The following is a 115,343-nucleotide window of genomic DNA, read 5'->3' as shown; positions in this document are numbered from 1 at the left end:
CTTGGATTTCCACTATCAAAACCGCGTTTAAACCATGTATAACGCTGTTCTGAAGTTCCATGAGTGAAGCTATCTGGGATGACACGTCCTTGGCTTTGTTGTTGCAAACGGTCATCACCAATAGCTTGCGCGGCATTCAACGCTTCTTCTAAATCCCCCGCCTCCAACACTTGCTGATTTTGCATGTTATGGCCCCAAACGCCAGCGAAGCAATCGGCCTGAAGCTCCATCTTCACGGAGAGTCGATTCTGCTCAGCTTTGCTTGCCCCTTGCTGCATTTGGCGTACCTTCTGCTCAATACCCAGCAGGTTCTGTACGTGGTGCCCAACTTCATGTGCCACCACGTAGCCTTGAGCAAAATCACCGTCTGCACCTAATTTATTCTTCATCTCTTGATAGAAAGAAAGATCAATATAGACGGTTTTGTCTGCAGGGCAGTAGAAAGGCCCCATAACGGACTGACCCGTTCCACATCCGGTACGCGTCGCGCCTCGATACAATACCAGCTTAGGATCCTGATACTGTTTACCCATTTTCTGAAATAACTGACTCCAGGTATCTTCGGTGGAAGCCAAAATAACCGAAGTAAATTTCGCCATCTGGTTATCCTGAGCTGAGTTGGCTGGCTGGCTGTGTTGCTGAGTTTGTCCCATTGGGGCTTCGCCATTAAGCAGCGGTGTTAGATCCACGCCGTAATATCCCGCCACCAATACCACCACCAGCAGAATTAGGCCGCCTTTGCCACGCGGTACACGGAAACCACCGCCACCGAAACCACCGGATGAACCCGTGGAATCGCCACGTCGATCTTCAACGTTGTCGCTTTCGCGACGCCCTTGCCAGCGCATAGTTAAACCTCAAAAATGACATGATGGGTTAATGGTAGGAAATTGCTGGCGTGAATACCATAAAAAGGAGAAATCAGATAATGAAATACTTCATGAGAGGAAAACATCCGATGCTTCAGCGCATCAGTGAAGTATAAAAACAACAACAGAGGCCAAGGCCTCTGCTGGTCACTTAAGCGTGATTTTAGGGGAAGTACACCGATGGGGTCGTAGCAGCTTTAGCTGCCGGAGCGCCCCGCGGTGTGCTAGCCCCGTGTATCTCGAGCTCTTAAACGATCAGCATTAGGCCAAGGCCTCTGCTGTTTATTCAAATAGTAGCTTTGAAGATTAGTCTAATTTTACACCAATACGATGCGCAACTTCTTCGTAAGCCTCGATCAAACCACCTAAGCTCTGGCGATAGCGATCTTTATCCATCTTGTTCAGAGTTTCTTTATCCCACAAACGGCTGCCGTCTGGAGAGAACTCATCACCAAGCACGACCTGACCTTTAAACAAGCCGAATTCAAGTTTGAAATCGACGAGGATTAAGCCCGCATCACCAAAAATTTTGCTCAGCACATCGTTAACTTTGTAGCTCAGCGCTTTCATTGTGGCCAGATTTTCGTCGCTCACCCAACCAAAGGTACGGCAGTATGATTCATTCACCATCGGGTCATGCATCGCATCATTTTTCAGGAATAAATCGAAAAGTGGTGGATTCAGTGGCGTCCCTTCTTCGATGCCTAAGCGCTTAACCAGAGAGCCCGCTGCGCGGTTGCGGATCACACATTCAACCGGAACCATATCCAGTTTTTTAACCAAAACCTCGGTGTCAGAAAGTAAGCGTTCCATCTGGGTTGGGATCCCCGCCTCTTCCAACTTGCTCATGATGAAATGGTTAAATTTGTTATTCACCATACCCTTACGATCAAACTGCTCAATGCGCTGGCCGTCCAGTGCTGATGTATCATTTCGGAACTCAAGAATCAGCAAATCCGGGTTTTCAGTGGTATACACGGTTTTTGCCTTGCCGCGATACAACTCAGCGAGCTTTTGCATTTTGCTTACTCCATAGGTTTAGGAACACGAGAACTGAAATCCGCAGCTTTAGGTTAAAGCGCATCAATTTAGGGGCATTATACGCCAGCCAAACGATTGCGCATTAAAAAAATGAAATAAAAAAGAGGCCGAAGCCCCTTTTTGTCTTTACTAACGGTTGTTAGCTACTTACTTACATTTGACTTAGAAAAAGCGGCTTGGAACACACTGACCAGCGCATCATTCTGCGACTGAGTCAATGGAGCGCCTTTGCTGTCTAAGAATTGTAAGCTGGTACGGTTATCTAAGTCACCCACCTGAATCTTGTAATCGCCTTCTTTGAGTTCTGGATCTTTCGCGCCCAAATCATCCCAGCTACTGCTGCTGATAGATTTGTACGTGACAGAAATAGTCCCCTGTGGACGGCTACGATCGGTCACTTTCATGCCAATCAGCTCAAGCGTGGATGGTAAGCGATCCCAGACGGCAGTATAAGGCGCACGTGCAATCAAAACAGGCAAGCCCGTATCATCCGCACCGCTCTGCACGTCAATATCCCCGACCTGACGGTTGGCACGCGCATTAGCCTGATCGGTCTGATATTTATCCAAGCCGCTGACGACGTTATTCAGTACAGAAACCGCATAACGCTGTGTTTGAGAATCCTCACTGATCGCAGTTTCACCCTGCTTCAAACCCAAAGATTTCACGACAACCGCAGTCTGATAGCCTTGTGGTTGCACAGAGATCTGATAACGGCCTTCATACTGGACGTCCTCATCACCACGCTGGAAACTAATCCAGTCTGTCGTCAACGTCTGACCTGCATCATTGCGGCTAGCAATCGGGTAGTTCAGCCCTTGAACCGCTTGTGTCACCTGAGTCCAAAGGCTACTCGCCCCTGGAGTACTCTCAACCAACACAATGGCAGCGCCGTTAACAAACTGACCGCGAGAGCCGTTCAACAAAGCCAAAGGCTGTGCTGGTGGTCGAATATCCAACGCTTTACCCACTTCACCTTTAGCCGTGGCCAAGCGAACATCGTAGGTTCCATTTTGCACCGGCAAAATCATACCCGCAGGTGTTTTCAATTCGGACAACGTCGTCGCATCAAGATAGGCCTCATCGCCGCTCACCTGACGCTTATAGCGCTGATCGGTCGAGCATGCAGACAGCATCATGACCAAAGAAATGCCGACGACAGTCGCTACCGCCGACTTTTGTACTGAGTAAGCCATTCAATCTCCCTAAGAGTTACAGCAAGCCGACGTGTTTTAGCGCTTGTTCTACGACAGGGCGAGCCTTATCGCTAATTGGCGTCATTGGTAAACGCATCGTGTCGGTTGCTATCAATCCCAATACCTTACAGGCCCATTTCACCGGTATCGGATTTGCTTCTACAAATAACTGTTGATGCAGCGCCATTAAACGCTGGTTCAGCTTACGAGCCTTAGCAAAATCGCCATCGGCTGCCAGCTTACAGAGTTCAGCCATTTCACGCGCAGCAACGTTTGCTGTGACAGAAATAACGCCCTGACCACCCAGTTGCATAAAGTCCAGAGCCGTTGCGTCATCGCCGCTTAGCAAAATAAAGCTATCGTCGTTGACCAGTTCTTGGATCTGACTAACACGACTTAAGTTCCCGGTCGCTTCTTTTACAGCAATAATATTTTTGATTTCTGCCAGACGCGCAATGGTTTCTGGCAACATATCGCATCCCGTACGCGAAGGTACGTTATATAAAATTTGTGGTAAATCAGTATGTTCCGCAATTGCTTTAAAATGCTGGAACAGACCTTCCTGCATTGGCTTATTGTAATACGGTGTTACCGTCAGGCAACCCACTACGCCCGTATTATTAAAACGCTCAGTCAACGCAATCGCTTCCGCGGTCGCATTTGCTCCAGCGCCTGCGATTACAGGGATTCTGCCATCAGCAAGATCCAGCGTCTGTAACACCACATCGACATGTTCGTCGTGGTTTAAGGTGGCAGATTCGCCGGTGGTTCCCACGGACACTATCGCAGATGTCCCGCTGGCCACATGATAATCAATCAATTTCTTCAAGCTAGCGCGATCGACCTGACCTTTGTCATCCATCGGCGTAACCAGCGCAACAATACTTCCCGTGAACATTGACAGTCCCTCCACAAACAGGTTCCTCATGGTACTTTTGAAAGCGATCGCAAAGCAAGTAAACATCTATGTGCTAACTGCTTGTCGAGCCGTTTTTTTTATGTTTACCTTGGGATACCATCACAAAGTCAGGAAGAATGCTCTTGCCACAGCCCAATCAACACTATTTAGTCATCACCGCCTTAGGTGCAGATCGCCCCGGTATCGTTAATAACATCACCCGCCATGTCAGTAGCTGCGGGTGTAATATTGAAGATAGCCGTTTGGCAATGTTGGGCGAAGAGTTCACTTTTATTATGCTGCTCTCGGGTAGCTGGAACGCTATCACGCTGATTGAATCCACTCTGCCGCTAAAAGGTGTCGAAATGGATTTGCTGATCGTAATGAAGCGTACAACATGGCATGAACGTCCAACCATGCCAGCCACCGTTTGGGTACAGGTTGAGGTAAAAGATTCTCCGCACATCATTGAGCGCTTCACCGACTTATTTGATTCGCACCATATGAACATCGCCGAGCTGGTGTCCAAGACACAATTAAGCCAAGATTCAGCAGCACCAAAGCTGTATATTCAAATCACAGCACATAGCCCTGCAAGCCAAGATGCAGAAAGTATTGAACAAGCTTTCGAGAAGCTCTGTACAGAACTCAGCGCACAGGGCAGTATTAACGTCGTGAACTATTCCCTGCATGAAGATAAAGACGGAGAGCAGTAATGAGCCCATTGAAAGCCGGTAGCATCGCTCCTAAATTTACCCTGTTAGATCAAGATGGTGAGCAAATCAGCTTGGCCGACTTCCAAGGTCAGAAAGTTTTAGTCTATTTTTATCCAAAAGCCATGACTCCAGGTTGTACAGTTCAAGCCTGTGGCCTGCGCGACAATATGGATGAATTGAAAAAAATGGGTGTAGAAGTGTTAGGTATTAGCACTGATAAACCTGAAAAACTTTCCCGCTTTGTAGAAAAAGAAGTTCTTAACTTCACATTGCTGTCTGATGAAGATCACAAAGTCGCTGAAGAGTTTGGTGTCTGGGGCGAAAAAACCTTTATGGGTAAAACCTATGACGGCATTCATCGCATCAGCTTCCTGATTGATGAAGAAGGCAAAGTTCAGCACGTATTTGACGATTTCAAAACCAGTAACCACCACGACATCGTACTGGACTATGTAAAAAATAACGGCTAACTCATCCGCCGTCATAAAACGTCAACGCCCTGCACATGCAGGGCGTTGTTTTTTCTTAGCTCAATGATTAATCCGCTTCCGAGATAAACTCATCTGGCCACGCATGAATGACGGCTTTCACTAGGGTCGCCAGCGGGATAGCAAAAAATACGCCCCAGAAGCCCCACAGGCCGCCAAAGATAATCACCGAAAGAATGATCACTAGCGGATGCAAGTTGACCGCTTCGGAGAACAGCAAAGGCACCAATAAATTCCCGTCTAGCCCCTGCACCACCAGATAGGCAATAAACAGCGTCCAGAAATCCGCACCCAGCCCCCACTGGAACAGCGCCACAATAACCACCGGAATGGTCACCAGCACTGCACCGATATAGGGGATTAAAACTGAAAATCCAACCAATACCGCCAGCAACAATGCATAATGCAAATCAACAACCAGAAACACCAGATAGGTCGCAATACCGACCACCACCATTTCGAGCACTTTGCCTCGAATATAGTTGGTGATTTGCTGGTTCATCTCAATCCATACCTGCCCTGCTAAACCACGGTCGCGAGGCAATACTCGACGTACAGCATTCAGCATCTGCTCTTTATCCTTTAACAGGAAAAACACCATCAAAGGCACGAGAATCAGATAGATCGCTAATGTAAGAAGTCCTACTAGCGACGCCAGTGATAATTTCACCACCGACTCCCCCATCACCGCCATTTTGGCGCGAATATTTTCGACGACCATATCGATAATCCCCGCATCCACCAGCGCCGGATAGCGACTAGGCAGTGTGGCGGCAAACTCATAGAAACGAGTGACCATTTTGGGCATGTCAGCCATCAAATTAAATCCCTGCTGCCATACCGCAGGAGCAATGACAAAGACCGACAGCAAGGTAATTCCGCCAAACACAATGAGTACAGCAATCACTGCCCATACTCGAGAGAAGCCGATTAATTGCAGTTTATGCGTTGGCCACTCGAGCAGATAGGCTAAAACAATCGCCACCAGCAACGGAGCAAGTATTCCGTTGAAAAAATAGATGATACAAAAACCGACTAGCAGGATCGTCAGCAATGCTACTGCCTGCGGATCGGTAAATCGTCTCCGATACCACTGCATTAACATATCAAGCATGCGGGTCACTCCTTAAGCTGCACAAACGTGTAGTTCTTATCCTTGAAAAGAGCTGGCAAAAATCGCCAATAACGTAAAATGATAATTTTTGCTGTCATGAGGACATGGAGTCCATCAGGCTATGGTGGCAGAATAAGCCAACAAGCAAGAAACTTCGCCATTCTCAACACAGGATCACGCTTGAAAATGGGCGCATACCCAAAAATTTCATGTTAGCGGGTATATTCATTTGTGGAATGAGTGTAATTGAGTGTGACAAAGTTAAGAAGAACTCTTATCGGGGTTTAGTGTCAAAAATGCCATGACTGACTCTTACAAATGCGTTGTATCCCATTGATTAACGCTTTCACCAGATGAAACTGAATGGAACTGTCACGTATGACTTCTCGGTTTAAAACATCGGTTATCGCAACGATAGTTGCTGGGCTATTGCTCACTGGCTCAATGCCAAGCAAAGCAGATCCTAGCGATGACCAACTGCCTGACATTGGTACAACTGCGGGAAACACGCTGAGTATTAACCAAGAGCTGGCGATGGGTGATTTTTATGTGCGTCAGTTGCGCGCTAGTACACCGCTGATCAACGATCCACTTTTGATGGAGTATATCAATGGGCTCGGCGCAAGGCTGGTCGCTCATGCTAACTCGGTACGCACACCGTTTCACTTCTATTTGGTTCGTAACGACGAAATCAACGCCTTCGCCTTCTTCGGAGGCAACGTTGTTTTACACTCCGCACTCTTCCGATATACCGATAATGAAAGCCAACTGGCCTCGGTTATGGCGCATGAAATCTCTCACGTCACCCAGCGCCATTTAGCACGTGCGATGGAAGAGCAGCAGCGTACTGCGCCGCTGACATGGGTCGGTGCACTCGGTTCAATCTTGCTGGCAATGGCAAGCCCACAGGCTGGTATGGCTGCGCTTAGCGGTACATTGGCAGGTAGCCAGCAAAATATGATCAGCTTTACGCAGCAAAACGAGCAAGAAGCAGACCGTATCGGCATTCAAGTGCTACAACGATCCGGTTTTGATCCGCAAGCGATGCCAAATTTTCTGCAAAAGCTATCCGATCAGCTACGCTATTCATCCAAGCCCCCAGAAATTTTGCTGACTCACCCCCTACCCGATAGTCGTTTATCTGATACACGCAACCGCGCTAATCAAATGCCTCCGCACCCAGTTCAGTCCTCACAAGATTATTTATTAGCGAAGGTACGCGCTCTTGGCATGTACAGCGGTGGACAAGATGGCAATACGTTCCTGACGGAAGATGTGCTCAAGGCGATGGAAAATGGCAACGTGCGCGAACAAACCGCCGCTCGCTATGGTCGTGCCATTTTATTTAGCCAAACAAACAAATATGATGATGCCCGAAAAATGCTACAACCTCTGCTTGACAGTCAGCCCGATAACATCTGGTTTATCGACTTGATGACAGATATCGATCTGGAGCAGAAAAAAGCACCAACTGCGATTGCCCGTTTAGAGAAAGCGTTAGCCAAAAACCGCACTGAGCCCGTCTTGCAAATCAATCTGGCAAACGCTTATGTCGAAGGAAACCAAGCCGCTAAAGCATCGCGGATACTCTATCGTTATACCTTTGAGCACCCTAATGATCCTAATGGTTGGGATCTACTCGCTCAAGCTAGCACAGCACAAGGCCTTCGTGATGAAGAGCTTTCTGCTCGCGCTGAAAGTTTGGCACTGTTAGGTCAGTTAGATCAGGCGATTGGCTTACTCAGCAATGCCAGCGCACTGATGCCCGTTGGCAGCCTAAAACAGGCTCGCTACGACGCGCGTATCGATCAGCTTAGACAACTACAACAACGCTTCAAGCAATACCAACGCGGAGGCCGTTAAGGAAAATCCATGACGCAACGAGTAACGATTTATCACAACCCACGCTGCTCCAAAAGCCGCGAAACCCTCACGCTGCTGCAAGAACAAGGCATCGAACCCCAGATTATTCAATATCTTGATACTCCGCCAGACGCGGCCACGCTGAAAACACTGTTGAAAGATCTCGGTTTCAGTTCCGCCCGTCAGCTCATGCGCCATAAAGAAGATATCTATAAAGAACTCAATCTGGCGGATGAATCCCTAACGGAAGATCAATTGATCGATGCCATGGTCAATCATCCTAAATTGATCGAACGTCCCATCGTCGTTAAGGGAAAAAAAGCGCGCATCGGCCGTCCTCCTGAGCAGATATTAGAGATCCTGTAATTCGAGGTTTGATATGGAACAGCCCGTCTTAAAAGGCAAACTTGTTGAGCTGCACCCAATACAGGTGGAGCACCGCCAGCCAATCATTGATGCTGCATCAGACGGGCAACTTTGGGAGATGACATTAACCGTGATCCCAAGCCCGCAAACCATAGATCAATATCTCAATCACGCTTTCGAAAACCGCGACAACGGCAGCCATATCCCCTTTGTGATTATCGATGCGGCAAGCCGCAAAGTCGTAGGTTGCACCCGTTTTTGGAAAATTGACCGCGCCAACCGAAAACTGGAAATTGGCCATACGTGGCTGAGCCAATCTTTTCAACGTTCAGGCATCAATACTGAAGCTAAATACCTCCTTCTAACCTACGCCTTTGAAGTGATGGAATGCGTACGTGTACAGTTCACCACCGATGAAAATAACACCCGCTCACGCGCCGCGATCTTACGCATCGGCGCCCAACAAGAAGGCATCATTCGCCATGAACGAATCATGCCCGATGGCCGAAAACGCAATTCTGTGCGATTCAGTATTATTGACGATGAGTGGAAAGTGATTAAGGCGGGGCTTGAGGAGAAAATGGCTAGGAAGCTTGGTGTGAGTTAGTGGGTGGGTGTTTTCGCCTGTCGTTTATGAGACTGCGGTGTAATGTTCCGCCCGCCTTTTTATACCAAGTTCCATTGTTACCTAGGTGAAGGCGTACGGGCAGAGACCACCTGCGCGTGGTCTCTGCACTCGCGCGCTTTTATCCGAGACGCCATTTCCGCTCCGGTTTGGTATCGCCCATCTAGGGCGCCCCAAACTCCGTCACGACTTCCCTGTCGTGCCGGCTCTATCTGCCAAGACTTAAACTAAAACCCAAAAAAGGTTTTGATTTTATCTTTTGGTTTTGACGTTGACCTTTTCCGGCACGTTGTCATTCAGCCGAAGGGAGAAATGTAGGCTAGGATTCGCCGACAGGGACGTCGGCAAAAGAACAACGCTTGCGTTGGCCCCGAATACTCGCGATTGCCGTTCGTTCCGTTAAGGCCGGAATGACGAGATTCGAGTACCTGCACGGAGTGCATGTCGGTTTCGGTGCATTAGGCGTACGAAACCTTTCACGATCGAGCATAAACAGTCTTGGGAAAAGAGTGATAGAAATATCAGTAATAGAAAGCAATTAACATAATTAAAATAGTCCAAGTTTTTTATATATCAGCTCAATCCTCCCTTCAAAGAAATCTATTTTTTCCTTTTATATCAATCAAGTAATAAACATTTTGAATGATGTATCTTTTTGTTTCTTTTTTACAACTCATGAGTGGTCGGTATATTTCAAAAAGTAACAAAACACTACCTAATGTGCATTTTATTAATGGACTAATCACATCATGAACATATTTAAAAAAACATTATTAGCCGCTACCGTTTCAGCAACTTTTTTTTCAATGCAAGCAAACGCAGAGCTTAAAGCCAATAGCGCTACGTCTGAACCCACGCTCGCCTCCGTAGGATACCGCCCAGTCCAAACGAATGAAGGGGGCAAAAAACTGACCGTCAAAGGGAATCTGACGACTGGAGCTCAGCTAGAAATTACCAATATTGCATATACCGACAGCGATGGCGATAAGCTCTCGTTGGATAAGATGGTGCAGTCTGAGGAAGGTATCAAATGGTATTTGGTTGACAACAACGACAGTGCAACTTCAGGTGATCCAGCCGGTGTTGGCAAAACCTTTGAAATTCCAGCGGATGCTGCAGGTAAAAAAGTGAAGGTTATCTACCGTATCCAAACAGATACAGGGGTACCAAGCAACGCATTCTTGCCAACAGCAGTGTTATTAACAAAGGCATCTTCAGGCGTTGATGGAGAAGGTTCTGCCGACGGTAGCATCACCAACAAACTCAAGTTGGTCAATATTGAAGTAAAATATCCTAGTGGTGTCAGCGGCCCGACTAATGAGCTGAACGGCAATGATATTCAAGGAACACCAATCGTTGGTTCCACGTTAGTCGCCACATTGACTTGCGCTAATGATGCAGCGGACGTCTGTGATGTCAAAAACTACAACTTCAAGTGGCAGATGGCTGAAAATAAATCATCAGAATACATAGACATCACACCAACAGGCGATATAGCCCACCAATATCAAATCCAAGGTACCCAACAGAACAAACTATTCCGCGTTCTGGTAACACCTAATAACAGTCTGAAATCAGACGCCTCGGCACAAAAAAACAAGCGCGCCAAACCACTCTGATATGCCTCAACGAGAGGAGTAATGCCCTGTCCACTTGTTGACGGCATTCATCCCCCCTTCCCTCTACGGGAAGGGTTTTTATCTCCTCTCTTCGCTTAATTTCATGGAGAGAATACAGTGAAATTCACGCAATCCCCTCTAGCTCGTTGCCTAACTTGGGCATTGGTGAGCTCCCAGCTCATCACTCCCACGGCCATTGCTACAGCGACTCTTCCGTCACTAAATCGCCACTTGGATAACAGCACTTCTGTCGAAACGGAGAAACCCGATTTAGCTTCAGCCAAGCAGCAACAAGACCTCTGGCTCGCTAATACGGCTGCAACCATCGGAGGCCAACTGCAAGAAGGCGACCTCAGCGAATATGCCAAAAATCAGATCGTTGCATATCCCGAATCCCTAGCCAACGATGCTATTAATAAAAGTATTACCTCGTTCTTTCCTCAAGCTCAGTTTCGCGGCGGTATACAACTAGAAGATGGTACCCAGTTTCGTTCGGCTGAAGCCGACATTCTGCTGCCCTTAATGCAAAACACCTCTTCACTGATCTTCGGCCAATTGGGACTGCGAGCTCACGACAACAATAGCTTTGATGGACGTACCTTCGTCAATCTTGGGGTCGGCTATCGCCGGGACGTTGGCCCGTGGTTATTTGGCATGAATACATTTCTAGATGGCGATGTTAAATATAATCACCTTCGGGGAAGCATTGGACTCGAAGCTTTTCGCAACACGCTAACGTTCTCCAGTAACTATTATTTCCCGCTGACGAACTGGAAAACATCCGAGGTGAGAGATTTACACGATGAGCGTCCAGCTACCGGATTCGATCTACGAGCCAAAGGAAGCCTACCTTCATTACCTTGGTTTGGAGCTGAGATCGCTTACGAACAGTACTTCGGTGACAAGGTTGATGTTCTGGGAAATGAAACCTTATCAAATGACCCTAACGCCATCAGCGGCGCTATCATCTTGCGTCCAGTGCCATTAATAGAAGTGCGAGCCGGCTATAAAGACGCCGGAGACGGAGGTTCACAGGCTGAAGGTGGTATCAACCTAAATTATATATTTGGCATGCCGTTAAGTGCACAACTTGACCCATCTCGGGTTTTATCCGCTAACAATAGCACCAACAAAACCTCTTTTGTTGACCGTAACTACAACATCGTTATGGAATACCGAGAGCAGAAAAGCAAAATCAGCGTACACGCTATTCCAATCAACGGCATAGCTGGTCAGACAGTCACGCTCCATGCTGGAGTCAGCAGTCGCTATCCGATAGAGAAACTAGAATGGCTCGGTGATGCTGAGCTCCTCGCCGGCCTGAAAGCACAAGGAAATCTTAACAGCCCTCTGCTGCTACCTGAACTTCCGTTAACAATCGCAGCAAATAAAGAGTATGCCTTGTATCTCAAGGTCACAGATAGCAAGGGCAATAGTGTCACTTCTGAGCGCATTCCAGTCACTGTGACAGTCAATCCAGAGAGCTTCCGGTCTCACATAAATGTAATACATGAGAACGTTCGTCACGAGAACGGCGTATTTATCTTACCTTCACCCGAGGTTAACGATACAGAAGGTGCCGTGATCGAATGGCACTACGTACGAGAACGCTCAAAAGATGAATGGATTACTTTGAAACCAGAAAATGTGAAATACAGTTCTGATTCCGCAGGATTACAGTTTACCCCGCTAGGCGGGGAGGAACGCGATGGTCACTGGATAGAACGAGTGAAGGTGAATGTTTATGAAACTCAAAGTCGAGCAAAACTTTCACCGGTAGACTTGCATATCAGTGCATCTGGGCCAAATGGGATTCACTCCATCAGCGGCACCATCAGAATGACACCAGAAGTTGACCTGATAAAGAAAATCAACATGTTGGAAGTGCTATTCACGCCTGGAACTGATGAGTTAAACGGTAGTACGGCAGCTCCTGTAGTCGGCAGTGAGCTACAAGCACGCGCAACCTGCGAAGATAATATCGACTGCACATCCATATTTACTTATCAATGGGAAATATCAGCAGACGGCCAACGATGGGACTCTATACTCGGTGCCAATAAGGCCAAATGGGTCATGCCTCCTATGTTAAATGGTCAGTCACTACAAAATAAAAAAGTTAGAGTAAAAGTTACCGCTGAAGCCGGTGGGAGTTACATACAATGAAAATGATGAATAAAAAATTACTGACAATAATCATTGGGGCATCGTTATTACCAACAATGGCAAATGCAGATATTGATGGAACACCGCTCCCCACGAAAATAAAAACATCAAGCAGAGTTGAGGCCACTACAGAGTTATATAGTGTAGGTCATCGCCCTGTAATAGACATTAAATCTTGGCATAAAACAGTTGACGGTAAACAATCTGACATCACATCAACATCTATACTCACCTCAAGAATGTTAATTGGTCCAAAAAATGGACAAGAAATATTTGATTACGATAATAACTTTGGTGCTAATGAACAATCATTATATGAGTGCGATATTTATTTGGTTGATGAAAACAATAATGAGCATCAGATTGAAAATAACTATCAAGGATGTATAAGAGATAGCTTCGATAAAATTGAATATCCAATAAGTGATTCAGCCTTAGGGTATTTTATTAAGTTTAATATTATTAAAAAAACAAATCCGACATCAACGACTGGCTATACTGCGGTACCTAGCTCATCTCTTACGTACACATACATCACACCAGTAAAAATCACTGGAGAATTTGAGGCGGAAAAATCTATATTTAGTTTGAATCCACAAAAAATAAATGCAGATAATATTGACACTAGTAACTTAATTTTCATACCAAAAGATAAATTTGGCAATACTATGAGCGGTATGGCAAAAGTTATTAAATTCAGCATCAAAGACCATAATGGGAATACACCTTCCACACCAGACATTACATTAAGTAACATCGAAGAGCATGCGCCTGGTGAGTATACTGCATCGCTAAAAGGAACACTAAACGGAGAATATACTATTGAACCAAGCATAGATGGAAAAATGACTGGGATAAATAAAAAAATCATACTATCCGATAGAGATAAAAGTTCATTCCGCGTGGCATTTGTAGAGGTCAATGGACATAAGATAAAAGTAGACAGGAATAATAATGACTCTCCTGATGATGATGTAGTCACAATCCCCTCTGTATTTGCAGGTGCAAAATTATCTATATATCTAGAGGGAGGAAATCCTAGCTATAAAATAAAGACTGAAGAGTCTAGTTCCATGTATGCCTCAGTGAGTATGACCGATCCGGATACTCATAGTGCCACTGTTACTGTAAATAAACATTTCGTCAATAGCAAAGATGGCGCTATTTCTCTACGAGTACAAGATAGTCATCAATATGAATTTACCTTTAACATCAAGTTTGATGAGTATTTTCTTTCATTAGATAAAATGGTTAGCCAAGAGAAAGGGGAGCAACTCTGTGAAAAAAATGGATATGTATTACCTTACTTAGGTACTTTCGGTGATCCATCAGGTGTATTTGGTAAAGGTTCTCTTTCTGCTTCAACACTATTATGGGGAGGATACGATAAATATGGTTTCAATAATGCTAGAGAGTTGCACTGGACTGCATCAGGATTTGTTTCTGACACAGCACTCACATACCGTCTTTCAAAACCACAAAATAGCAATATTCCATATGGAATAGCGAGAGAACGATCCAGTGCTCATCACATAATATGTAAGAAGTCATTCTAAATTCAAAAGGAAATATTTTTTAATAATTTAAAAGTCATGCATTATGGCATGGCTTTTAATTTATCCAGCTATTATTTTATAGATACAGGGATATTATAACTGTACAGAATACTACCATCACTATTAACTCTAATGTATTCAAAATCACAACCTGAGCGACGAATGAAATCACTTTTTAATAAAAATTGAGTATAGGCTAGCTTAGATATACCGATGATATCGTCGATACTACCATGATAATAAACTTTAAGGTATATCCCAATATCAATGTTTTTAATTGATTCAGAGAGACTGCACTTCTCTGCTATCATATAATTAACTGATACTTTTTCTTTATTATAAAATGAAGGAGAATATTCTATATGAGTAAAAATCTCTCGTCTTCCAAAGCTCATCACTTCTTTTTTCAAATCTTGAATTATTTTCTTTGCTACCGGTTTCCACGATGAGTCTCTATGGCTAACGTCAAATTCATAGTTAAAATCCTTCCCTGACAAACCAATATTTTCACCTATGTAAATGACTTTTGCTTTCAACCAACTTGGTTTCTCATTATCAACAATATATTTAGATATATCCCAACAATGACTCCTCCTATAATCCGATGGAGTTAATTGATAGATTTTTTTAAATAAACGACTAAAGCTTTGTGATGAGTCAAAACCGAAACGAATTGAAATATCAACTATAGACATATGTGTCAATTTTAATAAAGTGGCTGCATAACGTAATTTCTTCAACCTTATATACTCAGCAACGCTCTTTCCCGTTTGTTGTACAAACAGATTATACAAATGCCTACGACTGTAACCAGAACGTGCAACAATTTCATCAACGCTCAGATCCGACTCTATATTATTATCAATCCATGAATACAAATCTTTCACTGTTTATCCCTCAGTCAGAAAGTTCAATACAAAATTTTATCTTAGAGTTAAAGCGAGAATATAAAAATAAAAATTAGAACGATATGTATTTTAATTACTCAATAATGAATTTGTAATGAGAGTCTCTTTGGTGAAACTCCAAAATATTTTTTAAACGTAGTAGAAAAACTTGAACAAGATCTAAATCCACTCTCTATAGCAATATCTGATATAGATAGCTTTGTCGTTCTTAATAAGATCAATGAGGCATTCATTCTTGCATCAAGATAAACCTCACGAAATGATTTTCCTTCCATGGCTAACCTTCTTTTTAGCGTTGATACACTAACGTATAAAATACTAGCACATAGTTCCAATGTCCATTTGTTATTTATATCATTTATAATAATATTATACAGCTTATCACAATACTTTACCTTAATCGTCCGCTCTATAACAGAGACAAATCCTTGCAAACAAGTAAAAAAAGATAAAACATAGTACACACTATGTAAATACTCCTTATACCCCAACTCTGAGCGGGTACGCATGACTCCATTCAATTCGAAAAACACGTGGCTGATATATGGTTTATCTTTAATTTTATAATATGTTACTATTCGTCTGCTCACTTTCTTCGCTAACGTAACAGGGGAAAGATGCGACATTATAGGGAAAAGCTCAATTAATACCTCATCATTTAGTTCAATAATTTGAACATGATCTTCCTCTGACTTTTTTTCATGGAAAAATGATATATATTGCCCTTTCTCAATAAAAATGACTTCCCCTTGATTCAGCTCAACTACCTCCACGTTATTTATACCCAGTTCAACCCAAGCGTGCCCGCCGGTTAACCTCACCAAGACAGAATTAACCACATGAACTTTTTTAACAATAACAGATGCTTTTATTTTATTGTTACCATCGCTCGTTTTTTTTATCTTACAGTTCATATTTATCTCCTTATAAAGATGCTATCCAAAAAAACTTGACGATCATTTGAGGAAGGTAAATTATTAATCAATCAAATATATAACACTTAATTTTCTATGAAAAAAACAACTAATTTATCTTATGCGCTATCTATCTGCGCTATAGAGCATAAGCTGTCAGCTACAGAGCTTAAAATAATCTCTTTTATTGCTAATGGTGTCTCCCTTACTGAAGTTTCGCGAATAACGCAAAGAAGTATAAAAACGTTATCCACTCACAAACGAAGCGCTTATGTAAAAATTGGAGTCGAATCTGACGTTGGCTTCATTCACTATTTGTATGCTATTAATTTCATCCTTAATGAAGAATCCCCATCAACGTAATAACGGTATGCTCACATAAGATTTATCCCATTACGTAGCTTTTTAGGCAATCCATAGATATATCAATTCAATACTATGGTTCACATCAAAGTTAGGCGCACTTAAAAGAATAGAAAAGAGATATAGATAAATATCAAAAAAGGGTTGTATATGAATAGAGAAAACAATACGTTAGTAGAAAAAAAATACATTCATGATCAGAACATCATGTGTATACATGTCGTTAACAGTGTCTTTGTCACTATAGAACATGGAATTTTATCTTTATATTTAGACGACGCGAATATTTACTCAATTAATCAAAGCGAATATTTATTCATACCTAAGAATACAAGGATTAATATTGTCTCAACATCTCAATATCAAAATGTTAGGGTTATTGACATTCCTATTGCTATAATTTCAGAATTATATCCAACGCTAAATAAAACAAAACCAATAAAAAAAGGAGGTAATATATACAAACTAAGCAATAGCATAGAACATAGAATTATTTATCGTTCGCCATGCAACGAACTAATAAAAAAAATATTTAGTGAGTTTAATGAAAGCAAATCACCCGTGCATAATGATCATCAAATGAAAAAAACGATGATCTTCATACTGCTCAATAATCTCGTTAACATGTCAGGGTTTATCGATCTGTTAGCAAAATGTATAAAACCCACATTACATGAAAGAGTATATGATCTAGTGACACGGGAGTTAAATAAAAAATGGACTATAAAAAAAATAACTTCAGCTCTAGAAATAAACGAGTCCTCACTAAAAAGACAGCTTGTTATTGAAGGGACGTCTACAAAAAAAATTGTCAATGAGGCTAGATTCAATATGGCGATCAGATTAATTAGAGGAGGAAAGCATAAAATAAAAGATATTGTGTTGATGTGTGGCATAAAAGATAAAAACACCATACAGTTTTTATCGGATGCTTTCTTTAATAACTGATGTAAAAACGCGCTACTATATATAAAAGAGAATAACTCCACTATTAATGGAGTTATTAATCAATTCGATAAAGTGAGATCTATAGCACGATCAGCATAAATAAATCACCCATACCGACCCGTAATATAATCCTCAGTTCTTTTCTGCCTTGGCGAGGTAAATAAGGTGTCGGTATCTGCATATTCCACCACTTCTCCCTGATGGATAAATGCGGTGTAATCGGATACTCGTGCGGCCTGCTGCATGTTGTGCGTCACCAGTACCACGCTGTAATTTTGTTTTAACCCAACAATCAGTTCTTCAATCGTTAGGGTTGAGATGGGATCTAGCGCCGACGTTGGCTCATCCAAGAGCAATACTTCCGGTTCAATGGCGATAGCGCGGGCAATAACCAGTCGTTGCTGCTGACCGCTGGAAAGCTTAAAAGCGTTTTCACTCAAACGACCTTTCACCTCATGCCATAATGCGGCCTGTCGCAGCGCTCGTTCAACGGTCTCATCTAAGACGCGGCGATCGCGCACACCGTTTAGCCGTAGGCCATAAACCACGTTTTCATAGATGGATTTCGGAAACGGATTTGGCCGCTGAAACACCATGCCTACACGACGACGCAGCGCAGCCACATCAACATCATTGCCGCTCACGCGGCTACCGTTGACGCTTACCTCACCTTCCACGCGACACTGTTCCACTAAATCGTTCATACGATTAAAGCAGCGCAGCAACGTTGATTTTCCGCAGCCAGAAGGCCCAATCAATGCGGTTACCCTATTCTTAGGGACGCGTAAATTCACGTCAAACAGCACCTGTTTGGCACCATAAAACAGATTCAGGTCTTGAGCGGCCAACGCCGTTTGCTCTGCTGGCAATGCTTGGACATCCAATAGGGGCAATGTTTCCGGTGCGGTTAAACCCACGGGATTGACTCCTCACAATAAATACCTATCCCTGCGGAATTCGAAGAATAGATAGACAACAAACCGTTAAAGCGACAACGCACGATACTTCTCACGTAAATAATGACGAATCGACATCGCGGCTAAATTCAACCCGACCACCAGTGTCACTAACAAAAATGCAGTAGCAAACACCAGCGGACGAGCAGCCTCAACATTCGGACTTTGCAGTGCGCCGTCATAAACTTGGAATCCTAGATGCATAAATTTCCGATCCAGGTGCAAATAAGGGAACACGCTATCAATTGGCAATTCAGGCGCTGACTTCACCACCCCAACCAGCATCAGCGGGGCGGTTTCACCGGCAGCTCGCGCAATGGCGAGGATCAGCCCTGTTAGCATTGCAGGCACAGCCAAAGGTAAAACAACACGGCGCAGCGTTTCTGCTTTCGTGGCCCCCAATGCCAAAGATCCTTGTCGTAACGAGGCGGGAATTCGCGCCAACCCTTCTTCAGTAGAAACTATCACCACCGGCAGCGTTAACAGTGCCAGCGTGAGTGACGCCCACAACAGCCCCGGCGTGCCAAACGTTGGATTCGGCAGCGATTCACTAAAGAGCAGCTGATCTATCGAGCCCCCCAGTACATATACAAAGAAACCTAAACCAAAAATACCGTACACAATGGAGGGCACCCCCGCCAAATTCACGACCGCGATACGAATCAAGCGAGTAAACCAATTCTTACGCGCATATTCATGCAGATAAACGGCGGCGATCACGCCCAAAGGCATCACAATCACGGACATGAGTATCACCATCAGCATAGTGCCGAAAATTGCAGGGAAAACGCCGCCTTCGGTGTTGGATTCACGCGGACTATCCACCAGAAATTTTTTAACCTGCTTCACCCAGTGGCGAGCTTTGTCGCCCGTACTCATCGCATTCGGCTGCCAAGCATCGTGAATTTCATAAATCGGAATTTCTCTCTGCACGCCGTTCATATCACGTAATAGAACGCTATCGCTTTTTTGCTCTCTACCCAGCGCATCTATACGAGCAATCAACTGTTGGTGTTTACGCTCCAACTCCTGACGCTCGGCTTTTACCTGTGCTTGTAAACGCGCATCCCATTTCCCCTTCATTTCGGCCTGTCGCTGTGTCAAACGCAGGCTCTCAAACTGGGCGCTGATGGCAGAAAGCTGATGTTGGCGCAAATGAGTTATTTTCTGGCTGAGCTCTTTAGTTCTGGCAATTCGCCTCTCAAGATCGCGTACTATTTCGCGGCCGACCAAAGGTTGACCATTCTCCAGTAGCCCAACCAAATAACCATAAGCATTGCCGTTATGCTCGCGCTCCAGAACCAGTAGATCTTTAGGCTTACGTGTATGACTGATATCCGCAGCCATCACCACTAAAAAATCCTGATTTTCCCACTCACGGTTGCCGGTTTTAATGAGAAAGCGTGAAAGCTGGGCGGGTGCGTTCGGCGCTAATTTCAGGCCGGCATCCAACAGCTGCTGACGCGGAACCTGAGTGATGCCGTAGCGCTCCCCGATAATATGCTGCCCGCTTTTCAGCTCAAACTCATAGACGGAATGCGGCCAGAAATAACGCATACCCTGCCCCGCTAGCAAAGCGATCAACCCAATCAGCGCTAAGAGGCTGATAGTCGCGGCGCCAGCGCTGAGCCAAATCCACGGGCGTCCACTGCGTATCCAAGGCGTTTTTGCCACGTTTTGAACTGGACTCTGAGTACTCATAGTCCTTCCCGATCAGCGCTGTAGCGCAAACGTAGTTTCAAACGCACGGCCTCTGCCAACGTGTTAACAACAAAGGTAAACAGGAACAAGACCAGCGCCGTTAGGAACAGCACGCGGTAATGCGCGCTTCCCACTACGGCCTCTGGCATTTCAATCGCAATATTTGCCGCCAATGCTCGCAGACCTTGGAACGGCGTATTATCCAATAGCGGTGTGTTACCCGTCGCCATCAGCACAATCATGGTTTCCCCTACTGCCCGCCCCAGACCAATCATCAAAGCGGAAAATATCCCAGCACTGGCGCTAGGTAACAACACTCTCATCAAGGTTTGCCACTGGGTCGCACCCAACGCCAAAGAGCCCTGAGCCAAGCTGGATGGCACGCTAAACAGCGCGTCTTCTGCCAGAGAGAAAATAACCGGAACTAATGCAAATCCAAGTGCAATCGCGACTACCAACGTATTACGCTGATCGTAACCGTCGCCCAAACGTTCATGCAGCGGCATACCCCATAATAAAATCTCTGCATGAGGTGCCAACATGAACCATAGCACCAGCAGTACCGTCAGCAACGGTAACAACACGCAGACGTCAAACCGATAACCTGTCCGCTGAGCCAGCGCAGGGAAAAGGCGCGTCCAGAGCGCGGCTCCACCAACAATCACCAAAGGGATTAGCACCGGAAGCGCCAACAAAGCTAAAAGATGGTTCTCAATGATGGGAGCCAGCCAAATGGCAGCGACTAAACCAATCACCACCGTAGGAAACGCACCTATCATCTCTATCGCGGGTTTTACTATGCTTCTCTGACGCGCAGACATAAAATAGGCGGTATAAATCGCTCCAGCTACCGCCAACGGCGTTGCAAATAAAAGCGCATAAAAAGCGGCCTTCAGTGTGCCAAAGACGACAGGCCATAGGCTGTACTTGGCCTGATAATTATCGCTACCTGACGTGGTTTGCCACACAGAGTCCGGCTGTGGATAGTTCTCAAACCAAGTCGGTTTAAGCAGCGTTCGCCAACTGATTTCAGGATAATCGTTACTCAGTGGATACCAATACGCGCCCTTCATCGTCTCTACCAGCAGCCCTTTTCCCTGCGGATCGAACCATGCGGTTTTGACTCCTGATTCGATCGACGTCTGCAATACCGCGTTTTCGCGTAGAGAAGAATAGAGCTCCAGTTTTCCACTCGGTGCCAACGCCGCAAATACTCGCCGGTACGGTTCATTAATCAACATGCTATCGGCCAAGGCTGGCTGATAATGTCTAATTTCAGTCAGTTCGCGTTGGCCGTTACGCTGAACATCAAACCATTGGCTAATTTGGCCTTCAGCATTTTGTAGCAACAGGGAGCTGGCTCCCGGCAGCAATGCCATGCGGACGATATTTTTCTGTGCAGTTTTTTGTGGATCGAAAATAATATTCTGGCCTTTGCCTACCGCCGCCTGGCTTAGCGGGAAAACGGTAAGCTGATTCGGACTGAGCACAAACAGGCGACTCCCCTCTGGAGACAGTAACACCTGACTCACAGGGGCATTCACTTCAATCTGACGCACCTGCCATCCCGTCTGGGCTAGCTGACCTAACAATACTCGGCCATCTTGCGTCAACGCCGCTACCATTGGCTGATTTTGTTGTGTCCCTAGGCTAACCTGACGCAGTGGCTGATGCTTATTATCAAACGGTTCCGGTGTTGAACCACGAAGATAGACCCAGTCTGGGGCGAAGTGGCCGGTATCTCCGGTTTTACCCACTGGGTGGAACTGCGGGCTCACTAAGAGCACCTTGCCATCCACGGTGGCTAATACAATAGTGTAAGTATCGCCGTTCATACTGGCGACAGCACTGGGGGCAGACGTTGTAAGCTGCTGTTCCTGCAACGATTGCAACGGCTTATCGGCTGATTGAAGCGCAAGAAACATCCCTTTTCCATTCTCATCAATGCGCCATACCATTTGATGGGTCGCATCAACGCCGACGGCTACCGCGTTGCCATTTTGTGGCCAAGCCAACGCTTGAGGTTGACCAATACTGGCGGGTTTGAACAACGGCCAAACAGCAACCAACAAATAGACAAAAATCAACATCAGCATAGCTAGCACTACCATCCCGCCCGTGCTAACGACGTAGCGAGTCAGGCGATCTCGCCAGGCTCGACGCTTGTCACGTATTAATAACGCAGGTGTAGTGTGATCCATGCAAATTCCATTAACAGGGAGAATAAAAGCGACACAGCATAATATGGCATCATTGTTAACGCTACATTACTGTTTGGTCATTGGACTTTAGCGTCAACTTCTCGCCATAATAAAGGCAGACACTGGGTACTCCCACTTTTATCGTCGCTGTCTAGTATTGGAGTCGCAATGGGTCAGGAAAAGCTCTATATCGATAAAGAACTAAGTTGGTTGTCATTTAACGAACGCGTTCTACAGGAAGCCGCAGACAAGAGCAATCCGCTCATTGAGCGCATGCGTTTTCTGGGAATTTACTCCAGCAATCTGGATGAATTCTACAAGGTTCGGTTTGCCGATCTGAAGCGCCGTATTCTTATCAGCGAAGAGCAAGGTTCGACCGGCGCCTCACGCCACTTACTCAAAAAAATTCAGGCCAAAGTGCTCAAAACCGATCAGGAGTTCGATTCGTTATACAACGAACTGCTGCTAGAAATGGCGCGTAATCAGATTTTCTTGATTAACGAGCGCCAACTCTCAGAGAACCAGCAGGTATGGCTGCGCCAATATTTCAAGAATCACCTACGCCAGCACATCACTCCGATTCTGATAAACAATGAAACCGATTTGGTCTCGTTCCTCAAAGATGACTACACCTATCTAGCCGTCGAAATTATTCGTGGTCATCACACCAGCTATGCGCTGCTGGAGATCCCTTCCGACAAGGTTGAGCGCTTCATTATACTGCCGCCGGAAACCCCGCGTCGCCGAAAACCTATGATTCTTGTCGATAATATCCTGCGCTACTGCCTAGATGATATTTTCAAAGGCTTCTTCGATTATGACGCGCTGAATGCCTATTCCATGAAAATGACTCGTGACGCGGAATATGACTTGGTGACGGAAATGGAGTCCAGCTTGATGGAGTTAATGTCGTCAAGCCTAAAGCAACGTCTCACCGCAGAGCCAGTACGCTTTGTTTATCAACGGGATATGCCGGATGAACTGGTTGAACTGCTGCGTCAGAAATTAGGGATATCCTCCTACGACTCGGTGATCGCCGGTGGTCGATACCACAATTTCAAAGACTTTATTAAATTTCCGAATGTCGGCAACGCCCATTTGGTGAATAAGCCGTTGCCACGTTTGCGCCATATCTGGTTCGATAAATTCCGCAACGGATTCGACGCCATCCGCGATCACGATGTGCTGCTTTACTATCCGTATCACACCTTCGAGCACGTACTTGAACTGCTACGTCAGGCCTCGTTTGACCCCAGCGTGCTAGCCATAAAAATCAATATCTATCGCGTCGCCAAAGATTCCCGCATTATCGAATCGATGATCCATGCAGCACACAACGGGAAAAAAGTGACCGTCGTGGTGGAGCTGCAGGCACGCTTCGATGAAGAAGCCAACATCCACTGGGCGAAGCGTTTAACCGAAGCCGGCGTGCATGTCATTTTCTCCGCGCCAGGGTTGAAAATCCACGCCAAGCTGTTCCTGATCTCTCGTAAAGAAGGCGATCACATCGTTCGTTACGCTCATATCGGTACCGGTAACTTCAACGAAAAAACCGCGCGTCTGTACACCGACTATTCCCTACTCACCGCCGATGCGCGTATTACCAACGAAGTGCGTCGGGTGTTCAATTTTATTGAAAATCCGTATCGTCCGGTCAGTTTCGAGCATTTGATGGTATCGCCACAAAACTCGCGTCGTATGCTTTACCAGCTTATCGATCAGGAAATTACTAGTGCACAGGCAGGGCTCAGCGCTGGGATCACGCTGAAAATCAACAATCTGGTTGATAGAGGCTTGGTCGATCGCTTATATACCGCCTCTTCGGCTGGGGTAAAAATTCGCCTTTTGGTACGTGGCATGTGCTCGCTGGTGCCAAATATTCCGGGCGTTAGCGAAAACATTCAGGTTATCAGCATCGTCGATCGATTCTTGGAACACGCGCGCGTCTACGTGTTTGAAAATCATGGCGATCCGCTGGTATATCTCTCATCTGCCGACTGGATGACGCGCAATATCGACTATCGTATTGAAGTTGCCGTATCTCTGCTCGATCCAACGCTGCGCCAGCGCGTATTGGATCTGTTGGAACTGCAGTTCAGCGATACCGTCAAAGCACGTTTTCTTGATAAAGATCTCAGTAACCGCTATGTTCCGCGCGGAAATCGCCGCAAGGTGCGCTCTCAGTTGGCTATTTATGATTACCTCAAAGCTCTTGAACAACCCGATAACCAATAACAATTACAGACTTATAGGCCGCTTATGCCGCTAACTCATTCTAATAATAAACCGCAGGAAATTGCTGCTATCGATTTAGGCTCTAACAGTTTCCATATGGTTATTGCCCGTATCGTTAACGGCGCGCTTCAGGTTCTGGGACGCCTGAAGCAACGGGTACATCTCGCCGATGGCCTAGACAGCAACAACATGCTGAGTGAAGAAGCCATGGAACGCGGCATCGCTTGTTTGGCATTGTTTGCTGAGCGTTTACAAGGGTTTCCTGCAGAAAACGTCTGTATCGTTGGCACCCATTCGTTGCGTCAAGCCGCCAATGCGGAAGAGTTTCTCAAACGGGCAGCAAAAGTGATTCCCTACCCGATTGAGATTATTTCCGGTCACGAAGAAGCTCGCCTGATTTTCATGGGCGTAGCGCACACCCAGCCAGAAAAAGGGCGCAAGCTGGTGATTGATATCGGCGGCGGCTCCACGGAAATGGTGATCGGCGAAGATTTCGATCCGCTGCTGGTCGAAAGCCGCCGGATGGGCTGCGTCAGCTTCGCTCGACAGTTCTTCCCGAACGGCACTATTAGCAAAGATAACTTCCAGCGTGCGCGCCTAGCTGCGGCGCAAAAGCTGGAAAATATGGCATGGCAGTATCGCATTCAAGGCTGGCAAGCTGCTCTCGGCGCGTCGGGTTCGATCAAGGCGGCCCATGAAGTGCTGATTGCTTTGGGCGAAAAAGATGGGCTGATCACGCCAGAACGTCTGGAATTGCTGCGCAGTGAAGTCCTCAAGTACAAACGTTTTAGTGAGCTGACACTACCGGGGCTATCAGAAGATCGCCAAGCCGTCTTTGTACCGGGGCTCTCCATTCTCTGCGGTGTCTTTGATGCGCTAGCGATTAAACAGCTACGTCTTTCGGACGGCGCATTGCGCGAAGGGGTTCTGTATGAGATGGAAGGCCGTTTCCGCCATCAGGACATCCGCAGCCGCACCGCACGCAGTTTGGCGGAACATTACAATATAGACCGCGAGCAGGCTCAACGTGTGCTCAGTACGGTACAACAACTTTATGCGCAATGGATGGCGCAGAACAGCAAACTGGTGCATCCACAGTTGGAAGCACTGCTTAACTGGGCGGCGATGCTGCATGAAGTTGGCTTAAGCATTAACCACAGCGGCATGCATCGCCATTCGGCCTATATCCTGCAAAACACCAACCTACCGGGGTTTAATCAGGAACAGCAGTTACTTCTGGCAACGTTAGTACGTTTCCACCGCAAAGGCGTGAAGCTCGATGAACTGCCACGTTTAACGCTGTTTAAAAAGAAACAGTACATTCCGCTGATTCAAATTTTGCGACTAGCAACGCTGCTAAACAATCAGCGCCAGTCCACCACCACGCCGGAATCACTAGAGCTAGAAACGGATGGTTTCCACTGGATCCTGCGTTTCCCTAAAGGTTATTTGCAACAAAATAACCTTGTACAGCTGGACGTGGAAAAAGAGCAGTCATACTGGAAAGATGTTGAAGGCTGGCATCTATTGGTAGAAGAGCAACTGTGAAGTAAAAATATTATATGAGCCATCCCCGATGATAAATCAGGGAAATGTCAAACTTAGCCATACTTATTTAGCTGGTGGATAATAGCACCAGCTTTATTTCAGATTATGGACAATTTAATTAGGTGTCTTTACTTCAACCCCAACTCCGCTCTCACTCGTGCGATATCAGCCGCCGACAGCGGCATATAGCCATCCTGTAACACCAGCTTTTGCCCTTGCTCTGAAAGCACGCTATCCATAAACGCCGCAGTTAATGGCGACAGAGGCCGTCCCGGTGCTTTATTCACATAAATATAGAGATGGCGCACCAGCGGGTAACGACCTTGCACAATATTTTCAGCCGTCGGTTCTACCGCAGGGCTGCCAAATTTGCTTACCGCTAGCGTTCGCACACCGCTGGCGCGAAAACCGATACTGGCATAGCCAATGCTGTTGAGTGAGCCCGCAACGGCCTGCACCACTGACGCCGAGCCCGGCAGTTCGTTCACCCTTGGGCTGAAATCACCGTCGCACAGCACCTGCTGTTTGAAATAGCCATAGGTGCCAGATGCAGAATTACGGCCATAGAGCGAAATGGCACGCGATTTCCACTCCCCTCCCAATCCCAACTTTTTCCAGTGGGTAATTAGGGAAGCTTCACCACAGCGCAACGTGGTGGAGTAGAGACTATCGAGCTGATTAAAACTAATTTCACGCAGCGGATTATCCTGATGCACTAACACAACCAGCGCATCCAACGCCACCGGCACCGCCAGCGGTGGATAACCATAGCGTTGTTCGAAGGCTGAAACTTCTGCCGCCTTCATTGGCCGACTCATCGGACCTAACTGTGCTGCCCCTGCAGCTAACGCCGTTGGCGCACTGGAAGACCCCGCCGCCTGTAGCTGAACGTTCACGTTGGGATTATCTTGCGAAAAATTCGCCGACCACAGCGACATCAGGTTCACCATGGTATCGGAACCCGCGCTAGAAAGATTACCTGACAGCATGGATTGGTTTGCAGTAGCCAGCGACGGGTAAATAATAACGCTACAAACGACACCAACAAGCGCCGCTCTCCAATACTTTAATTGACGTCCCTGCATCAAATTTCCTTACTCGGAAGCCCTTTCTGGCCCTTGTTTTTTGCCGTTGGTTTTTCACTGTCCAACGGTACAATTAAATGGGGTGGAAGAGTAAAGACGAAACGCGTTCCCAAGCCAATTTCACTCATGATATTCAGCGTGGCTTCGTGATGATTCAACGCATGCTTCACAATGGCCAAACCAAGGCCGCTGCCGCCGGTTTGCCGCGAACGCGCTTTATCTACCCGGTAGAAACGCTCGGTTAAATGCCCTAAATGCTCTGGCGCAATGCCCGGTCCGTTATCGCTCACCTCAAACTGTGCGCCCTGCGCTGTTTGCTGCCAGCAAACCTCGATTTTCGTGCCGTCAGGCGTATGGTTTACTGCGTTATACACCAGATTCGATACCGCACTACGCAACTGATCGTCATTGCCAAACACCTTCAGTTTGTCATTAATGCGGAAAGTGATTTCATGGCGACCATTGCTCAATGAGAGAGCCTCTCGCTCCAACATATGGAGCATTACCGGTATATCGACAATTTCATTGAGTGCAATCGGCGGTGCGGCTTCTATTTTTGACAACGTCAACAGCTGTTTTACGAGACTATCCATGCGTCTGGTTTGTTCCTGCATGGTAACCAGCGCTTTTTGTCGCACCGGCGCCGCCATATCTTCATCGTTCATCATTTCCAGATAGCCCTGCAACACCGTTAGCGGGGTACGTAGTTCGTGGCTAACGTTGGCAAAGAAGTTACGGCGAGTGCCTTCTAATTGTCGTGTTTGCGTGACATCACGCGCCACCATCAGAAGCTGGCCTTCGGCATAAGGCATCACACGAAATTCGACAAAACGGCCATTATTCAGATGCAGGGTAAGCGGACGAGTAAAATCTTGGGATTGCAGATACTGAGTAAATTCGGGGTAACGCAGAAGGTTGAGAATATGCTGACCATTGTCTTCCGGCCAACGGAAGCCCAACAAATATTGGGCCAGTCCATTACACCAAAAAATATTCCCTTCTTCGGTTGTCATGATGATCGCATCGGGGAGAGATTCTGCCCCGCTACGAAAACGTTTAATCAGTAATGCTAGTTCACGCCGTCTGCGACGGTTACGTTGCTGCATCTGGTAGAGGCCGTAGAACAAGGGTTCCCAACTGCCTCGCCCTGCGGGGGGGGTCATGCTACGGTCAACCCATAGCCAATGGGAAAGACGCAGTTGGTTATAGCAATGCCATCCCAAGAGCGCTAAAACAGCAGTCAATAGAAACCACGGCAAATAGCCGATCAGTAGCCCGAGGATCAATGCTGGAATACAGCAAAACACCAGCTCCAGCAGCAATCTTTTCCAGGATAGGCGTTCAAGCACGGTGTTGGCTCTTTATTCTTAACGGAATAGACATAAGGGCTTCCCCAGAATCGTCAAAGCCGCACTCATGCGGCCTTACTCTTAAACGTGCACATCGCGAGCATAGGATTCAAAAACGTGCCGAGAAACGATAACCCGTACCGCGTACGGTCTGCACCATTTTATCATGCCCGCTCAGCTCAAGCGCTTTGCGCAAGCGGCGAATATGTACATCAACGGTGCGATCTTCTACATAAACGTTAGTGCCCCACACATGATTTAGCAACTGCTCACGGCTATAGACACGCTCTGGATGCGTCATGAAAAAATGCAGAAGCTTAAATTCGGTAGGTCCCATATCCAGCGGGGCTTCGTTAGCCATAACGCGGTGAGAGGTCGGATCAAGACTCAACCCCTGCACTTCAATGACCTCTTCCACCGCCATCGGGGAAATTCGCCGCATTACGGCCTTAATTCTTGCCACCAGCTCTTTCGGAGAAAAAGGTTTGGTAATGTAGTCATCCGCCCCCACTTCTAAACCACGCACCCGATCTTCTTCCTCTCCGCGTGCAGTTAGCATCATCACGGGGATTTCACGCGTTAGCGCCTCGCGCTTCATATGCTTGATGAACTGGATCCCTGAACCGCCGGGTAACATCCAATCCAATAAGACTAAATCAGGATAAGGCTCAGACAAAGAGTTCACCGCACTGTCATAATCCTCTGCTTCTACCGGTTGGTAGCCGTTTTGCTCAAGAACAAAACACACCATTTCACGAATTGGCGCTTCATCTTCTACTACCAATATGCGTCTGGCCATTGTTAATCCTGCTTAAGTTTGGTTGCGGGCGCCATTATGCGTCAGATTTATGACAGATTTATGAAAAATAACAGTATACCCAATATCACTGTCATAAATGTTTTTGTAAACAGTAAACCGAACTTATGCCGACGGCTTCACGTCCTCCCGAGTTTGCGTATAATCCCTCTATTCTCCGTAGCCCCTAGGCTACGTTCAGCAAGGACGGCAGGAGTACCATGCGTCTTATTCATACTTCAGACTGGCACCTCGGTCAGCATTTCTATACCAAAAGCCGCAGCGCAGAACATCAAGCTTTCTTAAGTTGGTTGATTAAACAGGCTAGCGAGCATCAGGTTGACGCCATTATTGTGGCAGGTGATGTGTTTGATACCGGATCGCCGCCCAGCTATGCGCGCGAGCTGTACAACCGCTTTGTGGTAGAGCTACAGACAACCGGCTGTCAGTTAGTGGTATTAGGTGGAAATCATGACTCGGTAGCCACGCTGAACGAATCGCGGGATTTACTGGCTTGCCTAAATACGCAGGTTATCGCCAGCAGCGCGGGGGATTTACAGCATCAGGTTCTGCCCTTAAAGCAACGCGACGGTTCTGTCGGCGCCATCCTGTGCGCCGTGCCCTATCTACGTCCACGAGACATTCAAACCAGTATGGCGGGTCAATCGTCGGCTGAAAAACAGAATGCGCTACAGCAAGCCATCGCCGAACATTACCAGTCGCTATACGATCTCGCAGCCACTCAACGTGATGCATTAGGCGGAAACCTCCCGATCGTCGCCACCGGACATCTCACAACGATCGGCGCAAGCACCTCTGACTCTGTGCGTGATATTTACATTGGCTCGCTGGATGCGTTTCCAGCTTCGGCATTTCCGCCCGCAGACTATATCGCGCTTGGGCACATACACCGGCCACAGCGTGTGACCAGCAGCGAACACATTCGCTACAGCGGCTCTCCGATTCCGCTGAGCTTTGACGAACTGGGCAGCGAAAAAAGCATCTGTCTGGTCGATTTCACCGGTTCGACGTTAGAAAAAGTCACTCTACTGCCGGTGCCGCAGTTTCAACCCATGCAGCTTATCAAAGGCAGTATTGAGCAAATCGAACAGCAACTCGCCGCGTTTAAAGATTGCGATAACGAAAAACCTATCTGGCTGGATATCGAAATCAGCAGCAGCGCCTATTTAAACGATCTACAACGCCGCATCCAACAACAGACAGAATCTCTGCCAGTTGAGGTTATTTTGCTACGCCGCAGTAAAGAGCAACGCCTCAGCGCTCTCACCCGCCAAGATAAAGAAACGCTCAGCGAACTGAGCGTCAGCGATGTGTTTGAGCGCCGCTTGGCGCAAGAAGAAACCGAGGATGAAAACGTGCTCGCCCAGCAGGCGCGAATTCGAACCCATTTCCATCGAGTGCTGGATGCGCTGGTACTAGAGCAAAATCAAGACGATACCGCAGAGGGGCATAACGCATGAAAATCCTCAGCCTACGCCTAAAAAATATCAACTCGCTCAAAGGTGAGTGGAAGATCGACTTCACGCGCGAGGATTTTGCCAACAATGGTCTTTTTGCCATTACCGGCCCAACGGGGGCGGGGAAAACCACGCTGCTTGATGCGCTATGTTTAGCGCTTTATCACCAAACGCCGCGTTTGAAAGTTTCGCCTACGCAAAATGAGCTTATGACCCGGGGTACCGCAGAGTCCTTGGCCGAGGTTGAATTCGAAGTCAAAGGCACCGGATACCGTGCATTCTGGAGCCAGCGCCGCGCCAACAACAAACCAGAAGGCAATCTACAAGCGCCGAAGGTAGAGCTGGCATACATCGCCGACGGCGAAATTATCACCGATAAAATTCAAACCAAGCTGCACAAGATTGCCGAAATCACCGGCTTGGATTTTGGCCGTTTTACCAAATCGATGATGCTGTCGCAGGGGCAGTTTGCCGCGTTCCTCAATGCCGATCCCGCCGAGCGCGCAGAGCTACTGGAAGAGCTGACCGGAACCGAAATTTATGGGCAGCTTTCCGAACAAATTTTCCAGCGTTTCAAACAGGCCAAAATCGATCTCGATGCGCTACACGAACGTGCTGCGGGTGTAGAACTGCTGAGCGAAGAGGCGCTTGCCCAGCTCGCCGAACGCTTGGCACTGCTACAAAACGAAGAGCAACGCCAAGAGACGGCACGTAAAACGCTGACGTCTGAACTTCAATGGTTGCAAAAACACCAAGAGCTGACGCAAAACCGCGAGCTATGCAATCAACGTACGACGCAGGCGCAGCAGCAATGGTTGGATGCACAGCCTGAGATTTTGCGCTTAGAGCGCAGCGAACCCGCAGAGAAGCTGCGTCCGCTGTTACAAAGCCTACGACAGACCCGCAGCGACTTATCACTTCTGCTCAAAAGCCAGCAACAGCGCCAAGAACAGCAACAGCGACTAGCCTCGCAGTTGGAACCGCTCCAAACCGCCTCGGCCCATGCGTTAACAGCGAAGCAGCAACAGCAGCAGATCCGTACAACAACGGAAACGCTGATTAACCAGCACGTTGTCCCGCTTGATGCTCGTTTGGCACAAACCCGCGACGCACTCACACAACAGCGGCAAAAGCTGACGCAAATCGACGCAGAAAAACAGCAGCATAATACCGCGCTCGGTCAGTTGCGTGAGCAACTGCAAAAACAGCAACGAGAGCTCAGTCAGCTACAACAAATTCTGACGCAAACCGCTCCGCATGCAGAATGGAATAACCATCTTGGCCGTTGGAAAAGCCAGTTCGAGCAATCTGCCGAATTACAGCAGACGCTGAGCGATCTGCAAAAGCGTATCGCCAACGCCGAAAAAGTGATTACCGCTGACGCTGAAAAGCTCACGCTTCAGCAGCAGGCCGGAGCATCGCTCAACCAACGTTTAATTGAGCAGCAAAAACGTTGCGCCGAAGCCGAAGAACACTATCAACAAGCCCAGCAGAACCACAACCTACAGCAGTTAGAGGCGATGCGTGAAAAACTGCATAGTGGACAACCCTCACGCCAGATACTCCTGCAAACCAGCCCGCTGTTTGAAAAAGCGGCTCAGCGGCAGCAACAGCTCCAACAGCAAACCGCTCAGCGAAGCCAAGAGCTGCAAACGCTCGAACAGCAGTTAGCGGCCAAGCGATTAGCTTATAAGGAAAAACGTCAGCATCTCATCGACTTGGAAAAACAGATCGATCTACAGCGACGCGTGATCGGCCTTGAGCAAGAGCGAGCACGCCTGGTAGCTGGCGATCCCTGCCCCCTCTGCGGATCGTTGGAGCATCCGGCAGTTGAAAACTATCAAGCACCGATTCTTTCTGACAGCGAGCAACGACGCGATGCCCTACGCCTAGAGGTAGAAACCCTTAGCCGCGAGGGGAGTGAACTTGGAGAACGACAAAAACTGTTGCTTCAAACTCAAAGTCAGCAACAGCAAGAAACTCAAACCGTCGACCAAGAAATTACCCAGTACCAACACCGCTGGGAACAGGCCACCGCTTCGCTTGAGCTCAAAATAGCGATTGAAGATCGCTCCGCGTTAGAAAACTATCTGGCGGATATCGTTCAACAAGAAGACAGCATTCAGAAAAGCATTCGCCAACAAGAAACGCTGAATAAAACGTGGCAGCAGGCTAAAGATGAGCTGAATAAAATTCAGCAAGAGACGAGCCACACTATCCAGCAAATCACCTTACTGGAACAAAGCATTCAAACCCAACGTCGGCAGTTGGCAGAGTGGCGCGAGGAATACCACAAACAAACCTCGCACCAGCAACAGCGCCAAGAGCGTTTAGCGACAGAGTTGCTGGAGCTGCATTTAGTTGCGCCACTCGCGGGTGAAGAAAACGAATGGCTAGCTGCCCGTGAACAAGAGTTCTCCCTTTGGCAACAGCGTCAGCTTCACAGCCAAAAGCTGACGTTGGAAAACACACGTCTCAGCGCAGATGAACAAAACCTGAGCCAAACATTAGCAACGCTGGAAAAACAGTGGCTAACCCAGCAACAGCTTTGTGCGGAACAGGAAAAGCTGCTCGCCCAGATGCAGGCCGAGCGCCAAACGTTGCTTGACGGTCGCAGCGTAGATGACGTACGCCGCTCATTGGTTCAGACCGAGCAGTTAGCCGAACATCAATTACAGCAGGCACAGCACGCCGAGAGCACGGTTCGCCAGCAGTTAGATAAACTGAGCGGCGAGCTAAGCAGCGCCCAGCAACAGCTATCACAGTTGGAACAACGGTTAAGCCAACAGCAAACTGATTTCGAACAGGCTCTCGCTGCCAGCCAATTCCGCGATGAAGAGAATCTGCTCGCTGCGCTGTTAGATGAGAATGAACACCAACGCCTAACGACGCTACGCGAACACAGCAAAAATCAGCTTTCACAGGCGCAGGCGTTCTTACAACAGGCTGATGCCGCGCTAGCTGACTGGGTCACTCAGCGCCCTGCGACGTTAGCGGATGACAGCACGCTAGAGCATCTAAACCAGCAGTTAACGGCGCTTGCTGAGCAACTGCGTGAAAATAGCGTTCAACAAGGACAAATTCAGCAGCAAATTCGCAGTGACGCCGAACGAAAGCAAGGGCAGCAAAGCCTGTTTGCTCGTATTGAGCAAAGCCGTCAGGAATACGAAGACTGGAGCTATCTCAACCAGCTCATTGGTTCTAGCAGTGGAGATAAATTCCGCAAATTCGCACAGGGGCTGACGCTAGATCACTTGGTCTATTTAGCCAATCAACAACTGTCTCGTTTACATGGACGCTATTTGCTGCAGCGTAAAACCAGCGACGCATTAGAACTGGAAGTGGTTGATACTTGGCAAGCTGATGCGGTACGCGATACCCGAACCCTTTCCGGCGGTGAAAGCTTCTTGGTGAGCTTAGCGCTGGCGCTGGCGCTGTCAGATCTGGTTAGCCATAAAACCAGCATCGATTCTCTATTCCTCGATGAAGGCTTTGGTACATTGGATGCAGAAACCCTCGACACCGCGCTTGACGCACTCGACACGCTCAATGCCTCCGGCAAAATGATCGGCGTTATTAGCCATGTCGAAGCCATGAAAGAACGAATACCGGTGCAGATAAAAGTGAAAAAGGTGAATGGATTGGGGATAAGCCGGTTAGAAGCGCAGTATGCCGTGGGAGAGTAAAGGTTTCACCGACGGCTGAAGAGAGTCTATGAGTGGATGGAGTAAGTTTCGACCGCCTGTCGTTTATGGAAAGGCCGTGTAATGTTTCGTTCGCCAGTCAGCAACTGCGCTTTCATGAGATTGCTGACATGGGCGAACGATGAGGGGCGCCAGCGCACTGTTCATCAGATTTCAGTGCATTAGGCGCACGAAATTCTCCCCCTACCACTGCACGCCAATCCCATACTGATAAACCCAATACATCGCGCCAAGCGTTACCGCCAAATTCAAAATCACCGTAATGATGAAGTAAGTTTTATACGGTTGTTTCTGTGTCTTATGGCGAAAAATCTGCTGGCCGAGAATCGCACCTACCCAACCGCCAATCAGTCCGAAAAAGAGTAGCGTCATTTCTGGAACACGTTGCCATGACTTCACGGCGGCGAGTTTATCTATGCCATAAATAATCAGCGTTAACGCATTGAGCAACAAGCACCACATCACCAACGGATGCATCGAGAACAGACTGCCAACCGCAGCCAAAACAAGAAGAAGGTAACAAAAACGATTGATATTCATGCGATAAGCCGATTGGAATGAAATAAAAAAAGCCTGCGTATAGTGAGCTACCTCATCCCATCATGCAACTCTAGTCCTTCTGTCACACGCTCATCCTTGCAATGCGAGTCAGCTCACACTTCAATATTAGTGGTGCAAATGTCCAGTAAATGCAGGTTTTGTCCAATAACCTATGCCCTTTCTTAGCCGCCATACTCCTTTCATCGCTTCGCTCTCCCGAAACGAGAGCAATCCTCCCCAATACCTAACGCAGAGGTGTTTATGTCAAAAAAATTTATCGCATTGTGTGCATGTCCAATGGGATTAGCTCATACCTTCATGGCGGCGCAAGCGCTGGAAGATGCCGCCAAAGCCGCAGGCTATGACCAGATAAAAATCGAGACTCAGGGTGCTGATGGCATCGAGAACCGTTTAACCGCACAAGATATCGCAGAAGCAGACATCATCATTCACTCGGTCGCCATCACTCCGGAAGATAATGAACGCTTTGAGAACCGTGATGTGTATGAAATCACACTACAAGATGCGATTAAAAACGCAGACGGGATTATCAAAGAAATCGAAGAAATGATTCAGGCTGGCTAATCAATATTCGCTTCTGACTTTCAATCACATCATTAGGGATAACTATCAATGGCGATTAAAAAAAGGAGTGCAGTGAATCCCTCAGCAAATGGCGGTGCTTCACTGACAGCGAATCCGGCATCAACTCCAACGGCAAAAACAAGTATCTGGGGCGATTTACCTCAGCACGTGATGTCTGGTATTTCACGTATGGTACCAACGCTGATTATGGGGGGCGTCATCCTAGCCTTCTCCCAGCTCATTGCCTACGCGTGGCTCGATGTCCCCCCTGATATGGGGATTCTGGACGCCATCAATACCGGCAAGTATGTTGGATTTAATTTATCCTTGATGAAGTTCGCTTATCTGTCGCAGTCCTTTGGCGGCATTCTATTTAGTTTTGCTATCCCGATGTTTTCGGCGTTTGTCGCCAATTCTATCGGCGGAAAGCTGGCCTTTCCCGCGGGCTTCATCGGTGGGCTAATCGCAACTCAGCCAACGCCTGAACTCACCTGGGATCTCAGCAAACTACAATGGGTTACCCATTCACCGGTTCCTTCCACCTTTATCGGTGCGCTGATTATTGCTATCGCCGCAGGGTACTTAGTGAAATGGATGAATGCAAAAATCCAATTGCCACAATATCTGCTGGCATTTAAAACCACATTTTTACTGCCTATTCTCTCTGCCATTTTTGTCATGCTGACAATGTATTACATCATTACGCCGTTTGGCGGCTGGGTAAACGCATGCATTCGCGTGTTGTTACAAGCCGCTGGTGATAAAGGCGTTCTGATGTATGCGGCGGGGATTTCAGCAACGACCGCAATCGACCTCGGTGGCCCAATTAATAAAGCCGCGGGGTTTATCGCCTTTAGTTTCACGACAGATCACGTGCTACCGGTTACCGCACGCGCTATCGCTATCGTCATCCCACCGATTGGCTTAGGGCTGGCAACATTAATTGACCGCCGTTTAACGGGCCGTCGTTTATTTAGCAGCCAGCTCTATCCACAGGGAAAAACCGCGATATTTCTCGCATTCATGGGGATCAGCGAAGGGGCAATTCCCTTCTTGCTCGAAAGTCCATTAGCCTCAATTCCGGCATACATGACAGGTGCAATCGTTGGTTCTACTGCCGCCGTAGCATTAGGTGCAGTGCAGTGGTTTCCTGAGTCGGCCATTTGGGCATGGCCTTTAGTCAGTAATTTAGGCGCTTATATGTTCGGCATTGCCTTAGGTGCAGTATTGACCGCGCTGATTACCATCTTCATCCGCAATATTCTGTATAAAAAAGGCAAGTTGCATATCGAGGCTATGTCCTGATTCAGAACTCAGCGCGTCACCGCTACTACTCGCGTCCCCTGACGAACGGTAGCGGATGACACTCCAAATTTATCCTTCCGAGCTAAGCGAGCATGTCATGCACCAACCTTCTCTCACCGCTATCTCACGCTATCATTCATGGTTGAAACAGCAAAATTTGGATGCGGTGATCGTTAATTCAAAACAGAATAAGTTTGCTCATACGGGATTACTTAGCGCATCTGGTTATGTCTTTATCACTCGCACCAGTCAGCACATTCTGGTTGATTCTCGCTATATACAGGAGTTATCGGCTAAATCAGACGATTATCAGCTCCATTTAATTGATGGCCAAAACAGCGCCGCAGACCACATCAACCAAATTATTGCATCTGAAAACCTCGAGCAAGTCGGCTTTGAAGGCCAACATTTGAGCTACAGCGACAGCATAAAACTGATGGAAAGTATGAGTGTCGAGCTGAAACCCGTCGATGTAGATGTCCTGCGCCAAATCAAAAACGCGTCGGAAATTAGCACGTTAAAATCAGCTTGTCTGATTGCAGACCGAGCCTGTGCTTATATCCGTCACTACATTCAGCCGGGCATGACAGAACATCAGATCGCAACAGAGCTCGAGTGGTTTATGAAGAATGAGGGCGCTGAAAAAACCGCCTTCGACACTATCGTCGCGAGCGGTATTCGCGGTGCAATGCCACATGCGAAGGCATCAACAAAAAGAGTCCAAGCCGGTGAATTTATCACTCTTGATTTTGGTGCCCAACACCAAGGCTACTGTTCCGATATGACTCGAACGTTTCTCGTCAGCGGTTCTCAACCACAGGCCATTGAAGAACATCCTCTGTATGGAATCTACCAAATCGTTCTACAAGCCCAACTCGCCGCTATTGCCGCCATTCGTCCAGGGGTGCGTTGCTGTGACGTCGATAGGGCCGCCCGCGATGTCATTAGCTCTGCGGGGTATGGTGACCGTTTCTCTCATAACACAGGTCATGCGATTGGCATTGATGTCCATGAAAACTCGCGATTTTCCCCGAACGATACCACTCAATTACAGCCCGGAATGCTACTCACCGTTGAGCCAGGCATTTATCTACCCGAGCGTGGTGGTGTTCGTATCGAAGATGTCGTGCTAGTCACTGAAAACGGCTGTGAGGTTTTATATCAGATGCCCAAGCAGTTGCAGCTTACAGGGGGAGAAGCCCAATGAATATCGAATTACTACAGGCATTATCTAACGCCGATGCGATCGCATCGTCCGAGCAGGAAGTGCGAGACATCCTGATTACACATGCCAAACAGTGCAATAAACCGATTTCTTTTGATGGGCTGGGTTCCACGTTGATTAGGCTAAACCAATCCACTGGGCCAAAGATCATGATATGTGCTCATATGGATGAAGTCGGTTTTATGGTGCGCAACATCACGCGCGAAGGCGCAATTGAAGTCATCCCGATCGGCAACGTCCGTCAACTCGCACGTTTTATGCAGCCAGTACGTATCACCACCCAACAGGGCAATAAAGTTCATGGCCTATTGGATGCGGAACTCCATGGCGGTGAATCACGAAACCTATGCGTTGATATTGGTGCAACATCCGCCGAGGAAGTGAACAACAGCGGTGTAAGAATCGGCGACCGTGTTACCTATGATAGTGATTTTAAAATATTGACGCCAAATTCCAGAATCATGGGTAAGGCTTTCGATGACCGGCTTGGATGCTACCTGCTGATCGAATTGTTGCACGCATTGTGCGACGTAGCGTTAAACGCGGAAATCTGGCTCGTGGCTTCGTCAAGCGAAGAGGTTGGAATGCGTGGAGGGAAAACAGCGGCCAATATCATCAAACCCGATTTAGCGTTGATTCTCGATACCGCCTGCTGGGCGAAAAACTTTGATTATGGCGCTGCCAACCATCGCCAGATTGGTCAAGGGCCAATGTTGGTGATGTACGATAAAACGATGATTCCCTCCCCTCACCTTCTGGGTTTTATCCAAGATATCGCGTTGCAACATCATATCCCACTACAAACCGATATGTTCAGCAACGGTGGCACCGACGGAGGCAATGTCCATCTGTGTGGTCGTGGTATCCCAACGGCGGTTTTAGGCGCGCCTACGCGTCATGGACACTGCGCAGCTTCTATCGCTGATTTGCGCGATCTTGAGCAAACCCAACAACTGTTAATCGCTTTGATAAAGCAGCTAAATTCAGATTCAGTGCAGCACCTGACGGATTTTTCGCATTAACTCGGCTTCAGAAAAGGATTTACCATCATGTTAAAGATAGCGTTTCTCTGTCCTCTGCCTAACGGTCTGCACGCCCGCCCTGCCTATGAACTTAAAGAACAGTGCAGTCAGTTTGATAGTGAGATTATCTTTATTAACCAACGGTTAGCGCACCGTGCCGATGCTAAAAGCTCATTGGCACTCATCGGCACGGGGACATTATTCAACGACGCCTGTCAGCTTGAAATTCATGGTCATGATGAAGAAAAAGCTTATCGCGCACTCGGCCTTTATATTGAACAACGTTTTGCCGAGAGTGATAGCGAACCCGAACCCGCCGTCGCCGCCACCTCGCGCGCGCTGCCACGCTCTCTTTCTCGCTTTCAGCCCTCGCTGATTCAAGGCTATGGCTTATCAGACGGCCTTGGGCATGGTGCACTTTTTATCTATCGTCACACTAGCCTTGATGTGTACAAGTCACAACCTGCCACCGTGCAAGATTTACTCTTACTTGAACACAGCATCATCACCTTAGCCGAACGGCTAAACCAACAGTTGGCGAACCTGAAGGGGCAAAGTAAAACCATTATCAATGCGCATCTCTCGTTAATTCAGGACAAAGAGTTTAGCCAAAATATTGTGCGCCATCTGAAGCAACGTAAATGCAGTTTAGCCATTGCCGCCATTGAAAATATGGAAGAGGTATGCGGAAAATTAGCCAATTCAGCCAGCGAATATCTACGGGAGCGCGTACAGGATATTCGTGATATCACAGCACAGTTGCTGCAGGTCGCGTACCCAACCCTTAACTTGGGTACGCCATTAACACTATATAAGCCAACGATTATTGCCGCCGATGATATTACACCCAGCCAATTTTTAAGCTTGGATCGGCAATATCTACAGGGCATGGTTTTAGCCCAAACGGGCCGCACATCGCATACGCTGATCCTCGCCCGCTCATTTGGCATCCCGGTATTATCCGGCATCGAACTGGAAGCCTTACAACAGCTAGATGACAAAGACGTATTTATTGATGCTCAGTTTGGCGTTTTGGTTACTGAGCCTAGCGACGAAGTGCGCCATTACTTTGCCGTTGCCATGCAGCTCGAAGAAAAAAATCGAATTCGACAGCTTAAAATGGCTGACTTACCTGCAGTGACACGCGATGGTCGCTGTTTAGAGATAGGCGCAAATATTGGCACCGCTCAAGAAGCGCCTGCGGCATTTACCCACGGCGCAGAGGGCGTCGGCTTATTCCGCACCGAAATGCTATTTATGGATCGTGACAAAGCGCCTGATGAACAAGAGCAGTTCGAAGCCTATCAGCAAGTGTTAATGAATGCGGACAACCACCCAGTTATTTTCCGAACCATGGACATCGGTGGTGATAAAAAAATCAGCTATCTCAATATCCCACAGGAAGAAAACCCATTCCTTGGCTATCGCGCCGTGCGCATTTATCCAGAGTTCACCGAGCTATTCACTATTCAACTACGCGCTATTTTGCGTGCTGCCACCGTGGGCTATGCCCGTTTAATGATCCCTATGGTGCACACGCTGGATGAGATTTTATGGGTCAAACAGCAAATCAATGCAGCCCAGCAATCGCTGAAAAATGAAGGGTTACGTTATGCAGAAACCATTGAGCTCGGTATTATGGTCGAAGTGCCTTCAGTGTGCTTTATCATCGATCATTTCTGCGATGAAGTTGATTTCTTCAGCGTAGGCTCCAATGACATGACACAGTACCTCTATGCCGTGGATCGCAATAATCAGCGCGTTGCCCACCTGTATAACCCTATCACTCCGTCATTCTTACGCATGCTGCGCCAGATTATTGATGTTGCTCACCGGCGCGAACGTTGGGTTGGTCTATGTGGGGAACTCGGTGGCGAAACTCGCTATCTGCCGTTGCTCATTGGTCTTGGCCTCGATGAACTGAGCATGAGCAGTGCGCGCATTCCGGCGGTCAAAGAGCTCGCTCGAAAACTTAATGCTCAAGAATGCATTACCTTGGCCAATCATGCTTGTGAGTGCAAATCAGCGGAAGAGATAGAGATCTTGCTCGATTCATTGGCGATCCCAGCAGATCAGAAACCGTTGCTCGCTCTTGAAAACATCATCGCTCCTGCCCACATGACGCGCAAAGAGCAAGTTATCCAGTACCTGTGCGGCAATCTAGCCATGCAAGATCGTACTGATAATCCGATAGAACTCGAGGAGGATATTTGGCAGCGCGAAGATATTGTCACCACCGGAGTCGGTTTTGGTTTTGCCATTCCGCATACTAAATCGCCTCACATTAAGCACTCCAGCATCAGTATTGCTCGGCTGGAGCAAGAAATTGACTGGCAATCGGAAATGGGCAACGTCGATTTCGTTATTATGCTCACGCTAGGCGCTCAAGATAGCGTCAGCCATGTAAAAGTGTTTTCTCAGCTCGCTCGCAAATTAGTGAAAAAAGAATTTCGCGAGGCGATGCGTTCAGCAACAGATGCCAGCGCGATTTTGGCGTTACTACAGGCAGAGCTAACGTTTTAAACGGATAGAAACTGCTTTCTGTATTCTGAAGGCGTTAAACCAAACTGCCGTTTAAACAAACGACAAAAATAGTTGCCGTCGCTGTAACCACAGCGGCGAGCAACCTCATTTACATTCAAGTGATACTTCTGCAAAATCATCTTGGCTTTCCCTAACCGCACCCAGTGCAAATAATCAATAAAACTCATATTTCCTTCCAATTGAAAAATACGAGACAAATGATTTGCCGTTATATTGAAAATAGCGGCCGTACTCTCACGGCTTAATGCGCCAGCATAATTATCCTGAATATACGTACAGATGCTTTTATAAAGAAAAGCCCCACGCTGTATCTTATTGACAGGGGGCAAACAGAGTTGGCTATGACACACATGCAGCAGGCTTAACACCAGATATCGACTCACATTAGGATCTGTGACTCTCGCCCCTAAATAGCTTAATGCTTGTAAAATATGCTCCAGTTCACCGGCATTTTGCTGAGGAACCTCCAATTTACGCAGCCGATGAAATCCCGCAGACGCAGCGCGTTTATCAAAGAAGCTAAAGCCAATGTATGACGGAGTAAAAAGCAGGCTCAATAATAAAACGTCTTTCTCCCATGTTGGCTGGCTGTTGCTATATGCAGGGATGAAAAGAAGATCGCCATGCGTTAACGTTCCATGCCTCAGATCATCGTCATTCAACCGCGCACTGGTGGTATAAGTTCCGCGCAGAACAATGTCGAGACGCGGAAATTTTACCGTAAGGCCACCCATCCCCTGTAGATGGCCTTGGCTATCCTGATAACGTTGAGCAAAAAACGTGTGCTTAAGCTGCTGTGGATTCAGCACCAGCCCGCTCAAGAGCTCGCTAAAAAAAGCCTGTTCCGTCAGAGACATATTCCCTCGTTATCAGTTGCGGTATCGTCAGGAGCCCCTACCGTGCTCACCGCTAATCAAGCACTCTCTTCGGCCTTCTTCACCGGCACGCACATTTCAAAATCCCAGATGCCACTTTCAGTGCCATCATTGTGGTATTTTTCAAAACAGGGTGCATTAATCGGCACGTAGCCACTACGAGGCAACACGTCGTTGAAAAACTCCATCCACGGTCGACCAAAATCACCGTCCTCAACGTGAGCCTGCGCTACGGCGTAAAGCCCACCTTTTAAGGTATCGATTCGCACGCCTTCGCTGTTCGCCGGTAAAACGAAATCAGGTTCAACGGAGATCACGGCATCAACGCGCATCTCTTCCGGTGGCACTTCTTCAGGATTGTCATAATAAATAGCCATCCAGTCGCCACTCTCTGGAACATTGTTATTTTCGATCCACTGATATAGCTTTTGGAATCCCTTGCCAACATTTTGGTCAAGCGGACCAACCATTCGAATGCCAGCAAAAACACGCTCAGCGCGCTGCTCTACTATCATCTCCATCGTAACGCCCTCTGTTTAACAATAAAGAGTGAACAAGAAACAACTGTATCCATAAACAGTATTGCCAATGATGTCAAAAAAGCCAACTTCATATGTTCGCTTCTGTGATTGACTGCGCTTATTTGAATAATCGACACCCAGCACATCATGAGCAAACAGCGTCACTACTTCAGCGTGAAGCTTTGCGTCAACATCACCGGTTCAGTTCTGAGCTGATCTTTCATCGTGATCTTCACCGTCCAAACGCCTTTAGGATCCTTCTCTTCTCCCATAAAACCAACGGCAGCATTGGTCATGTAAATCATCTCTGGAGCGCCCTCTAAAACACCATGAAAACAAGGACGATTCTTTTCAGTCATCGCCACGGTGCCATCTGGCTGAATTATCTGGATATCGCAACTGATATTAACAACATGTCGTGGACTGCTTTTCGGATTAGAAAAGAAGCTGAGAATATAGATGGTCTCACCCACTTTTGCTTCATTAACCTTTTTATAAAAAGGGGACGTGCCTGAAGGCGTATTCCATTTTTCCTCCCAGTCGGCGTCTGGGGTGATGATCATCATTCCGCCAAAACCGTCCACTGAACGCCTTGATGCCGTATCCGCTGCGGGGCAGTTATTCTTATCCTTCCAACCGTATGATTGGCTAAAAGACGCCGATGAAAGGCCAAGAAAAAGCGTGGTCACCAGAAACGCCATACGTAATTTCATCAATCAATCTCCTTGTTAATTTGGCCACCGTCAGCCAAGTGTTCCCTACGTTGAGAAATTATAGCGCTGCGCTATGCAGAAAGATTTTATTCATTTACCCCAAGTGTTTATCGTCATTTATTCATAGCGACTACAGGCCACTGCCGCGCTTATTTATAAAGAACTAATAAGCTTACAAATAGTTACATTGGTTTTTATGCACAAAAAAGAAACACCTACCAACATCACACTTTTCATTGCTAATAACTTGTAAAAAAAATGAAAACAAAAACACAGGAAGTAGCACATGACATCATCTGCCTCAGCGCCTACACAGGCCAACGCCCGAACCGTATTCCGCGTAACCAGCGGTAATTTTCTAGAGATGTACGACTTTATGGTATTTGGCTACTATGCCAGCGCCATTGCCGACACTTTTTTTCCCACCCAAAGCCCCTTCGCCTCGCTGATGTTAACGCTGATGACCTTCGGCGCTGGCTTCTTGATGCGACCACTGGGAGCCATCGTGTTAGGCGCTTACATTGATCATCATGGACGCCGCCGTGGTCTGCTGATTACTTTAGGATTAATGGCACTCGGCACGCTGACCATCGCCTGTACGCCGTCCTATCACAGCATTGGTATGGCCGCACCGCTTCTCATTCTGGCTGGACGTTTACTTCAGGGGTTTTCTGCGGGTGTGGAACTGGGAGGTGTGTCCGTTTATCTGTCTGAAATCGCGCCGAAAAACCGTAAAGGCTTTTACGTCAGTTGGCAATCAGGCAGCCAACAGATTGCCGTGATTTTTGCCGCACTGCTCGGAGTGACGCTGAATCAGTATTTAGGCAAAAGCGTGATGACTGAGTGGGGATGGCGTATTCCATTTATCGTCGGCTGCTTGATCGTGCCTTTCCTGTTTTATATCCGCCGTATGCTTGAAGAAACAGAAGCCTTTAACCAACGCAAACATCGGCCTAGCATGAGTGAGATCACCCGCTCAGTCGCCAGTAACTGGCAGTTGGTATTGGTTGGCATGTTTATGGTGGTAACAACCACGGTATCGTTCTATCTGATCACCGCATTCACCCCAACCTACGGGAAAACTGTGCTGCAGTTCACCGCACAGCAAAGTTTCTTGGTGACGCTGTTGGTCGGCCTGTCCAACCTGTTCTGGCTGCCGGTAATGGGAGCGTTGTCAGATAAAGTTGGGCGTCGTCCACTGCTTTTGCTGTTTAGCGCGTTGATGCTGCTGACGTCCTACCCTTCTTTGAGTTGGTTAGTTGCTCATCCTAGTTTTGCCCACTTGGTGGAAGTGGAACTGTGGCTGTCATTTATGTACGCCAGCTATAACGGCGCAATGGTGGTGTGTTTAACCGAAATTATGCCGGCCGAAGTACGAGCATCTGGTTTCTCCATGGCCTATAGCTTAGCCACTGCCATTTTTGGCGGTTTCACTCCAGCAATTTCCAGCTATCTGATCCACGCTACCGGTGATAAAGCCATGCCAGGATTATGGCTTTCTGCCGCAGCAGCCTGCGGGCTGGTGGCCGCGATTGCTCTGCCAGCGATTCAAAAATTGAATCACCAACGCACGGAGACAGCGCCTAACCACGGTGTCGCGACGCCAAAGTAATTGCACGACTTAAAATGACGGAATAATACCTTGTCCCGACGTTCTTAGCGGAAAGTCGGGATTTTGTCTCATAGCGGCCAGAGCCATGCCGCGCCGCGCACGCCGCTCGAATCGCCGTGTTTAGCCTTTCTTACCGGCGTTTGACACTCACGTCCAAATACCCACGAAGAAATCAGCGGTGGAACCGTGGTGTATAAGCGATCAACATTGCTCATTCCTCCACCCAATACCACAACGTCAGGATCGATAATATTAATCACATGAGCTAAAGACTTAGCCAACCGCTGCTCATAGTGCGCTATCGCCTTTTCCGCACGAGGATCGCCTTGACGCGAGAGCGACATAATCTCTGCGCCAATGCGTTTTTCCCCGCCTAAGCGCTGATAGTCAGTCTCAAAGCCAGTGCCGGAGATAAACGTCTCAATGCAACCGGATTTTCCGCAATAGCATGCAACCTCTTTCTGGTACTGCCACTCGTCTTCATTGAGCCACGGTAACGGATTATGTCCCCACTCTCCTGCGATACCGTTGCCACCTGCGTGAACCCGACCATCAATAGCAATACCCGATCCGCAGCCCGTGCCGATAATCACCGCAAACACCAGATGGGCACCGGCGGCAGCACCGTCCGTGGCTTCCGATACAGCAAGGCAGTTAGCATCATTGGCAAGGCGAACCTCTCGCGATAGACGAGCGCAGAGATCTTTGTCGAGCGGCTTACCATTCAGCCATGTGGAGTTTGCATTTTTAACCAGCCCAGTAAACGGCGATAACGTCCCTGGAATTCCCACTCCAACGCTGCCTCGCTGACCGGTTTTTTCTTCGGCTAACTCCACCAGCCCAGCAATAGCTTCAACGGTTTGCGCATAGTCATCCCGTGGCGTGGCAATGCGATGACGAAACAGCTCTCGCCCATCGTTTTCCAGCGCGATAACTTCAATTTTAGTGCCGCCTAAATCTATACCAATACGCACATTGCCCCCTCGCAAAACGGATAGTTGATCAGGGCTAGTGTGCAGAATTTCTCAGATAATTAATACTACAGCCGCCCCTCTTTATTCGTTATCATGCGCCCTGTTTAATGCTTATTTTTGTATACCCCAAATAATTCGAATTGTGGGTCGGCGACAAACTTATAAATCCCCTAGCGCAGACTAAAGTCAGTGGCTGGGATGAGTGAGTACAGCTCCCCGCCCCGCAACGTGAAATATGACGGGCATAAGCTCACATTGCTAAAACATGGCGCGCGATGCGTCACGATCAGGGACAACGCTAATGCTATGGTTTAAGAATTTATTGGTTTACCGTCTGAGCCGCGACGTTCATCTGGTTCCAGATGAAGTGGAAAAACAGCTGGGCTCTATGGCTTTCACGCCCTGCGGTAGCCAAGATATGGCAAAAACGGGCTGGGTTTCACCGATGGGTTCTCACAGCGATGCTCTGACTCATTACGTCAACGATCAAATCCTGCTATGCGCCCGCAAAGAAGAAAAAATCCTACCGTCACCGGTATTAAAACAGGCGCTTCAAGCCAAAATTGAGAAGTTGGAAGGCGAACAGGGCCGTAAGCTAAAGAAAACGGAAAAAGACTCGCTGAAAGACGAAGTGCTGCATACCTTACTGCCGCGTGCGTTTAGCCGTTTCAGCCAAACGTGGCTGTGGATCGATATGGCTAACGGCCTGATTATGGTTGACGCCGCGAGTCCAAAGAAAGCGGAAGATACGCTGGCGCTGCTACGTAAAAGCTTGGGTTCATTGCCCGTGGTGCCATTAACCATGGAAAGCCCAATTGAGCTCACCATGACCGAATGGGTACGCTCAGGTGAAGTTCCCGCAGGCTTTACGCTGCAAGATGAAGCCGAGTTGAAAGCCATTCTGGAAGAAGGCGGCGTCATCCGCTGTAAAAAACAGGATCTGGTATCCGACGAAATTGCGGTACACATTGAGGCTGGCAAACTCGTCACCAAGCTGGCGTTAGACTGGCAGGAGCGTATTCAACTGGTGCTGTCGGATGACGGCTCGCTGAAGCGTTTGAAATTCTCTGAGACAATTCGCGACCAAAACGAAGATATCGATCGCGATGATTATGCTCAGCGTTTTGATGCCGACTTTATTCTGATGACCAGCGAACTGGCTGCATTGATCAAAAACTTGGTCGAAGCGCTAGGCGGTGAGTCAGAGAAGTAAAGACGGTACCTAACATCATTCGAGTTGCAGGAAGTGTCAGTAAACCTGCAACTTGCATGATGACGGATATATAAAATTGCGCCAACACGGACATTTTCAGGTAATCTGCCGTCTATATTGATGTCACCACGCTGAACGGATAGTCCGCTTGGCTTTATCCACGATTTTTGCGATAACTCAACGAATCTATGAACATCAGTGAAAAAACCTATCATCAACTCAAAACTAAAATTATTGCCAATGAGTTGGTTGGGGCTGTATCTGAAAATGAACTTTGTCAGGAACTGAATGTTAGCCGCACCCCCCTACGAGAGGCCATATTTCGTTTGATGACCGAGGGGTGGATTGAGCCATCAAAAAATAAAACTAAAACCATCAAGCCAATCACATTCAGTGAAATAAAAGATATCTTCCAAATAAGAAAGGATATCGAAATCATGGTGCTCAATTTATCTTGGGATAACCAGAATGTAGCGCTGTACACCGCCATTAGAGACAAAATCCAGCTTGGCTTTAAAACTGAGAATCAGGATTTACTTCTTGAGGCAGACAACGAACTACATGAGCAAATGCTCACTGATTGTCATAATGAAATTGTCACTAAAATGCTGTCATTTATCTACGACCGCTTACGGATGCTGCGTTCGCAAAAAATGAAAAATGACTCAATATTAGAATCATCGGCAGAGCATTTGAAAATCTGTGATGGCATCATCAGTCGAGACATTGAGCAAACACGCCAAGCTATCGAACAGCATGTAAGTCATTCCTATGCCCGATTGTTTTCTAGTTTTAAATAAGATTTTATCTGGAATATGACATAGCCAGAAGGTCTGACTATGCCATGGATATACGATGACTATGCTTTTGCCCTGTCTGTGCTATCAGTAGATACTGCGATACAGCTGCTTAATGTCATCTAAATGTGCTTCACGTGGATTCCCACCGGTGCAAATATCAGCTAATGCTGCCTCTGCCAATGCGTCAATATCGGCCTCTAACATTCCCACTTCACGCAGAGATGCAGGGATGCCTACATCGCTATTGAGCTGGAAAACCGCATCAATGGCTGCTTTGCGCGCCATAGAAATCGGTACATCGTTCATATTACTCACGCCTAACGCCGCCGCAATATGGCGATACTTTTCACCCGTATATTCTGCGTTGTAAGCCATGATATGAGGTAACAAAACCGCATTCGCGACACCGTGCGCAGTGCCATAAAACGCACCGAGCGGATGAGCCATTCCGTGCACCAAGCCTAATCCAACATTAGAAAACCCCATACCTGCAATATATTGTCCCAATGCCATGTCATCCATCCCCGCCTGTACACCTTTAACTGACAGACGTAACGCACGACCAATAATTTCAATGGCCTTGAGATGCAGCATATCGGATAGCTCCCACGCACCTTTAGTGATGTAACCTTCTATCGCATGAGTCAGTGCATCAACGCCCGTAGCGGCCTTCAGGCTAGCAGGCATGCTGGACATCATGTCTGAGTCAATAATCGCGACGATAGGTATATCATGCGGATCGTAGCAAACAAATTTACGCTTTTTCTCGATGTCAGTGATGACGTAATTTATCGTCACTTCAGCAGCTGTGCCTGCTGTGGTAGGAATAGCGATCATCGGTACAGATTTATTTTTCGTTTCTGCGCCACCTTCTAAACTACGCACATCGGCAAACTCAGGGTTATTAATAATAATACCGATCGCTTTACTCGTATCCTGCGGCGATCCGCCGCCTACCGCGATCAGATAATCGGCATCGGCCTGTTTGAAAGCGGCAACACCCTGCTGTACCACTTCAATGGTAGGGTTAGGAATCACTTTATCGTATATGCTATAGGCCAAATCTGCCTGCTGCAAAATATCAGTTATCTTCGCAACCACATTATATTTAATGAGATCAGCATCGGTGACAATGAGCGCCTTGCGAAATCCGCGTTTCTTTATCTCATCTACCAACGAATTAATTGACCCCGCACCAAAATAAGAGGTCTCATTTAAAATCATTCTATAAGTCATCGTTTATCCTTTACTTTTTTATGAAGGGTTAATATCAAAAATAATATCGATAGCCTGACATTCTTCCGCCGAAAGCTCCCCACCGAAATTACGTGATAACGGACGCGTAGAATGAAACTTACGTGATAAGACCGTTTTTATCGTGGTGACAAAATCATTGCCAATGGTATATATCGAAGAAAGCTTGCTGATTTCACGCTGAATAGAGCTAAGCTGATGAAGATCGCCCTTTTCCCATGCTCCCCACGCCTGAACAAAAAGCTCTGGGACAATGTTATTCAGCCCTGAAATAACACCGGAGCCACCCGCCAATAAATTTGGAACAAAATATTCGTCATAACCCGAGAGCACGACGAAATCAGTACGGACGTCGGCCATCGTCTGAATCATCAAACGGTTGTGCGATAGGCAATCAACGGTATCTTTAATGCCCACAAAGTTTGGAAATTCAGTCGCCAGTTGAGCAACTAAGCCAGCATCTAAATCGCACCCGGTACGCGCAGGGAAATTATAAGCAAACCATTTACCCCTCAGCCGTTTTCCTACTTCACGGTAATAGCACAGCAGCTGGTGCGACGTTTGATAAAAATAGTAATGCGGCAGCACCATGACCGCATCATAGCCGCAGGCATAAGCTTCTTCGGCTAACGCAAGCATATCGGAAACACAGGTTGATGAAATATTCGCGACTATCGGCAGAGGCGACATACCGCGTGCTTCACGCAGCAACATTAAGCGCTCTTCCTGACTTAATGACGTAAATTCACCAATGCTTCCCATCAGCAGAATAACGTTGATCTCTGCCGTCGTCAGACGCTGCATATGCTCAGCAAGTCCCGATAGATCAATCTCACCTTGTGGGCTAAACGGGGTTATTGAAGGACACCAAACGCCTGAAAAATTGACTGTTTTAACCATGGTACTGTCCTTTTTGCAAATCATAAAAATGAAAGACTGCTTTATCTAAAATAGAGTCTGTTTTTCATAACAAGGTTTTTCATAACAAGGTCATTCGATAACAATATGCACCAATGTCTCATTCTGAATTTTTTCCCAATCCCAATGAATACCTAAGCCAGCCTCTTCGGGTGGAAAAGCAAAACCGTTTTCGATGGTCACAGGCGCAAGAGTCACACTGTCAAGCTGAGGAATATATTCCAACCAGCGACTGTTGGTAATCGCACAGCATAGGGAGACATGAAGCTCCATTAAGAAGTGAGGGCAAACGATTTTATTAAAACATTCAGCCATATGAGCGACTTTCAACCACGGGGTAATACCACCGATACGCGCCACATCGACCTGAATAATATCGGCCGCATTATTTTGCAAATATTCTTTAAAATGCTGAATTGAATAAATTGATTCCCCTACTGCCACAGGAATAACCGTGGATTCGCACAGTTTTTTATGTGAATCCACATCATGTGCTAAAAAGGGTTCTTCAATCCATGACAAGTTGATGTGTTCAAGTAAGGCCGCGCGCTGTTTACCCTCTGAATATTTAAATGCCTGATTGCAGTCGGTCATAATCACATAATCATCCCCTACCGCTTTGCGCACAGCGTCTAAGCGTGCAATATCGCGAACTGGGTTCTCCGAGCCAATTTTAATCTTCGAACCACAAAACCCTTTTGCTTTAACGGCTAAAGCATCATCCACTAATTCTTGCGTACTTAAATGTAACCAACCGCCCTCGGTGGTATATAGCCGCATTCTTGATTTTGCCCCTCCGGCGACTTTATACAACGGGAGTTGCATTCGCTTGCATTTTAGATCCCATAGCGCCGTGTCGATGGCGGCAAGAGACAGTGACGTAATAGCTCCTACCGACGTCGAATGGGTAGAAAACAACAATGACTCCCATATTTCCTCAATCATGGAAGCATCCCACCCAATCAACTTGGGTAAGAGATGATCTTTAAGCAAGGCAATTACGGAAGAGCCGCCCGTGCCGATGGTGTAGGTATATCCCTCCCCAACCAGACCACTTTGAGTGGTCAGTCGAACAATCGGTGTTTCCTGCGAAATAAAAGACTGTATCGCATCGACACGTTTAACTTTCGGTTCTAAATTCACCATAAATATTTCGGCTTTGATAATTTTCATTGCTATTTCCCTTACTTCCTTGCTTGATGTCATTAACCAATACCCTCCATGCTTGAAGTTGCTTCTACGTTGGCTATGTTCGCTCGTCCAAATCACTTCACCTTCGTAAGCTCATCAGAATTTACTCACCTGCCACGTAATTCAGCCAAGCATCCCCTGAAGGTGCCAGCCTTTTGTGATGCGATTTCAATTATTTTGGGTATAGATTTTTTATTTTCTAAACAGTTTAACGTTATTGAATACCAATATTGGCGAGTGCATCCCACAATGATTGAGGAATATTCATATTGGCCCACTGATAATTTGTTTCGGCCTGTTCTATCGACTGTACGCCACAGGTCACCGTCACCACATTTTTATTTCTAAGCGGAAACTGCAAAGCCGCAGCACCAATAGGAACATCATGTTGCTGACAAATAGTTTCAATTTCATTAACTCGTAATAGCGTAGCGTCAGGAACCTTGCCATATTCATATATGGATGATTTTTTATCCTTAGCCACCAACACACCGGTCGCAAATGGTGCAGCAACAGCGACCGATACACCATTTTTCTCACACTTTGCAAAAAAACTCTGATGATCGGTTTCTAGTAAATTATAACGATTAGCCAGCATAAAGATGTCTGGTGAGGCATAACCCATCACCTCCATTAAAATATCCTCTTCGTTGGCTCCTACACCCCAAGCTTTTATATCGCCATTACGTTTAAGTTCATCCAGCGCCTTTTGACCCGATTCGCAAAAGTTTTTGAAATGATAACGCTCTTGTTCCGTTTTTCCGTAGGTATAAGTCCCCAGATCATGAACATAGAGAATATCGATATACCGCACCCCTAATCGCTGTATTGAATCCTCATAAGAACGCATAATACCCTGATAAGAATAATCAGCGACACGATCAAACGGGTTTTCATTAAAGAAGAAATCGCCTGCTTCGAGACCGCTTTGATGCTTTCTCGATTGCAACAGGCGCCCTACTTTTGTAGACAATATATAGTCGTTCCGTTCAATTCCCCTCAACCCTAATCCCAAACGCAGTTCAGATAGCCCACTGCCATAATGTGGTGCGCAATCAAAATAACGCCATCCCACCTGAATAGCTTTATCTACAATAGCAATTGCTTCAGCATTGGTTAGCTCTTTAAACAGATTAGCTAGGCTTGCTGCACCAAATGTTAGGCTTGGCACAGATAAGCCGACACTCTTAATTTCATTCATGGTAATCATGATAATCTCCACAATTCAATGAGGAACAGAATTTACTGACTGATTTTTTAGTCGTTATGTTATTAGCTATACTTTAGCAATCTTGTTTAATAAATTAATAAGTGATATTTTTTTAAATAACTACGGTCTAGACTGTTTTAATGGTTTTTTCTTTAATATTAAAAATCAATTTTAAAACAATGATAATCACCGCTGTAGCAGCCAGCGTTAGAACACCAGAGAAAATAGGATTCATATCTTTTAACAGTTCGAACATTTTATAAAACAGATATGAGAATGCATGCGAACCACCGTCAATCGATGAAGAAAGCATTTCTTTCGGCACGTTTAGATGGGCTTTCTCTGCCAAAGCCTGAGACACAACGGCAAGGTCAGAACCAAACCATAAAATACCACACACAATCACAATGCCATTGATTAAGCCACGGAACATATTCCCATTACATGCCACGGTGCCAAATACCACAAACATGGGTAGATAGGGAATATCAGCAAAAGGCATCATAGTATTAAAGGGTAAAACAGTGCTAATCAGTATTGTTATCGGCACCATCAATATACCAACGGATAATACTGCGGGATTTTTAAAGGTGATTTCACCGCTAATACCAAAATAAAGTGCTTTAGTCGGGAAGCGTTTTTTTACCCATTCTGAAGCAATTTCAGTAATAGGGACTAAACCACTCACCAATACACCCGCCATCGTAGGTAACAAGACCATCACGGCGGCAAAGTTCATTCCGCTTTTAACAATCTCACTAAAAGGTAATGCACCTAAACCCCCGATGATAACGCCAAGAATTGCCCCCATGGCTAAGGGACTACCAAAAAACCCGAGCTTAGCTTCAATTTTATTAAGATTAAGATCGATTTTATTAATCACGGGGATACGGTCAATAATGCGATCCATCAAGAACGCCAGCGGTGCCCACGCCACGATTTCCGCCTGCGTTATCGTGACATTAGGCGTATCGCAGAACGTCTGAATATGCGGTGCAATGTAGTCGGCGATCTTGAGCGTGACAATAAATGTTAGCAGACTTGCAAAAACCCCAATCCAGAAAGAGCCCGTAACCTGTTCAACAATGACGCCTGCAAATACAAAGTGCCAATAGTTCCAGAAATCCACATTCAGCGTTTTGGTCGTATTGGTAGAGATCATTATTAAGTTAGTGATAAAGCACAACGCGTAGACGACAGGCAGAGACAGCGCAGCTAGACTAAATGCGCTAATGAGCGGCCAGCCTAAATCTAATACCTCATAATGCAGATTGAGGTTTTTGACCATGGCTTCCGTTGAACCGCTTAAAGAACTCACCATAAAACTAATAAGCAATGATAAACCTAGAAAACCAATACCCACCGTCATCGCATTTTTTGCCGCAATACCCAGCTTAGCGCCGAAGATCAGGGCGAAAATAAACATAATGATGGGAATAACCACAGCGGGGCCAAAGCCCAATATATATTGAACGACTTCCATGATGCCTCCTGTTATTTCAGTGAATAAACGTGTTCGGCAACTGCGTGATAGAACTGCTCCATAGAGTAATGAGGATGTGATTTAAGATAGCGTTGACACAGCGAAACGATGTCAGCGTAATGAAGCGCCAATAATGACACCGGCCAATCAGAGCCAAACATCACGCGCCGATCGCCAAATGCGTTAAATACGGCATCGATATAAGGTTCTAAGTCTTTATAAGCTTGGTCTTGATCTTTCCAACACCCGTAATTTGCTTCAGTCGCGATCCCAGATAATTTGCAATAAACGTTTGAATAACGTTGTCCAATAAAACGTATTCCTTCTTGCCATTCTTCAATCAGGCACTCGCGAATAATAGGTTTGGCGCAATGTTCAATGACAAACGTTGTATCTGGGCACTGTGATATTAGCTGAGCGACGCATGCCAACTGCGATGGCGTAATCAGAAGTTCATAAACCAACCCCCTTTCTCCCACGCACCGCACACCATCGATAAAATCAGGATCAATCAAATGTTCAGCAGGTAATCCTTGCGACATATAGCGAATGCCTTTCAGCTTGTTCGACTGGCTGATTAACCTGTCGAGATCGCTGCCCACGCGTTGTCCTTTGGTCATATCTGCCCAGCCAACCACGCCTTTAATTTGTGGCGTATCGGCAGCAATCCTCAAAAGCCATTCGCTTTCTTCTAACTGTGGGACGGCCTGTACAAGGATCGCACCTTCAACTTGGTGACCCTCTAAGACGTCGAGAAGATCTTCGATGGTGAAATCTCGGCGAATAGCCTCCAGATCGGCAGTAATCCATTCAAAGTGCTCGCCTTCGCACACCCAAAGATGGTTATGAGTATCAATAATTTTCATTCTATTTTCCTTGTATTCATATTGTATACAATGTGAATACAATAATCTTAACTGATTAAAGTACAACCCGCTAAGTGCAATAATGCCTAAGCAGTCACAAATTTTAATCTTGGGAATTCGTCAGAAAATTAGATAACTCGCGGAAAATATTGATAAATTAAGAAGAATGAACAGCAAAAGAAGAAAAAAGAAAGGGCTAGGTTAAACACCTAGCCCTAATAACGATCGTTCGCGATATTAGCTCAAATACTTACACAGATACGACGTTGGCTCTGCCACCTGCAAGTTAAACTCACTATGACCCGGCACAAAGAAGGTTTCTCCTGATGAGAACACCTGCCAATCAGGCGCACCCGGAATCAACACACGCAGAGCACCTGTAATGACCGTCATCTCTTCCGGTTTATCGGTTGAGAAGGTGTATTCCCCTGCGTCCATTACGCCAATGCTTTGACGCCCAATGCTGCCACTGTCAAAACCAATCGACTTTACTTTACCAGCAAAATACTCATTTACATTCAACATACTATGGCACCTGTATTGAGAAGGGGTTACTGCATATTGGATGAAAAAACCGGTGCTGTCACTGACTTAGTTCACACTGTGAGAGGCCAGCGAAAGTTATCGCCTCAAGCGCTCACTTACTGAACGTTTAGTAGGCGCTAGCGTCGGTAATTAGTGCAATTTGCGACTGGCTCAGCGTTAAACGCGCCGCCAACGCTAATTCCTCTAGCTGCTGTAATGACGTCGCGCTTGCAATCGGCGCCGTGATCCCCGGCTGAGCAATCTGCCATGCCAGCGCCACAGCCACCGGAGAAGCATCAACCTCATGAGCGACTTGCTCTAACGCATCGAGAATACCTAATCCCCGATGATTGAGATATTTCGCCACAATGCCATCGCCACGCGCACTCTTATGCGCATCCTCGGCGCTGCGGTATTTACCCGATAGGAAGCCGCTCGCCAGTGCATAATAGTTAATGACGCCCAAATGCTCTTTTTGCACGAGAGGAGCCAGTTCGAGCTCAAAGTTCTGGCGGTCATACAGATTATATTCCGGCTGAATTGTCTCATAGCGGGCTAATCCCAGCTCAGCGCTCACCTCCAACGCTTTCGCCAAGCGCTCAGCACTGTAGTTGGAGGCACCAATGGCACGTACCTTGCCCTCTTTGATTAACGCATCGAAAGCATTCATGGTTTCCGCCAACGGCGTATCGCGATCGTCATCATGAGACTGATAGAGGTCGATATAATCCGTTTTCAGACGGCGTAAAGAAGCTTCTACGGCTTCGCGAATATAACGCGCCGATAGCCCTTTGCGATGTTCCCCCATCGGTTTGCCTACTTTCGTAGCAAGAATAATGTGATCGCGTTTGCCACTTTTTTGTAGCCAGTTGCCAATAATCGTTTCAGATTCGCCGCCCCTATTTCCCGGCACCCAGGATGAGTAAACATCAGCGGTATCAATGAAGTTCAACTGATGCTCCAACAAAGCATCGAGCAGGCTAAAGGACGTGGCCTGATCGACCGTCCAACCAAACACGTTGCCACCAAATGTCAGGGTAGGTACTCGAATGCCAGAGCGGCCCAGTTCGCGTAGTTTCATTGCAGTCTCCTGTCTTAAGGTTTGTGAAAACGACGTTGATAACGAATACTAATAACACTAATTATTCACTGTGACGAAATACCCTAAATAATTCGAATGGTATGGGCGGCAAGTGAGCTCCTCTCGATGAGCTTACTCTCGTCAGTGATTCGAGTAAGTAAACGTGGCCAACAAAAAGACAACTTGAAGTATGACAGGGTATAGACAAATCAGTCTAAATACAGAAAGGTCTTACGCTCGCTGACCTATCTTCCACATTTCCTTCATTTTTAGATCGAGCCTAAGGCCTAGAATAGTAAACTGTGATGAGTAACTAATTTTTGTGGGTGATTGGGCCACTACGCCCAATATTTATATTTGCGCATAAGCGCGGATATTTCTCTGGAGAATTCTGTCTGCAATGAGTGCTTTCAATAAACCGACCTCCCGTAAACGCCTTTGGTGGGCGATAGCCATTATCGTTGTGGCTGGTGTGATTGTTTGGCGTTACACCAGCAGCGGCAACGCTGACAAACCTGTCGCGGGCGCAGAACAGGCACAGAAAGGCAAAACGGGGGGGAAAGCCGGTGGACGCCGTGGCGGCAGTGGAATGCTCGCACCGGTGCAAGCCTCGGAAACGCGCACGTCCAATGTGCCTAACTACTTAACAGGTTTAGGTACGGTAACCGCTGCAAATACCGTCACCGTCCGTAGTCGCGTTGATGGGCAACTGATGAAAATCCACTTCACCGAAGGCCAGCAGGTGAAAGCGGGAGATTTATTGGCAGAAATCGATCCGCGCCCGTTTCAGGTGCAGTTAGCTCAAGCTCAGGGTCAGCTTGCCAAAGACCAAGCCATTTTAGCTAATGCTCGACGCGATCTAGCGCGTTATCAAAAGTTGAGCAAGACCAATATGGTTTCTCAGCAAGAGTTGGATACTCAGGCATCGTTAGTGACTCAGACTCAGGGCAGCATTGTGGCCGATCAGGGCGCCGTTGACAGCGCCAAACTACAGCTGACCTACAGCCGCATCACCGCACCGATTGATGGACGTGTCGGCTTGAAGCTGGTCGATGAAGGTAACTATATCACCAGCGGTGATACCACCGGCTTAGTGGTGCTTACCCAGACACATCCTATTGATGTGGTTTTCACTCTGCCTGAAAACAATATCGCCAGCATTCAGCAGGCACAAAAAGAAAACGGTAAGTTAGAAGTAGAAGCATGGGACCGCACTAATCAGCACTTACTCACTACCGGAACCTTGCTGAGTATGGATAACCAGATCGACACCAGCACCGGCACCATCAAAATTAAAGCCCGTTTTGATAACCAAGACGACACGTTATTCCCTAATCAGTTTGTTAACGTTCGTTTGAAAGTATCGACTCAAAGCGACGCTGTAGTGGCTCCTGCCGCTGCGGTACAGATGGGAAATGAAGGCAGCTTTGTGTGGGTGCTAAACGATAAAAATCAGGTCAGCAAACACGCCGTGTCCGTAGGCACCCGTGACGCATCAGAAGTGGTGATTACCGGTGGACTTTCTGCCGGTGAGCGAGTGGTTACTGACGGTATCGATCAGCTTACGGAAGGTGCAACCGTTGAGGTCATTGCTCCGCACACAGAAAATGCGGCTCAGACTCAGGCCACTTCCGGTAAAGATAAAGATGTTTCAGCTAAGCAGACCACTGGTAAACAGGACAAGTCATAATGCAACATATGCCTGTCGGTTCTGAAGAGCCTAAAAACGAGATCCCCGCCACCGGCGGGCCTTCTCGCCTGTTTATTCTCCGCCCAGTTGCTACCACGCTGCTAATGGTGGCTATCCTGCTTGCCGGTATTGTGGGTTACCGCTCACTTTCGGTTTCTGCCTTGCCAGAAGTAGACTATCCGACCATTCAAGTTGTAACGCTCTATCCGGGTGCCAGCCCTGACGTAACCACGTCGGCCATTACCGCCCCCTTAGAGCGTCAGTTTGGGCAGATGTCGGGGTTGAAACAGATGGCCTCGCAAAGCTCAGGCGGCGCATCGGTTATCACCTTACAGTTCCAACTCAGCCTGTCACTTGATGTCGCTGAGCAGGAAGTTCAGGCGGCTATTAACGCGGCGACCAATCTTCTTCCTAACGATCTGCCCTATCCGCCGATTTACAGTAAGGTTAACCCTGCCGATCCACCGATCATGACTATCGCCGTCACCTCCGACGCCGTCGCCATGACGCAGGTGGAAGACATGGTGGAAACGCGCATTTCGCAGAAAATTTCGCAGGTCAGCGGCGTTGGCCTCGTCACCCTTTCCGGCGGGCAGCGCCCTGCCGTTCGAGTACGTTTAAATGCACCGGCGGTTGCGGCTTATGGTTTAGACAGTGAAACCATTCGTACTGCCATTGCTAACGCCAACGTTAACTCCGCCAAAGGGAGTTTCGACGGCCCGACGCGCTCGGTTACGCTATCCGCCAACGACCAAATGAAATCGGCGGAAGACTACCGCGATCTGATAGTGGCTTACTCCAACGGTGCGCCGGTGCGTTTAAGCGACGTGGCAACCATTGAGCAAGCGGCAGAAAATACCAAACTGGCAGCGTGGGCAGACAAAAAACCCGCCATTATTTTGAACGTTCAACGCCAGCCAGGCGCTAACGTCATCACCACCGCTGACAGCATTCAGGCGTTACTACCACAGCTGACGGAAAGTTTACCGAAATCAGTTAAACTCACGGTGTTAACCGATCGTACCGAAACCATTCGTGCCTCCGTTAGCGATGTGCAAACTGAGTTACTGCTCGCCATCGCACTGGTGGTTATGGTGATTTACCTGTTCCTACGCAACGTTCCGGCCACGATTATCCCCAGCGTCGCCGTGCCGCTATCGTTGGTGGGCACATTCGCTGTCATGTACTTTCTTAATTTTTCGATCAACAACCTCACGCTGATGGCGCTGACCATTGCCACCGGATTCGTGGTGGATGATGCGATTGTGGTGATTGAAAACATCTCCCGCTATATCGAAAAAGGGGAAAAACCGCTCGATGCCGCATTGAAAGGCGCAGGGGAAATCGGTTTTACCATCATCTCGTTAACCTTCTCACTGATCGCCGTACTCATCCCGCTGCTGTTTATGGGCGATATTATTGGCCGTCTATTCCGTGAGTTTGCGGTCACGCTAGCGGTGGCAATCCTCATTTCAGCGGTGGTTTCTCTGACGCTAACGCCAATGATGTGTGCCCGCATGCTCAGCCACGAATCGCTGCGTAAGCAGAACCGTTTCTCCCGCGCCAGCGAACGTTTCTTTGAGCGCGTGATTGCTAAATATGGCGAATGGCTAAAAGTCGTCTTGAATCATCCTATGCTGACGCTAGGCGTTGCGCTCAGCACGCTGGTGTTGACCGTTTTACTGTATATTTTTATCCCTAAAGGATTTTTCCCGATTCAGGATAACGGCCTGATTCAAGGGACTGTGCAGGCTCCACAGTCCGTTTCCTTTAGCGAAATGGCACAGCGCCAGCAAAAACTGGCGGCTGAGATTTTGAAAGATCCTGACGTTGCGAGCCTAAGCTCTTTTATCGGCGTGGATGGCACCAACGCAACGCTAAACAGCGGACGTTTGCAGATCAATCTCAAGCCGTTAGATGAACGCACAGATCGGGTACAGCAGATCATCCCGCGCCTACAAACTCTGGCCGACAAAATTCCCGGTATTAAGCTGTACCTCCAACCGGTGCAAGATCTCACTATCGATACACAGGTGAGCCGTACCCAATATCAATTCACGCTGCAGGCCATGTCGTTGGATCAGCTCAGTACATGGGTGCCAAAGCTGATCGGTGCACTGCAAGAATCCCCCATGCTCAAAGACGTAAGCAGTGACTGGCAAGATCAAGGTCTGGTCGCTTTTGTCAACGTCAATCGCGATACGGCAAGCCGCTTAGGCGTTACCATGGCTGACGTTGACAACGCGCTGTACAACGCTTTCGGTCAACGCCTGATTTCAACTATTTATACTCAGGCTAACCAATATCGCGTGGTTCTAGAACATAATCAGGATCATACCGACGGCTTAACCGCCTTCAACGATCTGTACTTGACCAGTTCAGACGGTAAAAACGTGCCGCTGAACACCATTGCGACCATTGAAGAGCGCTTCGGGCCGCTGTCGATTAACCATGTCGATCAGTTCCCATCAACGACGGTGTCATTTAACGTTGCCGATGGTTACTCGCTAGAGCAAGCGATGAAAACCATCACCAGCACTGAGCAACAGCTTAATATGCCGGTAGATATCACCACCCATTTCCAAGGTGCCACGCTGGCGTTTGAATCTGCCTTGGGTAACACGTTATGGCTGATTGTGGCGGCAATTGTGGCGATGTACATCGTTCTGGGTGTGCTGTATGAAAGCTTTATCCATCCTGTCACCATTCTCTCGACGCTGCCTACCGCCGGTGTGGGGGCGTTGCTGGCGCTGATTATGGCCGGCAGTGAGCTGGATGTGATTGCCATTATCGGCATCATTTTGCTGATTGGTATCGTGAAGAAAAATGCCATCATGATGATCGACTTCGCGCTTGCCGCCGAGCGTGAACAGGGGATGGCACCTTACGATGCAATTTATCAAGCCTGCCTACTGCGCTTCCGCCCTATTCTGATGACGACGCTCGCGGCCTTGCTCGGCGCATTACCGCTGATGCTAAGCACCGGCGTGGGGGCTGAACTGCGCCAACCGCTGGGGATTTGTATGGTCGGCGGCCTAGTGATGAGTCAGGTTCTAACACTGTTTACCACGCCAGTGATTTACCTGCTCTTTGATAAGGTTTCAAGAAACACGCATCCAGCGAAAGATCCACAGGAGAGCACCCAGTGAGATTCTCGCCGTCTAAAGGTTTCTTCGCTTTATTTATCAATCGGCCAGTCGCCACCACGCTGCTGACGCTGGCGATCACCCTGTGCGGGATTTTAGGTTTCAAGCTACTACCTATTGCTCCGCTACCGCAGGTAGATTATCCGGTCATCATGGTGAGCGCCTCTTTGCCGGGTGCATCGCCAGAAACCATGGCGTCGTCGGTGGCCACGCCGTTGGAACGCGCCCTTGGTCGTATTGCGGGTATCAGCGAGATGACGTCCTCCAGTTCGCTGGGGAGCACCCGCATCATTATCCAGTTTGATTTTAATCGCGATATCAACGGTGCCGCACGCGATGTACAGGCCGCCATTAACGCGGCGCAAAGCTTACTGCCATCGGGAATGCCAAGCCGCCCTAGCTATCGTAAGGCGAATCCGTCTGACGCGCCGATTATGATCATGACGCTCACGTCAGACACCTACGATCAGGCAAAGCTTTACGACATTGCCTCGACTCAGCTGGCGCAAAAAATCGCGCAGGTTGACGGCGTAGGCGACGTTTCCGTTGGGGGGAGTTCACTGCCTGCCGTACGCATCGAGCTCAATCCTGAAGCCCTATTTAATCAGGGTGTTTCGCTCGATAACGTACGAACGTCGATTGCCAACGCCAACGTTCGACGTCCACAGGGATCGATTGAAGCGAACGATAAACGTTGGCAGGTGCAAGCTAACGATGAAATTAAAACTGCGCAGGATTACCAGCCGTTAATTATTCATTACAACAACGGCTCGGCGGTACGTTTAAGCGACGTGGCGAACGTGAAGGATTCGGTCGAAAACGTGCGTAATGCCGGCATGACCAACGCCAAACCCGCCATTCTGATCATGATCCGCCGTAGCGCTGATGCCAACATTATTGAAACCGTCGATCGCATACGCGCACAGATCCCCGAGTTTCGTGCGCTGATCCCGGCGTCAATTGATCTGCAGGTGGCACAAGATCGTTCGCCTACGATCCGCGCCTCGCTTGACGAAGTAGAAAGTTCGCTGGCGATCGCCGTGGGATTGGTAATCATGGTGGTGTTCTTGTTCCTGCGTTCGGGCCGCGCCACGCTGATCCCTGCCGTTGCTGTACCGGTTTCATTGATCGGCACCTTTGCCGCTATGTATCTGTGCGATTTTAGCCTGAATAATCTGTCGCTAATGGCGCTCACCATTGCGACCGGTTTTGTCGTGGATGATGCCATCGTCGTGCTGGAAAACATTTCTCGCCACGTTGAGGCAGGAATGAAACCGAAAAAAGCTGCGCTCATCGGCGCACGAGAAGTGGGCTTCACTGTGCTATCGATGAGTCTGTCGTTGATCGCTGTCTTCATCCCATTACTATTGATGAGCGGGTTGCCGGGACGTCTATTTCGTGAGTTTTCGGTTACGCTCTCCGTGGCGATCGGCATTTCACTGGTGGTATCCCTGACATTAACCCCCATGATGTGTGCCTATCTGCTTAAGCAGCGCCCTTCACGCCATCAGGAACGTATTCGTGGCTTCGGCAAGCTGCTGCTGAAACTCCAACAAGGCTATGGCAAAAGTTTACGCTGGGTGCTGGATCACGCACGCTGGGTGCTACTGATCCTGATAGCGACGATTGGGTTAAACGTCTGGCTGTATATTTCCATCCCCAAAACGTTCTTCCCCGAACAGGACGTTGGTCGTTTGATGGGCTTTATTCAAGCTGACCAAAGCATTTCATTTCAGGCAATGCGCGGTAAGCTGCAAGACTTCATGAAAATCGTGCGTAACGATCCAGACGTGGATAACGTGACCGGCTTTACCGGTGGTTCTAGTACTAACAGCGGCATGATGTTTATCTCATTGAAACCATTGAGCGAACGTAAAGATAGCGCCCAACAGGTTATCGCTCGCCTACGTGGAAAACTGGCCAAAGAACCCGGCGCCAATCTGTTTTTAATGGCGGAGCAAGATATTCGCGTTGGTGGCCGTCAGGGAAATGCGAGCTATCAATACACACTGCTCTCCGACGATCTCAGCGAACTGCGCAAGTGGGAACCTAAGATCCGAGCCGCATTCGCCAAGCTGCCCGAACTCGCCGATGTCAGCTCTGACCAGCAGGACAAAGGCTCAGAACTGGCGTTGACCTACGATCGTGAGAGCATGGCGCGGCTGGGTATCAACGTTGCCGACGCTAACAGCTTGCTGAATAACGCCTTCGGCCAACGGCAGATTTCGACTATTTATCAACCACTCAACCAATATCACGTGGTGATGGAGGTCGCGCCGGAGTATACGCAGGATGAAAGTTCGCTAGACAAAATGTTTGTGATCAACAGCGATGGCAAGGCTATTCCACTATCCTATTTTGCTAAGTGGCAACCGGCTAATGCCCCACTGTCGGTTAACCATCAAGGCTTAACCGCGGCCTCAACCATCTCCTTCAACCTGCCAGAAGGCAAGGCGCTGTCAGATGCCTCAGCCGCCATCGAACGCACCATGACGGCATTAGGAGTGCCGAATACGGTACGCGGCACTTTCGCCGGTACTGCTCAGGTCTTTCAGGATACGCAAAATTCGCAGATCGTTTTGATTCTGGCCGCTATCGCAACGGTGTATATCGTGCTCGGCGTATTGTATGAAAGCTATGTGCACCCGCTGACCATTCTGTCGACGCTGCCTTCAGCGGGCGTCGGGGCACTATTAGCATTGGAAATGTTTGGCGCGCCCTTTAGCTTAATTGCCCTGATTGGCATTATGTTATTGATAGGCATAGTGAAAAAGAACGCTATCATGATGGTCGATTTTGCCCTTGATGCCGAACGCAACGGCGGTATGAGCGCACGTGACGCGATATTTCAAGCCAGCTTATTGCGCTTCCGACCAATAATGATGACCACATTGGCGGCGCTGTTTGGCGCTCTGCCGTTAGCATTTAGCAGCGGCGATGGCGCAGAACTGCGTCAGCCGCTGGGGATAACCATTGCGGGTGGTCTGATCATGAGCCAGCTATTAACGCTCTACACGACGCCGGTGGTCTATCTCTATTTTGACCGACTCCGCAGTCGTTTTAGCAAAGTAAAAACGCTGAAACCGCTGCCGAGATAGGCCTCATACAACGGCACATTACCGGACAATTGAGCGGAATACGGCGGGAGGCATGCCCCTTGCCTAAATTATTGTTTAAACAATCGGAGTTTTATCCATGCCTGAACAATCCGCTTCAGTTCGCTGGCAGCTATGGATTGTCGCCTTTGGCTTCTTCATGCAAACGTTGGATACCACCATCGTTAACACCGCGCTGCCCGCAATGGCAGCCAGCCTCGGTGAAAGTCCGCTGCGCATGCAGTCGGTGGTGGTCGCCTATGTGTTGACCGTGGCGGTAATGCTACCGGCTAGCGGCTGGCTTGCCGATCGGGTGGGAGTAAAACGCGTTTTTTTCAGCGCCATCGTCCTGTTTACGCTCGGATCGCTGTTTTGTGCGCAGGCCGAAACCCTCAACCAATTGCTGATGGCCCGCGTATTACAAGGCGTCGGCGGAGCCATGATGGTTCCAGTGGGGCGTTTGACCGTCATGAAAATTGTGCCGCGCAGCCAATATATGGCAGCGATGACCTTTGTCACCCTCCCCGGCCAAATCGGTCCACTGGTCGGCCCGGCATTAGGTGGTTTTCTGGTGCAATACGCCAGTTGGCACTGGATCTTTCTGATTAACTTACCGGTAGGAATTGTGGGTGCGATCGCCACCCTATGGCTAATGCCTAACTACAGCATGCAAACTCGTCGCTTTGACATTCGAGGTTTTGTCATGCTGGCGATTGGTATGGCGACGCTCACGTTGGCACTCGACGGCCACAAAGGGCTCGGACTAGATACCAGCATGATTTATGGCTTGGTACTTTCTGGCGGAATCGCATTAGCCAGTTATTATTGGCATGCCAAACGCAGCGACGCCCCGCTGTTTAGCCTAGATCTGATGAAAACACCGACCTTTTCACTTGGGCTCAGCGGCAGCTTTCTAGGGCGTATCGGCAGCGGAATGTTGCCCTTCATGACCCCGATATTTCTGCAAATCGGCATGGGGTTCTCGCCGTTCCACGCCGGGCTAATGATGATCCCAATGATTATCGGCAGTATGGGCATGAAGCGTATCGTGGTGCGAGTAGTGAATCAGTTTGGTTATCGGCGCGTATTGGTCTGCGCCACGCTGGCGTTAGCGGCGGTCAGTCTAGCTCTGCCGTTGAGCGCGATGTATATCAGCCTATGGATAATTCCCGTGGTGTTATTTTTCCAAGGCATGATCAATGCCATGCGCTTTTCATCCATGAATACGCTGACCCTCAAAGATTTACCTGATGAACTCGCCAGCAGCGGCAACAGTCTGTTATCGATGATCATGCAACTCTCAATGAGCCTTGGTGTAAGCATTGCCGGTCTGCTGTTGGGCTTGTTCTCTCATCATCAAATCACCGCTGACAGCGCGGCGATCCATCAGGCATTTTTGCTCACTTATGGCTGTATCGCATTGATTATCGCCCTTCCCGCGCTGGTGTTTTTACGTGTACCGGACGATACCTTAGAAAACAACACCCTTGAACGTACCGCGCGTCGCCGCAAGGAGAACTCATGAAGCTTGGCATTACCGGCAAACTGTTTCTTGCCATCTTCTCCACCTGCATTCTGGTGCTGATCACCATGCACTGGGGCGTTCGGGTCAGTTTCGAGCGCGGCTTTATTGACTACATTAAACACGGCAATGAGCAACGTGTTCGCCTGCTCGCCGCCGAACTGGAAGAACGCTACGCGCAGGCCGGAAACTGGCGTTTTCTGCGTCATAATGACCGCGTGATTTTCCAGATTATGCATAACATCGAACAAAGTAACGAAGGTAACGATACGCTCCCCCCACACGGCTGGCGCACACCGTTTTGGGTAATTGATAGCCGCAACCGTAAAATGGTGGGACCGCCAGGCGACATTCCGAGTGAAGGCACACGCCAACCCGTGATGTATCAGGGCCAGACCGTGGGTTGGGTCGTCACTACGCCACCCGAACGTTTAACGCGTAATACCGATATTAATTTTGATCTTCAGCAAAGACGTACCAGTTGGATCATTGTGGCGCTAGCGACATTGCTAGCCGCAGCGGTGACATGGGCGCTGTCCCGCAGCATGCTGGCACCGGTAAAACGGTTGGTCAACGCCATGCATAAATTGGCAGCAGGAAATTTCTCGACGCGCGTTGAGGTGGAGTCACGCGACGAATTAGGCAAACTGGCACAGGATTTTAACCAGCTCGCGATTACGCTTGAAAAAAACGAGCATATGCGCCGAGCATTAATGGCAGATGTTTCACACGAACTGCGCACACCGCTGGCGGTGCTGCGTGGAGAATTGGAAGCGATGCAGGATGGTGTGCGCCAGATGACGCAGGATTCGCTCGCGTCGTTGCAAGCCGAAGTAGAAACGTTAACTAAATTGGTCAATGATCTGCACCAGCTCTCTATGTCCGACGCAGGTGCCTTGGCCTATCGCAAACAGCACATTGATGTGATTCATCTGGTTCAGTTGGCTGCCAGTGCATTTCACGATCGTTTTAGCTTAAAAAATATCACGCTCTCGCTCGATTTACCGGAGAAAGCCTGCGTATTTGGTGATCCCGACCGTTTATTGCAACTCTTCAATAATCTCTTCGAAAATAGCCTGCGTTACACTGACGGTAACGGACAATTGCAAGTTAAAGGGCAAATCAGCGACACCGCCCTTCAGCTCTACTGGCAAGATAGCGCCCCCGGTGTGACCGACGAGCAACTTGAAAAGATATTCGAACGTTTTTACCGCGCGGAAGGCTCACGCAACCGCGCCAGCGGCGGCTCAGGCCTCGGCTTATCAATTTGCCAAAATATTGTTGAAGCACATAGCGGCGTAATGGTCGCAGAGCATTCTCCACTGGGAGGCTTAACCATCAGCCTGCAATTGCCGCTTGATACGGAAAACTATAAAAGGTAGTGGATATGAACAGTATCACTGGAAGTATGGCCATCGACCCATCAGGGCAACATGTATTGATCGTCGAAGACGAACCCAAGCTAGGTCAGCTCCTCATCGATTATCTCACCGCTGGCGGCTACCAGCCTCATCTCTTGGCTGATGGCAACGCGGTGCTGCCGTATGTACATCAAACGCCGCCGGATTTGATTCTGCTTGATTTGATGCTGCCGGGTACCGATGGGCTCACATTATGCCGTGAAATCCGCCGTTTCTCCGACGTCCCTATCGTCATGGTAACCGCAAAAATAGAAGAAATAGACCGCCTATTGGGATTAGAGATTGGCGCAGATGATTACATCTGTAAGCCATATAGCCCGAGAGAAGTCGTCGCTCGCGTGAAAACTATTTTGCGGCGCTGTGTGCGCAGAACCGAAGCCAATGCAGAACCGATGTTAATCATCGATGAAAATCGCTATCAGGCCAGCTTCCAAGATCAACTCCTAGACTTAACGCCCGCCGAATTCAGGCTATTAAAAACGCTGGCAACTCAACCTGGTACGGTACTCTCTCGTGAACAGTTGCTAAACCACCTGTATGACGATTATCGGGTGGTGACCGATCGCACCGTAGACAGTCATATAAAAAATCTGCGCCGCAAACTCGAACAGCTTGAAAACGGCGAGCCGTTTATTCGTTCGGTTTATGGCATCGGTTATCGTTGGGAAGGCTCTGCGTGTAAAGTGCTGTAAACGTTAACTCTGGCTCCCGCGTCATCGCGGGAGCACGACGTTTATCTCCCTCGTCCTCTCCTGCAAATATTCAGCCATTGTCTATACTTACCTTGATTTATTTAGCATGAAAAGTATCCATCCTCATTAGCGCAGTTAATTGAATACGGCGATGTAGATTTAAGGAGATACCCATGGCAATCGGCTATTACGAAATTAAAAAAGCGAAGAACGGGCAGTTCCACTTTAATCTGAAAGCAAGCAACGGTGAGATTATTCTCTCCAGCGAGATGTATGCCAGTAAAGCATCCGCCGATAATGGCATCGCCTCAGTGCAGGCTAATTCACCCGACGAAGCACAGTTTGAGATAAAAAATAGCAGCAGCGATCAACCCTATTTTGTTCTCAAAGCGAAAAACCATCAGGTGATCGGCACCAGTGAAATGTATAGCTCTGAGAGCGCCGCCAAGAAAGGGATTCAGTCGGTGATAAAAAACGGTGCGACAACAGATATTAGGGATTTGACGCACGGGTAAAGCATGGCGGCTAACGCGAATTAATCTTTTGTCATCTGTATAAAGTTTCTGCACGCTTATCACTACCGGTTCCTTCTGGCATAAGTGAGCGCACTCAGATCAGGGGTGGGCGCAGGGACGCGCCGAATATGCGCGATTGCTGTTCGTTCCGCCAATACCGGAATAATAAACCAATATATGCGCACAGAAGTCTCCACATGCCACCGTCTTCTAAAGCGCATTGGCCTTCGATTACCCACAGCATTTGTGCGGAACCGCTGAACCCTCTATAATGCCCGCCTTCACTGTACCTGCGGGTACAGACTGACTTGTGATCAGACCTTTAAAGAGAAATACAAACCTATGTTTACTCCGGAATTACTCTCTCCGGCCGGTACGCTGAAAAACATGCGTTATGCGTTCGCCTATGGCGCAGATGCAGTTTATGCCGGTCAGCCTCGTTACAGCCTGCGTGTCCGTAACAACGAATTCAACCATGAGAATCTGGCTCAGGGCATCAATGAAGCTCACGCTCTGGGAAAAAAATTCTATGTGGTGGTGAATATTGCACCGCATAATGCCAAATTGAAAACCTTCCTGCGTGACCTGAAGCCCGTCATTGAGATGGGGCCTGACGCGCTGATTATGTCAGATCCTGGCTTGATTTCGATGGTGCGCGAAGCTTTCCCCGAGATGGCGATTCACCTTTCCGTACAGGCCAACGCGGTTAACTGGGCGACGGTGAAATTCTGGAAACAAATGGGACTAACCCGCGTGATCTTGTCGCGTGAACTTTCTCTGGAAGAAATTGAAGAGATCCGCCAGCAGGTTCCTGATATGGAACTGGAAATCTTCGTGCACGGCGCATTGTGCATGGCCTACTCTGGCCGCTGCCTGCTGTCTGGCTATATCAATAAGCGCGATCCCAATCAGGGAACCTGTACTAACGCCTGTCGCTGGGAATACAAAGTACAGGAAGGCAAAGAAGACGCCGTTGGCAATATCGTACACATCCACGAACCTATCCCAGTGACCGAAGTACCGGCAGTTGAACCCACTCTGGGTATCGGTGCGCCAACGGACAAAGTGTTCATGCTGGAAGAAGCAATGCGCCCAGGCGAATACATGAGTGCGTTTGAGGACGAACACGGCACTTACATCATGAACTCCAAAGATCTGCGCGCTATCCAACACGTTGAGCGCTTGACTAAGATGGGTGTTCATTCGCTGAAAATCGAAGGCCGCACTAAATCTTTCTATTACGTTGCACGTACCGCTCAGGTCTATCGCCGTGCAATTGATGATGCTGTTGCGGGTAAACCTTTCGATCCAACGTTGCTGACCACGCTAGAAGCACTGGCGCATCGTGGCTATACCGAAGGCTTCTTACGTCGTCATGTACATGAAGATCAGCAAAATTATGACTACGGTTACTCCGTCTCTGATAGCCAGCAGTTTGTTGGCGAGCTTACCGGCGTCCGCCGTAATGGTTATGCAGAAGTCGTGGTGAAGAATAAGTTCTCACTCGGAGACAGTGTTGAAATGATGACGCCAAAAGGCAATATTCACTTCACATTGGAAGCCATGCAAAACAAGAAAGGCGAGCCGACCGATGTAGCACCAGGAAATGGGCATATTGTTTACATCCCTGTACCTGAGGATTTAGATTTGGAGTTCGCGCTGCTCATGCGTAATTTGCAAGGAACGGACACTCGTAATCCGCATTCTGCTTCTTAATATCTACCTAGGCGTAGCTGATTCTTAAAAAGCTGCGCTTCTTTATCTATTTTTTGTCATTAATATTTCGAATATAAGATTAAGATCACACTTAATCTTATCTCATATCGATATTATTGAGTGGCAAAAAGATATAACGAAAAAGCAATACTAGGAACCACCTCCTTGCCAGCCCAATCTCCCTTGGGCTGGTTTTCTTTTTTTATACAAATACTCACATCCCTAAACTTCCCTTTATAAAAACCGTACTCACCAACTTAAGAAACCCAAGAAAATCATTAAAAATCAATAACAAAATAAAATAAATTCATTTCATATTTAGTTAATTTCGTTAAGTGATTTATTATTATGATTAACCATAAGAAAAAAACAGCTTAATAGGAATATATATCACCAACATGATGACTCATAATTTCCCAGATGATTACCCCTCCGATTAATTAATTAAAAACACGCATAATCTATTTAGCCAATTCGTTTATTCCTACAAACTGAAACCTTTCAGCTTAAGTAAATCCCCTATATTTTCCAATGAGAGCGGTTTCATTATTATTTATTAATATGAATAATTTTATCGGTAAACCATAAGAACCATCTATGTTATAACAATGTAAGCACTAACGTTTTTACCCGTTTCAGGAGATCACTCATGCATCAACAACACTCTGCGCTCATCATCTTGAATGGTAAAGGTGCTGGAAATGAGGAAGTACGCGAAGCAATTGATGGGCTGCGTACTGCAGGTCATACGCTACATGTTCGCGTCACTTGGGAGCACGGTGATGCGAAGCGCTATGTGGCTGAAGCCGTTGAGCTTGGCGTTGAAACCGTTGTCGCAGGCGGTGGAGATGGCACCATTAACGAGGTCTCGGACGCACTAAGTCAGCATAGTGAATCATCGCGTCCTGTATTAGCCGTATTGCCACTCGGTACCGCCAATGATTTTGCGACTGCCTGCTTAATTCCAGAAAATCCGCAGTCTGCACTTCAGCTTGCTTTACAGGGACGAGCCGTCACCATCGACTTCGCCCGCGTCAATGGAAAGCGCGTCTTCATCAATATGGCGACGGGGGGATTTGGCACTAAAATCACGACTGAAACCCCTGAAAAATTGAAATCAGTGCTCGGTGGAGCCTCCTACTTCCTACACGGCATCTTACGCATGGATACGCTAAAAGCGGATTTCTGTCAGATATCCGGCCCTAATTTCAATTGGGAAGGAAAAGCACTGATTGTCGCCATCGGCAATGGTCGTCAGGCCGGAGGTGGACAACCGCTGTGTCCAGAAGCACGCATCAACGACGGGAAACTCGAGCTACGCGTTCTCACTTCTGACGAGTTGTTACCAGCACTTCTTGAAAGCTTACTCAAGGGCGAAAGCAATAAAAATGTCATCGAAGCCTCACTGCCTTGGCTGGAGATTAGCGCACCTCACGACATGACACTCAACCTAGACGGCGAACCCCTAAGCGCCAAACAGTTCCGCATCGAAATTGAACCTGATGCGATAAACCTTCGTCTTCCTCCAAACTGCCCGTTAATCGGATAAGTTAATACGATTTATTGACTCCACTGCTCTCCCCTTCTAGGGGAGAGCGTTCTCTTTGCATTACCGCTGTCCCTCCGCAAGCCTCCTTTCTCATCAAAAAACGTGATCTACGCGCGCACTTTTTGAACTAAATACTTGTATGGTAGTTATATCAGATCTATGTTTCCGACATCGAAACGCTCGCAAAGCAAGTCCAGAAAACAGTGGTGAGGGAGTTCAAATGAAGATCGTTAAGGCCGAAGTATTCGTAACTTGTCCAGGACGTAATTTTGTCACGGTAAAAATCACTACCGATCAGGGACTCACTGGCATCGGCGATGCAACGCTCAACGGCCGCGAATTGCCAGTGGCTTCTTATTTGCAAGATCATGTTTGCCCACAGTTGATCGGCCGTGATGCTCACCGGATCGAAGATATCTGGCAGTTTTTCTACAAAGGTGCGTACTGGCGCCGTGGACCAGTTACGATGTCCGCGATTTCTGCCGTCGATATGGCGCTGTGGGATATCAAAGCCAAAGCCGCCAATATGCCGTTGTATCAGTTACTTGGCGGGGCATCTCGCGAAGGCGTCATGGTTTACTGCCACACGACCGGCCACTCGATTGATGACGTGCTTGAAGATTATGCCAAGCACAAAGAGATGGGATTTAAGGCTATCCGCGTTCAGTGTGGCGTTCCAGGAATGAAAACTACCTACGGCATGTCAAAAGGAAAAGGGTTAGCCTACGAACCGGCAACCAAAGGAAACTGGCCGGAAGAGCAACTATGGTCAACTGAAAAATATCTCGATTTCACACCGAAACTATTTGAAGCCGTGCGCTCTCGATTTGGCTTTGATGAGCATCTGCTGCACGACATGCACCATCGTTTAACGCCTATTGAAGCGGCACGCTTTGGTAAAAGCATCGAGGATTACCGCCTATTCTGGATGGAGGATCCTACCCCCGCAGAAAACCAAGAGAGCTTCCGTCTCATTCGTCAGCATACCGTAACCCCGATTGCCGTTGGTGAGGTCTTCAACAGCATTTGGGACTGCAAACAGCTGATCGAAGAGCAGCTAATCGATTATATCCGTACCACGATCACCCACGCCGGTGGCATTACCGGTATGCGCCGTATCGCAGATTTCGCCTCACTGTACCAAGTTCGTACCGGCTCACACGGCCCTTCTGATTTGTCGCCAATCTGTATGGCTGCGGCACTGCACTTTGATCTCTGGGTACCTAACTTCGGTGTTCAGGAATACATGGGATATTCCGAGCAAATGCTGGAAGTCTTCCCACATAGCTGGACATTCGACAACGGTTATATGCATCCAGGAGAGAAACCCGGTTTAGGCATCGAGTTTGACGAGAAATTGGCCGCCAAGTATCCGTACGAACCGGCATATTTACCGGTCGCTCGCCTAGAAGACGGCACTCTATGGAACTGGTAAATAAGAGGATTTATTGATGAAAAGCGTTGTAATACAGCAACCAGAACAATTAGCGATCGAAGAGCGTCCTATCCCCCAGCCACAGGCAGGGGAAGTACGTATCCGCGTTTGTAGCGCGGGGATCTGCGGCTCAGACGTACATATTTTTCGTGGGCATAATCCGTTCGCCAAATATCCTCGCGTTATCGGTCATGAATTTTTTGGCATCATTGATGCCGTTGGCGACGGTGTAGAAAACGCACGCATCGGTGAACGAGTGGTTGCCGATCCGGTAGTTAACTGTGGTCATTGTTATCCCTGCTCTATTGGGCGGCCGAACGTCTGTACCGAGTTGCAGGTGATCGGCGTCCACCGCGACGGTGGCTTTAGCGAATATGCCTGTGTCCCCGCCCGCAATGCGTATTTAGTGCCTACCCGCATTCCCGATGCGGAAGCCACGATGATTGAACCGTTCTCTATTGCAGCAAACATATGTGCGCAGGTTAAACCACAACCTAATGATATTGCACTGGTTTACGGTGCAGGACCAATGGGGCTAACCGTCATACAAGCCTTGCGCGGCGTTTATGGCGTAGCAAAAATTATCGTAGCCGATCGTATTTCAGAGCGTCTGCAAATGGCTCAAGACAACGGAGCCGATCGCCTAATAAACAACACCAATGTCGATGTCGCTGACGTATTAGCACAGGAAAATATCCGCCCAACATTAATTATTGACGCCGCATGTCATCCGTCGATTTTGCCTCAGGCTATTGCGTTGGCCTCACCCGCCGCACGTATCGGCATCATGGGATTCTCATCCGAACCGTGCGTACTCAATCAGCAAAGTATCACCAGTAAGGAAATCGCGATCTTCAGCTCACGCCTAAATAGCGCACGTTTTCCGCAGGTTATTGAGTGGATGACGGAGAAAAAAATTCATCCCGAAAAGCTGATTACCCATAGCTTCCCGCTTGAACAGGTTAGAGATGCATTAGTGCTGTTTGAACAAGATCAGAAAACCTGCTGCAAAGTACTTTTAAGTTTTCATCAGTAAGTCAGAGCGACTAATCCGTTAAATGCGAACCCGCTAAATGCGTGCCTCTTAGGCGGCACGCACCCTACAACATAATAATAACTGCGTGGAGTACTTATGTTTAAGAACTTGCGTTGGACAATCGTTTTTTTATTATTTTTAGTTTACATGATCAACTACTTAGATCGTGTCGCACTTTCCATTACGTTGCCGATGATCGAACAAGATCTCTCGCTCAACGCTGAACAGTTCGGGATTATTTTTGGCAGTTTCTTTTTTGGGTACGCCGTATTCAATTTTATCGGTGGCCTTGCCGTAGACAAATTCGGACCTATGCTGGTGCTCGGCGTCGCGGTTGGGTTGTGGTCAATATTCTGCGGCTTCACTGCCCTCGCCTCGGGTTTCTACTCCATGCTGATCCTTCGTGTACTTTTTGGCATGGCTGAAGGCCCGATTTGTTCATCAGCCAACAAAATGATCAATGGCTGGTTCCCTCGCAAACAGGCTGCAACCGCAATGGGATTACTCAGTGCCGGTTCCCCCTTGGGCGGCGCAGTCGCAGGCCCGATTGTCGGCTATCTGGCACTGGCTTTCGGCTGGCGTCCTGCATTTATGATCATCTGTGCTATCGGCATTGTCTGGATGCTAATCTGGTTCTTCGTGGTATCCGATTCTCCAGAGAAAAGCCGTCACGTCAGCCAAGCTGAACGCGCGTTAATTACACAGCAGAAACACGAAGAAGCCACAACGGACACCAACCAGCAGCCTGGCCATTCGCTCATGTTCTATATGAAGCAGCCAATTATTCTGGTCACTGCTTTTGCTTTCTTTTGCTACAACTACATCTTGTTCTTCTTCCTAAGCTGGTTTCCCTCTTATCTGGTTCAGGCGCACGGCCTGAACATCAAAGAAATGAGCATTACCACCGTTATTCCGTGGATCGTCGGCTTCATTGGATTAGCGTTGGGCGGCATCATTTCTGACAAAATTTACCGTATGACGGGCAAGCTGCTGCTTTCACGCAAAATCGTGCTGGTCGTGTGTTTGCTCGCATCCTCTATCTGTGTCGCGCTGGCTGGAACCGTCACTCAGGTTATACCGGCCGTGATACTGATGTCGGTTTCCATTTTCTTCCTATACGTCACCGGTTCGATTTACTGGGCGATTATTCAAGACGTGGTGCATAAATCACGTATCGGTGGTGCCAGCGGCTTTATTCATCTTATCGGCAGCATATCCGGCATTGTGGGGCCAATCGTGACTGGGTTTATCGTGCAAAACACCGGGAAATTCGATAGCGCATTTATTCTGGCAGGCGGTGTCGCCGCGCTCGGCGCAATTTTGGTGCTGTTTGTTATCCGGCCTTCACGTTCTGAACCGGAATTAGCCGCTCATATTTAACCGCCAAGTTTAAAAGCCTGTGTAGATAAACATCCGCGTTTATCTATACCCTAAATAATTCAAGTTGTATTGAGGCGACAAGTGTGCGAGCCCCGATGAGCTGACTCTAGTCAGCGATTCGGGTAAGTGAACGTAGCCAACAAAAATGCAGCTTGAAGTATGACGGGTATACACAGAATCGAATTCATATCGACATTAACCAGCAAAGGATTTTATATGTCGCGTATCACTCGAAAAATAACCATTCCCGTCAGTATTGGTTATGGACTTACCGATATTATGGGCGGTGGCGCTTTCACTATCATTGGTGCATGGCTGTTGTTCTTCTATACCACTTTCGTTGGGTTAACCCCCATTGAAGCCGCCTCAATTGTAGCGATTGCACGCATTGTCGATGCCATAGTCAGTTTATTTATGGGGAGTTTTACCGATCACTTCTATAAAACCTATTTAGGTAAAAAATTTGGTCGCCGCCGTTTTTTCCTGTTAATTGGTGCTCCGCTGATGCTGGTGTACTCGTTGCTATGGATAACGGGAATGAACTACTGGTTCTATCTCACAATCTATCTCGCGTTTGAAATTATCGCCGCTATCGTATTGATCCCTTGGGAAACATTACCCTCTGAGATGACTAAAGATTTTAACGCCAGAACTAAACTCTCCACCTGCCGGATGTTTATTTCAGCGTTAGGTACTTTTCTAGCGACTTTTATTCCTGGTTTGCTGATTAAACATTTTGGTGAAGGAAATGCCAATGCTTACCTATTCAACGGAATCGCCTTTTCAATTGTCTTTATGGTATGCGTATTTATTTCTTGGAAGGTCACATGGGAGCGTGAACTAACCCCCGAAATGTATGCAGAGCTGGAAAAATCTCAAATAAAAAGATCGGCCAGGGAGAAAGTAAAAGCAGTAGGAAATCTATTTAAAGACTATATTTCAACCTTAAAAGTGAGAGCCTTCAGAAAACACCTATCCATTTATCTACTCTCATTCACCGCCAAAGATGTCTATAACACCGTTTTCGTATTCTTCTGTGTCTATTGCTTAAGTATTTCCTCGTCATTTGCCGCAAGTTTGCTTTCGCTGAGCATTGTGGGATTACCTGTCACCCTGCTCGCTGGGGTTGCCATGATTAAATATGGACCCGCTAAGCTGTATGTTTTCGCCTATTCAATCATGCTTCTCTGCCTCGGTGGATTGCTCTGCGTCTATCTGTTCCCAATATCAAATCAGGCCATGGTTCTTATTGCACTGGCGGCGTTCTATCAGGTTGGCCGCTGCATATTAGAATTCACCCCGTGGAACGTTTTCCCGTTCATTCCTGATGTGGACGAAATGATCACACGCCAGCGCCGAGAAGGATTATTTGCCGCGGTAATGACCTTCTCACGCAAAACCACCGTCGCTATCGCCACTTTTATCGTTGGCATCCTGCTGCAAACCGGTGGTTTTGTAAAAGGCAGCTTAGTACAGCCCCCTGAGGCAACTCACACCATCGCCATGGTGTTGTTTATCGGCACCACGTTGCTGTTGGTCGGAGCACTCATTCAGGCACTTTCGTTCCGGCTGAATAAGACCACCCACAAAATTCTCGTGGATGAAATCGATCGCCTAAAAGCCGGTGGCTCAAAACTCAGGGTGGAGGCAAAAACCAGAGGCGTTATAGAAGATCTCACCGGCTATCGCTACGACACGCTGTGGTGTGGAGAGTCCAATAACGCCACTCAAGATGTCGCGGTTCCTGAGTTAACAAAACCAGCACCACTTCGCCAAGAATAATGGATATCACTATGAAACAGACCTTATTGCAGGCTAACGCCGTCGTTCCCACCTACTCTCGCGAACGACTGATTCCACGCATTGCACATATTGGCTTTGGCGCCTTTCATCGTGCACATCAAGCGGTATACGCCGATCGGTTAGCTGCCGAACACGGCAGCGACTGGGGATACTGTGAGATCAACCTGATTGGCGGCGAGCAACAGATCCAAGACTTGCACCAACAGGATAACGTATTCAGCGTGGCAGAAATGTCAGAGCAAGGCTGGCAATGTCGGGTGGTGGGCGTGGTTCGCCAAGCATTGCATGCGCAAATTGACGGTATTGATGCCGTTCTTGACGCCCTCTGCCAGCCAGAAATTGCCATTGTCTCTCTGACAATCACGGAAAAAGGTTACTGTCACTATCCCGCCAGCGGCGTACTTAACCTTGAACATCCATTAATCATTCATGATATTGCGCACCCACAGCATCCTCACTCAGCCGCAGGCGTTATCGTCGCCGCGTTGGCTAAACGCCGCGCCGCTCATTTGCCCGCATTTACCGTGATGTCATGTGACAACATGCCGGAAAATGGTCATGTCACCCACAATGTCATTTGTGGGCTGGCCGCTGCCCAGTCGCCAGATTTGGCTGAATGGATCGAGAAAAATGTGACGTTCCCGTCAACCATGGTCGATCGCATCGTTCCGGCAGTTACCACCGCAACATTAGCGCAAATAGAACAGCAGCTTGGCATGGCCGATCCCGTAGGCGTAGCCTGTGAGCCATTTCGCCAATGGGTCATCGAAGACAATTTCGCCGCAGGTCGTCCCGCATGGGAAAAAGTGGGGGCGGAACTGGTAAGCAACGTATTACCTTATGAAGAAATGAAGCTGCGAATGCTGAACGGTAGCCACTCATTTTTAGCCTATCTCGGCTATCTAGCGGGTTATCAACACATTAACGACTGCATGCAGGACGAAAACTATCGCCTTGCCGCTCGCACTCTGATGCTGGATGAACAGGCGCCCACTCTCAGCGTGCCAGACATCGATCTTGCCGCCTACGCGGATTCACTAATCGCTCGCTACGCGAATCCAGCGCTGAAACATCGCACCTGGCAAATCGCCATGGACGGTAGCCAAAAACTGCCACAGCGCATGCTGGACTCTGTACGTTGGCACCTCAGTCATGGTTCTAGCTTTGAGCTGTTGGCGCTGGGCGTGGCCAGTTGGATGCGCTACGTAGGCGGTATCGACGAACAGGGTAATCACATTGAGATCAGCGATCCGCTGCTGGCTGAGATCCAAACCGTCGTCACAGGCTCTTCGCAGGGGGAAAAGCGCGTGGATGCCTTGCTGTCGCTAACCACTATTTTTGGCCACGACCTCGCCAAACAGCCTCGATTCACTCAAGCCGTTCACGCGGCCTATCGCGCCCTGTTAGAAAAGGGGGCAAAAGCCACCGTCGCACACTATCTGGTTCAGCTCAAAAAATAAGGTGTACAACATGCAAAGAATTACCTTCGATGTCATGAAAAACACAGTCAAACAAGCCTTCATTAATGCGGGATTAAACGCAGCACGGGCCGATATCTGTGCTCAGATCCATACTGAGTCTAGCTGCGACGGCATCTATTCTCACGGATTAAACCGTGTCGCACGTTTCGTGGATTACGTGAAGCAAGGCTGGATTGCTATTGATGCCGACCCCAGCTTGGTTAAATCGCTTGGGGCTATCGAAATTTATGATGGTCAACGTGGAATTGGTATCACAAATGCCCTGTTTGCCACAGAACAAGCCAGTAAAATAGCGAAAGAGAACGGTATTGGTATTGTCGCACTGCGCAACACCACTCACTGGATGCGCGGTGGAACCTATGGTTGGAAAGCCGCAGAAAAAGGGCTGGCGGCAATTTGCTGGACCAACACCGAATCCTGTATGCCTGCTTGGGGCGCGAAAAATACTCGCCTTGGCAATAATCCGTTTGTGATGGCAGTACCGCGAGAAAGCGGTCCTTTGGTGCTCGACATGGCAATGTCACAATATGCCTATGGCAAACTACAGGTCACACGCTTAAAAGGTGAAAAACTTCCCTACCCCGGCGGCTACGACAAAGACGGCAACTTAACCGATGAACCGGGCCCGATTGAGCAATCCATGCGTATCTTGCCGACGGGCTATTGGAAAGGCTCAAGTATGGCAATACTGCTGGATGCGATGGCGGCGCTACTGTCTGCCGGTGAGCCCACCAACGGGATAGATAAGATTCAAAAAGGGAGCTGTACCGGCGCTAGCCAAATATTTATGGTTTTTGATCCAACCCAACTGGGGGGGCGTGACTTTACCAACAAAATGGCCGACAGCGTGGCCGCCTATGTGAAAAGCTCGGAGCCCGCCGAGGGACAAACTGCGGTTTATTACCCAGGTGAACTCGAAGTCAAAACCCGTCGAGAAAATCTCGTCGAGGGCATTCCAGTTGACGACGGCGTTTGGGATGACGTTCTCAAACTCGCTGCGACAAACGCGCGATAAAAGCACACACATTCCGGCTCCTCATACGCCAGTGAGGAGCCATGATCCAAGCGATTCATTCTCGCTAAATCCCTGTATCAGCAACGGCAAATCTTTAGCAAACTTATGCTAGACTGATGCGACTTCCCCCTTAAATACAAAATGACGCCATACGCATGTCAATGCATACTCCGCAGCAAAATTATGACCTAAATGGCAACTTGCCAGTCAATCAGCAAATCTATCGCTACCTGCGTAAAGACATCGTTGAATGCACGATCCCGCCGGGTACCTTGCTGTCAGAAAAGGAAATATCGACCCGTTTCAATGTGTCACGCCAGCCGGTACGAGAGGCATTTATCAAATTAGCTGAAAATGGCTTAGTACAAATCTTGCCTCAGCGTGGCACTTTCGTGCAGAAGATCTCCGTGAAACGCGTTGCTGACGGACGTTTTATCCGCAGTGCCATTGAGTGCAGTATTGCTCGGCGAGCCGCTGAGTTAGCCACAGCAGAACAGTTGCTGATGCTGGAACACAATATTAGTCGACAAAAGTTGGCCGCTCTGCACAATCAAACCAGCGAGTTTCTCGCGCTTGATGACCAATTTCACCAGCTATTAACGGAAATAGCCGATTGCCCGCTAGCATGGGAAACCATTGAAAATATCAAAGCGACGATGGATCGGGTTCGTTTTCTCACTCTCAGTAAGGTATCCCCTCCTGAAAGTCTGATTACCCAGCATGAAAAAATCTATCAGGCAATTGCCGATCACAATCCAGAGTCCGCTGAAAAGGCTGTGTTAGTGCATCTTCAAGAAATGATCCACACCATCACACCAATCGAACAGCAGAATCAGGATTGGTTCGCACAAGAAAATTTATAGAATAACCGTTAGGAATATAACGCCTTAGTCGCAGACTTAGTTATCTTCTGGCCTATTTAACAACGCTGTAGGGATCTCTCTCTTTAAACGATCCAACATATGCGTAAAGGCGCGATTTTGCAGAGAGCTTTTATTATAAATCATATAAATCGTAGTTTTTAACATCTCAAACTCGGTTTTTAGCGAGCGAACTTTGAATGATGAGCCAAAACGATCTAATAAACTTTGTGGAACGACACCGATAGCATCGGTATTTTCAACCACGCTAATAATCCCCAGCATAGAGTTACTCGAAAATAGAAAATGACGTTCACCTAAAACTTCGTTCAACATCACCTTATGGGTTAACACTTCAGCATCATCCAAATTCATCGAGGTAAAACGCTCATTGGCAACATCAAGTTTAGTTAGCGTATCGCCAACACGTGGATGATCATTGCGGCAAATAACAGCCATCGGTTCTACAGAACATGGCGTACAGACCGTCGAGAAGCTCACATAAGGGCTTGGACTAAAAATAATATCGGCTTTGCGAAAATTGAGTAGCTCTTCTGTACTACTACGCTGGGTGTAAGAGCTGTAATGCACAATTTCATAATCCATGCCGTCATTTTGTAAACTACGTACCACGGTAGGTAACAACGCCATACTCATAAAAGGCGGTGCGTAAACCACAAATTTAGTTTTAAGAGCCATATCAGGCGTTGGGTTAATTGCTTTATTTAACTGCCCCATACTCTGAGCCAGTTGCTCATGTAAATTCGCCGCTACGGTGGTTGGTGAAATCCCTTTGCCTTCTCGAATAAACAAAGGATCAGAGAAGTGATTACGCAATTTTTGTAGCGACTGGCTCACTGCAGAAGGCGTCATTCCTAAAGAGGCGGCTGCATTACTGACACTGGAATGGATAAAGACCATTTCGAAAATGGTTAATAGGTTAAGGTCAAAAACCTTAATTTTACTAAGTGAATTACGTTCGTTGCGCTCAGCCATAAAGAATATGCTCTTATTTAAATGATCATTAATTTGATTGTTTTCATCCTAATTGATAATTAAATTAAATCCATTAACCAGCGCTACATGCCTTGTTAAGTTATTATAAACAACTAAATGAGGCTACATAGCAAGAGCAATGAGCGAAAGTCACGAAGTTTTATAAGAGATAAAAAAAAGCCTCGTGTTCTTAATGAGATACGAGGCTTGTTAAAACTCAAAATATCAATGACGATGACGAACGATTTGGTACCGACGCGTTAAATACTCCACGGGAACACTCCAGATGTGCACTAAACGGCAGAATGGAAATAGCACAAATAGCGTAAGTCCCAATACGATATGCAGCTTGAAGATGAGTGCTACGCCCTCTAAGTGCTCAGCCGCCCCTGCGTGGAAGGTCACAATTGACTGTGCCCATGCCACCAGCTTCATCATTTCGCTGCCGTCCATATGTTGAGCAGAGAACGGAATCGTCAGCAGTCCCAAGCATACTTGCACCACCAGCAGCGTCAAAATAAGAATATCGCCAACGCTTGAGGTCGCGCGTACGCGTGGGTTAGTTAAACGACGCTTCAATAGCATTACGCCGCCAATCAACATCATCACACCACATGCACCACCTGCAAACATCGCCATTTTCTGCTTAACCGGCACAGGGAGAAACGACTCATACATCCAATGCGGCGTCAGCATGCCAAGAAAATGCCCAGCGAAGATACCTAAAATCCCAATATGGAATAGGTTAGAAGCCAGACGCATTCCCTTTTTATCCAACATTTGGCTAGAGCCCGCACGCCAGCTATATTGACCATAGTCATAACGTATCCAACTGCCAATAATAAAAATGGCGCCTGCCATGTAGGGATAAATATCAAAAAAGAACTGGTTGAGATAATTCATTGACGTTCTCCTGCCACCGGCGTGGCGTCCAAACTGAGGTACTGCGGCGCTACGGCTCCGACAAAGCGACGTTGATGTGCATTTTGCTGTGCCGAAGCGCAGCCTTCCTCACCAAGAAACTTCACTTGTTCCTCTTCCCACACGGCATCCAATGCAGCTGGAGTATCGTCCCGTGCTTCCTGAGCCACTTTGTCGCTAAGCTGTTCACTTTCAACATGAGTGCCTGAAACCGCTAGCAACAGATCAAATAGCGTCGCGTAGTGGCTTTGGCGATCTTTCAAACGCGCGCCCAGCAACGCAAGAATTGGCACAATATCCAGTAAACCTTGGCGCGCCGTTTCACGATCGCGACTCGCGAGGAACTCGAGATACATTGGCAAAAAGTCCGGCAACTCGCGGCTATCGATCTCTAAACCTGCCGCGCTATATTGCGCCATCAAATCAACCATCGCCTGACCGCGATCTCGAGACTCACCGTGCACATGCTCAAACAACAGTAATGAGGTGGCACGCCCGCGATCGAAGAGCTCACAGTACTGCGCCTGTACATCCATCAGATCATGGCTTGTGAAGTCACGGATGTAAGCCATCAACTGAGCAGATTGCGCCAGCGCTAACTCATTCGCATCATCCAGCGCGGCGATCAGCTCCTGCTGGTTTTCCCATAGGGCTTCATCGGGATAATCCAGCAGACGAGCCACAATGCGTAGCGTTATCATGAGCGTTTCTCCCCATGAATATCCGCATCACGCGGCGTTTTCTGCGTCACGTCAATGGCATCAATACGGCGGCTATTAAACAAATTAAACGTGGTATCACTACCATGACAGCCATCACCAAAGCTGAAACCACAGCCCTTACTTTCAGGGAAGGCCTCGCGAGCCTGTTCACGATGACTTGATGGGATCACAAAGCGATCTTCATAGTTGGCGATTGCCAAATAGCGATACATCTCTTGTGCCTGAACCTCAGTTAACCCCACCTGCTCCAACGCGCTGGTGTCGGTGACGCCGTCCACGGTTTCAGCCCGTTTGAAATGACGCATAGCCAACATGCGTTTTAACGCCAGCAACACCGGCGCGGTATCACCTGCGGTTAATAAGTTGGCAAGATACTGGACGGGAATGCGCAGACTTTCGACATCAGGCAGCACGCCAGAATGTGGCAACGCTCCAGCATCCGCCGCCGACTGAATGGGCGACAACGGCGGCACATACCAGACCATCGGCAGCGTACGATATTCAGGATGCAATGGCAGAGCGAGTTTCCAATCCATCGCCATTTTGTACACCGGCGATTTCTGGGCTGATTCAATCACGTCCTGCGGCACGCCATCTTTCAGCGCCTGTTCGATTACTGCGGGATCGTTAGGGTCGAGGAAAATATCCAACTGACGCTGATACAAATCCTGCTCATTCTCTGCTGAAGCGGCATCGGCAATCTTATCTGCGTCATATAGCAATACGCCCAAGTAACGAATACGCCCCACGCACGTTTCAGAGCAGATCGTTGGCTGTCCGGATTCAATGCGTGGATAACAGAAGATGCACTTCTCCGATTTGCCACTCTTCCAGTTAAAGTAAATTTTCTTGTATGGACAGCCGGTCAAACACATGCGCCAACCGCGGCATTTATCTTGATCAATCAATACAATGCCGTCTTCTGAACGCTTGTAAATCGCACCACTCGGGCAGGTCGCAACACAAGCCGGATTCAGGCAGTGTTCACATAGGCGCGGCAAATACATCATGAAAGTGTTTTCGAACTGACCATACATCTCTTTTTGCATGTTGGCGAAATTCTGGTCTTTAGCGCGTTTTTCAAACTCACCGCCCAGAATATCGTCCCAGTTCGGACCATTTTCGATTTTCTTCATGCGCTGACCGGTGATCAGTGAACGCGGGCGCGCAATGGGCTGATGTTTGCTTTCTGGTGCGTTTTGCAGATGATGATAATCGTAATCAAACGGTTCGTAATAATCGTCTAAACCCGGAACATCAGGGTTGGCGAAGATTTTAGACAGTAAACCAACGCGGTTCCCCATGCGTGGTTCGAGTTTACCGTTGATCTTACGGATCCAGCCGCCCTTCCACTTTTCCTGATCTTCCCAGTTGTGGGGATAGCCAACGCCCGGTTTGCTTTCAACGTTGTTGAACCAGGCATATTCGGTGCCCTCACGGCTAGTCCAAACATTTTTACAGGTCACAGAACACGTATGGCAGCCAATACATTTATCGAGATTTAGCACCATACCGACTTGAGAACGGATTTTCATTTGGCCTTCTCCTGCTGGCTATCCTTTTGATCTTGCGTGTAATCGTTACCTTCATCGTCTAACCAGTCGATACGATTCATCTTACGTACCACGACAAACTCATCGCGGTTAGAGCCGACGGTGCCATAGTAGTTAAAGCCGTAGGCCAGTTGAGCGTAGCCGCCAATCATGTGTGTCGGCTTCGGTGAAATACGTGTCACGGAGTTATGAATTCCCCCTCGCTGGCTAGTGATTTCCGAGCCCGGAATATTCACAATACGTTCTTGCGCGTGGTACATCATGGTCATACCCGCAGGAACACGCTGGCTGACCACCGCACGCGCAGTCAGCGCGCCGTTGGCGTTAAAGGCTTCAATCCAATCGTTATCCTCGATACCTAATTCTTTGGCATCATCTTCACTCAGCCAAACAATTGGGCCACCGCGGCCTAAGGTCAGCATCAACAGGTTGTCGCTGTAAGTAGAGTGGATCCCCCATTTCTGGTGTGGCGTCAGGAAGTTCAACGCTTTTTCTTTATTACCATTCGGCGTTTTCCCCATGACCGGCGCCGCGGCGCGAGTATCGATAGGCGGACGATATACCAGTAGGCTTTCACCAAAGGCACGCATCCACTCATGATCCTGATACAGCTGCTGGCGGCCACTCAGCGTACGCCAAGGAATGAGCTCGTGAACGTTGGTGTAGCAGGCGTTGTAAGATACATGTTCGTCTTCTAAGCCAGACCATGTTGGGCTAGAGATAATTTTGCGTGGTTGCGCCTGAATATCGCGGAAGCGAATTTTCTCGTCTTCCTTGTTTAACGCCAGATGTGTATGGTCACGACCCGTAATATTGCTTAAGGCCTGCCATGCTTTCACCGCAACTTGACCGTTAGTTTCAGGGGCTAACGACAGAATGACTTCCGCAGCATCAATGGCCGTTTCAATTTTAGGGCGACCGGCTGCTGCGCCGTCTGGCTGGGTGTAGTTCAGCTGTTTGAGGAAATCGACCTCAGTCTGTGTGTTCCAACTGATGCCTTTACCACCGTTGCCTAGCGTATCCATTAATGGGCCGAGAGACGTGAAGCGTGCATAGGTATTTGGGTAATCACGCTCCACTGCGATAATGTGCGGCGCGGTTTGCCCTGGAATTAGGTCGCATTCGCCTTTTTTCCAATCCTTCACGCCAAACGGCTGAGCCAACTCTGCGGCAGAATCGTGCTGAATAGGTAAGGTGACAATATCGGTTTCTTTACCCAGATGCCCTTCACACAGGCGCGAAAACGCGTCGGCGATACCTTTATAGATTTCCCAGTCGCTTTTAGATTCCCAAGCAGGATCGACGGCGGCAGACAATGGATGAATAAACGGATGCATATCCGACGTATTCATGTCGTCTTTTTCATACCATGTTGCCGTTGGCAGCACGATATCCGAGTATAAACAGGTGCTCGACATGCGGAAATCCAGCGTCACCACCAGATCCAACTTGCCTTCAGCGCCGTTGTCTTTCCAATCGACGTCTTCAGGCTTGACGCCACCCGGCTGCCCCAAATCCTGCCCCTGAATTCCATGTTCAGTACCCAGCAAATATTTGAGCATATACTCATGCCCTTTACCGGAAGACCCCAACAGATTGGAACGCCATACAAACAGATTACGTGGGAAGTTTTTCTCATCGTCAGGCTGCTCAGCAGCAAATCGAATTGAACCGTCTTTCAGGCTTTTTACCGTGTAATCAACCGGAGACATCCCTGCCGCGCGTGCCTGCTCGGCAATGTGCAGCGGGTTAGTTCCCAACTGTGGTGCTGATGGCAACCAACCCATACGTTCGGCGCGCACGTTCAGATCAATCAGGCTGGCGCTGAATCGGGTTTTATCCGCCATTGGCGATAACAGCTCTTCGGTACCCACCGTTTCATAACGCCATTGGCTTGAATGGTTATAGAAGAATGAGGTGCTATTCATGTGGCGCGGTGGACGCTGCCAATCTAGGCCAAACGCCAGTGGGGTCCAGCCAGTTTGCGGACGCAGTTTTTCTTGTCCAACATAGTGAGCCCAACCGCCGCCGCTCTGGCCTACGCAACCACAGAAAATCAGCATATTGATAAGACCGCGATAGGTCATATCCATGTGGTACCAGTGGTTGACACCGGCACCCACGATAATCATCGAGCGTCCGCGCGTTTTTTCTGCGTTTTGTGCAAACTCACGCGCAATACGTACGATGTTTTCTTTGCTTACGCCGGTGACCAATTCAGCCCACGCAGGAGAATAGGCTTTCACATCGTCATAGCTCTGCGCGCAGTTGTCATCGTTTAAGCCGCGCTCAATGCCATAGTTGGCTAACGTTAGATCATATACGCTGGTCACTAAGGCACTTGAACCATCGGCTAACTGAAGGCGTTTTACCGGCAGTTTATGCAGCAGAATGTCCTGCAGTTCAACGCTGTTAAACGGATCGCTCTCACCGGTTTTGATACCACCAAAGTAAGGGAAGCCAACTTCAGCAAGCTCGTCATAATTATCCAGCAGACTGAGCTGTAGCTTAATCTCTTCACCGCTGGTGCCATCGCGTTGTTCTAAGTTCCATTTGCCTTTTTCGCCCCAGCGATAACCGATAGAACCCTGTGGAGCGGTCAGTTCGCCATTTTGGTTAATTGCCACGGTTTTCCATTCAGGGTTATTTTCCTGGCCTAGACCATCAACCAAATCTGAGGCACGCAGCATACGGCCAGCCGCATAATATCCACCCTCGCGCGGTTCCAACAGCACCAGCATTGGCATATCGGTGTATGTACGCACATAATCGGCAAAGTATTCTGTCTGACGTTGTACGTGGAACTCTTTCAAGATCACGTGCCCCATCGCCAGCGCCATCGCACTGTCGGTGCCCTGTTTAGGGTTAAGCCACTGATCGCAAAGTTTGGCAATTTCTGCGTAGTCTGGTGTCACCGCTACGGTTTTGGTTCCCTTGTAACGAACTTCGGTAAAAAAGTGCGCATCAGGAGTACGCGTCTGTGGAACATTCGAGCCCCATGCGATGATATAAGAAGAGTTATACCAATCAGCAGATTCAGGAACGTCGGTCTGCTCGCCCCAAGTCATCGGTGATGCCGGTGGCAAATCACAGTACCAGTCATAGAAGCTCAAGCATACGCCGCCGATCAGCGACAGATAGCGAGCACCAGCGGCATAGGAAACCATCGACATCGCCGGAATCGGTGAGAAGCCGATAATACGGTCTGGACCATACTGTTTGGCGGTGTAAACGTTAGACGCCGCAATCAGCTCGTTGACCTCTTTCCAGCTAGAACGCACGAAACCACCGCGGCCTCGCGCCTGCTTATATTCTTTCGCCTTTTCGCTGTCGCTGACGATAGAAGCCCATGCATCTACCGGATCGCTATGCTGTGCTTTTGCTTCACGCCAAAGCTTCATCAGGCGCTTACGCATCATGGGGTATTTCACGCGGTTAGCGCTATACAGATACCAAGAGTAGCTTGCACCGCGTGGGCATCCACGAGGTTCATGGTTTGGCAAATCAGGGCGTGTACGAGGATAGTCCGTCTGCTGGGTTTCCCAAGTGACTAGGCCATTCTTGACGTAAATCTTCCAGCTGCATGAACCTGTGCAGTTTACCCCATGGGTAGAACGAACGATTTTGTCATGCTGCCAGCGGCTACGGTATCCGTCTTCCCAGTCACGGTTTACGTTCCATTCTTGGCCGTGGCCGTCAGCGAACGTTTCACCTTTCTGTTTGAAATAACGGAACCGGTCAAGAAATTTGCTCATCCGGAGTTCTCCTAGTACGGGGATTAAAGCCCCTGTCATTATTGTGAAATATGCATGATGCATTGCTCAGATTGGGCTCAGCCTACCGACCGTTACGCGCGCGGAACTTGATTGCGATCAAGGCAGAATGGGAGGTCATAACGTCAGGTTGGGTGAAATACCACCAAAGGATAACAACGCAAAAATCATTTATTTATATGAAAAATAAAGATTAATTTAAAACATTGAGATTTTGTTGAGTAAAATTTGAGGTGGAAGACTATTTAGGGGTAGGTAGCCGTTTTTAACGCTGAAAATAAAAAATGGGGGGATGAATTAAAGCAAACTCAGATAGTATTAGTAATAATAGTAACAGTATGAAAATAACGTATTGTGTTTTTTCGCCAGACATATCAGCATCTCGCGGCAAAATATCCGTTTCTGGACAAAATATCTCTTCCAGAAGCTGTTTTCATCCTTGAGGTTGATCCTGATGATCACGATAAAACCCGTGCTGCTGTCCCTTTTAGTTGGGCTTCCGCTGTTCGCCAGCGCTAGCGAATCCGATACGAGTACGCCCATTGAACGCCAGAAATGTGGCAAGAATATCAGCCTGACGGTGCGAGACGTCGATAGTGGTCATGCCGTGATTGGGTTGATTAATCATAAAACTAAATCCTGGGATTATTTCTATTCACAGCATGGTTTTATTAACTATCGTAAGTATTCTCAATATGTGCCCGTTTGGTATGACACTAAAGCGAATAAATATGAGCTGGTTAAACAAACGGCGGCTTCAAGCGCCCCTATATTTTGGGGTGCGGACAAAACCGGTAATTATTTGCTTTCTCTCGGTGGACACAACTATCGCTGTGGCGCTTTAAGCGCGCCTGAGACAAATTCACGCAGCACCAACGAAAACTTAAACGCGGTCTATGGCGAATAAACAGGCGCGATGCTTGATAAACGAACGCCAGATAAATAACGTGAGAAATAAAAATCCCCAGCCATTTTAGCCTAATGCTTGTCAGTTAAGCCTGATTTTAGGGAAAGTACACCGATGGGGTCGTAGCGGCGAAGCCGCCGACAACTTTGCCGGGAGCAAAGTTGAACAACGCTTTAGCGTTGGCCCTTAGGGAGGAACACATGGATGTGTTCCATAACCGCCCCGCGGTGTGCTAGCCCCGTGTATCTCGATCTCTTAAATGAACAGCATTAAGCAATTTTAGCCGGGGATTTTTTATATATTGATGAAAAAATTAGCGTGGTTTTTTGGTCGCTAACGTTTTCAAATTTCGCCCGTAAACAAACCAGGTAATCAGAATACAGACCACATAAAACACCACGAAAACCTTCATTGCGCCAGCCGGAGAGCCCGTCAGCGCTAGAGAAGTACCAAACGCTTTAGGAATGAAGAACCCACCCGCTGCCCCAATCGCAGAGATAAAGCCCAATGCTGCCGCAGTGTCAGTGACCGCTTCGCGTTGAGCCTGCTCATCGCTCCCCCCACGAGCCTTGACGCTATCTATCGTGATTTTACGAAATACCACAGCGATCATCTGGAAAGTAGAACCACTCCCCAACCCCGCAGTTAAGAACAACAACATAAAGACGCTGTAGAACGCGATAAATGAGCCACCGATACCGTGCGTTGGTAAGGTCAAGAACAGCAGCGCGGCAAAAATTGCCATCAATACGAAGTTAATCAGGGTGACGCGAATCCCCCCAAAGCGATCGGATAACGCGCCCCCCACTGGACGAGCTAACGCCCCTAAGAAAGGCCCAAAGAACGCATAATGCAAAATCACCACATCTGGGAACTGTGTTTTCGACAGCATGGCAAAACCAGCAGAAAAACCGATGAATGAGCCAAAGGTCGAGAGGTAGAGCACGCTCAATATCCATAGATGTGCACGTTTTAATACCGGTAACTGCTGGCTCAAAGACGCTTTAGACGCCGCCAGATCGTTCATTCCGAACCAGGCAAACAGCGTAGCGATGATCAGGAAAGGAACCCAGATCCAAGCCGCATTCTCCAGCCACAAACTGCTGCCGTCGGGCTGAGTATGACCCGTACCACCAAAAATACCGAAAATGCTGATTGAAATAGCGATAGGCGCAATCAGCTGCATCACGCTTACGCCCAAATTCCCCAAACCACCGTTTAGCCCCAGTGCGCCGCCCTGTTTGTTTTTCGGGAAGAAGAAACTAATGTTAGCCATGCTGGAAGCAAAGTTTGCCCCGGCAAAACCGCACAGCAGGGAAATCGTCACAAACACGCTAAACGACGTCGAGGGATCCTGCACGGCAAAACCCAGCCATACACATGGGATCACTAAGAAGATGGTGCTAATTGCCGTCCAGCGACGCCCGCCAAACATAGGGATCACAAAGGAGTATGGCACCCGCAAAATAGCGCCAGAAACAGACGGTAGCGCAGTTAACATAAACAGTTGGTCGGTCGTGAAGTTAAAACCGACTTTGTTAAGATTTACCGCCACCGCGCTGAATAACATCCAGACGCAAAAAGCGAGTAATAAACAAGGAATTGAAATCCATAGATTACGCTGAGCCGTTTTCTGGCCTATTTTCTGCCAAAACTCTGGCTCTTCAGGGCGCCAGTCCTGAATCACGCCCCCTTTTTGCTTTAAGTCTGGAGCGGATGCTTGTGTCATATAAACCTCTGCTTTTATCCGGTTAAGTAGCGGAGTTGTACGCATCACGCACCTGAGCAAACTTGATACAAATCAAGCCGCTGTAAGGTAGCAATTTACCGTAATTAGCCATAACTCCCTTAATGAGTAGTCGGCTTTATGATAAATATTTCTGAAGAATCATCTGGTTAAAAGCGGGTGAAAATGGCATTCACTGCGTGAGTAGCATAGGCAAATATTAAGGGTTACTTCCTTATGGGTATGGGGTTATTCACTAGGATGATTTAAAAAGGCCTTTTAAGGGCATCTTTCCCTTTGCTGACTCATTTCGACCGCCGGTAAATCGCTATGAAACATTTCTGTGCCCGTTTTTCAATTGTCAGTCAGGTGGCAGCTTTGATGCTGTTGCTGGGTATCATTGGCATTGCAGGCATGAGCGTTTCAGGTTGGATGGCACAAAGTATTCAGGGCAATGCCCATGCGATAAATACGTCTGGATCTCTGCGTATGCAGAGTTATCGCCTGTTATCGATGGTACCGTTAAATAGCAGCAATCAACGCTATCTCGATGAGCTGGAAAAATCTTTAAATAGCCCAGTCTTGCTCTCTGCGGTCAAAGAAGAACATCTCAACGGTCAGTTCACCGCGCTACAGCGCTACTGGCAAGAACAGTTGCGTCCTGCGTTGATTGCATCTAAGCACCCCGCTGACGCCAGAGAAAATGTGGTGAGATTTGTCGGGCATCTCGATGAGTTGGTTTCCTCTATCGATCATCAGACCGAACAACGTTTAACCATGGTCGGCGTGGTACAGAAAATTTTTATCCTGCTGACGTTGCTACTTCTGGCAGGAACCGTTTTCTATTTACGCCGCCGTTTACTACACCCTTGGCGCCAACTGGTAAGCATGTCGCAAACTATTGGACAAGGAAATTTCAGCCAACGCTTTCAGCAAACCACGCATCAGGATGAGATGGCCATCCTTGGTTCAACGCTGAATGCCATGTCATCAGAACTGTCGCTGATGTATGGCAAGCTTGAACAGCTCGTCGAACAAAAAACCAATGACCTGCAAAAGAAAAATCAGGTGCTTTCTTATCTTTACCGAGCCAGCCGCCAGTTACATTCGCGGGCGCCACTGTGTTCCCGTTTGCTACCTGTTCTGACCGAGTTACAGGAACTCACCCCGCTGCACTCCTTACAAATTCGCCTTTATGAAAATAACAGCGATGAGCAGTTTGACGAACTGAACTGTGTTGAGACAGAGCGCCCATTGCGCTGCCCCGATAGCCACTGTGTACAGTGCTTAAATCAGCCTGAGCACCTGCATACTGCACCTAGTCATACCGTAAGCTGGCGCCTCAACGATCAGGCCGGTAAGTATGGTCTGATTCTTGCGCAGTTGCCTGACGGATTTAGCCTTCAGCCGGAGCAACAGCAGCTGATGATGACGCTGGCCGAACAGATCACCAGCACATTAGCGTTAGAACAACAGGCTGACCAACAACAGCAGCTTGCGGTGATGGAAGAACGCTCCGCTATCGCGCGCGAACTGCATGATTCCATTGCACAGTCTTTATCCTGCCTCAAGATGAAAATCAGTTACTTGCAGATGCAATCTACTGCACTGCCCGATAATATTCGGGAGCAGCTTCAAGAAATGCGTGAGGAGCTAAATGCAGCTTACCGTCAGCTACGCGAACTGCTAACCACTTTCCGACTTAAGCTCAGCGAACCTGGGCTGTTGGCCGCGTTACAGGTTACCGTAGCCGAATTTAATCAGCGCTTTGGCTTCGATATTCAGCTGGATTATCAGCTTCCCGCCAAGTCAGTACCACCGCATCAGGCAATTCATCTAGTACAAATCGCCCGCGAGGCACTAAGCAACATTCTTAAGCATGCGCAGGCAACGCAGGTAGACATCAGCGTTGCGATGCAAAACGACGACATTGTTATGTGCGTTCGAGATAACGGCCTTGGCATAAGCGATACACCTGAGCGACACAACCACTATGGGTTAGTGATTATGAGCGATCGCGCCAATAGCCTAAACGGAGAGTGTGCCATTTCACGCCGAGAGAACGGCGGCACGGAAGTGCGCGTTGTCTTCCCACAGGAATCACGTTAATTCCGCGGCATCTGGTTTAGAGGAGAGAGTGATGAATTCCGAATTAGCCCCAGAAGATCAATACACTATTATATTGATTGACGATCATCCGATGCTGCGTAGCGGCGTAAAACAACTCATTAGCTTAGAACCACAGCTCAAGGTGATTGGTGAGGCCAGCAGTGGTCAACAAGGTATCGAATTAGCTGAAAAACTCGATCCTGATTTAATTTTGCTCGACCTCAATATGCCTGGTATGAATGGGCTAGAAACGCTGGATCAACTGCGCACCCGGACGCTTTCTGGCCGTGTGGTGGTGTTTAGCGTTTCCAACCATGAAGACGATGTGATCAGCGCGCTAAAGCGCGGTGCCGATGGCTATCTGCTGAAAGATATGGAGCCAGAAGATCTGCTGCGCTCTCTACATCAAGCCGCCGCTGGACAGGTGGTGCTCAGCGAGGCACTCACCCCCGTTTTAGCCGCTAGCCTGCGTGAAAGCCGGCCTTCCTCTGAACGTGACGTCCAACAGTTAACACCGCGCGAATGTGACATTTTGAAGCTGATTGCCCAAGGGCTACCTAACAAAATGATCGCTCGTAAACTCATGATTACCGAAAGTACGGTAAAAGTTCACGTCAAACACTTACTGAAAAAGATGAAGTTAAAATCACGGGTGGAAGCTGCCGTTTGGGTGTTACAAGAAAAAGTGTTTTAGTCTGAGATTTAAATAACCAAAAAGCCCGCTAGATGACCTAACGGGCTTTTTTATTAAAAGAGAGTTTTATTTATTGTGATCGATTAGGAATTTCACTACATCGGCATACTCGGTGCGGTAACCTTCTACCGTCTTCGACTGCATACCATCATTTTTAATCTGATATTGTCCATCTACGTAGAATGATGGAGTGCCGCGCACGCCGAAGGCTTCAAGTGCATTTTTTTGCTTAGCGGTAATCGATTTCACCATAAAGCTATGCGCTGCCCCATCATATTCTTCGGCAGGGATACCCGCTTTAATAAATACCTGACGGATATCTTCTTTGCTATTAATTGATTTGTTTTTCTGCACGGCGTCAAAAAGAGGCTGTTCAACTTTGTCTTCAACCCCTAAAGCAATCGCGATAGACCATGCCTCGGTAAGCTCTTCTCCCATTGCGCCCAAGAAGCTAGCGTGATACTTCACCACCTTTTCGCCCTGAGGTAAGCGCTCATTCACCGCTTGTCCTACTTTGTAAACGTTGGCAAATTGGTTGCACGGTGGGCAATAAAAGGAGAAAAACTCAACAACCGCGGGGGCATTCGGTACTTTATTCTGCAGTTTTATGTACTGTTTGCCTTCTTGATAATCCGCCGCATGCGACGCAAAAGCGAATAATGAGAATGCGCTGAACAACGCCAGCAAAAGATACTTTTTCATATGTTTGAGCATTACCGTTATTAGAGAGTGAAACATCGGCAAAAATGTTAGCATCAACACGCAAAAAACCACGCCCTATTTACGGTTAATTACACAGAAATACAAACTTGAGTATTAATTGCTCGCTGATAATTACGATAGAAATAACCATAAAAAGAGTCAAAAATTAAAAATTTTATTTCCCGAGCACTCTTAATGCTCGGGAAATATATAACAAAAGTACGTTATGACAGATTATTTCCAGTCTGGCTTGCTTTCAATTTGGTTAGTGAGCATCGCCTTCATCTGCTCGTTCGGCTTACCCAGCCACTGATATTTTGCATACTTGCTTGGGTGTTCAAGTGCATCTGGAGTATCCGTGATTTCCACACGAACGCCCCATGCCTGCTTCTTATCGCTACTAAATGCCACATACATAAAGTTATTGGCGCAGTCGTGGGGTTTGCAAATATTCCCTATCTGATATTTTTTGCCTTGCCAAGTTACCCATTCAGGAGGGGTTGAGGTGCCAGTACCTTTGCGGGCCCAAACAGGCAAATTTTTCTGCCCCTTCACCATCTTTTGCCACGTTTGTTGATAGCCTGATTGCTGTACCAGCTCCGACGTTGAAATAGGGATATTTACAGCAAAACTGGTCGAACTGATCCCCAGTACGACACCAAACAACGCGATTCTAAGCATTTTTTTATCAATCATAGTCAACATCCTTTGCGGCTCTAATATCTAATGCAAATCTAACAATTAAAAACATACGAATATTCTATATGACCACGCGACAAGCCAAAAGTTGATCCATACCACGAAAGTTAGGACAAAAAAGCGGGAAATTCACGTTGGTATGACAACTTAGGGTAAGCTATCAACCAACAGAATCGACTTGAGAAACAGGAATATGTTCACGCTCCCATCGTTGCCACCACTTGATAAAAGCCTTCACAGCGCCGAGCTTGCGCACCCACTGAATAAGCTCGAGGAAGATAAGATCTCGCAAATGGTGGCCGATCTGGATTTGAACGGCTCAATGAAAGAACATTATCTAACGGGTTGGATGGGGCTCTGTCCGTTGGTGATGATCCGCAATTACCAAGATAAACGCGGCACCTCAAACGGTTTCATGCTCACTCGACCGGGGCATTTTCGCTTTAGCGTGCAAGCCATCACCTTCCGTATTCCCAAATTTCTACTGTGGGCAACATTTCGACGTAAGCCTCGCACCATGGCATTAATTGCCTACCAGCAACTAGGTGAAAACGGTGGCGGACTGATTCAGTATCGCAATATTCTTGATGCCGAGATGAAAGAAACCGTGAACCAACAGTGGCGAGATATTAACGACTATCTTGGTGCCGCCTGTTATCAGGTTGAAAACGATTACCCACTTTGGCAAACGCTTGAAAATGAAGTTACCGAAGATAAAGCCGATGCTCTAGCGAATACGTTGGCCAGTAATGGGAAAAAACTGCAAAAAGACGATGAATTTAGCGGCCTATGGCAGGGTGAACTCTTTATTGCAACTCGACCTGCTGGAGAAACCTCGCCATGTACATCGGTAATGATTAGCTGGCATGACGGCGACGGAATTGGCAGCTACCTTTATGGCTGGCTACAGGATGAACAGGGGAAGAAGCAGTTAGCCTTGGCGATTCGCCCCGGAAAAAACGAGCAATTTTTCACGCTCAATCGTTTCGATGCAGCACACATACAAAGAGCCAAAGCGCTATTTAGTTTGGTGACCCATCGTGAATAAAGGCTGGGCATGAATATGTCTGAGGAAATTCTCGATGAAGAGAGAGATCCTCAGACAATCACGTCATCTTATTGCTCTAGCAGCTTCATCTTAACAATCACTGGAATATGATCGCTGGCAACCGGCCAATTCACCGCTTTCCATTCTGCTTTCTTATTCGGAACCGTAAGCTCTTCAATTTTCCACTGCTGTCCACGGAAAGCAAAAAGGTGATCTAAGTCGAGAGCAGGGTTCGCTGCAGGCCACGTTCTCATATCAGCCCCTTCAACAACCAACGGGTTCCAATAGCGTTCAAGCTCTCTAATTGCAGGTCCATTGTAGGTATCGTTGAAGTCACCAGCCAAAAGTTTAATCGATGAAGCGATATTATTGAACGACGAGTCGGTATTCCCGATCGTCACGTTTTCTATCTCACGAATTTGCTGCAAACGGATCGTAGGATCTTCTTGCCAATCAAGATGCGTACTCATCATGATGATAGGGGAATCAAAATGTGGCACCTGAATTTGAGTCACGAGTAAAACTCGCTGCTCCCCATCTCCTGATGGCAGAGGAAACACCTGTTGCTTATCGATTGGATATTTGGAAAGCAGCGCAACGCCGTACTCACCACCTTCGAAATCAATCGCTTTGCCAAATGCAGCGTGCATACCCGTTAACTTAGCAAGCTCGGCAACTTGATCGACCTTTCCGCTGCGCTGCGTATTTTTATCGACCTCATTCAACGAAATAATGTCGGCATTCATCGCCTTAATCGCTTTAGCAAGCGTGCTGAGATCGGATACCCTTGCCGCAGCCATATTGTAATTAGCAATAGTCAGCTGAGGCGCTTGAGATTCGCTATAGATTTTATTTGGCGTGCCATTTTTTTCAGGAGTCAGAACCTTTGTATCGGCGTGGGCTGCAAAAACAACAAATGGAATAAGGCCTAGAATTATTTTTTTCATTAATGTCACCTGGTTAATTTATTTGCCAGTACATGATAATCACGATTTCCAAGCAAAAACTGTTTGGTATCAAAATGAAGAAAGGTCACACTTAACTCGGATGACTAAATATCTAAACCTCGTGTTACATCACAGTTTTCATGCAAGTTTGATTCAATTTACACAATATAAATCAGCGAGTTACACAAAATCCTCTCTTCATTTGGCGTCTCAGGCTTTTACCACCACTGATGAAAATGATGCACGGGTCCAATCCCTTGCCCGACCTCTAATGAATCCGCGGCTTCCAGCGCATTTTGCAGATAATTTTTCGCCATGAATAACGTTTCACTCCAACTATGGTGTCGAGGACGCAGTGCAGCTAGCGCCGCAGATAACGTACATCCGGTGCCATGAGTATGACGGGTGTGAACTCTGGGAGCCGTAAACCGCTGCTCACCGTCGGCGCTAAATAGCCAATCAGGACTTTCGTTATTGCTTAGGTGTCCACCTTTCATCAACACCGCTTGGCATCCCATCTCAAGCAACGCGTACCCTTGGCGGCGCATTTCATCTTCATTTGTCGCCATGGGACAGGCTAACAAGGCCGCGGCCTCCGGCAAATTGGGAGTAATCAACGCCACGTTGGGCAGTAGCAGTTCACGGACGGCTTGCACAGCTTCAGGTGCGAGTAGCGGATCGCCGCTTTTTGCCACCATAACGGTATCTAACACCACAAAGGGGATCGTGTAGCGCTTTAACGCCTGAGCAACCTGCGCAACAATTTCTGCATTCGCCAACATGCCGATTTTCGCACTATCGATACGAACATCGGTTAATACTGAATCTAGCTGTGCCCCAACAAACAAGGGGTCAATCTGGTAAACCGACTGTACTCCACAGGTATTTTGCGCCACTAGTGCGGTGATCACGCTGGTGCCATAAGCTCCCAGCGCTGAAAAAGTTTTTAAATCAGCCTGAATACCCGCGCCACCGCTCGGATCCGTTCCTGCAATAGTCAGTGCATTAATTCGCTTCATTGAATATCTCCTGAACGTGAAAAATCCTGCGGGGAAAGTTGGTACAGAGAGTCGAGGAAAGCGGGAATGAAACTGCCAGGACCGGATGAATGACGCACAGCTCGTTCACCGGCCAGCGACATCACTCGGCACGCTGTCGCTACTGCCAACAACCTATCAGGCTGTTGAACGCTAAACGCCGCCACCACGGCGGAGAGTGCGCAACCAGTGCCGACAACGCGTGTCATCAATGCATCACCACCGTTAACCGCGTAGGTTTTATCTCCGTCAGTCACGTAGTCAGTCACGCCGGTGACAGCAACGATAGCGCCCGTTTGCTGCGCTAAAGCTTGCGCTGCAGGCAAGGCATCCAAAGAACCATCAACACTATCAACACCGCGCCCACCGGGAGCTGTTCCGCTTAATGCGAGGATTTCAGAGGCATTCCCGCGAATAACCGCAGGTTGAAGAGATAAAAGATGATTAGCGAATTCGGTACGATAGGTCAGCCCCCCAACGGCTACGGGGTCTAAAATCCAAGGTTTTTGGTTTTGCTTGGCCGAGGCAATGGCTGCCAGCATCGATTGCGCTCGTTGCGCATGCAGTGTCCCGATATTAATCAACAAAGCGTCAGCTATGGAAGAAAACTGAGCAGCCTCTGCAGGCTCGACCACCATTGCGGGTGATGCACCCAAAGCCAGTAGGACATTGGCGGTGAACGTCTGTACGACTTCGTTAGTGAGACAGTGTACCAACGGGGCACAACAGCGAAACTGAGTAAAAACGGCTGCGGCACGGTCTGTGGGGAAATCGATGAGTAAGTCGGTGGGGCATGTATTGGACGTGATAGACATATTCCTCCCAACCGGCGGTCAAGAAGACGATGCCTTAAAGCATCTGACTTCCCTACGCTGGCATTATCCAGATCAGGTAATACGGGTATTTCTCAGCCTTCACAAAGAAGGGCACCCCGAGTCATTTAAAACACACTATTACGACGATGTTCCGTTCAAATTAGAACGGACAAGGCTGATAACAATCAGGTAAACAGCCTATGGTATTAAACTCTGGCACAACATAGATGCCAGACAAAAAACAAAATCTTAAAGCGACAATATCTCTTTCACAAACGGGATCGTCAGCTTGCGCTGTGCGGTGATCGACGCCCTATCCAACTGATCCAACGTCATAAACAGCGTACGCATTTCACGATCCAGACGCTTTAGTAGGAAACGTCCGACATCCTCTGGCAATTCAAAACCGCGCAATTTAGAGCGTAGCTGTAGTGCTAAAAGTTTGTCTTCGTCGCCGAGTGGCTGGAGTTTATAGATTTGTCCCCAGTCCAGACGCGAGGCCAAATCGGGTAAACGCAGATTCAGTTGGCGCGGAGGACGATCGCCGGTGATCAATAGGCGTGTGCGGCCGGTTTCAAGGATGCGGTTATAGAGATTGAAAATTGCCATCTCCCACTCCTCTTCTCCCGCGATACATTCGATATTATCGATACACACCAGAGAAAGTTGCTCCATGCCATCAAGAACCTCTGGCACAAAGTAGGCGCGTTTATCCAAAGGCACATAGCCCACGGCTTCTCCGCGTTGGGAAAGTTCTGCGCAGGCCGCATGCAGCAGGTGACTTCGTCCCCCCCCCTCACGCGACCAAAAATAGATATAGGTACCATGCTCCTGCTGCAAAGCGCCCTGCAATGCAGCTAACAGAGAAGAATTCTCTCCCGAATAGAAACTTGCGAAAGTCTCGTCATCAGGTAAATAAAGTGGCAGTGAAAGCTGTGCCGGCGTATTCAGAAGCACCTCAAACCAAAACAGGCAAAAAAACGCCGCCAGTTTAACACATAAACCAGCGGCTGTTGAGTTAGGATCTGAAGGATCGAATTAACGAGCAGGCGTTTGCTCTTCTTCCTGTTCGTCGATGATCACTTCTTCACCACGCACCATACTGATCACTTTGAATAACAAGCTCATCGCGATACCCACGATCGTTGCCAAAGCCATGCCTTTCAGCTCAGCCGCACCAATATGGATCGTCGCGCCGCTCACGCCGATGATCAAAATAATCGAGGTCAGGATCAGGTTCTGCGCTTTGTTGTAGTCCACTTTAGACTCAATCAGTACGCGGATACCAGAAGCACCGATTACCCCGTACAGCAGTAGGGACACCCCGCCCATCACCGGTACGGGTACCATCTGGATCGCCGCAGCCAGTTTGCCGATGCAGGATAATAGAATCGCCAACACCGCTGCACCGCCGATAACCCATGTGCTGTATACCTTAGTGATCGCCATAACGCCGATGTTTTCACCGTAAGTGGTATTGGGTGTTGAGCCAAAGAAACCGGAGAACATCGTAGACAGACCGTTAGCAAACATCGAACGATGCAGCCCCGGATCGCGTAGCAAATCTTTCTTCACAATATTCGCCGTAACAACTAAATGACCAACGTGCTCTGCAATAACCACCAGCGCGGCGGGTAGAATCGTCAGAATCGCAAACCACTCAAATTTCGGCGTATAGAACGTCGGCAACGCAAACCAGTGTGCTTCACGGATCGGCGTTAAATCGACAACGCCCATCGCAAACGACAGGGCATAACCCGCCAGCACCCCAATAAGAATAGGAATAATTGCCAAGAAACCACGGAACAGTACCGAGCCCAGCACGGTCACGCCAAGAGTGACCATGGAGATCGTAATCGTCGTGCTATCTACAGAAGCCCCGTTGGCAGGCAGCAATCCAGCCATGTTGGCCGCGACCCCAGCCAACTCCAAACCAATTACGGCCACAATCGCGCCCATCGCCGCGGGTGGAAACATCACATCCAGCCAGCCGGTTCCCGCTTTTTTCACAATTAGCGCGACCAAACAAAACAGTGCGCCGCAGACGATAAAACCCCCTAACGCAAGTTCATAACCCAACGGTAAAAGCAGCATCACAGGGGAAATAAAGGCAAAGCTAGAGCCCAGATAAGCGGGGATTTTGCCCTTACAGATAAATAAATACAGCAGCGTACCAATACCGTTAAACAGCAAAACCGTCGCAGGGTTAATCTTAAATAAAATAGGCACGAGCACCGTTGCCCCAAACATGGCAAACAGGTGCTGAAAGCTCAACGGAATCGTTTGCAAAAGCGGTGGGCGTTCGCTTACTCCGATGACGCGACGAGTCATGGTTACATCCTCTAAGTGATTTTATTGAATTATCAGGTGTTGTGTTTTGAACTTGGCCTCCCCCTAAATATTGGGAGTTGCATCTAACCGCCTAGGTTCACTCCCAAATCACTTGGTCTCATCAGTAATTTGGGAGTGAACCTCGCTAGCACAAATGCCGCTTCATATATGAAGGATACAGGCCAAAAAAAAGCCGACTCTCAAAGCCGGCTCATCTTTTATTTAGTACCAAATATCTTATCGCCCGCATCGCCCAAGCCAGGAATGATGTACCCCTTCTCATTCAAGCCCTGATCGATAGATGCGGTATACAGCTCAACGTCTGGATGTGCTTTTTCCAGTGCGGCAATACCTTCAGGCGCAGCAACCAATACCAGCACTTTAATGCTATGGCAGCCCGCTTTCTTCAGCAGGTCGATGGTGGCAATCATAGAACCGCCGGTTGCCAACATTGGGTCAACCACCAAAGCCATACGCTCATCGATGTTAGAAACCAGTTTCTGGAAATAAGGTACAGGTTCCAGAGTTTCTTCGTCACGGTAAACGCCAACGACGCTGATACGCGCGCTTGGTACGTGCTCCAAGACGCCTTCCATCATGCCCAGACCTGCGCGCAGGATTGGAACCACGGTGATTTTTTTGCCTTTGATCTGATCTACTTCGACCGGACCGCACCAACCATCAATAGTGACTTTTTCTGTTTCTAGGTCTGCGGTCGCTTCATAGGTCAGTAAACTCCCGACCTCTGATGCCAGTTCGCGAAAACGTTTGGTGCTAATATCGTTCTCGCGCATCAAGCCCAGTTTGTGTCTTACGAGCGGGTGTTTTACTTCGACGATCTTCATCATTTCATCTCCCAGGTAGCGGTCAGCGCAAAAAAAAATCGCGAGATTATACCGCCTTTTAATTTCTGCGCCACCGTTAAAATCATGATCCAGATCAGCTTAGATGAGATCTACACGGATTACAGGAAAAAACCAGATCCCCTTCACAAGCCGCTCGCAAACGTTTGCCTAGACTGTTAGAATTGCCGCGCTCTTGAATATTTCAGGGTGGTTTCTGTTATCTGATGTGAGCTTAGGCCACGCGACCACTCGCTTTATCACAGATACCAGAACTCATCCTAACCGCCATGGGGATTTTCGCAGTGACCGACAAAACCGCTCTCAGTTACAAAGACGCAGGTGTAGACATTGATGCTGGCAATGCCTTAGTTGATCGCATTAAAGGTGTGGTAAAAGAAACTCGTCGCCCAGAGGTCATGGGGGGGCTGGGTGGATTCGGTGCGCTCTGCGCCCTACCACAAAAATATCGCGAACCAATTTTGGTTTCTGGCACCGACGGCGTCGGCACCAAGCTACGTCTGGCGATGGACTTGAAACGTCACGATACTATCGGCATTGATTTAGTCGCAATGTGCGTCAATGACTTAGTCGTACAGGGCGCCGAGCCGCTGTTCTTCCTCGATTATTACGCTACGGGTAAACTGGACGTAGATACCGCGGCTAGCGTTATCACCGGTATCGCTGAAGGCTGTAAACAGTCCGGTTGCGCATTGGTCGGTGGCGAAACCGCTGAAATGCCCGGTATGTACCACGGCGAAGATTACGACGTCGCCGGCTTCTGTGTCGGCGTGGTCGAAAAATCAGAAATCATCGACGGCAGCAAAGTTGAAGCGGGTGACGTATTAATCGCACTCGGCGCAAGCGGCCCTCATTCGAACGGTTACTCTCTGGTTCGCAAAATTCTTGAAGTCAGCCATGCCGACCCACTCGCCATAGAACTAGAAGGCAAACCACTCGCCGATCATTTATTGGCTCCCACTAAAATCTACGTAAAATCAGTTCTGAAACTGATTGAAGAACATGACATTCATGCCATTGCCCACCTGACCGGTGGCGGATTCTGGGAGAATATCCCACGCGTTCTGCCGGAAGGTACTCAGGCCGTCATTGATGAATCCAGTTGGCAGTGGCCTGCAGTCTTTAACTGGCTCCAGCAGACCGGTAACGTCAGCCGTCATGAAATGTATCGTACCTTTAACTGTGGCGTAGGTATGATTATCGCTCTGCCAGCCGTAGAAGCCGATGCCGCTATCGCACTCATGAATGCCAACGGTGAAAAGGCGTGGAAAATCGGTACAATTGCCGCTTCCACCAGCGAAGAGCGTGTGGTGATTAACGCATAAGCGGTTCATGTTATGAAAAACATCGTGGTTTTAATTTCCGGCAACGGCAGCAATTTACAGGCGTTAATCGACGCCTGTCATGAGGGTCGGATCCGTGCTCGTATCAGTGCCGTATTTAGCAACAAGTCCGATGCCTATGGGCTTGAACGCGCGGCACATGACAATATTCCTGCTCATTATTTAGATCCGAAAGCCTTTGCCGACCGCGATGCTTTCGATCTTGCCTTGATGCATGAGATCGACAATTACCATCCCGACCTGGTCGTTCTCGCTGGGTATATGCGTATTCTGTCGCCGCGTTTTGTTCAGCACTATAATGGTCGGATGCTCAACATCCATCCGTCGCTGTTACCAAAATATCCGGGTCTGCATACGCACCAACAAGCGTTAAACAACGGCGATGAAGAGCATGGCACCTCAGTGCACTTCGTCACCGATGAGCTCGACGGTGGCCCAGTCGTATTGCAAGCCAAGGTGCCGATCTTTGAGCAAGATAGCGAAGACGAGATTATCGAGCGCGTTCAGGTACAAGAACACGCCATCTATCCGCTGGTTGTCAGCTGGTTTGTCGAAGGCCGTTTAACGACTAAAGACGATGCGGCTTGGCTAGACGGCGTTCGTTTGCCACCGCAGGGATATGCGCCGGACTAGTATCGTTACAATCACGAATATTCCTTTAAATCCCCGGTTTTAGCTGGGGATTTTTGTATTTACGCTTCCGTGGCTTTTTCTGACATTAACTAACGCTATAATAAAACTCGTAGTATTCACTACATCGGCTATTCAGCTGAAAATTATGACAGTGAGAGGAATCAACATGTCCAGCGACAACAACGTCAGATTACGTCCCCTGGAACGGGAAGATTTGACGTTCGTTCATCAACTCGATAATAACGCCAGCATTATGCGTTACTGGTTTGAAGAACCCTATATTGCCTTTGTAGAACTCTCTGAGCTGTATGACAAACATATCCACGATCAGAGCGAGCGTCGCTTCGTCGTTGAGCATGACGGGGTAAAAATCGGTCTGGTAGAGTTGGTAGAAATTGACCATATCCACCGCCGAGCAGAATTCCAGATCATTATTGATCCAGCCCATCAAGGCCACGGCTATGCTAGCAAAGCTGCCAAGCTGGCAATGGATCACGGATTTTCCGTGCTCAATCTCTACAAGCTGTATTTAATCGTCGACAAAGAAAACCAAAAGGCGATCCATATCTACAGCAAGCTTGGTTTTGAAATTGAAGGCGAACTGATCCACGAATTCTTTATCAACGGTGAATATCGCAATGCGATCCGCATGTGTATTTTCCAACCTGACTATTTGGCGAAATACAAATCACCGACGCCGCCGGTGAATCCAACCGGACTCTGATTTTAGTTCGCCGGATACAGCAGAGCCCGATTTTATCGGGCTCTGTTTGTTCATCTCATCCTAATATTTACTTCTGGTGATGCTCACAGCCACATCCCCAGTTTTTCAATTTAGATGTTTTACCAATACCAGGATTCAATGTATTGGTAGGATCGTTTTGCTGATAGAACGCTTTTAACTGCGGTTTGGCCTGATATAAGTGGCCCACGTTATGCTCCGCAGGATATTCCGCGCCACGCTGATCCAGCAGCGCCAGCATTTTATCTTTCAGCGCATGCACATCGACGCCTTTTTTGACGATGTAATCCTGATGGAAAACGTAGCACATGAAATGCCCGTAATAGAGGCGATGTACCAGCGCATCATCAAACTCCGGCGGCAAGCGTTCAAACCAATCATGATCGTTACGACGCAGTGCGATATCCAGCGCCAAAATATCCTCAACCTCTTTGCTGTGCACCGCGTTATAGCGTATTGCGGCGCCTGCCGCGGCAAAACGGTGTAAGAATGCCTTCGCCCCTTCTTCCGGTGTGCAGACAAAGAATTCACCTTCGGCCTGAGCAAAGTAAGATTCCAACCATGTGCGGGCTTCTTCAATACCTTCGCCTGACATTTTTAGCATCAGGTGATGTTCAAAACGGTCACGATACTCTTTCAATCGTTTAGGCAAATGCGATGGCAGCAAATGGCTCAAGGTTTGCATCGTACGATCGACCAGATGTGAGGGTAAGAAAGGCACTTTACCAAATAAGGCATCCATACGGCCTTTGAGCGTGAAGAAAGTCGGCATTTTGTCGGTGCCTAACTTGTCGATCATCACAAAGGTGTCTTTCCCATAGACTTCAGCGATATCAAATATATCGCGGTGCATGTATTCACCCGCGACCGGCAAATTTTTAAAATTAGCCAGCATATGACGGCGCAATTCCGTCAGCACCTGCGGCTGGTTAGTACCGATATAAAACACCTGCGAAGATTTTTGTGCCGGAAAAGTATCTAAACGAACCGCAAATACCGCCAACTTGCCTGCACAACCAGAAGCTTCAAACAAACGGCGCTCGTCTGCGTTAAAACGCGAAGGCGTGTCAGCATCAACATCACGAATACGCTCAGCGTAATCATGGTCTGAAGCCTGACGCTCGTCATGCTCGACGTCTTGTGGAGTGTACTGTTGCATCTCCAAACGTGTCAGGATCTCTTCCGGCGTACTACCTAACTCAATGCCCAAGTGGTTGATGAGCTCAACCTGTCCCAGTTCATTTACCCGGCCATAAAGCGCCATTTCGGTATAGGCAGGGCCACGGTGAACCAAGGAGCCACCCGAGTTATTGCAGATCCCTCCCACTACCGATGCGCCGATACACGAAGAACCAATGACCGAATGCGGTTCGCGCCCAAGCGGTTTTAGCACGCGTTCCAGATGCCACAGCGTGCTGCCAGGCAAAGCAACCACCTGTTTACCTTCATCTAGCACCTGAATTTTATCCAAACGTTGGGTGCTGATAATGACGATCTCTCGGTCATAATCGTTACCACTCGGGGTAGATCCTTCCGTGAGCCCGGTATTGGCTGCTTGCATCAATACAATTTTATCGGCCTCTACGCAGGCTTTGAACACCTTCCACTGCTCCAGCAAACTGCTCGGAAAAACGACCGCAAGCGCATCACCCTGCCCTGACCGAAATCCCTTGCGATAACGCTCGGTCTTGCGAGCATCGGTAAGAATATGGGATTTTCCCACGATCTCTGTGAGTTGATGAATGAGCGCACGTGAGTCAGATAACTGATTTCCAGCGTGAGGTTGTACCTGCATAGCCATCGTCCTTTTATTAGTATGATGAATCCTTTCGAGAATACCGCTTTTTGAGCGAATGTGAAAAAAATTATACTAATTAGTTAAATAAATAATTTACCCACACGACAAAAAAAGCCCGACACAAAGGTCAGGCTTTTGAAGTAAAAACACGGCTACTCATGCAGCCCGCATTCGCGTTTTAGGCCAAAGAATCGCGTTTCTTCCTCCGCCATCCCCGGTTCCCATTTGCGCGTGGTATGCGTATCGCCAACGGAGAGATATCCCTGTTCCCACAGCGGATGATAGCTCAGACCATTTTGCTGTAAATATTGATAAATTTGCTGATTATCCCAGTCGATGATCGGCAGAATTTTAAATACGCCACGTTGAATAGCTAACACAGGTAAATGTGCTCGACTACCCGACTGCTCACGGCGTAGGCCTGCAAACCACGTTTGCGCTCCGAGCTCTTGCAGCGCACGGTTCATCGGCTCGACTTTATTCATATCGTTATAGCGTTCTATGCCTTCAACGCCCTGTTCCCAAAGTTTGCCATAGCGCGCTTCCTGCCATGCCGGTGACTGTACTGCGCGGTAAACTTTGAGATTCAAATTCAGCTTTTCGGTAAGCGAATCAATAAATTGATACGTTTCAGGAAAGAGATAACCCGTATCCGTCAGAATCACGGGAATCGTGGGCAGTTCACGCGTGACTAAATGCAACGACACCGCAGCCTGAATCCCAAAACTGGAAGACAACGCAAACTCGGCAGGCAAATGCTCCAACGCCCACTGCACTCTCTGCTGCGCACTGAGCTTCTCCAACTGAGTATTGATTTCAGCTAAAGCCATCACCTGCTCAACTTTTGGGAGCGCTTTTAATTCGTTCAGATCTAATTGGGACATAATCAAAGTCCTCCACATCAATGCGCCCTAACAAGCAACTTAGTCATAGAAGTCTCTTGCCGGATCGAGTACTGGCCGCACAATTCCTGCTCGAATAGTAAAATCGCCAAAACCTTCATCTGTATGGCGCTCTTTTGCCCAGCGGCCAACCAGTTCGTCAATCACAGCAAGAATTTCTGCGTCACTAATGTTCTCTCGGTACATACGCGGGATACGGGTTCCAGCGCGGTTGCCACCGAGATGGAGGTTATAGCGGCCAATTGCTTTACCCACCAAACCAATTTCCGCCAGCAGTGCACGACCACAGCCATTTGGACATCCGGTAACGCGTAGTACAATATGTTCATCGCCTACGCCGTGGCTTTGCATAATTTCCTCAACCTGCGTAACAAACTGAGGTAAAAAGCGCTCGGCTTCCGCCATTGCCAGCGGGCACGTGGGATACGAAACACAGGCCATCGAGTTTTTACGTTGCTCGCTGACGCTGTCATCCATCAACCCATGCTCACGTGCAATCCGCTCAATACGGGCTTTGTCTTCTTCAGCCACGCCCGCCACAATCAAATTCTGGTTAGCGGTTAAACGGAAATCACCGGTATGGATTTTGGCTATTTCAGCCATGCCCGTTTTAAGAGGACGATTTGGATAATCCAAAATGCGTCCATTTTCGATAAACAGCGTGAGATGCCATTTTTTGTCGATGCCTTTTACCCAACCAATACGATCGCCACGGCCAGTGAATTCATAGGCGCGTACCGGTTCAAAGAGGACACCCGCGCGCTTTTCCACTTCAGCTTTGAAGTTTTCTACTCCCACGCGTTCCAGTGTGTATTTGGTTTTGGCATTTTTACGATTGGTACGGTTCCCCCAATCGCGCTGGGTAGTCACTACGCCTTCGGCCACAGCCAGCGTATGCTCAACCGGGATAAAACCTAACTCGCTGGCAGTACGGGCATAGGTTGCCTTATCGCCATGCGCAATAGAGAGCCCGCCGCCGACCAATACGTTGAAGCCAACCAGCTTGCCGTTTTCAGCAATCGCCACAAAGTTAAGATCGTTAGCGTGCAAATCGACATCATTCTGCGGAGGGATGACTACCGTAGTTTTAAACTTACGCGGCAGATAGGTCGCGCCTAAAATCGGCTCTTCGTCGGTAGTCTCTACTTTCTCCTGATCCAGCCAGACTTCCGCATAGGCACGAGTACGTGGCAAAAGATGCTCAGAGAGTTTTTTCGCCCACTCATAGGCTTCTTGATGGAGCTCGGACTCCACTGGATTTGAAGTACAGAGCACGTTACGGTTAACGTCGTTAGCCGTTGCTAACGCATCCAGCCCTAGACGATTAAGCAACTGATGCACCGGTTTCACATTCTGTTTGAGAATACCGTGGAACTGGAAAGTCTGGCGGTTCGTAATACGAATGCTGCCATAAAGGGTGCTTTCGTCAGCAAACTTATCAATACCTAACCACTGCTGCGGCGTCATCACCCCGCCCGGTAAACGGCAGCGCAACATCATGGCATGACGAGGCTCCAGCTTTTGCTCGGCGCGTTCAGCTCGGATATCGCGATCATCCTGTTGGTACATGCCGTGAAAACGGATCAACAAGAAATTATCGCCGTTGAATCCGCCTGTTAGCCCGTCATTTAAGTCTTCGGCGATAGTGCCACGCAGGAAGTTGCTTTCGCGCTTCAGGCGCTCAGCGTCGGCCAATGGCGCATCTACCACCAGCGGCCCTGGATGTTTGCTGCTAAAGGTATAGTTGCTCATTAATAAACGTCCCGCTGATAGCGGCGCTCAACGCGCAGCTCACTTAAAAATTCATCGGCTTGTTCGGCGTCCATACCACCGTGTTCAGCCAATAGCTCCAGTAACGCCTGTTCAACGTCTTTCGCCATGCGGTTGGCGTCTCCGCAGACGTAAATATGTGCGCCCTTTTCAATCCAGCGCCACACTTCTGCACCTTGTTCACGCAGTTTGTCTTGAACATAGACTTTGTGATTTTGATCGCGTGACCACGCCAGATCGATACGGGATAGAACCCCCTCTTTGACATAGCGCTGCCACTCCACCTGATAGAGAAAATCTTCGGTAAAATGTGGGTTGCCAAAGAATAGCCAATTGAGCCCTTCAGCGCCCTCAGCCGCACGTTGTTGAATGAAGGCTCGAAACGGTGCAATACCGGTGCCTGGGCCAATCATAATCACCGGTGTTTGCGGGTTTGCTGGCAGTCGGAAATTATCGTTATGTTCAATAAATACGCGTAATTCGCCCTCTTCCTCTAGACGATCGGCCAGATAACCCGAGGCGCCACCGGTGCGAGCGCGGCCTTCAACGTCATAGCGCACCACACCAACGGTGATATGAACTTCATTACCCACTTCTTCTTGCGCAGAGGCGATGGAATAGAGACGTGGCGTCAGTGGGCGCAACAGTGCGACCAGTTGCTCAGCGTCCAGATCGGCCGGAGCTTGACGGATCATATCCGGCAGCGGGGTTGTCTGAGCATATTGTTGCAGCTGGTGTTTATCCGCCAGCAGCTCAATCAGCCGTTCATCACGTGACAGAGAGGCATATTTCTCTACGATCACGGTGGTATTTTGCGTAAGCTCCAAATGGTCAGTCAGCGCTTCGCGCAGCGTCAGCGTTTGCCCATTAAGCGTGATTTTTTCATCGCCCGTGCGCCACACCAGTCCGATAATCTCTTCAACTAAATCAGGATCGTTGTGATACCACACGCCCAACGCATCACCCGGCTGATAACTTAAGCCCGAGTCGCCCAGATCAATTTCGAGATGACGAACGTCTTTATCAGAGTTACGTCCCGTGATTTTTTGATTTACCGCGAGCGTCGCAGTCAACGGCGATTCTTTGCTATAAGGGCTACTGAGTACCTGCGCCACACTTCCGGCGACGCTGGCCTGAGCCTGTGCGGGTGTAGCTTGTGGTACGCGCTGTTTAAGCACCTCAACAATCTGATTACGCCATGCTTCAGCGGCAGCCTTGAAATCGACGTCCGCATCTGCGCGATCTAATAAACGCTCAGCGCCAAGTTCACCTAAACGTGTATCAAAGTCTTTTCCGGTCTGACAGAAATTTTCATAGGATGTATCACCCAAGCCAAACACCGCAAACGCAGTCCCTGTCAGCTGTGGGGCTTTTTTCGAGAACAAATATTTATGCAGCGCTACGGCTTCCTCTGGCGGTTCACCTTCCCCTTGCGTAGAAGCAACGACCAGCAGCAGTTTTTCCTGTGCAATCTGCTTGAATTTATAATCACCGGCATTAACCAACGTGACGCTCAGGCCAGCAGCGGTGAGATCATCGCGCAGCTGTTCTGACACGCGCCGAGCATTGCCCGTTTGCGAAGCAGAAATCACGGTGATTGAAGCCGCGACCGCAGGTGCTGGAGCAATGGCTACAGCACCCGGCTGTTGATTGACCATTCCCCAGAAATAACCGGATAGCCAAGCCAGCTGGTTTGGTGAAAACTCACCAATAGCCGACTGGAGCTTTGCCAACTGCTCTGGCGTCAGTGGCAGCATAGAAGTAGGAGGAGCCTGAGTCGTCATTGCTAAGTTTTCCTTGCACAGTGATCCCTGTGGCACTTCAAGCAGCCTCAGACTGAGCTTTTAGAACCATGGGTGTGACGAATGATGTAGCGTTTTTTGTAAGGTTACCTAGCTGGATAATAACAATTAAATAAGTGATGGAAATAACAAATAACGATTTGAACTAAACACTAATTCTGATTAGTGATAGAGGTGGAAGTGTTTTCAATAAAAATCATTAAAATCAGTTACAAACATATTTTTAATGAATAAATAGACGCATTATGAATAGATTCATTTATATATTCTGCACATCCCAAAGTCTTAGCAATTTAAATAAAAAATTGACTTAGCCCTGAGCTGACGTTGATAGGAAGGATGAGAGAGAAGAAAATGGGGGTAAACAACCTTGAGATAAACACACTGCCAATCGCCTATACTGGTTGAATGGTCGCTTTCCCTGCTCGCTTTTTCCACTCTTTAAAGCAATAGGATTAAACCATAGATGCGGTAAAACTACCGCCAACGGGCGCTTTCCGGTAGTATGCGCAGGTTTTTTAGGTTACGAGGCGTCATCATGACAACCACCCTGTTTAAAGATTTCCAGTTCGAAGCTGCGCACCATCTACCCCATGTTCCAGAAGGACATAAATGTGGACGCCTGCACGGTCATTCGTTTTTAGTTCGCATTGAAATTACCGGCGAAGTTGATGCCTATACCGGCTGGGTGATGGATTTTGCCGAGCTGAAAGCGGCGTTCAAACCGATTCTGGATCGCCTCGACCATTATTATCTAAACGATATTCCTGGTCTGGAAAATCCAACGAGCGAAGTCTTGGCACAGTGGATCTGGCAACAGCTCAAGCCTGAGCTCCCTCTGCTGAGCGCGGTATTGGTGAAAGAAACCTGTACTGCTGGCTGTACCTACCGCGGCTAATGACGTGAATGCGTGACCGGTATTACACCGGTCACATTCATTGAGTTAACGACCTGACATTTTTATCAGCGTTTAGAAAGCAGCAACCCAAGAATCAGCCCCGCCGTAGCTCCAATTCCTACGCTATGCCATGGTTTATTACGCACATAACCGTCCACCTCACAACAGGCACTTTTCACTCGTTCGGTCATTGGACAAGGTGTTTCGCCGCTAATTCTTGCCTTTACTTCACGCAGCGTATCTTGCGCACTTCGACGTAGCGATGCGATTTCATCCTCAGTTTTATCTGCGCCTTCTTGCAATACGCCTTCCAAGGCATCTGCTAACAATGACACTTCTTCTTCGATTGTGCGTTCAACTCGGTCGGTTTTTCTAAACATAGTGCTCCCTCTTTGCAGTATCAAAATCATGGTCACATGCCTGCCGAAAAAACGGTGAGCAGATTTAACGTTAGCTAATAAGCATAGTTGAAAAAAAAGAGAAACTCGGCAATTAAGACTCGGACTGTTCTGGAAACGCCGTCAAACGCGAATAATCATCGGTTAAAAAATCCTCTCGACAGTTCCCTCAGCTTCGCTTATTTTCGTTAATAGCCGGTTTGCAATGCTCCAAGCTTAAACAGGCAGCGTCGCTCGGACGGTCCGGGCGCTAACGTAATCTCTGAGGTATCTATGACAGATTCACGCACTCCGCGTCGCTTTACCCGTATTGATCGTCTTCCCCCTTATGTATTTAACATCACCGCTGAGTTGAAAATGGCTGCGCGTCGGCGCGGCGAAGACATTATCGACCTGAGCATGGGGAATCCAGACGGCCCTACGCCGCCACATATTGTCGAAAAAATGTGTACCGTGGCGCAGCGTGAAGATACCCACGGCTACTCGACCTCGCGCGGTATACCACGCTTGCGTCGTGCGATCTCCCATTGGTATCAGGATCGCTATCAGGTAGACATCGATCCTGACAGCGAAGCCATTGTCACCATTGGCTCCAAAGAAGGGCTGGCGCATTTAATGCTAGCAACGCTAGATCATGGCGATACGGTTCTGGTTCCTAACCCAAGTTATCCTATTCATATCTATGGCGCAGTTATCGCAGGCGCTCAGGTGCGCTCTGTGCCTCTGGTATCCGGTATCGATTTTTTCAACGAGCTGGAACGTGCCATTCGCGAAAGTATTCCTAAACCGAAGATGATGATCTTAGGTTTTCCTTCCAACCCTACCGCACAATGCGTTGAATTAGATTTCTTCGAGCGCGTTATTAAGCTGGCAAAAGAGCACGATATTTTAGTGGTACACGACTTGGCCTATGCCGACATCGTGTATGACGGATGGAAAGCACCGTCTATCATGCAAATTCCTGGTGCAAAAGACGTGGCGGTAGAGTTCTTTACGCTGTCAAAAAGCTACAACATGGCAGGCTGGCGTATCGGTTTTATGGTGGGTAATCCAGAACTGGTGAGTGCCTTGGCGCGTATCAAAAGCTATCACGATTACGGCACCTTTACCCCCTTGCAGGTTGCGGCTATCGCCGCGCTCGAAGGGGACCAACAATGCGTCAGAGATATTGCCGAACAATACCGTCAGCGCCGCAACGTATTAGTAAAAGGTTTACACGAGGCGGGCTGGATGGTTGAAAACCCAAAAGCCTCAATGTATGTGTGGGCTAAAATCCCTGATGCGTACGCACATCTAGGCTCACTCGAATTTGCCAAAAAACTGTTGGCCGATGCCAAAGTGTCAGTTTCACCCGGTATTGGTTTTGGCGACTACGGCGACACCCACGTTCGCTTCGCCCTGATCGAGAATCAGGATCGCATTCGTCAGGCGGTACGCGGGATTAAAGGGATGTTTAGGAAGGATGGAGTGATAGCGGGGAAAAGTTAAGGTTTGGAACGTCAATAGCCTTTGGGATTGCAGTGAAATATTTCGTTCGCCGGTCAGCAAATGCGTTTCCATGACACCTCTGGCGAAGGCGACCGATGAGAGCCCCGTTGCGCGGGGGCTCTCAACTCGCGCGCTTTTATCCGAGACGCCATCTCCGCTCCGGTTTGGTATCGCCCATCCCGGGCGCCCCAAACTCCGCCGGTACATCCC

Annotated in this window: 92 protein-coding genes and 1 riboswitch (1 of these 93 running past the window's edge); of the genes, 47 read left to right on the top strand and 45 right to left on the bottom strand. The window is 48.1% G+C overall.

Going from position 1 to position 115,343, the window contains the following annotated elements:
- From ypfJ to dapA, 4 genes are all read right to left on the bottom strand, one after another.
- Positions 1-848 carry the 5' portion of a KPN_02809 family neutral zinc metallopeptidase gene (ypfJ, locus tag M988_RS06015; RefSeq protein WP_008814141.1) on the bottom strand. The gene continues 31 nt to the left of window position 1, outside the view, so 848 of the gene's 879 nt are visible here — the first part of the coding sequence; it begins with the start codon at positions 846-848; its stop codon lies off the left edge, out of view.
- Positions 849-1,175: 327 nt separating this feature from the next.
- Positions 1,176-1,889: a phosphoribosylaminoimidazolesuccinocarboxamide synthase gene (gene purC / locus M988_RS06010; protein WP_039188164.1), complete on the bottom strand. Its 714-nt coding sequence runs from the start codon at positions 1,887-1,889 to the stop codon at positions 1,176-1,178.
- 164 nt (positions 1,890-2,053) lie between these two features.
- A complete protein-coding gene (gene bamC / locus M988_RS06005) occupies positions 2,054-3,106 on the bottom strand; it encodes an outer membrane protein assembly factor BamC (RefSeq protein ID WP_064573286.1) in 1,053 nt (350 codons plus the stop codon).
- 16 nt (positions 3,107-3,122) lie between these two features.
- On the bottom strand, positions 3,123-4,004 hold the full coding sequence (gene dapA, locus M988_RS06000) for a 4-hydroxy-tetrahydrodipicolinate synthase (RefSeq protein ID WP_008814144.1): 882 nt from the start codon (positions 4,002-4,004) through the stop codon (positions 3,123-3,125).
- Positions 4,005-4,141: 137 nt separating this feature from the next.
- On the opposite strand from dapA, the gene M988_RS05995 reads away from it, so the two are divergent.
- Together M988_RS05995 and bcp are read left to right on the top strand one after the other, a co-directional pair.
- A complete protein-coding gene (locus M988_RS05995) occupies positions 4,142-4,720 on the top strand; it encodes a glycine cleavage system transcriptional repressor (RefSeq protein ID WP_004091990.1) in 579 nt (192 codons plus the stop codon).
- Positions 4,720-5,190: a thioredoxin-dependent thiol peroxidase gene (bcp, locus tag M988_RS05990; RefSeq protein WP_008814145.1), complete on the top strand. Its 471-nt coding sequence runs from the start codon at positions 4,720-4,722 to the stop codon at positions 5,188-5,190. The genes M988_RS05995 and bcp overlap by 1 nt, the downstream gene beginning before the upstream one ends.
- A 67-nt stretch (positions 5,191-5,257) precedes the next feature.
- Here the strand turns inward: bcp and M988_RS05985 are convergent, their stop codons facing one another.
- A complete protein-coding gene (locus tag M988_RS05985; protein WP_008814146.1) occupies positions 5,258-6,322 on the bottom strand; it encodes an AI-2E family transporter in 1,065 nt (354 codons plus the stop codon).
- A 378-nt stretch (positions 6,323-6,700) separates the two neighbouring features.
- Here M988_RS05985 and bepA point away from each other — a divergent pair, with 378 nt between their 5' ends.
- The 6 genes from bepA to M988_RS05955 all read left to right on the top strand — a co-directional run bounded on the left by bepA (position 6,701) and on the right by M988_RS05955 (position 14,517).
- On the top strand, positions 6,701-8,185 hold the full coding sequence (bepA, locus tag M988_RS05980; RefSeq protein WP_020303645.1) for a beta-barrel assembly-enhancing protease: 1,485 nt from the start codon (positions 6,701-6,703) through the stop codon (positions 8,183-8,185).
- Positions 8,186-8,194: 9 nt separating this feature from the next.
- Positions 8,195-8,551 carry an arsenate reductase (glutaredoxin) gene (gene arsC, locus M988_RS05975; RefSeq protein WP_008814148.1) on the top strand — a complete coding sequence of 119 codons (357 nt, stop codon included), beginning with the start codon at positions 8,195-8,197 and terminating at the stop codon, positions 8,549-8,551.
- Between the two features lie 13 nt (positions 8,552-8,564).
- The gene (locus M988_RS05970; protein ID WP_061059765.1) at positions 8,565-9,158 is read left to right on the top strand and encodes a GNAT family N-acetyltransferase; all 594 of its coding nucleotides are present in this window, start codon (positions 8,565-8,567) and stop codon (positions 9,156-9,158) included.
- A gap of 767 nt (positions 9,159-9,925) precedes the next feature.
- Positions 9,926-10,795 (top strand): ZirU family protein, encoded by an 870-nt coding sequence (locus M988_RS05965; protein ID WP_064573285.1) that lies wholly within the window; start codon positions 9,926-9,928, stop codon positions 10,793-10,795.
- A gap of 117 nt (positions 10,796-10,912) precedes the next feature.
- On the top strand, positions 10,913-12,961 hold the full coding sequence (locus tag M988_RS05960; protein WP_064573282.1) for an inverse autotransporter beta domain-containing protein: 2,049 nt from the start codon (positions 10,913-10,915) through the stop codon (positions 12,959-12,961).
- Complete coding sequence (locus M988_RS05955; RefSeq protein WP_064573281.1) at positions 12,958-14,517, top strand: Ig-like domain-containing protein; 1,560 nt, start codon at positions 12,958-12,960, stop codon at positions 14,515-14,517. Before M988_RS05960 ends, M988_RS05955 begins: the two co-directional genes overlap by 4 nt.
- 71 nt (positions 14,518-14,588) lie before the next feature.
- On the opposite strand, the gene M988_RS05950 is transcribed toward M988_RS05955, so the two are convergent.
- Positions 14,589-15,404 (bottom strand): helix-turn-helix domain-containing protein, encoded by an 816-nt coding sequence (locus tag M988_RS05950; protein WP_048797541.1) that lies wholly within the window; start codon positions 15,402-15,404, stop codon positions 14,589-14,591.
- A gap of 98 nt (positions 15,405-15,502) precedes the next feature.
- A complete protein-coding gene (locus M988_RS05945) occupies positions 15,503-16,339 on the bottom strand; it encodes an AraC family transcriptional regulator (RefSeq protein WP_048797540.1) in 837 nt (278 codons plus the stop codon).
- 96 nt (positions 16,340-16,435) lie between these two features.
- On the opposite strand from M988_RS05945, the gene M988_RS23330 reads away from it, so the two are divergent.
- Together M988_RS23330 and M988_RS05940 are read left to right on the top strand one after the other, a co-directional pair.
- A complete protein-coding gene (locus tag M988_RS23330) occupies positions 16,436-16,702 on the top strand; it encodes a LuxR C-terminal-related transcriptional regulator (protein WP_071603094.1) in 267 nt (88 codons plus the stop codon).
- Between the two features lie 150 nt (positions 16,703-16,852).
- Positions 16,853-17,650 carry a hypothetical protein gene (locus M988_RS05940; RefSeq protein ID WP_061059761.1) on the top strand — a complete coding sequence of 266 codons (798 nt, stop codon included), beginning with the start codon at positions 16,853-16,855 and terminating at the stop codon, positions 17,648-17,650.
- 104 nt (positions 17,651-17,754) lie between these two features.
- On the opposite strand, the gene pstB is transcribed toward M988_RS05940, so the two are convergent.
- The 3 genes from pstB to M988_RS05925 all read right to left on the bottom strand — a co-directional run bounded on the left by pstB (position 17,755) and on the right by M988_RS05925 (position 22,508).
- Positions 17,755-18,567, bottom strand: a complete 813-nt coding sequence (gene pstB / locus M988_RS05935; protein ID WP_008814156.1) for a phosphate ABC transporter ATP-binding protein PstB — start codon at positions 18,565-18,567, stop codon at positions 17,755-17,757.
- 66 nt (positions 18,568-18,633) lie between these two features.
- Positions 18,634-20,307 carry a phosphate ABC transporter permease PstA gene (gene pstA, locus M988_RS05930; protein ID WP_064573280.1) on the bottom strand — a complete coding sequence of 558 codons (1,674 nt, stop codon included), beginning with the start codon at positions 20,305-20,307 and terminating at the stop codon, positions 18,634-18,636.
- Complete coding sequence (locus tag M988_RS05925) at positions 20,304-22,508, bottom strand: ABC transporter permease subunit (protein ID WP_064573279.1); 2,205 nt, start codon at positions 22,506-22,508, stop codon at positions 20,304-20,306. Before M988_RS05925 ends, pstA begins: the two co-directional genes overlap by 4 nt.
- Before the next feature lie 168 nt (positions 22,509-22,676).
- Here M988_RS05925 and ppk1 point away from each other — a divergent pair, with 168 nt between their 5' ends.
- Entirely contained in the window at positions 22,677-24,743 is a 2,067-nt protein-coding gene (gene ppk1 / locus M988_RS05920) for a polyphosphate kinase 1 (RefSeq protein ID WP_004091971.1), read from the top strand.
- A 24-nt stretch (positions 24,744-24,767) separates the two neighbouring features.
- Positions 24,768-26,291, top strand: a complete 1,524-nt coding sequence (gene ppx / locus M988_RS05915) for an exopolyphosphatase (protein ID WP_008814159.1) — start codon at positions 24,768-24,770, stop codon at positions 26,289-26,291.
- 128 nt (positions 26,292-26,419) lie between these two features.
- Here ppx and M988_RS05910 read toward each other — a convergent pair whose 3' ends face one another.
- From M988_RS05910 to phoB, 3 genes are all read right to left on the bottom strand, one after another.
- On the bottom strand, positions 26,420-27,376 hold the full coding sequence (locus tag M988_RS05910) for a PstS family phosphate ABC transporter substrate-binding protein (protein WP_064573278.1): 957 nt from the start codon (positions 27,374-27,376) through the stop codon (positions 26,420-26,422).
- A complete protein-coding gene (gene phoR, locus M988_RS05905; protein ID WP_064573276.1) occupies positions 27,376-28,725 on the bottom strand; it encodes a phosphate regulon sensor histidine kinase PhoR in 1,350 nt (449 codons plus the stop codon). Before phoR ends, M988_RS05910 begins: the two co-directional genes overlap by 1 nt.
- A 109-nt stretch (positions 28,726-28,834) precedes the next feature.
- Positions 28,835-29,524, bottom strand: a complete 690-nt coding sequence (gene phoB, locus M988_RS05900) for a phosphate response regulator transcription factor PhoB (RefSeq protein ID WP_004091956.1) — start codon at positions 29,522-29,524, stop codon at positions 28,835-28,837.
- A gap of 218 nt (positions 29,525-29,742) precedes the next feature.
- Between phoB and sbcD the strand changes: the two genes are divergently transcribed.
- Both sbcD and M988_RS05890 read left to right on the top strand, forming a co-directional pair.
- Positions 29,743-31,002 (top strand): exonuclease subunit SbcD, encoded by a 1,260-nt coding sequence (gene sbcD / locus M988_RS05895; RefSeq protein WP_064573274.1) that lies wholly within the window; start codon positions 29,743-29,745, stop codon positions 31,000-31,002.
- On the top strand, positions 30,999-34,685 hold the full coding sequence (locus tag M988_RS05890; protein ID WP_064573272.1) for an AAA family ATPase: 3,687 nt from the start codon (positions 30,999-31,001) through the stop codon (positions 34,683-34,685). Before sbcD ends, M988_RS05890 begins: the two co-directional genes overlap by 4 nt.
- A 201-nt stretch (positions 34,686-34,886) precedes the next feature.
- Here the strand turns inward: M988_RS05890 and M988_RS05885 are convergent, their stop codons facing one another.
- Positions 34,887-35,243 carry a DUF1294 domain-containing protein gene (locus M988_RS05885; RefSeq protein ID WP_008814166.1) on the bottom strand — a complete coding sequence of 119 codons (357 nt, stop codon included), beginning with the start codon at positions 35,241-35,243 and terminating at the stop codon, positions 34,887-34,889.
- 261 nt (positions 35,244-35,504) lie between these two features.
- Between M988_RS05885 and M988_RS05880 the strand changes: the two genes are divergently transcribed.
- From M988_RS05880 to ptsP, 5 genes are all read left to right on the top strand, one after another.
- Positions 35,505-35,828 carry a PTS fructose transporter subunit IIB gene (locus M988_RS05880; protein ID WP_008814167.1) on the top strand — a complete coding sequence of 108 codons (324 nt, stop codon included), beginning with the start codon at positions 35,505-35,507 and terminating at the stop codon, positions 35,826-35,828.
- A 48-nt stretch (positions 35,829-35,876) separates the two neighbouring features.
- Positions 35,877-37,133: a PTS fructose transporter subunit IIC gene (locus M988_RS05875; protein WP_064573271.1), complete on the top strand. Its 1,257-nt coding sequence runs from the start codon at positions 35,877-35,879 to the stop codon at positions 37,131-37,133.
- A gap of 97 nt (positions 37,134-37,230) precedes the next feature.
- Positions 37,231-38,340, top strand: a complete 1,110-nt coding sequence (gene ypdF, locus M988_RS05870; RefSeq protein WP_064573307.1) for an aminopeptidase — start codon at positions 37,231-37,233, stop codon at positions 38,338-38,340.
- Positions 38,337-39,380 (top strand): aminopeptidase, encoded by a 1,044-nt coding sequence (gene ypdE, locus M988_RS05865; RefSeq protein ID WP_064573267.1) that lies wholly within the window; start codon positions 38,337-38,339, stop codon positions 39,378-39,380. The genes ypdF and ypdE overlap by 4 nt, the downstream gene beginning before the upstream one ends.
- 27 nt (positions 39,381-39,407) lie before the next feature.
- Entirely contained in the window at positions 39,408-41,903 is a 2,496-nt protein-coding gene (gene ptsP / locus M988_RS05860) for a phosphoenolpyruvate--protein phosphotransferase (protein ID WP_064573265.1), read from the top strand.
- Here the strand turns inward: ptsP and M988_RS05855 are convergent.
- The 3 genes from M988_RS05855 to M988_RS05845 all read right to left on the bottom strand — a co-directional run bounded on the left by M988_RS05855 (position 41,900) and on the right by M988_RS05845 (position 44,033).
- Positions 41,900-42,781, bottom strand: a complete 882-nt coding sequence (locus tag M988_RS05855; RefSeq protein ID WP_008814172.1) for an AraC family transcriptional regulator — start codon at positions 42,779-42,781, stop codon at positions 41,900-41,902. The two genes, ptsP and M988_RS05855, sit on opposite strands and share 4 nt — an antisense overlap.
- Before the next feature lie 56 nt (positions 42,782-42,837).
- Positions 42,838-43,320 carry a DNA gyrase inhibitor SbmC gene (sbmC, locus tag M988_RS05850; RefSeq protein ID WP_064573260.1) on the bottom strand — a complete coding sequence of 161 codons (483 nt, stop codon included), beginning with the start codon at positions 43,318-43,320 and terminating at the stop codon, positions 42,838-42,840.
- Positions 43,321-43,484: 164 nt separating this feature from the next.
- A complete protein-coding gene (locus M988_RS05845; RefSeq protein ID WP_064573259.1) occupies positions 43,485-44,033 on the bottom strand; it encodes a hypothetical protein in 549 nt (182 codons plus the stop codon).
- A 286-nt stretch (positions 44,034-44,319) separates the two neighbouring features.
- Between M988_RS05845 and tcuC the strand changes: the two genes are divergently transcribed.
- A complete protein-coding gene (tcuC, locus tag M988_RS05840) occupies positions 44,320-45,645 on the top strand; it encodes an MFS transporter (RefSeq protein WP_008814175.1) in 1,326 nt (441 codons plus the stop codon).
- 68 nt (positions 45,646-45,713) lie between these two features.
- Here the strand turns inward: tcuC and mak are convergent, their stop codons facing one another.
- Entirely contained in the window at positions 45,714-46,619 is a 906-nt protein-coding gene (gene mak / locus M988_RS05835) for a fructokinase (RefSeq protein WP_008814176.1), read from the bottom strand.
- 301 nt (positions 46,620-46,920) lie between these two features.
- Here mak and rdgC point away from each other — a divergent pair, with 301 nt between their 5' ends.
- Entirely contained in the window at positions 46,921-47,832 is a 912-nt protein-coding gene (rdgC, locus tag M988_RS05830; protein WP_008814177.1) for a recombination-associated protein RdgC, read from the top strand.
- 188 nt (positions 47,833-48,020) lie between these two features.
- The gene (locus M988_RS05825) at positions 48,021-48,632 is read left to right on the top strand and encodes a GntR family transcriptional regulator (RefSeq protein WP_039188125.1); all 612 of its coding nucleotides are present in this window, start codon (positions 48,021-48,023) and stop codon (positions 48,630-48,632) included.
- An 84-nt stretch (positions 48,633-48,716) separates the two neighbouring features.
- On the opposite strand, the gene fucO is transcribed toward M988_RS05825, so the two are convergent.
- The 8 genes from fucO to M988_RS05785 form a co-directional block, all read right to left on the bottom strand.
- Positions 48,717-49,868: a lactaldehyde reductase gene (fucO, locus tag M988_RS05820; protein ID WP_039188123.1), complete on the bottom strand. Its 1,152-nt coding sequence runs from the start codon at positions 49,866-49,868 to the stop codon at positions 48,717-48,719.
- Between the two features lie 18 nt (positions 49,869-49,886).
- Positions 49,887-50,786, bottom strand: a complete 900-nt coding sequence (locus tag M988_RS05815) for a dihydrodipicolinate synthase family protein (RefSeq protein WP_064573257.1) — start codon at positions 50,784-50,786, stop codon at positions 49,887-49,889.
- A 90-nt stretch (positions 50,787-50,876) separates the two neighbouring features.
- Positions 50,877-51,977: a mandelate racemase/muconate lactonizing enzyme family protein gene (locus M988_RS05810; protein WP_064573253.1), complete on the bottom strand. Its 1,101-nt coding sequence runs from the start codon at positions 51,975-51,977 to the stop codon at positions 50,877-50,879.
- A 232-nt stretch (positions 51,978-52,209) separates the two neighbouring features.
- A complete protein-coding gene (locus M988_RS05805) occupies positions 52,210-53,205 on the bottom strand; it encodes an aldo/keto reductase (protein ID WP_064573249.1) in 996 nt (331 codons plus the stop codon).
- A gap of 127 nt (positions 53,206-53,332) precedes the next feature.
- Positions 53,333-54,688, bottom strand: a complete 1,356-nt coding sequence (locus M988_RS05800) for a PTS transporter subunit IIC (RefSeq protein ID WP_064573248.1) — start codon at positions 54,686-54,688, stop codon at positions 53,333-53,335.
- An 11-nt stretch (positions 54,689-54,699) separates the two neighbouring features.
- Positions 54,700-55,554 carry an amidohydrolase family protein gene (locus M988_RS05795; RefSeq protein WP_048797503.1) on the bottom strand — a complete coding sequence of 285 codons (855 nt, stop codon included), beginning with the start codon at positions 55,552-55,554 and terminating at the stop codon, positions 54,700-54,702.
- A gap of 237 nt (positions 55,555-55,791) precedes the next feature.
- Positions 55,792-56,079 carry a pyrimidine/purine nucleoside phosphorylase gene (gene ppnP, locus M988_RS05790; protein WP_004091927.1) on the bottom strand — a complete coding sequence of 96 codons (288 nt, stop codon included), beginning with the start codon at positions 56,077-56,079 and terminating at the stop codon, positions 55,792-55,794.
- Positions 56,080-56,206: 127 nt separating this feature from the next.
- Positions 56,207-57,160: an aldo/keto reductase gene (locus M988_RS05785; RefSeq protein ID WP_008814178.1), complete on the bottom strand. Its 954-nt coding sequence runs from the start codon at positions 57,158-57,160 to the stop codon at positions 56,207-56,209.
- Positions 57,161-57,560: 400 nt separating this feature from the next.
- Here M988_RS05785 and M988_RS05780 point away from each other — a divergent pair, with 400 nt between their 5' ends.
- The 16 genes from M988_RS05780 (at position 57,561) to M988_RS05705 (ending at position 81,519) form a co-directional block, all read left to right on the top strand.
- On the top strand, positions 57,561-58,850 hold the full coding sequence (locus M988_RS05780) for an MdtA/MuxA family multidrug efflux RND transporter periplasmic adaptor subunit (protein ID WP_008814179.1): 1,290 nt from the start codon (positions 57,561-57,563) through the stop codon (positions 58,848-58,850).
- On the top strand, positions 58,850-61,999 hold the full coding sequence (locus M988_RS05775; protein WP_064573247.1) for an MdtB/MuxB family multidrug efflux RND transporter permease subunit: 3,150 nt from the start codon (positions 58,850-58,852) through the stop codon (positions 61,997-61,999). The genes M988_RS05780 and M988_RS05775 overlap by 1 nt, the downstream gene beginning before the upstream one ends.
- Entirely contained in the window at positions 61,996-65,094 is a 3,099-nt protein-coding gene (gene mdtC / locus M988_RS05770; RefSeq protein ID WP_039188109.1) for a multidrug efflux RND transporter permease subunit MdtC, read from the top strand. The genes M988_RS05775 and mdtC overlap by 4 nt, the downstream gene beginning before the upstream one ends.
- Positions 65,095-65,191: 97 nt before the next feature.
- The gene (mdtD, locus tag M988_RS05765; protein ID WP_061059746.1) at positions 65,192-66,616 is read left to right on the top strand and encodes a multidrug transporter subunit MdtD; all 1,425 of its coding nucleotides are present in this window, start codon (positions 65,192-65,194) and stop codon (positions 66,614-66,616) included.
- Positions 66,613-67,995 (top strand): envelope stress sensor histidine kinase BaeS, encoded by a 1,383-nt coding sequence (gene baeS / locus M988_RS05760; protein WP_008814183.1) that lies wholly within the window; start codon positions 66,613-66,615, stop codon positions 67,993-67,995. Before mdtD ends, baeS begins: the two co-directional genes overlap by 4 nt.
- 26 nt (positions 67,996-68,021) lie before the next feature.
- Positions 68,022-68,726, top strand: a complete 705-nt coding sequence (baeR, locus tag M988_RS05755; protein ID WP_211271670.1) for an envelope stress response regulator BaeR — start codon at positions 68,022-68,024, stop codon at positions 68,724-68,726.
- Positions 68,727-68,899: 173 nt separating this feature from the next.
- Positions 68,900-69,241: a YegP family protein gene (locus M988_RS05750; protein WP_064573243.1), complete on the top strand. Its 342-nt coding sequence runs from the start codon at positions 68,900-68,902 to the stop codon at positions 69,239-69,241.
- Between the two features lie 342 nt (positions 69,242-69,583).
- Positions 69,584-70,957 carry a prephenate-dependent tRNA uridine(34) hydroxylase TrhP gene (gene trhP / locus M988_RS05745; RefSeq protein ID WP_064573239.1) on the top strand — a complete coding sequence of 458 codons (1,374 nt, stop codon included), beginning with the start codon at positions 69,584-69,586 and terminating at the stop codon, positions 70,955-70,957.
- Positions 70,958-71,606: 649 nt separating this feature from the next.
- Positions 71,607-72,506, top strand: coding sequence for a lipid kinase YegS (gene yegS / locus M988_RS05740; protein ID WP_064573237.1), 900 nt, complete (start codon positions 71,607-71,609; stop codon positions 72,504-72,506).
- A gap of 220 nt (positions 72,507-72,726) precedes the next feature.
- Positions 72,727-73,941 (top strand): D-mannonate dehydratase ManD, encoded by a 1,215-nt coding sequence (gene manD, locus M988_RS05735; protein WP_039188102.1) that lies wholly within the window; start codon positions 72,727-72,729, stop codon positions 73,939-73,941.
- A gap of 16 nt (positions 73,942-73,957) precedes the next feature.
- Complete coding sequence (locus tag M988_RS05730; protein ID WP_039188101.1) at positions 73,958-74,977, top strand: Zn-dependent oxidoreductase; 1,020 nt, start codon at positions 73,958-73,960, stop codon at positions 74,975-74,977.
- 96 nt (positions 74,978-75,073) lie between these two features.
- Positions 75,074-76,357: an MFS transporter gene (locus M988_RS05725; RefSeq protein ID WP_064573234.1), complete on the top strand. Its 1,284-nt coding sequence runs from the start codon at positions 75,074-75,076 to the stop codon at positions 76,355-76,357.
- Between the two features lie 216 nt (positions 76,358-76,573).
- The gene (locus M988_RS05720; RefSeq protein ID WP_064573232.1) at positions 76,574-78,139 is read left to right on the top strand and encodes an MFS transporter; all 1,566 of its coding nucleotides are present in this window, start codon (positions 76,574-76,576) and stop codon (positions 78,137-78,139) included.
- Positions 78,140-78,150: 11 nt separating this feature from the next.
- Positions 78,151-79,620 (top strand): mannitol dehydrogenase family protein, encoded by a 1,470-nt coding sequence (locus tag M988_RS05715; protein ID WP_064573231.1) that lies wholly within the window; start codon positions 78,151-78,153, stop codon positions 79,618-79,620.
- Between the two features lie 10 nt (positions 79,621-79,630).
- Positions 79,631-80,656: a 3-dehydro-L-gulonate 2-dehydrogenase gene (gene yiaK, locus M988_RS05710; RefSeq protein WP_039188093.1), complete on the top strand. Its 1,026-nt coding sequence runs from the start codon at positions 79,631-79,633 to the stop codon at positions 80,654-80,656.
- Between the two features lie 155 nt (positions 80,657-80,811).
- Positions 80,812-81,519: a GntR family transcriptional regulator gene (locus M988_RS05705; protein ID WP_064573230.1), complete on the top strand. Its 708-nt coding sequence runs from the start codon at positions 80,812-80,814 to the stop codon at positions 81,517-81,519.
- A 36-nt stretch (positions 81,520-81,555) separates the two neighbouring features.
- Here M988_RS05705 and M988_RS05700 read toward each other — a convergent pair whose 3' ends face one another.
- The 5 genes from M988_RS05700 to M988_RS05680 all read right to left on the bottom strand — a co-directional run bounded on the left by M988_RS05700 (position 81,556) and on the right by M988_RS05680 (position 89,463).
- On the bottom strand, positions 81,556-82,512 hold the full coding sequence (locus M988_RS05700) for a LysR family transcriptional regulator (RefSeq protein WP_039188090.1): 957 nt from the start codon (positions 82,510-82,512) through the stop codon (positions 81,556-81,558).
- Between the two features lie 225 nt (positions 82,513-82,737).
- A complete protein-coding gene (narI, locus tag M988_RS05695) occupies positions 82,738-83,415 on the bottom strand; it encodes a respiratory nitrate reductase subunit gamma (RefSeq protein WP_008814195.1) in 678 nt (225 codons plus the stop codon).
- Positions 83,412-84,134, bottom strand: coding sequence for a nitrate reductase molybdenum cofactor assembly chaperone (gene narJ, locus M988_RS05690; protein WP_064573228.1), 723 nt, complete (start codon positions 84,132-84,134; stop codon positions 83,412-83,414). The genes narI and narJ overlap by 4 nt, the downstream gene beginning before the upstream one ends.
- Entirely contained in the window at positions 84,131-85,690 is a 1,560-nt protein-coding gene (gene narH / locus M988_RS05685) for a nitrate reductase subunit beta (protein WP_064573226.1), read from the bottom strand. Before narH ends, narJ begins: the two co-directional genes overlap by 4 nt.
- Positions 85,687-89,463 (bottom strand): nitrate reductase subunit alpha, encoded by a 3,777-nt coding sequence (locus M988_RS05680; RefSeq protein WP_064573222.1) that lies wholly within the window; start codon positions 89,461-89,463, stop codon positions 85,687-85,689. Before M988_RS05680 ends, narH begins: the two co-directional genes overlap by 4 nt.
- A gap of 472 nt (positions 89,464-89,935) precedes the next feature.
- On the opposite strand from M988_RS05680, the gene M988_RS05675 reads away from it, so the two are divergent.
- Positions 89,936-90,388, top strand: a complete 453-nt coding sequence (locus tag M988_RS05675; RefSeq protein ID WP_061059741.1) for a hypothetical protein — start codon at positions 89,936-89,938, stop codon at positions 90,386-90,388.
- A 313-nt stretch (positions 90,389-90,701) separates the two neighbouring features.
- Here M988_RS05675 and M988_RS05670 read toward each other — a convergent pair whose 3' ends face one another.
- The gene (locus M988_RS05670) at positions 90,702-92,117 is read right to left on the bottom strand and encodes a NarK family nitrate/nitrite MFS transporter (RefSeq protein WP_035503061.1); all 1,416 of its coding nucleotides are present in this window, start codon (positions 92,115-92,117) and stop codon (positions 90,702-90,704) included.
- A 327-nt stretch (positions 92,118-92,444) separates the two neighbouring features.
- Here M988_RS05670 and narX point away from each other — a divergent pair, with 327 nt between their 5' ends.
- Both narX and narL read left to right on the top strand, forming a co-directional pair.
- Positions 92,445-94,223 (top strand): nitrate/nitrite two-component system sensor histidine kinase NarX, encoded by a 1,779-nt coding sequence (gene narX, locus M988_RS05665; protein WP_061059740.1) that lies wholly within the window; start codon positions 92,445-92,447, stop codon positions 94,221-94,223.
- A 31-nt stretch (positions 94,224-94,254) separates the two neighbouring features.
- Positions 94,255-94,917 (top strand): two-component system response regulator NarL, encoded by a 663-nt coding sequence (narL, locus tag M988_RS05660; RefSeq protein WP_008814202.1) that lies wholly within the window; start codon positions 94,255-94,257, stop codon positions 94,915-94,917.
- A gap of 66 nt (positions 94,918-94,983) precedes the next feature.
- Here narL and M988_RS05655 read toward each other — a convergent pair whose 3' ends face one another.
- Both M988_RS05655 and M988_RS05650 read right to left on the bottom strand, forming a co-directional pair.
- On the bottom strand, positions 94,984-95,619 hold the full coding sequence (locus M988_RS05655) for a DsbA family protein (RefSeq protein WP_174705375.1): 636 nt from the start codon (positions 95,617-95,619) through the stop codon (positions 94,984-94,986).
- Between the two features lie 234 nt (positions 95,620-95,853).
- A complete protein-coding gene (locus tag M988_RS05650; RefSeq protein WP_008814204.1) occupies positions 95,854-96,315 on the bottom strand; it encodes an inhibitor of vertebrate lysozyme family protein in 462 nt (153 codons plus the stop codon).
- Positions 96,316-96,511: 196 nt separating this feature from the next.
- On the opposite strand from M988_RS05650, the gene M988_RS05645 reads away from it, so the two are divergent.
- On the top strand, positions 96,512-97,366 hold the full coding sequence (locus M988_RS05645; RefSeq protein WP_064573220.1) for a hypothetical protein: 855 nt from the start codon (positions 96,512-96,514) through the stop codon (positions 97,364-97,366).
- Between the two features lie 68 nt (positions 97,367-97,434).
- Here the strand turns inward: M988_RS05645 and M988_RS05640 are convergent, their stop codons facing one another.
- The 6 genes from M988_RS05640 to upp all read right to left on the bottom strand — a co-directional run bounded on the left by M988_RS05640 (position 97,435) and on the right by upp (position 103,341).
- Complete coding sequence (locus tag M988_RS05640) at positions 97,435-98,313, bottom strand: endonuclease/exonuclease/phosphatase family protein (RefSeq protein WP_020303637.1); 879 nt, start codon at positions 98,311-98,313, stop codon at positions 97,435-97,437.
- Between the two features lie 218 nt (positions 98,314-98,531).
- Positions 98,532-99,332, bottom strand: a complete 801-nt coding sequence (gene thiD / locus M988_RS05635; protein ID WP_008814207.1) for a bifunctional hydroxymethylpyrimidine kinase/phosphomethylpyrimidine kinase — start codon at positions 99,330-99,332, stop codon at positions 98,532-98,534.
- Positions 99,329-100,165 carry a hydroxyethylthiazole kinase gene (gene thiM / locus M988_RS05630; RefSeq protein ID WP_064573218.1) on the bottom strand — a complete coding sequence of 279 codons (837 nt, stop codon included), beginning with the start codon at positions 100,163-100,165 and terminating at the stop codon, positions 99,329-99,331. The genes thiD and thiM overlap by 4 nt, the downstream gene beginning before the upstream one ends.
- Before the next feature lie 32 nt (positions 100,166-100,197).
- Positions 100,198-100,294: riboswitch (TPP riboswitch) on the bottom strand.
- A 120-nt stretch (positions 100,295-100,414) separates the two neighbouring features.
- Positions 100,415-101,122, bottom strand: a complete 708-nt coding sequence (gene hda, locus M988_RS05625; protein ID WP_004091837.1) for a DnaA inactivator Hda — start codon at positions 101,120-101,122, stop codon at positions 100,415-100,417.
- Positions 101,123-101,203: 81 nt separating this feature from the next.
- The gene (gene uraA / locus M988_RS05620; protein ID WP_004091836.1) at positions 101,204-102,496 is read right to left on the bottom strand and encodes a uracil permease; all 1,293 of its coding nucleotides are present in this window, start codon (positions 102,494-102,496) and stop codon (positions 101,204-101,206) included.
- A gap of 218 nt (positions 102,497-102,714) precedes the next feature.
- Positions 102,715-103,341 (bottom strand): uracil phosphoribosyltransferase, encoded by a 627-nt coding sequence (upp, locus tag M988_RS05615; protein ID WP_035503097.1) that lies wholly within the window; start codon positions 103,339-103,341, stop codon positions 102,715-102,717.
- 302 nt (positions 103,342-103,643) lie between these two features.
- On the opposite strand from upp, the gene purM reads away from it, so the two are divergent.
- The 3 genes from purM to speG all read left to right on the top strand — a co-directional run bounded on the left by purM (position 103,644) and on the right by speG (position 106,059).
- Positions 103,644-104,684 (top strand): phosphoribosylformylglycinamidine cyclo-ligase, encoded by a 1,041-nt coding sequence (gene purM / locus M988_RS05610; RefSeq protein ID WP_008814210.1) that lies wholly within the window; start codon positions 103,644-103,646, stop codon positions 104,682-104,684.
- 12 nt (positions 104,685-104,696) lie between these two features.
- Positions 104,697-105,335, top strand: a complete 639-nt coding sequence (purN, locus tag M988_RS05605; RefSeq protein WP_064573216.1) for a phosphoribosylglycinamide formyltransferase — start codon at positions 104,697-104,699, stop codon at positions 105,333-105,335.
- Positions 105,336-105,501: 166 nt separating this feature from the next.
- Positions 105,502-106,059: a spermidine N1-acetyltransferase gene (gene speG / locus M988_RS05600; protein ID WP_008814211.1), complete on the top strand. Its 558-nt coding sequence runs from the start codon at positions 105,502-105,504 to the stop codon at positions 106,057-106,059.
- Positions 106,060-106,126: 67 nt separating this feature from the next.
- Here speG and dld read toward each other — a convergent pair whose 3' ends face one another.
- From dld to cysJ, 4 genes are all read right to left on the bottom strand, one after another.
- Complete coding sequence (gene dld, locus M988_RS05595; protein WP_008814212.1) at positions 106,127-107,872, bottom strand: D-lactate dehydrogenase; 1,746 nt, start codon at positions 107,870-107,872, stop codon at positions 106,127-106,129.
- Positions 107,873-108,027: 155 nt separating this feature from the next.
- Positions 108,028-108,759 (bottom strand): phosphoadenosine phosphosulfate reductase, encoded by a 732-nt coding sequence (gene cysH, locus M988_RS05590; protein WP_064573213.1) that lies wholly within the window; start codon positions 108,757-108,759, stop codon positions 108,028-108,030.
- A 39-nt stretch (positions 108,760-108,798) separates the two neighbouring features.
- Positions 108,799-110,529, bottom strand: a complete 1,731-nt coding sequence (gene cysI / locus M988_RS05585) for an assimilatory sulfite reductase (NADPH) hemoprotein subunit (protein WP_064573211.1) — start codon at positions 110,527-110,529, stop codon at positions 108,799-108,801.
- Positions 110,529-112,331, bottom strand: a complete 1,803-nt coding sequence (cysJ, locus tag M988_RS05580; RefSeq protein ID WP_064573209.1) for an NADPH-dependent assimilatory sulfite reductase flavoprotein subunit — start codon at positions 112,329-112,331, stop codon at positions 110,529-110,531. The genes cysI and cysJ overlap by 1 nt, the downstream gene beginning before the upstream one ends.
- A gap of 556 nt (positions 112,332-112,887) precedes the next feature.
- Here cysJ and queD point away from each other — a divergent pair.
- Complete coding sequence (queD, locus tag M988_RS05575; RefSeq protein WP_008814216.1) at positions 112,888-113,247, top strand: 6-carboxytetrahydropterin synthase QueD; 360 nt, start codon at positions 112,888-112,890, stop codon at positions 113,245-113,247.
- 65 nt (positions 113,248-113,312) lie between these two features.
- Here queD and M988_RS05570 read toward each other — a convergent pair whose 3' ends face one another.
- The gene (locus M988_RS05570) at positions 113,313-113,627 is read right to left on the bottom strand and encodes an ElaB/YgaM/YqjD family protein (RefSeq protein WP_008814217.1); all 315 of its coding nucleotides are present in this window, start codon (positions 113,625-113,627) and stop codon (positions 113,313-113,315) included.
- A 291-nt stretch (positions 113,628-113,918) separates the two neighbouring features.
- Between M988_RS05570 and alaC the strand changes: the two genes are divergently transcribed.
- Positions 113,919-115,133 carry an alanine transaminase gene (alaC, locus tag M988_RS05565; RefSeq protein WP_008814218.1) on the top strand — a complete coding sequence of 405 codons (1,215 nt, stop codon included), beginning with the start codon at positions 113,919-113,921 and terminating at the stop codon, positions 115,131-115,133.
- The last annotated feature ends 210 nt before the right edge of the window (positions 115,134-115,343 follow it).

This window comes from Hafnia paralvei ATCC 29927, from assembly GCF_001655005.1.
GTDB lineage: Bacteria > Pseudomonadota > Gammaproteobacteria > Enterobacterales > Enterobacteriaceae > Hafnia > Hafnia paralvei.
This window is presented reverse-complemented; position numbering and strand designations above follow the sequence as displayed.

What these genes read in the sequence shown, in the direction of transcription:
- purC (WP_039188164.1), bottom strand. Translation starts at nt 1,889, where the DNA reads ATGCAAAAGCTCGCTGAGTTGTATCGCGGCAAGGCAAAAACCGTGTAT.
- bamC (WP_064573286.1), bottom strand. Translation starts at nt 3,106, where the DNA reads ATGGCTTACTCAGTACAAAAGTCGGCGGTAGCGACTGTCGTCGGCATT.
- dapA (WP_008814144.1), bottom strand. Translation starts at nt 4,004, where the DNA reads ATGTTCACGGGAAGTATTGTTGCGCTGGTTACGCCGATGGATGACAAA.
- M988_RS05995 (WP_004091990.1), top strand. Translation starts at nt 4,142, where the DNA reads ATGCTCTTGCCACAGCCCAATCAACACTATTTAGTCATCACCGCCTTA.
- bcp (WP_008814145.1), top strand. Translation starts at nt 4,720, where the DNA reads ATGAGCCCATTGAAAGCCGGTAGCATCGCTCCTAAATTTACCCTGTTA.
- M988_RS05985 (WP_008814146.1), bottom strand. Translation starts at nt 6,322, where the DNA reads ATGCTTGATATGTTAATGCAGTGGTATCGGAGACGATTTACCGATCCG.
- bepA (WP_020303645.1), top strand. Translation starts at nt 6,701, where the DNA reads ATGACTTCTCGGTTTAAAACATCGGTTATCGCAACGATAGTTGCTGGG.
- arsC (WP_008814148.1), top strand. Translation starts at nt 8,195, where the DNA reads ATGACGCAACGAGTAACGATTTATCACAACCCACGCTGCTCCAAAAGC.
- M988_RS05970 (WP_061059765.1), top strand. Translation starts at nt 8,565, where the DNA reads ATGGAACAGCCCGTCTTAAAAGGCAAACTTGTTGAGCTGCACCCAATA.
- M988_RS05965 (WP_064573285.1), top strand. Translation starts at nt 9,926, where the DNA reads ATGAACATATTTAAAAAAACATTATTAGCCGCTACCGTTTCAGCAACT.
- M988_RS05955 (WP_064573281.1), top strand. Translation starts at nt 12,958, where the DNA reads ATGAAAATGATGAATAAAAAATTACTGACAATAATCATTGGGGCATCG.
- M988_RS05945 (WP_048797540.1), bottom strand. Translation starts at nt 16,339, where the DNA reads ATGAACTGTAAGATAAAAAAAACGAGCGATGGTAACAATAAAATAAAA.
- M988_RS23330 (WP_071603094.1), top strand. Translation starts at nt 16,436, where the DNA reads ATGAAAAAAACAACTAATTTATCTTATGCGCTATCTATCTGCGCTATA.
- M988_RS05940 (WP_061059761.1), top strand. Translation starts at nt 16,853, where the DNA reads ATGAATAGAGAAAACAATACGTTAGTAGAAAAAAAATACATTCATGAT.
- pstA (WP_064573280.1), bottom strand. Translation starts at nt 20,307, where the DNA reads ATGAGTACTCAGAGTCCAGTTCAAAACGTGGCAAAAACGCCTTGGATA.
- M988_RS05925 (WP_064573279.1), bottom strand. Translation starts at nt 22,508, where the DNA reads ATGGATCACACTACACCTGCGTTATTAATACGTGACAAGCGTCGAGCC.
- ppk1 (WP_004091971.1), top strand. Translation starts at nt 22,677, where the DNA reads ATGGGTCAGGAAAAGCTCTATATCGATAAAGAACTAAGTTGGTTGTCA.
- ppx (WP_008814159.1), top strand. Translation starts at nt 24,768, where the DNA reads ATGCCGCTAACTCATTCTAATAATAAACCGCAGGAAATTGCTGCTATC.
- M988_RS05910 (WP_064573278.1), bottom strand. Translation starts at nt 27,376, where the DNA reads ATGCAGGGACGTCAATTAAAGTATTGGAGAGCGGCGCTTGTTGGTGTC.
- phoB (WP_004091956.1), bottom strand. Translation starts at nt 29,524, where the DNA reads ATGGCCAGACGCATATTGGTAGTAGAAGATGAAGCGCCAATTCGTGAA.
- sbcD (WP_064573274.1), top strand. Translation starts at nt 29,743, where the DNA reads ATGCGTCTTATTCATACTTCAGACTGGCACCTCGGTCAGCATTTCTAT.
- M988_RS05890 (WP_064573272.1), top strand. Translation starts at nt 30,999, where the DNA reads ATGAAAATCCTCAGCCTACGCCTAAAAAATATCAACTCGCTCAAAGGT.
- M988_RS05885 (WP_008814166.1), bottom strand. Translation starts at nt 35,243, where the DNA reads ATGAATATCAATCGTTTTTGTTACCTTCTTCTTGTTTTGGCTGCGGTT.
- M988_RS05880 (WP_008814167.1), top strand. Translation starts at nt 35,505, where the DNA reads ATGTCAAAAAAATTTATCGCATTGTGTGCATGTCCAATGGGATTAGCT.
- M988_RS05875 (WP_064573271.1), top strand. Translation starts at nt 35,877, where the DNA reads ATGGCGATTAAAAAAAGGAGTGCAGTGAATCCCTCAGCAAATGGCGGT.
- ypdF (WP_064573307.1), top strand. Translation starts at nt 37,231, where the DNA reads ATGCACCAACCTTCTCTCACCGCTATCTCACGCTATCATTCATGGTTG.
- ypdE (WP_064573267.1), top strand. Translation starts at nt 38,337, where the DNA reads ATGAATATCGAATTACTACAGGCATTATCTAACGCCGATGCGATCGCA.
- ptsP (WP_064573265.1), top strand. Translation starts at nt 39,408, where the DNA reads ATGTTAAAGATAGCGTTTCTCTGTCCTCTGCCTAACGGTCTGCACGCC.
- M988_RS05855 (WP_008814172.1), bottom strand. Translation starts at nt 42,781, where the DNA reads ATGTCTCTGACGGAACAGGCTTTTTTTAGCGAGCTCTTGAGCGGGCTG.
- sbmC (WP_064573260.1), bottom strand. Translation starts at nt 43,320, where the DNA reads ATGGAGATGATAGTAGAGCAGCGCGCTGAGCGTGTTTTTGCTGGCATT.
- M988_RS05845 (WP_064573259.1), bottom strand. Translation starts at nt 44,033, where the DNA reads ATGAAATTACGTATGGCGTTTCTGGTGACCACGCTTTTTCTTGGCCTT.
- tcuC (WP_008814175.1), top strand. Translation starts at nt 44,320, where the DNA reads ATGACATCATCTGCCTCAGCGCCTACACAGGCCAACGCCCGAACCGTA.
- rdgC (WP_008814177.1), top strand. Translation starts at nt 46,921, where the DNA reads ATGCTATGGTTTAAGAATTTATTGGTTTACCGTCTGAGCCGCGACGTT.
- M988_RS05825 (WP_039188125.1), top strand. Translation starts at nt 48,021, where the DNA reads ATGAACATCAGTGAAAAAACCTATCATCAACTCAAAACTAAAATTATT.
- fucO (WP_039188123.1), bottom strand. Translation starts at nt 49,868, where the DNA reads ATGACTTATAGAATGATTTTAAATGAGACCTCTTATTTTGGTGCGGGG.
- M988_RS05815 (WP_064573257.1), bottom strand. Translation starts at nt 50,786, where the DNA reads ATGGTTAAAACAGTCAATTTTTCAGGCGTTTGGTGTCCTTCAATAACC.
- M988_RS05810 (WP_064573253.1), bottom strand. Translation starts at nt 51,977, where the DNA reads ATGAAAATTATCAAAGCCGAAATATTTATGGTGAATTTAGAACCGAAA.
- M988_RS05805 (WP_064573249.1), bottom strand. Translation starts at nt 53,205, where the DNA reads ATGATTACCATGAATGAAATTAAGAGTGTCGGCTTATCTGTGCCAAGC.
- M988_RS05800 (WP_064573248.1), bottom strand. Translation starts at nt 54,688, where the DNA reads ATGGAAGTCGTTCAATATATATTGGGCTTTGGCCCCGCTGTGGTTATT.
- M988_RS05795 (WP_048797503.1), bottom strand. Translation starts at nt 55,554, where the DNA reads ATGAAAATTATTGATACTCATAACCATCTTTGGGTGTGCGAAGGCGAG.
- ppnP (WP_004091927.1), bottom strand. Translation starts at nt 56,079, where the DNA reads ATGTTGAATGTAAATGAGTATTTTGCTGGTAAAGTAAAGTCGATTGGT.
- M988_RS05785 (WP_008814178.1), bottom strand. Translation starts at nt 57,160, where the DNA reads ATGAAACTACGCGAACTGGGCCGCTCTGGCATTCGAGTACCTACCCTG.
- M988_RS05780 (WP_008814179.1), top strand. Translation starts at nt 57,561, where the DNA reads ATGAGTGCTTTCAATAAACCGACCTCCCGTAAACGCCTTTGGTGGGCG.
- M988_RS05775 (WP_064573247.1), top strand. Translation starts at nt 58,850, where the DNA reads ATGCAACATATGCCTGTCGGTTCTGAAGAGCCTAAAAACGAGATCCCC.
- mdtD (WP_061059746.1), top strand. Translation starts at nt 65,192, where the DNA reads ATGCCTGAACAATCCGCTTCAGTTCGCTGGCAGCTATGGATTGTCGCC.
- baeS (WP_008814183.1), top strand. Translation starts at nt 66,613, where the DNA reads ATGAAGCTTGGCATTACCGGCAAACTGTTTCTTGCCATCTTCTCCACC.
- baeR (WP_211271670.1), top strand. Translation starts at nt 68,022, where the DNA reads ATGGCCATCGACCCATCAGGGCAACATGTATTGATCGTCGAAGACGAA.
- M988_RS05750 (WP_064573243.1), top strand. Translation starts at nt 68,900, where the DNA reads ATGGCAATCGGCTATTACGAAATTAAAAAAGCGAAGAACGGGCAGTTC.
- trhP (WP_064573239.1), top strand. Translation starts at nt 69,584, where the DNA reads ATGTTTACTCCGGAATTACTCTCTCCGGCCGGTACGCTGAAAAACATG.
- yegS (WP_064573237.1), top strand. Translation starts at nt 71,607, where the DNA reads ATGCATCAACAACACTCTGCGCTCATCATCTTGAATGGTAAAGGTGCT.
- manD (WP_039188102.1), top strand. Translation starts at nt 72,727, where the DNA reads ATGAAGATCGTTAAGGCCGAAGTATTCGTAACTTGTCCAGGACGTAAT.
- M988_RS05730 (WP_039188101.1), top strand. Translation starts at nt 73,958, where the DNA reads ATGAAAAGCGTTGTAATACAGCAACCAGAACAATTAGCGATCGAAGAG.
- M988_RS05725 (WP_064573234.1), top strand. Translation starts at nt 75,074, where the DNA reads ATGTTTAAGAACTTGCGTTGGACAATCGTTTTTTTATTATTTTTAGTT.
- M988_RS05720 (WP_064573232.1), top strand. Translation starts at nt 76,574, where the DNA reads ATGTCGCGTATCACTCGAAAAATAACCATTCCCGTCAGTATTGGTTAT.
- M988_RS05715 (WP_064573231.1), top strand. Translation starts at nt 78,151, where the DNA reads ATGAAACAGACCTTATTGCAGGCTAACGCCGTCGTTCCCACCTACTCT.
- yiaK (WP_039188093.1), top strand. Translation starts at nt 79,631, where the DNA reads ATGCAAAGAATTACCTTCGATGTCATGAAAAACACAGTCAAACAAGCC.
- M988_RS05705 (WP_064573230.1), top strand. Translation starts at nt 80,812, where the DNA reads ATGTCAATGCATACTCCGCAGCAAAATTATGACCTAAATGGCAACTTG.
- M988_RS05700 (WP_039188090.1), bottom strand. Translation starts at nt 82,512, where the DNA reads ATGGCTGAGCGCAACGAACGTAATTCACTTAGTAAAATTAAGGTTTTT.
- narI (WP_008814195.1), bottom strand. Translation starts at nt 83,415, where the DNA reads ATGAATTATCTCAACCAGTTCTTTTTTGATATTTATCCCTACATGGCA.
- narJ (WP_064573228.1), bottom strand. Translation starts at nt 84,134, where the DNA reads ATGATAACGCTACGCATTGTGGCTCGTCTGCTGGATTATCCCGATGAA.
- narH (WP_064573226.1), bottom strand. Translation starts at nt 85,690, where the DNA reads ATGAAAATCCGTTCTCAAGTCGGTATGGTGCTAAATCTCGATAAATGT.
- M988_RS05680 (WP_064573222.1), bottom strand. Translation starts at nt 89,463, where the DNA reads ATGAGCAAATTTCTTGACCGGTTCCGTTATTTCAAACAGAAAGGTGAA.
- M988_RS05675 (WP_061059741.1), top strand. Translation starts at nt 89,936, where the DNA reads ATGATCACGATAAAACCCGTGCTGCTGTCCCTTTTAGTTGGGCTTCCG.
- M988_RS05670 (WP_035503061.1), bottom strand. Translation starts at nt 92,117, where the DNA reads ATGACACAAGCATCCGCTCCAGACTTAAAGCAAAAAGGGGGCGTGATT.
- narX (WP_061059740.1), top strand. Translation starts at nt 92,445, where the DNA reads ATGAAACATTTCTGTGCCCGTTTTTCAATTGTCAGTCAGGTGGCAGCT.
- narL (WP_008814202.1), top strand. Translation starts at nt 94,255, where the DNA reads ATGAATTCCGAATTAGCCCCAGAAGATCAATACACTATTATATTGATT.
- M988_RS05655 (WP_174705375.1), bottom strand. Translation starts at nt 95,619, where the DNA reads ATGAAAAAGTATCTTTTGCTGGCGTTGTTCAGCGCATTCTCATTATTC.
- M988_RS05650 (WP_008814204.1), bottom strand. Translation starts at nt 96,315, where the DNA reads ATGATTGATAAAAAAATGCTTAGAATCGCGTTGTTTGGTGTCGTACTG.
- M988_RS05645 (WP_064573220.1), top strand. Translation starts at nt 96,512, where the DNA reads ATGTTCACGCTCCCATCGTTGCCACCACTTGATAAAAGCCTTCACAGC.
- M988_RS05640 (WP_020303637.1), bottom strand. Translation starts at nt 98,313, where the DNA reads ATGAAAAAAATAATTCTAGGCCTTATTCCATTTGTTGTTTTTGCAGCC.
- thiD (WP_008814207.1), bottom strand. Translation starts at nt 99,332, where the DNA reads ATGAAGCGAATTAATGCACTGACTATTGCAGGAACGGATCCGAGCGGT.
- thiM (WP_064573218.1), bottom strand. Translation starts at nt 100,165, where the DNA reads ATGTCTATCACGTCCAATACATGCCCCACCGACTTACTCATCGATTTC.
- uraA (WP_004091836.1), bottom strand. Translation starts at nt 102,496, where the DNA reads ATGACTCGTCGCGTCATCGGAGTAAGCGAACGCCCACCGCTTTTGCAA.
- upp (WP_035503097.1), bottom strand. Translation starts at nt 103,341, where the DNA reads ATGAAGATCGTCGAAGTAAAACACCCGCTCGTAAGACACAAACTGGGC.
- purN (WP_064573216.1), top strand. Translation starts at nt 104,697, where the DNA reads ATGAAAAACATCGTGGTTTTAATTTCCGGCAACGGCAGCAATTTACAG.
- speG (WP_008814211.1), top strand. Translation starts at nt 105,502, where the DNA reads ATGTCCAGCGACAACAACGTCAGATTACGTCCCCTGGAACGGGAAGAT.
- dld (WP_008814212.1), bottom strand. Translation starts at nt 107,872, where the DNA reads ATGCAGGTACAACCTCACGCTGGAAATCAGTTATCTGACTCACGTGCG.
- cysH (WP_064573213.1), bottom strand. Translation starts at nt 108,759, where the DNA reads ATGTCCCAATTAGATCTGAACGAATTAAAAGCGCTCCCAAAAGTTGAG.
- cysI (WP_064573211.1), bottom strand. Translation starts at nt 110,529, where the DNA reads ATGAGCAACTATACCTTTAGCAGCAAACATCCAGGGCCGCTGGTGGTA.
- cysJ (WP_064573209.1), bottom strand. Translation starts at nt 112,331, where the DNA reads ATGACGACTCAGGCTCCTCCTACTTCTATGCTGCCACTGACGCCAGAG.
- queD (WP_008814216.1), top strand. Translation starts at nt 112,888, where the DNA reads ATGACAACCACCCTGTTTAAAGATTTCCAGTTCGAAGCTGCGCACCAT.
- M988_RS05570 (WP_008814217.1), bottom strand. Translation starts at nt 113,627, where the DNA reads ATGTTTAGAAAAACCGACCGAGTTGAACGCACAATCGAAGAAGAAGTG.
- alaC (WP_008814218.1), top strand. Translation starts at nt 113,919, where the DNA reads ATGACAGATTCACGCACTCCGCGTCGCTTTACCCGTATTGATCGTCTT.